The 113,262-nt window shown below is 62.5% G+C and carries 106 protein-coding genes and 1 tRNA gene (1 of these 107 cut by a window edge); 34 read left to right on the top strand and 73 right to left on the bottom strand.

The window, feature by feature from the left end:
- On the top strand, positions 1-1,684 hold the 3' portion of the coding sequence (locus AC0NIH_RS19855; protein ID WP_473460279.1) for an ABC transporter ATP-binding protein. Its footprint begins 110 nt before the window's first position; 1,684 of the gene's 1,794 nt are visible here — the last part of the coding sequence; its start codon lies off the left edge, out of view; it ends in the stop codon at positions 1,682-1,684.
- Positions 1,685-1,690: 6 nt separating this feature from the next.
- Here the strand turns inward: AC0NIH_RS19855 and AC0NIH_RS19850 are convergent, their stop codons facing one another.
- A complete protein-coding gene (locus AC0NIH_RS19850) occupies positions 1,691-2,527 on the bottom strand; it encodes a class I SAM-dependent methyltransferase (protein WP_473460281.1) in 837 nt (278 codons plus the stop codon).
- Positions 2,524-3,792: a glycosyltransferase family 4 protein gene (locus AC0NIH_RS19845; RefSeq protein ID WP_473460283.1), complete on the bottom strand. Its 1,269-nt coding sequence runs from the start codon at positions 3,790-3,792 to the stop codon at positions 2,524-2,526. Before AC0NIH_RS19845 ends, AC0NIH_RS19850 begins: the two co-directional genes overlap by 4 nt.
- Positions 3,793-3,894: 102 nt before the next feature.
- Here AC0NIH_RS19845 and AC0NIH_RS19840 point away from each other — a divergent pair, with 102 nt between their 5' ends.
- From AC0NIH_RS19840 to AC0NIH_RS19820, 5 genes are all read left to right on the top strand, one after another.
- Complete coding sequence (locus tag AC0NIH_RS19840; protein ID WP_473460285.1) at positions 3,895-5,175, top strand: nucleotide sugar dehydrogenase; 1,281 nt, start codon at positions 3,895-3,897, stop codon at positions 5,173-5,175.
- 31 nt (positions 5,176-5,206) lie between these two features.
- The gene (locus AC0NIH_RS19835) at positions 5,207-6,226 is read left to right on the top strand and encodes an NAD-dependent epimerase (protein ID WP_473460288.1); all 1,020 of its coding nucleotides are present in this window, start codon (positions 5,207-5,209) and stop codon (positions 6,224-6,226) included.
- 44 nt (positions 6,227-6,270) lie between these two features.
- The gene (locus AC0NIH_RS19830) at positions 6,271-7,065 is read left to right on the top strand and encodes a class I SAM-dependent methyltransferase (RefSeq protein WP_287273628.1); all 795 of its coding nucleotides are present in this window, start codon (positions 6,271-6,273) and stop codon (positions 7,063-7,065) included.
- Between the two features lie 82 nt (positions 7,066-7,147).
- Positions 7,148-9,118 carry an asparagine synthase (glutamine-hydrolyzing) gene (asnB, locus tag AC0NIH_RS19825; protein WP_287273630.1) on the top strand — a complete coding sequence of 657 codons (1,971 nt, stop codon included), beginning with the start codon at positions 7,148-7,150 and terminating at the stop codon, positions 9,116-9,118.
- Between the two features lie 192 nt (positions 9,119-9,310).
- Complete coding sequence (locus tag AC0NIH_RS19820) at positions 9,311-10,627, top strand: O-antigen ligase family protein (RefSeq protein ID WP_287273632.1); 1,317 nt, start codon at positions 9,311-9,313, stop codon at positions 10,625-10,627.
- 998 nt (positions 10,628-11,625) lie between these two features.
- Here the strand turns inward: AC0NIH_RS19820 and AC0NIH_RS19815 are convergent.
- The 9 genes from AC0NIH_RS19815 to AC0NIH_RS19775 all read right to left on the bottom strand — a co-directional run bounded on the left by AC0NIH_RS19815 (position 11,626) and on the right by AC0NIH_RS19775 (position 22,866).
- The gene (locus AC0NIH_RS19815) at positions 11,626-13,671 is read right to left on the bottom strand and encodes an SPFH domain-containing protein (protein ID WP_473460290.1); all 2,046 of its coding nucleotides are present in this window, start codon (positions 13,669-13,671) and stop codon (positions 11,626-11,628) included.
- A 579-nt stretch (positions 13,672-14,250) separates the two neighbouring features.
- Positions 14,251-14,553, bottom strand: coding sequence for a DUF982 domain-containing protein (locus AC0NIH_RS19810; RefSeq protein WP_023764959.1), 303 nt, complete (start codon positions 14,551-14,553; stop codon positions 14,251-14,253).
- A 131-nt stretch (positions 14,554-14,684) separates the two neighbouring features.
- Positions 14,685-15,689, bottom strand: coding sequence for an ABC transporter ATP-binding protein (locus AC0NIH_RS19805; RefSeq protein WP_473460683.1), 1,005 nt, complete (start codon positions 15,687-15,689; stop codon positions 14,685-14,687).
- Between the two features lie 44 nt (positions 15,690-15,733).
- Complete coding sequence (locus AC0NIH_RS19800; RefSeq protein WP_473460292.1) at positions 15,734-16,693, bottom strand: ABC transporter ATP-binding protein; 960 nt, start codon at positions 16,691-16,693, stop codon at positions 15,734-15,736.
- Positions 16,690-17,661 (bottom strand): ABC transporter permease, encoded by a 972-nt coding sequence (locus AC0NIH_RS19795; RefSeq protein WP_473460294.1) that lies wholly within the window; start codon positions 17,659-17,661, stop codon positions 16,690-16,692. Before AC0NIH_RS19795 ends, AC0NIH_RS19800 begins: the two co-directional genes overlap by 4 nt.
- On the bottom strand, positions 17,661-18,677 hold the full coding sequence (locus tag AC0NIH_RS19790; protein ID WP_473460296.1) for an ABC transporter permease: 1,017 nt from the start codon (positions 18,675-18,677) through the stop codon (positions 17,661-17,663). The genes AC0NIH_RS19795 and AC0NIH_RS19790 overlap by 1 nt, the downstream gene beginning before the upstream one ends.
- A 41-nt stretch (positions 18,678-18,718) precedes the next feature.
- Positions 18,719-20,380 (bottom strand): ABC transporter substrate-binding protein, encoded by a 1,662-nt coding sequence (locus tag AC0NIH_RS19785; RefSeq protein ID WP_473460298.1) that lies wholly within the window; start codon positions 20,378-20,380, stop codon positions 18,719-18,721.
- Between the two features lie 2 nt (positions 20,381-20,382).
- The gene (locus AC0NIH_RS19780) at positions 20,383-21,303 is read right to left on the bottom strand and encodes a proline iminopeptidase-family hydrolase (RefSeq protein ID WP_473460300.1); all 921 of its coding nucleotides are present in this window, start codon (positions 21,301-21,303) and stop codon (positions 20,383-20,385) included.
- Positions 21,304-21,351: 48 nt separating this feature from the next.
- Entirely contained in the window at positions 21,352-22,866 is a 1,515-nt protein-coding gene (locus AC0NIH_RS19775; protein WP_473460302.1) for a leucyl aminopeptidase, read from the bottom strand.
- A 235-nt stretch (positions 22,867-23,101) separates the two neighbouring features.
- On the opposite strand from AC0NIH_RS19775, the gene AC0NIH_RS19770 reads away from it, so the two are divergent.
- On the top strand, positions 23,102-24,004 hold the full coding sequence (locus AC0NIH_RS19770; protein ID WP_023764951.1) for a LysR substrate-binding domain-containing protein: 903 nt from the start codon (positions 23,102-23,104) through the stop codon (positions 24,002-24,004).
- Positions 24,005-24,241: 237 nt separating this feature from the next.
- The gene (locus AC0NIH_RS19765) at positions 24,242-25,699 is read left to right on the top strand and encodes an NCS1 family nucleobase:cation symporter-1 (RefSeq protein ID WP_013895399.1); all 1,458 of its coding nucleotides are present in this window, start codon (positions 24,242-24,244) and stop codon (positions 25,697-25,699) included.
- A gap of 103 nt (positions 25,700-25,802) precedes the next feature.
- Here AC0NIH_RS19765 and AC0NIH_RS19760 read toward each other — a convergent pair whose 3' ends face one another.
- The 5 genes from AC0NIH_RS19760 to tpiA all read right to left on the bottom strand — a co-directional run bounded on the left by AC0NIH_RS19760 (position 25,803) and on the right by tpiA (position 30,994).
- A complete protein-coding gene (locus tag AC0NIH_RS19760) occupies positions 25,803-26,348 on the bottom strand; it encodes a DUF1697 domain-containing protein (RefSeq protein WP_473460305.1) in 546 nt (181 codons plus the stop codon).
- A 24-nt stretch (positions 26,349-26,372) separates the two neighbouring features.
- On the bottom strand, positions 26,373-28,010 hold the full coding sequence (locus AC0NIH_RS19755; protein ID WP_013895397.1) for a CTP synthase: 1,638 nt from the start codon (positions 28,008-28,010) through the stop codon (positions 26,373-26,375).
- 241 nt (positions 28,011-28,251) lie between these two features.
- Complete coding sequence (locus tag AC0NIH_RS19750) at positions 28,252-29,379, bottom strand: L,D-transpeptidase (protein ID WP_473460307.1); 1,128 nt, start codon at positions 29,377-29,379, stop codon at positions 28,252-28,254.
- A 212-nt stretch (positions 29,380-29,591) separates the two neighbouring features.
- On the bottom strand, positions 29,592-30,056 hold the full coding sequence (gene secG, locus AC0NIH_RS19745; RefSeq protein WP_473460309.1) for a preprotein translocase subunit SecG: 465 nt from the start codon (positions 30,054-30,056) through the stop codon (positions 29,592-29,594).
- 167 nt (positions 30,057-30,223) lie between these two features.
- Positions 30,224-30,994 carry a triose-phosphate isomerase gene (tpiA, locus tag AC0NIH_RS19740; protein WP_352690270.1) on the bottom strand — a complete coding sequence of 257 codons (771 nt, stop codon included), beginning with the start codon at positions 30,992-30,994 and terminating at the stop codon, positions 30,224-30,226.
- A gap of 143 nt (positions 30,995-31,137) precedes the next feature.
- Here tpiA and AC0NIH_RS19735 point away from each other — a divergent pair, with 143 nt between their 5' ends.
- From AC0NIH_RS19735 to AC0NIH_RS19715, 5 genes are all read left to right on the top strand, one after another.
- Positions 31,138-33,030, top strand: coding sequence for a peptidyl-prolyl cis-trans isomerase (locus AC0NIH_RS19735; protein WP_473460310.1), 1,893 nt, complete (start codon positions 31,138-31,140; stop codon positions 33,028-33,030).
- On the top strand, positions 33,027-34,037 hold the full coding sequence (gene trpD, locus AC0NIH_RS19730; RefSeq protein WP_140569511.1) for an anthranilate phosphoribosyltransferase: 1,011 nt from the start codon (positions 33,027-33,029) through the stop codon (positions 34,035-34,037). Before AC0NIH_RS19735 ends, trpD begins: the two co-directional genes overlap by 4 nt.
- Positions 34,038-34,040: 3 nt before the next feature.
- Complete coding sequence (gene trpC / locus AC0NIH_RS19725) at positions 34,041-34,889, top strand: indole-3-glycerol phosphate synthase TrpC (RefSeq protein WP_473460312.1); 849 nt, start codon at positions 34,041-34,043, stop codon at positions 34,887-34,889.
- A gap of 66 nt (positions 34,890-34,955) precedes the next feature.
- A complete protein-coding gene (moaC, locus tag AC0NIH_RS19720) occupies positions 34,956-35,438 on the top strand; it encodes a cyclic pyranopterin monophosphate synthase MoaC (protein WP_013895390.1) in 483 nt (160 codons plus the stop codon).
- Positions 35,438-36,643, top strand: a complete 1,206-nt coding sequence (locus AC0NIH_RS19715) for a molybdopterin molybdotransferase MoeA (protein ID WP_473460314.1) — start codon at positions 35,438-35,440, stop codon at positions 36,641-36,643. Before moaC ends, AC0NIH_RS19715 begins: the two co-directional genes overlap by 1 nt.
- Positions 36,644-36,688: 45 nt before the next feature.
- Here AC0NIH_RS19715 and AC0NIH_RS19710 read toward each other — a convergent pair whose 3' ends face one another.
- Positions 36,689-37,519 (bottom strand): alpha/beta hydrolase, encoded by an 831-nt coding sequence (locus AC0NIH_RS19710; RefSeq protein WP_473460316.1) that lies wholly within the window; start codon positions 37,517-37,519, stop codon positions 36,689-36,691.
- 307 nt (positions 37,520-37,826) lie between these two features.
- On the opposite strand from AC0NIH_RS19710, the gene AC0NIH_RS19705 reads away from it, so the two are divergent.
- Together AC0NIH_RS19705 and kynA are read left to right on the top strand one after the other, a co-directional pair.
- Positions 37,827-39,452, top strand: coding sequence for an AMP-binding protein (locus tag AC0NIH_RS19705; RefSeq protein ID WP_473460318.1), 1,626 nt, complete (start codon positions 37,827-37,829; stop codon positions 39,450-39,452).
- Positions 39,449-40,285, top strand: a complete 837-nt coding sequence (gene kynA, locus AC0NIH_RS19700; protein WP_473460320.1) for a tryptophan 2,3-dioxygenase — start codon at positions 39,449-39,451, stop codon at positions 40,283-40,285. The genes AC0NIH_RS19705 and kynA overlap by 4 nt, the downstream gene beginning before the upstream one ends.
- 4 nt (positions 40,286-40,289) lie before the next feature.
- Here the strand turns inward: kynA and kynU are convergent, their stop codons facing one another.
- From kynU to AC0NIH_RS19680, 4 genes are read right to left on the bottom strand one after another with little or no spacing between them, the layout of a single operon-like run.
- On the bottom strand, positions 40,290-41,537 hold the full coding sequence (kynU, locus tag AC0NIH_RS19695; protein ID WP_473460322.1) for a kynureninase: 1,248 nt from the start codon (positions 41,535-41,537) through the stop codon (positions 40,290-40,292).
- 18 nt (positions 41,538-41,555) lie between these two features.
- Positions 41,556-42,479, bottom strand: coding sequence for an ABC transporter permease (locus AC0NIH_RS19690; RefSeq protein WP_473460323.1), 924 nt, complete (start codon positions 42,477-42,479; stop codon positions 41,556-41,558).
- A 5-nt stretch (positions 42,480-42,484) separates the two neighbouring features.
- A complete protein-coding gene (locus tag AC0NIH_RS19685) occupies positions 42,485-43,264 on the bottom strand; it encodes an ABC transporter ATP-binding protein (protein ID WP_023777423.1) in 780 nt (259 codons plus the stop codon).
- 58 nt (positions 43,265-43,322) lie between these two features.
- Positions 43,323-44,309: an ABC transporter substrate-binding protein gene (locus tag AC0NIH_RS19680; protein ID WP_352690252.1), complete on the bottom strand. Its 987-nt coding sequence runs from the start codon at positions 44,307-44,309 to the stop codon at positions 43,323-43,325.
- 126 nt (positions 44,310-44,435) lie between these two features.
- Between AC0NIH_RS19680 and AC0NIH_RS19675 the strand changes: the two genes are divergently transcribed.
- Together AC0NIH_RS19675 and lexA are read left to right on the top strand one after the other, a co-directional pair.
- Positions 44,436-45,233, top strand: a complete 798-nt coding sequence (locus AC0NIH_RS19675; protein ID WP_473460326.1) for a GntR family transcriptional regulator — start codon at positions 44,436-44,438, stop codon at positions 45,231-45,233.
- Between the two features lie 426 nt (positions 45,234-45,659).
- Positions 45,660-46,412, top strand: a complete 753-nt coding sequence (gene lexA, locus AC0NIH_RS19670) for a transcriptional repressor LexA (protein WP_013895379.1) — start codon at positions 45,660-45,662, stop codon at positions 46,410-46,412.
- Here the strand turns inward: lexA and AC0NIH_RS19665 are convergent.
- A complete protein-coding gene (locus AC0NIH_RS19665; RefSeq protein WP_473460330.1) occupies positions 46,406-48,859 on the bottom strand; it encodes a ComEC/Rec2 family competence protein in 2,454 nt (817 codons plus the stop codon). The genes lexA and AC0NIH_RS19665 overlap by 7 nt on opposite strands.
- A 101-nt stretch (positions 48,860-48,960) precedes the next feature.
- Here AC0NIH_RS19665 and gltX point away from each other — a divergent pair, with 101 nt between their 5' ends.
- Positions 48,961-50,385 carry a glutamate--tRNA ligase gene (gene gltX / locus AC0NIH_RS19660; protein ID WP_287273682.1) on the top strand — a complete coding sequence of 475 codons (1,425 nt, stop codon included), beginning with the start codon at positions 48,961-48,963 and terminating at the stop codon, positions 50,383-50,385.
- Between the two features lie 185 nt (positions 50,386-50,570).
- Complete coding sequence (gltA, locus tag AC0NIH_RS19655; protein ID WP_013895376.1) at positions 50,571-51,899, top strand: citrate synthase; 1,329 nt, start codon at positions 50,571-50,573, stop codon at positions 51,897-51,899.
- A gap of 52 nt (positions 51,900-51,951) precedes the next feature.
- Here the strand turns inward: gltA and lpxB are convergent, their stop codons facing one another.
- The 13 genes from lpxB to AC0NIH_RS19590 all read right to left on the bottom strand — a co-directional run bounded on the left by lpxB (position 51,952) and on the right by AC0NIH_RS19590 (position 65,074).
- Complete coding sequence (gene lpxB / locus AC0NIH_RS19650; protein WP_473460333.1) at positions 51,952-53,136, bottom strand: lipid-A-disaccharide synthase; 1,185 nt, start codon at positions 53,134-53,136, stop codon at positions 51,952-51,954.
- Positions 53,126-54,028, bottom strand: a complete 903-nt coding sequence (locus AC0NIH_RS19645; RefSeq protein ID WP_473460335.1) for an LpxI family protein — start codon at positions 54,026-54,028, stop codon at positions 53,126-53,128. The genes lpxB and AC0NIH_RS19645 overlap by 11 nt, the downstream gene beginning before the upstream one ends.
- Positions 54,015-54,848: an acyl-ACP--UDP-N-acetylglucosamine O-acyltransferase gene (gene lpxA, locus AC0NIH_RS19640; RefSeq protein ID WP_473460337.1), complete on the bottom strand. Its 834-nt coding sequence runs from the start codon at positions 54,846-54,848 to the stop codon at positions 54,015-54,017. The genes AC0NIH_RS19645 and lpxA overlap by 14 nt, the downstream gene beginning before the upstream one ends.
- A gap of 13 nt (positions 54,849-54,861) precedes the next feature.
- The gene (fabZ, locus tag AC0NIH_RS19635; RefSeq protein ID WP_013895372.1) at positions 54,862-55,329 is read right to left on the bottom strand and encodes a 3-hydroxyacyl-ACP dehydratase FabZ; all 468 of its coding nucleotides are present in this window, start codon (positions 55,327-55,329) and stop codon (positions 54,862-54,864) included.
- Positions 55,322-56,377, bottom strand: a complete 1,056-nt coding sequence (lpxD, locus tag AC0NIH_RS19630; RefSeq protein ID WP_473460339.1) for a UDP-3-O-(3-hydroxymyristoyl)glucosamine N-acyltransferase — start codon at positions 56,375-56,377, stop codon at positions 55,322-55,324. The genes fabZ and lpxD overlap by 8 nt, the downstream gene beginning before the upstream one ends.
- Positions 56,378-56,452: 75 nt before the next feature.
- Positions 56,453-58,825: an outer membrane protein assembly factor BamA gene (bamA, locus tag AC0NIH_RS19625; protein ID WP_473460341.1), complete on the bottom strand. Its 2,373-nt coding sequence runs from the start codon at positions 58,823-58,825 to the stop codon at positions 56,453-56,455.
- Between the two features lie 217 nt (positions 58,826-59,042).
- Positions 59,043-60,185: an RIP metalloprotease RseP gene (gene rseP, locus AC0NIH_RS19620; RefSeq protein ID WP_023764921.1), complete on the bottom strand. Its 1,143-nt coding sequence runs from the start codon at positions 60,183-60,185 to the stop codon at positions 59,043-59,045.
- A gap of 96 nt (positions 60,186-60,281) precedes the next feature.
- On the bottom strand, positions 60,282-61,097 hold the full coding sequence (locus AC0NIH_RS19615) for a phosphatidate cytidylyltransferase (protein WP_473460343.1): 816 nt from the start codon (positions 61,095-61,097) through the stop codon (positions 60,282-60,284).
- Positions 61,094-61,828 (bottom strand): isoprenyl transferase, encoded by a 735-nt coding sequence (locus AC0NIH_RS19610; RefSeq protein ID WP_023764919.1) that lies wholly within the window; start codon positions 61,826-61,828, stop codon positions 61,094-61,096. Before AC0NIH_RS19610 ends, AC0NIH_RS19615 begins: the two co-directional genes overlap by 4 nt.
- 31 nt (positions 61,829-61,859) lie before the next feature.
- Positions 61,860-62,414 (bottom strand): ribosome recycling factor, encoded by a 555-nt coding sequence (gene frr, locus AC0NIH_RS19605; protein WP_023777436.1) that lies wholly within the window; start codon positions 62,412-62,414, stop codon positions 61,860-61,862.
- A gap of 99 nt (positions 62,415-62,513) precedes the next feature.
- Positions 62,514-63,236, bottom strand: coding sequence for a UMP kinase (gene pyrH, locus AC0NIH_RS19600; protein WP_013895365.1), 723 nt, complete (start codon positions 63,234-63,236; stop codon positions 62,514-62,516).
- A gap of 153 nt (positions 63,237-63,389) precedes the next feature.
- Complete coding sequence (locus AC0NIH_RS19595) at positions 63,390-64,499, bottom strand: aldo/keto reductase (RefSeq protein WP_287273705.1); 1,110 nt, start codon at positions 64,497-64,499, stop codon at positions 63,390-63,392.
- A gap of 47 nt (positions 64,500-64,546) precedes the next feature.
- The gene (locus AC0NIH_RS19590; protein WP_473460346.1) at positions 64,547-65,074 is read right to left on the bottom strand and encodes a nuclear transport factor 2 family protein; all 528 of its coding nucleotides are present in this window, start codon (positions 65,072-65,074) and stop codon (positions 64,547-64,549) included.
- 116 nt (positions 65,075-65,190) lie between these two features.
- Between AC0NIH_RS19590 and AC0NIH_RS19585 the strand changes: the two genes are divergently transcribed.
- Positions 65,191-66,117, top strand: coding sequence for a LysR family transcriptional regulator (locus AC0NIH_RS19585; RefSeq protein ID WP_013895362.1), 927 nt, complete (start codon positions 65,191-65,193; stop codon positions 66,115-66,117).
- Positions 66,118-66,225: 108 nt separating this feature from the next.
- Here AC0NIH_RS19585 and tsf read toward each other — a convergent pair whose 3' ends face one another.
- From tsf to AC0NIH_RS19560, 5 genes are all read right to left on the bottom strand, one after another.
- Entirely contained in the window at positions 66,226-67,146 is a 921-nt protein-coding gene (gene tsf / locus AC0NIH_RS19580) for a translation elongation factor Ts (protein ID WP_023764914.1), read from the bottom strand.
- Positions 67,147-67,255: 109 nt separating this feature from the next.
- Positions 67,256-68,038, bottom strand: a complete 783-nt coding sequence (gene rpsB, locus AC0NIH_RS19575; RefSeq protein WP_023777441.1) for a 30S ribosomal protein S2 — start codon at positions 68,036-68,038, stop codon at positions 67,256-67,258.
- 176 nt (positions 68,039-68,214) lie between these two features.
- Positions 68,215-68,826 carry a LysE family translocator gene (locus AC0NIH_RS19570; RefSeq protein ID WP_352690231.1) on the bottom strand — a complete coding sequence of 204 codons (612 nt, stop codon included), beginning with the start codon at positions 68,824-68,826 and terminating at the stop codon, positions 68,215-68,217.
- A complete protein-coding gene (locus tag AC0NIH_RS19565) occupies positions 68,823-69,101 on the bottom strand; it encodes a DUF4031 domain-containing protein (protein WP_023764912.1) in 279 nt (92 codons plus the stop codon). Before AC0NIH_RS19565 ends, AC0NIH_RS19570 begins: the two co-directional genes overlap by 4 nt.
- A 96-nt stretch (positions 69,102-69,197) precedes the next feature.
- Positions 69,198-70,028, bottom strand: coding sequence for a cell envelope integrity EipB family protein (locus AC0NIH_RS19560; protein WP_287273718.1), 831 nt, complete (start codon positions 70,026-70,028; stop codon positions 69,198-69,200).
- 139 nt (positions 70,029-70,167) lie between these two features.
- On the opposite strand from AC0NIH_RS19560, the gene AC0NIH_RS19555 reads away from it, so the two are divergent.
- From AC0NIH_RS19555 to AC0NIH_RS19535, 5 genes are all read left to right on the top strand, one after another.
- Positions 70,168-70,632, top strand: coding sequence for a RidA family protein (locus tag AC0NIH_RS19555; RefSeq protein WP_023764910.1), 465 nt, complete (start codon positions 70,168-70,170; stop codon positions 70,630-70,632).
- Positions 70,633-70,645: 13 nt separating this feature from the next.
- A complete protein-coding gene (locus AC0NIH_RS19550; RefSeq protein WP_287273722.1) occupies positions 70,646-71,374 on the top strand; it encodes a glycerophosphodiester phosphodiesterase in 729 nt (242 codons plus the stop codon).
- A gap of 55 nt (positions 71,375-71,429) precedes the next feature.
- Positions 71,430-72,641, top strand: coding sequence for a GNAT family N-acetyltransferase (locus AC0NIH_RS19545; protein WP_473460349.1), 1,212 nt, complete (start codon positions 71,430-71,432; stop codon positions 72,639-72,641).
- A 107-nt stretch (positions 72,642-72,748) separates the two neighbouring features.
- Entirely contained in the window at positions 72,749-73,186 is a 438-nt protein-coding gene (locus tag AC0NIH_RS19540) for an HIT family protein (RefSeq protein WP_473460351.1), read from the top strand.
- Between the two features lie 108 nt (positions 73,187-73,294).
- Positions 73,295-74,377, top strand: a complete 1,083-nt coding sequence (locus tag AC0NIH_RS19535) for a phosphatase PAP2 family protein (RefSeq protein WP_473460353.1) — start codon at positions 73,295-73,297, stop codon at positions 74,375-74,377.
- Here AC0NIH_RS19535 and AC0NIH_RS19530 read toward each other — a convergent pair.
- The 5 genes from AC0NIH_RS19530 to AC0NIH_RS19510 form a co-directional block, all read right to left on the bottom strand.
- On the bottom strand, positions 74,374-74,964 hold the full coding sequence (locus AC0NIH_RS19530; protein WP_473460355.1) for a chloramphenicol phosphotransferase CPT family protein: 591 nt from the start codon (positions 74,962-74,964) through the stop codon (positions 74,374-74,376). The genes AC0NIH_RS19535 and AC0NIH_RS19530 overlap by 4 nt on opposite strands.
- Positions 74,965-75,041: 77 nt before the next feature.
- Positions 75,042-77,510, bottom strand: coding sequence for an ATP-dependent Clp protease ATP-binding subunit ClpA (gene clpA, locus AC0NIH_RS19525; protein ID WP_224687628.1), 2,469 nt, complete (start codon positions 77,508-77,510; stop codon positions 75,042-75,044).
- 6 nt (positions 77,511-77,516) lie between these two features.
- Positions 77,517-77,846 carry an ATP-dependent Clp protease adapter ClpS gene (clpS, locus tag AC0NIH_RS19520; RefSeq protein ID WP_010909565.1) on the bottom strand — a complete coding sequence of 110 codons (330 nt, stop codon included), beginning with the start codon at positions 77,844-77,846 and terminating at the stop codon, positions 77,517-77,519.
- 299 nt (positions 77,847-78,145) lie between these two features.
- Positions 78,146-78,475 carry a phasin family protein gene (locus AC0NIH_RS19515; RefSeq protein WP_023764904.1) on the bottom strand — a complete coding sequence of 110 codons (330 nt, stop codon included), beginning with the start codon at positions 78,473-78,475 and terminating at the stop codon, positions 78,146-78,148.
- 152 nt (positions 78,476-78,627) lie between these two features.
- Positions 78,628-78,819, bottom strand: coding sequence for a hypothetical protein (locus AC0NIH_RS19510; protein WP_473460697.1), 192 nt, complete (start codon positions 78,817-78,819; stop codon positions 78,628-78,630).
- On the opposite strand from AC0NIH_RS19510, the gene AC0NIH_RS19505 reads away from it, so the two are divergent.
- Positions 78,761-80,209, top strand: a complete 1,449-nt coding sequence (locus AC0NIH_RS19505) for a D-alanyl-D-alanine carboxypeptidase (RefSeq protein WP_473460357.1) — start codon at positions 78,761-78,763, stop codon at positions 80,207-80,209. The two genes, AC0NIH_RS19510 and AC0NIH_RS19505, sit on opposite strands and share 59 nt — an antisense overlap.
- A 46-nt stretch (positions 80,210-80,255) precedes the next feature.
- Here the strand turns inward: AC0NIH_RS19505 and AC0NIH_RS19500 are convergent, their stop codons facing one another.
- From AC0NIH_RS19500 to AC0NIH_RS19490, 3 genes are all read right to left on the bottom strand, one after another.
- Positions 80,256-80,957 carry a DnaJ domain-containing protein gene (locus AC0NIH_RS19500; protein ID WP_473460359.1) on the bottom strand — a complete coding sequence of 234 codons (702 nt, stop codon included), beginning with the start codon at positions 80,955-80,957 and terminating at the stop codon, positions 80,256-80,258.
- Positions 80,958-81,261: 304 nt separating this feature from the next.
- Positions 81,262-81,699: a DUF1489 family protein gene (locus tag AC0NIH_RS19495; RefSeq protein WP_473460361.1), complete on the bottom strand. Its 438-nt coding sequence runs from the start codon at positions 81,697-81,699 to the stop codon at positions 81,262-81,264.
- Positions 81,700-81,776: 77 nt separating this feature from the next.
- The gene (locus tag AC0NIH_RS19490; RefSeq protein ID WP_473460363.1) at positions 81,777-83,180 is read right to left on the bottom strand and encodes an L-serine ammonia-lyase; all 1,404 of its coding nucleotides are present in this window, start codon (positions 83,178-83,180) and stop codon (positions 81,777-81,779) included.
- Between the two features lie 175 nt (positions 83,181-83,355).
- Here AC0NIH_RS19490 and AC0NIH_RS19485 point away from each other — a divergent pair, with 175 nt between their 5' ends.
- A complete protein-coding gene (locus tag AC0NIH_RS19485) occupies positions 83,356-84,099 on the top strand; it encodes a DUF599 domain-containing protein (protein ID WP_023764897.1) in 744 nt (247 codons plus the stop codon).
- Here AC0NIH_RS19485 and AC0NIH_RS19480 read toward each other — a convergent pair.
- The 8 genes from AC0NIH_RS19480 to AC0NIH_RS19445 form a co-directional block, all read right to left on the bottom strand.
- On the bottom strand, positions 84,048-84,845 hold the full coding sequence (locus AC0NIH_RS19480; protein ID WP_352690211.1) for a YdcF family protein: 798 nt from the start codon (positions 84,843-84,845) through the stop codon (positions 84,048-84,050). The genes AC0NIH_RS19485 and AC0NIH_RS19480 overlap by 52 nt on opposite strands.
- Before the next feature lie 22 nt (positions 84,846-84,867).
- Positions 84,868-85,398: a hypothetical protein gene (locus AC0NIH_RS19475; RefSeq protein WP_473460365.1), complete on the bottom strand. Its 531-nt coding sequence runs from the start codon at positions 85,396-85,398 to the stop codon at positions 84,868-84,870.
- 1 nt (position 85,399) lies between these two features.
- Complete coding sequence (locus AC0NIH_RS19470) at positions 85,400-86,965, bottom strand: amidase (protein ID WP_473460367.1); 1,566 nt, start codon at positions 86,963-86,965, stop codon at positions 85,400-85,402.
- Positions 86,965-87,420: a GNAT family N-acetyltransferase gene (locus AC0NIH_RS19465; RefSeq protein ID WP_473460369.1), complete on the bottom strand. Its 456-nt coding sequence runs from the start codon at positions 87,418-87,420 to the stop codon at positions 86,965-86,967. Before AC0NIH_RS19465 ends, AC0NIH_RS19470 begins: the two co-directional genes overlap by 1 nt.
- A gap of 7 nt (positions 87,421-87,427) precedes the next feature.
- Positions 87,428-87,715 (bottom strand): Asp-tRNA(Asn)/Glu-tRNA(Gln) amidotransferase subunit GatC, encoded by a 288-nt coding sequence (gene gatC / locus AC0NIH_RS19460; RefSeq protein WP_473460371.1) that lies wholly within the window; start codon positions 87,713-87,715, stop codon positions 87,428-87,430.
- Positions 87,716-87,796: 81 nt separating this feature from the next.
- Positions 87,797-88,657 carry a radical SAM protein gene (locus tag AC0NIH_RS19455; RefSeq protein WP_473460373.1) on the bottom strand — a complete coding sequence of 287 codons (861 nt, stop codon included), beginning with the start codon at positions 88,655-88,657 and terminating at the stop codon, positions 87,797-87,799.
- Positions 88,654-89,070, bottom strand: a complete 417-nt coding sequence (locus tag AC0NIH_RS19450; protein ID WP_473460375.1) for a hypothetical protein — start codon at positions 89,068-89,070, stop codon at positions 88,654-88,656. Before AC0NIH_RS19450 ends, AC0NIH_RS19455 begins: the two co-directional genes overlap by 4 nt.
- A gap of 24 nt (positions 89,071-89,094) precedes the next feature.
- A complete protein-coding gene (locus AC0NIH_RS19445) occupies positions 89,095-89,802 on the bottom strand; it encodes a metal-dependent hydrolase (RefSeq protein WP_473460377.1) in 708 nt (235 codons plus the stop codon).
- Between the two features lie 135 nt (positions 89,803-89,937).
- On the opposite strand from AC0NIH_RS19445, the gene ruvX reads away from it, so the two are divergent.
- Positions 89,938-90,444 carry a Holliday junction resolvase RuvX gene (ruvX, locus tag AC0NIH_RS19440; RefSeq protein ID WP_023764889.1) on the top strand — a complete coding sequence of 169 codons (507 nt, stop codon included), beginning with the start codon at positions 89,938-89,940 and terminating at the stop codon, positions 90,442-90,444.
- Here the strand turns inward: ruvX and AC0NIH_RS19435 are convergent.
- The 3 genes from AC0NIH_RS19435 to AC0NIH_RS19425 all read right to left on the bottom strand — a co-directional run bounded on the left by AC0NIH_RS19435 (position 90,362) and on the right by AC0NIH_RS19425 (position 93,021).
- Positions 90,362-90,703: a DUF6105 family protein gene (locus tag AC0NIH_RS19435; RefSeq protein ID WP_023777463.1), complete on the bottom strand. Its 342-nt coding sequence runs from the start codon at positions 90,701-90,703 to the stop codon at positions 90,362-90,364. The two genes, ruvX and AC0NIH_RS19435, sit on opposite strands and share 83 nt — an antisense overlap.
- On the bottom strand, positions 90,703-91,257 hold the full coding sequence (locus AC0NIH_RS19430) for a hypothetical protein (protein WP_473460685.1): 555 nt from the start codon (positions 91,255-91,257) through the stop codon (positions 90,703-90,705). Before AC0NIH_RS19430 ends, AC0NIH_RS19435 begins: the two co-directional genes overlap by 1 nt.
- Before the next feature lie 135 nt (positions 91,258-91,392).
- Entirely contained in the window at positions 91,393-93,021 is a 1,629-nt protein-coding gene (locus AC0NIH_RS19425; protein WP_473460379.1) for a DNA alkylation response protein, read from the bottom strand.
- A 196-nt stretch (positions 93,022-93,217) separates the two neighbouring features.
- On the opposite strand from AC0NIH_RS19425, the gene AC0NIH_RS19420 reads away from it, so the two are divergent.
- From AC0NIH_RS19420 to dprA, 4 genes are read left to right on the top strand one after another with little or no spacing between them, the layout of a single operon-like run.
- The gene (locus AC0NIH_RS19420; RefSeq protein ID WP_287273755.1) at positions 93,218-94,213 is read left to right on the top strand and encodes an aspartate carbamoyltransferase catalytic subunit; all 996 of its coding nucleotides are present in this window, start codon (positions 93,218-93,220) and stop codon (positions 94,211-94,213) included.
- Positions 94,210-95,496, top strand: a complete 1,287-nt coding sequence (locus tag AC0NIH_RS19415; RefSeq protein WP_473460381.1) for a dihydroorotase — start codon at positions 94,210-94,212, stop codon at positions 95,494-95,496. Before AC0NIH_RS19420 ends, AC0NIH_RS19415 begins: the two co-directional genes overlap by 4 nt.
- A gap of 57 nt (positions 95,497-95,553) precedes the next feature.
- Positions 95,554-96,141 carry a glycerol-3-phosphate 1-O-acyltransferase PlsY gene (plsY, locus tag AC0NIH_RS19410; RefSeq protein WP_473460383.1) on the top strand — a complete coding sequence of 196 codons (588 nt, stop codon included), beginning with the start codon at positions 95,554-95,556 and terminating at the stop codon, positions 96,139-96,141.
- A 17-nt stretch (positions 96,142-96,158) separates the two neighbouring features.
- Positions 96,159-97,289 carry a DNA-processing protein DprA gene (gene dprA, locus AC0NIH_RS19405; protein WP_473460687.1) on the top strand — a complete coding sequence of 377 codons (1,131 nt, stop codon included), beginning with the start codon at positions 96,159-96,161 and terminating at the stop codon, positions 97,287-97,289.
- Positions 97,290-97,297: 8 nt separating this feature from the next.
- Here the strand turns inward: dprA and AC0NIH_RS19400 are convergent, their stop codons facing one another.
- The 5 genes from AC0NIH_RS19400 to AC0NIH_RS19380 form a co-directional block, all read right to left on the bottom strand.
- A complete protein-coding gene (locus tag AC0NIH_RS19400; protein ID WP_023764881.1) occupies positions 97,298-97,510 on the bottom strand; it encodes a hypothetical protein in 213 nt (70 codons plus the stop codon).
- Between the two features lie 18 nt (positions 97,511-97,528).
- Entirely contained in the window at positions 97,529-98,311 is a 783-nt protein-coding gene (gene otsB, locus AC0NIH_RS19395) for a trehalose-phosphatase (protein ID WP_473460385.1), read from the bottom strand.
- Positions 98,311-100,086, bottom strand: coding sequence for an alpha,alpha-trehalose-phosphate synthase (UDP-forming) (locus tag AC0NIH_RS19390; protein WP_473460387.1), 1,776 nt, complete (start codon positions 100,084-100,086; stop codon positions 98,311-98,313). Before AC0NIH_RS19390 ends, otsB begins: the two co-directional genes overlap by 1 nt.
- A 101-nt stretch (positions 100,087-100,187) precedes the next feature.
- Positions 100,188-102,350 (bottom strand): amylo-alpha-1,6-glucosidase, encoded by a 2,163-nt coding sequence (locus AC0NIH_RS19385; RefSeq protein WP_287273894.1) that lies wholly within the window; start codon positions 102,348-102,350, stop codon positions 100,188-100,190.
- A 47-nt stretch (positions 102,351-102,397) separates the two neighbouring features.
- The gene (locus AC0NIH_RS19380; RefSeq protein ID WP_287273768.1) at positions 102,398-103,471 is read right to left on the bottom strand and encodes a glycosyltransferase family 4 protein; all 1,074 of its coding nucleotides are present in this window, start codon (positions 103,469-103,471) and stop codon (positions 102,398-102,400) included.
- Between the two features lie 179 nt (positions 103,472-103,650).
- Between AC0NIH_RS19380 and AC0NIH_RS19375 the strand changes: the two genes are divergently transcribed.
- The gene (locus tag AC0NIH_RS19375) at positions 103,651-104,127 is read left to right on the top strand and encodes a hypothetical protein (RefSeq protein ID WP_023764876.1); all 477 of its coding nucleotides are present in this window, start codon (positions 103,651-103,653) and stop codon (positions 104,125-104,127) included.
- A gap of 95 nt (positions 104,128-104,222) precedes the next feature.
- Here AC0NIH_RS19375 and AC0NIH_RS19370 read toward each other — a convergent pair.
- A tRNA-Lys gene (locus AC0NIH_RS19370) sits at positions 104,223-104,298 on the bottom strand.
- A 232-nt stretch (positions 104,299-104,530) separates the two neighbouring features.
- Between AC0NIH_RS19370 and AC0NIH_RS19365 the strand changes: the two genes are divergently transcribed.
- Positions 104,531-105,001 (top strand): BA14K family protein, encoded by a 471-nt coding sequence (locus tag AC0NIH_RS19365; RefSeq protein WP_023764875.1) that lies wholly within the window; start codon positions 104,531-104,533, stop codon positions 104,999-105,001.
- Positions 105,002-105,074: 73 nt separating this feature from the next.
- Here AC0NIH_RS19365 and AC0NIH_RS19360 read toward each other — a convergent pair whose 3' ends face one another.
- The 8 genes from AC0NIH_RS19360 to AC0NIH_RS19325 all read right to left on the bottom strand — a co-directional run bounded on the left by AC0NIH_RS19360 (position 105,075) and on the right by AC0NIH_RS19325 (position 113,223).
- Complete coding sequence (locus tag AC0NIH_RS19360; protein WP_473460389.1) at positions 105,075-105,551, bottom strand: DUF6882 domain-containing protein; 477 nt, start codon at positions 105,549-105,551, stop codon at positions 105,075-105,077.
- Between the two features lie 26 nt (positions 105,552-105,577).
- Positions 105,578-107,071 carry a glycerol kinase GlpK gene (gene glpK / locus AC0NIH_RS19355; RefSeq protein WP_473460391.1) on the bottom strand — a complete coding sequence of 498 codons (1,494 nt, stop codon included), beginning with the start codon at positions 107,069-107,071 and terminating at the stop codon, positions 105,578-105,580.
- Between the two features lie 92 nt (positions 107,072-107,163).
- Positions 107,164-108,891, bottom strand: coding sequence for an ABC transporter substrate-binding protein (locus AC0NIH_RS19350; protein ID WP_023764872.1), 1,728 nt, complete (start codon positions 108,889-108,891; stop codon positions 107,164-107,166).
- Between the two features lie 83 nt (positions 108,892-108,974).
- Entirely contained in the window at positions 108,975-109,262 is a 288-nt protein-coding gene (locus tag AC0NIH_RS19345) for a DUF2160 domain-containing protein (protein WP_023764871.1), read from the bottom strand.
- 2 nt (positions 109,263-109,264) lie between these two features.
- Entirely contained in the window at positions 109,265-110,182 is a 918-nt protein-coding gene (locus AC0NIH_RS19340) for a carbohydrate ABC transporter permease (protein WP_023764870.1), read from the bottom strand.
- Position 110,183: 1 nt separating this feature from the next.
- On the bottom strand, positions 110,184-111,050 hold the full coding sequence (locus AC0NIH_RS19335; protein WP_023764869.1) for a carbohydrate ABC transporter permease: 867 nt from the start codon (positions 111,048-111,050) through the stop codon (positions 110,184-110,186).
- Positions 111,051-112,133 (bottom strand): ABC transporter ATP-binding protein, encoded by a 1,083-nt coding sequence (locus AC0NIH_RS19330; protein WP_023764868.1) that lies wholly within the window; start codon positions 112,131-112,133, stop codon positions 111,051-111,053.
- A gap of 10 nt (positions 112,134-112,143) precedes the next feature.
- The gene (locus AC0NIH_RS19325) at positions 112,144-113,223 is read right to left on the bottom strand and encodes an ABC transporter ATP-binding protein (protein WP_224687947.1); all 1,080 of its coding nucleotides are present in this window, start codon (positions 113,221-113,223) and stop codon (positions 112,144-112,146) included.
- Positions 113,224-113,262: the final 39 nt, after the last annotated feature.

Genomic DNA, 113,262 nt, shown 5'->3' with positions numbered 1-113,262 from the left:
CCTTCTGGTGCTGATGCTCTTCGGCGCGATCGCCGAAGCCGCGACGCTGGGTGCCCTGCTGCCATTTCTCGCCCTGATTGCTAATCCCGATGCGATCGGCGATCAGTCCTTCGTCGCACGTCAACTGACAGGTTTAGGTCTTGCCGGTCTCAACAAAAGCCTTCTCACTTTGACGGTCCTCTTTTCGGCGGTGGCCGTCTTTGCCGGAGCCGTGCGCATTCTTCTCACCTGGGCCACCAATTCCTATGTCTTCTCGCTCGGGCACGAACTGGGCATAAGGGTCTACGAGCGCGTACTCTATCAGCCTTACAGCTATCACGTATCACGCAACTCCAGCTCCGTGCTGGCCGCGCTACATCAGGTCCAGACGATCACCGCGGGCATACTTCTTCCCCTGCTGCAATCGATTGGCGGCGTGATCATCGGCGTTTTCATCGTCGCCGCTTTATTTGCTCTCAGTTCCTTCATGACTTTCGTGATCTTCACTGGTCTAGGGGCGATCTATCTCGTGATGTCGCTCGTCATCCGGAGGCATCTCAAGAGGAATGCCCGGATCATCGCGCGCGTGCAGTCAGAAGGCATCCGTTCGGTGCAAGAGGGTCTGGGTGGTATTCGCGACGTGATCATCAACGACACCCAGCCTTATTTTCTATCACGCTTCGGCGAACTCGATAGGCACTTCCAGCGCGCAAATGCCACGAACGCGCTAGCGGCCGGAACGCCTCGCTTCGCCATTGAAGCCGCTGGCATGGTCATCATCGCGGCGCTCGCCTATTTCCTGATTACCCGGACCAACAATGCCGGTCTGGTGATGCCGATGCTTGGGACCTTCGTACTTGGCGCGCAACGCCTGCTGCCATCCATGCAACTGGTTTACGGAAACTGGGCGCTTATGCTCAGCAATCTTGCCGGCGTGGAACTTGTGCTCACTACGCTGGAGACACCGCTTCCTCTGGATTGGGGTCAGTACCCCCGCACTCGGGTGCCATTCGATCGGACGATTGTGCTGAAAGATGTGTCATACCGCTACGCCCCCGATCAGCAGCCGATACTTGAACGGTTCAATCTCACCATCCTCAAGGGAGCCAAGGTCGGCTTTGTCGGCAGGACCGGAAGCGGGAAAAGCACGACGGTCGATCTGGTGATGGGCCTGCTCGAACCGACCGGCGGAGCGATCGAGATCGACGGACATCGCCTGGACGGCACCACGCGGCGTGCCTGGCAGAGGCAGATTGCGCATGTGCCGCAGAGTATCTTCCTTGCCGACGCCTCGATAGCCGAGAACATCGCTTTCGGCATTGAGCCGGCGAGGATCGATCGCGATCGCGTGCGCGGCGCAGCGCGGCAGGCCGCCCTCGCGGACTTCATCGAGAGCTTGCCGCAGGGCTACGAGACGCGGGTCGGTGAGCGCGGCGTCCGGCTGTCGGGCGGCCAGCGTCAGCGAATCGGCATTGCCCGGGCGCTCTACAAACAGGCAACCGTGCTAGTCTTCGACGAAGCCACGAGCGCGCTCGATATGGAGACCGAGGCGGCCGTCATGGAGGCGATCCGGGAGTTGCCCGCCGACTTGACGGTGCTGATCATTGCCCATCGCCTGACGACGGTCGAATATTGCGACGAGATCATCACGATCGAGAACGGCCGGCCGGCGATCTGGACGAGGGCCGGAGGGCAGATTGCTTAGGGCAGTTTAGGGCGCGGCCTGTTGGCCCTTCGGATTGCGGAAGAGAAATTCCGTGCAAGCTTCACCGGTGGATATCCTGACGAGCTCGAAATCGAACCGTTCCTTCAGGAAATCGATCACGGCGTTGTCGTCGGCAAACTCCATCGGCCAGCCGCCCAGCCAATCGCGGACGTCGGTCATGTAGCTCATGCCCCGCCCTTTTTTCTTCTCGTAGATTTGCTTTAAAAGATGCGGCAGTCGAAGTGGATTGCGGCCAAGGCCGAAGCGCCAGATGTACCAGTATTCCATCCTCCACCTTTGCCGAGGGTTGGCGGCATTGTATTGCCGCTTCACGTCGAGCCAGAATTGCGCGGAAGGCTTCACGACATTCGACGAATAGAGAGAGATGAAGAATAGGCCGCCGGGCGCTACCTTGCCCGCCGCATTCTCGATCGCTTCCCACATGGCGCCGGTGTGGTGGAGCACCCCCCACGAATAGACAAGGCTCCAGGTGCCGAGGGTCTCCAGATAGTCGGCGTCGAGTACGTCGCCTCTTTCGACGACCCAGTTTGGCGGATTCCCGGCCAACTTGCGCAGCTTGCCGGTTGTATCTACCGAAAGCGAATCAAAGTCGAAGGAATGTATCCGATCCGCTTTCGCGTCGAAGGCGGCAAGCGAGTGCAACCCGCTGCCGCTTCCGATATCGAGAAAATCCATCCCTTCGAGGCTCTGTTTGCCCAAGAAGGACAAAAGCTTGTCGGCAGCTAGCTGCCGGCGTTCAGCCGAGTAGTGCTTGTCGACGAACGACGCCCAATTGGCTCCGAACTCGTACCGGTTCGACGATGGATTCCCTGCAAATGTCATTCTGCGGCTCGGTGCCCGATTTCGATGATTTCCATCATGTGAGCAGTAACTTTCTGAACATCGTAGCGCTGTTCGGCAATCGACCGGCTGTTCTTGGCCATGGATTCGGTTTCATCTGGGTTGTCAATCAGGCGGATCATGGCTTCAGCCAAGGGGGTAGTGCCGCCAACCGGCACCAGCAGGCCGTTAAACCCGGGTACGATCGGCGCGCGGCAACCCGGCGCATCCGTTGTGATCACCGGGCGCCCCATCGCCATGGCCTCCAAGACCGAGCGCGACGTCCCCTCGCGATAGGATGGAAGCACGAATATGCGCGAATCGGCGATCACTCGACGGACGTCTTCGACCGGCCCGTGATATCGGATGGTTCCGTCGGCGACCGCTGCCTCCACCTCAGACACTGGAAAGCCCGAAGGATTCGGATCTCTATCTCCGACCAAGTCGAAGCGAGCGTCAGGTCTGACTGCCTTAACTTGCTTTGCCGCACCAAGATACTCCGCGAGGCCTTTGTCACGAAGCAGGCGTGCAATCATAAGAAATCGTGGCTGCTCGGGTAATGGCGCGACTTTGAATCGGTCTAGATCGACTCCCGAACCGTTGACGACATTGGCTGGTGTGCGCCCGAGCAGGCCCTGGCGACGAAAGTCATCCCGGTCGTCGTCGTTCTGGAAGGTGACCGAGGTCGCAACCCGCAGGCTCGCGCCATAAAGAAGCCGAGCCACGGCATTGATCATCCTCCATCGGAGCGATTTGTTCCGGTCGGTGAACGCATAGCCGAGCCCGGTGATTAGCGCGTGCCGGCGCGGTATCCCCGCAATCAGGGCCGCGGGTATGCCATAGACGATCGGCTTGATCGCACAGCTCAGCACGATCCGAGGTTTGATTTGTCGCAGTTTGTTGTAAAGACGAAAGGCCAGCAGCGTGTCGCCGAATGGAGCAATCGCGGCACGCTCCATCGGCAGTGGATGAAAACGGATGCCATTTTCGGTCAACCACCGAACGGTCATCGCGTCGACCGGCGCCAAGGCATGAACCTCGTATCCGGCATTGCGCAGCGCAACAAGAAAATGCCCCCGAGTGGTTGCCAGGGACTTGGGTTCGCTCACGACGACGACGATACGATTCATGCGGTCGATTTCTCGGGCCGATTGCTTCAAGCCAGTCGCCTCTTGTAAGTTTTTGAAGCTCGAAACCCAATCCTGCCGGATGTTATCCACAACATCGATCGTCATCGGCGGATGGAACACGAAATTGGTCTTGGGCATTTTTGAGTGGACACTTCTCTCTCCGCGGGGCCCTATCGTTGAATTGGCCCATGGCCTGCCATACAAGCACGTCGACTCGTAATCGATCTGAGGAATCCGCGGATGTCCGAGCGCGTTGCTGTTATCGGCTTGGGATATGTCGGGCTGCCCGTAGCCGTCGCGTTTGGCGAGGTTTTCCCCGACACGATAGCTTTCGACATCAGCGAACGGCGGATCCAGGAACTGCGTGGCGGCGTCGACCGCACTGGCGAGGTCGACCCGTTTGCGCTGAAGGAATCGTCGATCGTGCTTACGACCGACCGGGAGACGTTGAAAGGCGCGACGTTCTTCATCATTGCCGTGCCGACACCTATCGATGTCAACCGCGCTCCCGATCTTGCTGCTCTGAAACTGGCATCGGAGCTTGTCGGTGAAGTGGTGAGCAAAGGCGCGGTCGTCGTGTTCGAATCGACGGTTTATCCAGGCGTGACCGAGGATTTCTGCGGGCCGATCATCGAGCGTGTTTCCGGCCTGCGTCATCCTCACGACTTCGCGCTCGGCTATTCGCCTGAACGGGCCAATCCCGGCGATCGGGAGCACTCGCTGCGACGGATCGTCAAAGTCGTATCCGGCGAGAACCCCGAAACGCTGGAGCGCGTGGCAAGCGTCTATGGCAGCATCATTGATGCAGGCGTCTACCGCGCCCCGTCGATAAAGGTCGCTGAAGCTGCGAAGGTGATCGAGAACACCCAGCGTGATCTGAACATCGCGCTGATGAATGAACTGGCCATGATCTTCGAGCGCCTTGATATCCGCACGCAGGACGTTCTTGATGCAGCAGCGACCAAATGGAACTTTCTCCCCTTCAAGCCAGGCTTCGTCGGCGGCCACTGCATCAGCGTCGATCCGTATTATCTGACCGCCAAGGCCGAAGCCGAGGGCTACCACCCGCAGATCATCCTCGCTGGCCGTCGCATCAATGATGGCATGGGGGCCTTTGTTGCCCAGCAGGTCGTCAAGCAGCTGATCCGCTCAGACATACCGGTCAAAGGAGCGTCTGTCGGCGTTCTCGGACTGACGTTTAAGGAGGACGTGCCGGATCTGCGCAACAGCCGCGTTTTCGACATGGTCAAGGAACTGAGGCAGTTCGGAATTGTCCCCAAAGTCCACGATCCTCTTGCCGATGCCGAAGCCGCCCGACGCGATCATGGCGAAACTATCCTGCCGCTCGCCGAAATAAGTGATTTGCAGGCGCTTGTTCTGGCGGTACCTCACAAGCATTATCTCGCTAGCGAAAGAGCGGATCTTTTTCAGATGATCAGGCCTGGTGGAACGTTGTTCGACATCAAGTCTGCCATCAAACCGAATGAAATTCCTGGCAACATAAAATATTGGAGCCTGTAAGGCTCCGCCTGAATTGACGCTAGGATATGCCGTGACATCAAGCAGGCCTGTTCTGATCACCGGCGCGGCCGGTTTCATCGGATTTCACCTTAGCCAGAGGCTGCTTGCCGAAGGCCGGCGGGTTATTGGCCTCGACTCCATGAATGAGTACTATGGCGTCACCTTGAAGCAGGCGAGACTTGAGCGGCTGAAAGGGTTCCCGGATTTTCATTTCGAGCATGTCGATCTCACCGACGGCGACCGCATCTCGACGCTGTTTGCGTCAACCGCTCCGGAGATCGTCGTCAATCTCGCGGCGCAAGCGGGTGTGCGCTATTCTCTCACCAATCCGCATGCCTATGTGGAAAGTAACCTCAGTGGCTTTCTCAACATCCTGGAGGGATGCCGGCACGCCTCGGTCGAGCATCTCGTCCACGCGTCATCGAGCTCGATCTATGGCGGCATTACGCGCATGCCGTTTTCCGTGCATGATTCGGCTGACCATCCGCTCAGCCTCTATGCGGCCAGTAAGAAGGCAAACGAGCTGATGGCCCATTCCTACAGCCATCTGTTTGCCCTGCCGACCACAGGATTGCGCTTCTTCACCGTCTATGGTCCGTGGGGACGGCCCGACATGGCCTTGTTCATTTTCGCCAAGGACATCCTCGCCGGCGAACCGATCGACGTCTTCAACCATAGCAACATGCAGCGGGACTTCACTTATATCGACGACATTGTTGAAGGCATTGCCCGCGTTATGCGCCTGCCCGCGACAGCCAATCCGGAGTGGAAAAGCGCCGCGCCGGATCCGGCGACCAGCAACGCGCCGTTCAGGATCTACAACATCGGCGGCAATTCGCCGGTTCAACTGATCCGGTTGATCGAGGTGCTGGAAGACGCGCTTGGCCGCAAGGCAAAACGCAACCTCATGCCGCTGCAGCCGGGCGACGTGCCTGCAACTTTCGCCGATGTCAGCTCGCTTGAGGAGGCGACCGGTTTCAGGCCGGAGATTCCCATCGAGATCGGGGTTCCGCGCTTTGTCGAATGGTATCGGCAGTTCTATCGGGTATGATCCGCAGAGTCGACGCCTCGCAAAAAGGACGACAGGGGAGGCTCATGAACGCACGCTATGATTTCGGCCGCAACTGGTCCGAGCTTGCCGCGCGTTTCGAGAACGAACACCTCAACCGGGCTTGCGAGGATCTTCGCCGCCTGCTGGGTGATCTTGAGGGCAAGACATTTCTCGACATTGGCTGCGGATCGGGGCTGCATTCAGCGGCAGCGTTCCGACTGGGCGCGGCGAAAGTCACGGCCCTCGACTATGACGCGGACTGCGTCGAAACGACCAAGGCCGTCCTGTCCCGGTTCGCGCCGGAAGCCGATTGGAGTGTCAAGCGGGCCGATGTCCTTGACAGGACCTCGCTTCCAGCCGGGACGTTCGACGTCGTCTATTCATGGGGCGTCCTGCACCATACCGGAGACATGTGGACAGCGATCGGCAACGCCGCCGGCTTTGTCGGCCGCGGTGGGCGATTGGGCATTGCGATCTACCTGAAGACACCGCTGTGCGGATTGTGGGCGGTCGAAAAGAGACTCTATGCCTCGCATAGATGGCTGAGGCCCCCGGTCAAGGCGCTGTTTGTCTCGGCCTACATGGCGGCAAGGACGCTGCGCCACCGTGACCCGTTCTCGTTTGTAAAGAACTACCGCGCGCGCCGAGGCATGGAATTCCTGGCGGACGTCGACGACTGGCTTGGCGGCTATCCCTATCAATCCACCTCGTCCAGCGAGTTGGAGATGACCGTGGAGAACCTTGGGTTTCGCACGAAACAACGTTTTAATGTAATGCCTGGAATTGGCTTGTTCGGCACCGGCTGTGGTGAATGGTGTTTCGAGCGAGCGGATTTATAGAAACCGGGTTCTTCTCACTCCGATTTCGCGCCATAGAGGGGAAGAAACCTGAGCAAGCCAAATATGGAGCAGTAAGCGCCAGATGTGCGGTATCGTCGGCATTGTGGGTGCAGCGGCCGCGACGAGCAGCGGCAGCCTCACCGTGCGTCGCATGGCGGACAGGATCCGGCATCGCGGACCGGACGGCGACGGCGTCTGGACCGACGCCGAGGCCGGTATCGCCCTCAGCCAGCGCCGGCTGGCTATCATCGACCTATCGTCGGCTGGCGCGCAGCCGATGATCTCCCACAGTGGCCGCTGCATCATCGTCTTCAACGGGGAGATCTACAATCAGGGCGAGATGCGGGCGCATCTCGACCAGCAATTTGGCGTCCATGCCTGGCGCGGGCATTCCGACACTGAGGTCTTCCTGGCCGCTATCGAAGAGCTTGGAACCAAAAAAGCGCTTGAACTGGCCGTCGGCATGTTTGCTTTTGGCGTTTGGGACCGGCGCGAGAGAACGCTGGTTCTCGGGCGCGATCGCCTGGGGGAGAAGCCGCTCTATTACGGCCGGGTCGGCAAGGCCTTCGCGTTTGCCTCGGAACTCAAGGCCTTTCAGCCGCTGCCGGACTGGCGCCCGGAGATCGACCGCAATGCGCTGGCGCTGATGATGCGCCACAACTACATCCCCGCGCCCTACAGCATTTACCAAGGCATCCGGAAGTTGAGGCCCGGCCACTTTCTCGCCCTTTCCGATCCTATGCATGAGCCGCACGTCGAGAATTATTGGAGTGCCCGCGATGTCGCAGAGCAAGGTCGACACGACCCTTTCGAGGGCAGCCCCGAAGAGGCAGTCGACGAGGTCGAGCGTCATCTTCGCCGCGCGCTCGAAGGACAGATGATCGCCGACGTGCCGCTCGGCGCCTTCCTGTCGGGCGGCATCGATTCTTCCGCAGTCGTTTCGGTCATGCAGTCGATCAGCGCGCGGCCGGTGCGCACCTTTACGATCGGCTTCAATGAAGCGGGCTACAACGAGGCGGACCATGCCAAGCAGGTGGCGCACCACCTCGGCACCGATCATACCGAGCTCTATGTCAGCCAGCGCGACGCGCTTGATGTCGTACCGCAACTGCCCGGCATATATTGCGAGCCGTTCTCCGACTCCTCGCAAATCCCGACTTTCCTCGTCTCGAAACTGGCACGTGGCAGCGTTACCGTGGCGTTGTCGGGCGACGGCGGCGACGAGCTGTTCTCCGGCTACACCCGCTACGCGCTCGCCGATGCATTCTGGAACAAGCTGTCGCGCATCCCGGTCGGCCTGCGCCGCGCGTCGGCCAGCCTGGCGACGCTGCCGTCACCCGAGCTCTACAACAACGTCGCGGGCGGCATCATGCCGATCTTGCCGCAACGCCTGCGCCGCGAACGCGTCGGCGACAAGATCCATAAGGCCGCGTCCGTGTTTTCGCTGGCAAGCATGGACGATGTCTACCGTCGCCTCTGCTCGCACTGGGAACCGATCCAGATCATCCCGGGTGCGGTCGAGCCGCCGACCATGCTGACGGGTCTGGAAGCGCTTCCGGACTTGCCGGGCAATGTCGAGCGGATGATGTACCTCGATATCATGAGCTATCTGCCGGATGACATCCTGGTGAAAGTCGACCGCGCCGCCATGGCCGTCAGCCTCGAGACCCGCGTGCCGCTGCTCGACCACCGCCTCATAAGCTTCGCGCTGTCGCTGCCGCTTTCCATTCTGCGCGCCGGCGGCCACACGAAGTGGCCGCTCAGGCAGCTGCTTTACCGGCATGTTCCCAAAGCCCTTGTCGAACGTCCCAAGATGGGCTTTGGCGTGCCTATCGACGCCTGGCTTCGCGGCGCGCTGCGCGAATGGGCCGAGGCGTTGCTCGACGAGCGCCGGTTGCGCGAAGACGGGTTCTTCCGGTCCGAAGCGATCCGGCGCGCCTGGTCCGAACACCTCTCCGGACACCGCAACAACCAGTACCTGCTTTGGGACGTGCTGATGTTCCAGTCCTGGCGGGAGGTAACCCAGAGCGCTTCGGCGGCGGTGGCGGCCTGAGCAAGCGTCGCCGCCGGGCCGGTTTGGTTTTGCCGCATCCGCTCTTGCAACTGGGTGAAAGAAGCGACAGTTCCACACTACCGAACCCCAAAGCGAGCAGCTATACGAAGCTGGGGCAGAGGGGCGAAGCACGGCAAGCGAGGATCGTTCGAACGATTCTCGCGCGACCTCGATGATCGCGAAGCAAAGGCATTGAACCTGTTTACATCGCTCCGGCTCCGGCGCCAGCTCACGGCGGAACAGGTCAACCGCTACTTCTCGATCGCCTGCTTCTTTTCGCCACCGGTACTCGGATCCGTGGTGGGCTTTGTCTTTCATGGGGGCGCGTTCTGGTCGCTGGTGCTGCTCTTTTCCGGGCGCCGCCGCTTGAACATCGACCGGCCGATGCTTGCCATGACCATCGCGATCTATGCCTATTGTGCGGCGCAGTTGCTGGCGTCGACCGTCAACGGCACGCTGCGCGCCGACGTCACGCATTTCCTGCCTCTGGTCACCTTGTTGTTGTTTCCGGTCTCGTATTCGACCTGGAGCATTACCGACAAGGCGATCTTGGCGCGCATCGCTGTGCGCGCCAGCGCGGCGGCATGCGTCGGAGCGCTGGTGCTGGCAATCGTCCAATATCACTGGTTCGGGATGCTGAGGGCAGAAGGAGGAGCCGGAAATCCGATCGTGTTTGCGACGGTCACCTGCCTTGCCGTGATGATGTGCCTTGCGGGCGTCCTGTCGGGCGTTGAGAAAGCCTGGAAGCCGCTCACCGCCGCAGCGCTCGCCGGCATCGTGGCGACCATCTACTCGGGCTCGCGAATGATTTGGGTGGCCTTGATCATCGCGGTTGTAGCCGTCCTTGTGATCAATCGCCAAAGGGTCTGCCGATCAGATATGAGACAGTTGCTCGTGATTGCCGGCGCCTCGACGCTGCTCATCGCGGCAATTATGTCTCCAATCATCGTCGATCGCACACATGTCCTGTACGATAACTGGAATGCCCTCGCCACCAAAGGCGACTATACCACCCCGCTCGGGTTGAGGGTTGGGTTGTGGGACATCGGGCTCGACGCCTTTCGCCAAGCGCCTGTTTTTGGTCATGGAATGGCCGCCAGCCGGGTGCTTTCAAGGCAGGGATTCAAACAGCACTTTGGGGCGAACGAAGGCTTCAACCACTTTCACAATGGCTTTCTGACGGCGTTGGTGCAGGCCGGGCTCGCAGGTGCGCTAACACTGGCTGCAATCTTCGCCGTGGCGGTATGGAATGCGACAAGGGTCCTGCGTATCAATCCCGATCCGTTGGAGCGCTTCGGCGCCACCATGATTGTGGTCACCGTCATAGTATACATTGGTGGTGGCCTGACAGGCATCCTTGTCGGCCACGATATTCTTGACACGACGCTGATGGTCTTGCTGGTTTCCGGAACATACCTGGCCTGCGGACAGACAATTTCGCCGATCCGCAAGAGTCAGCCAACGAATCAACCGTCTGTTTTTAGGAGGCACCAAGATGGGAGCGAATGACCTACTTGCGCCCAAAGCTGCCGTTCGCGTCGTGGAAAACCTAGCGTTTCCAAATGTGGGGAACACGGTAACGCTTTTCCGACAATCTATTATTACCTCGGGCGACTCTGAAATCGTGATGAACCTCGGACGGTCACCTGCAACCTTGAGAGGGCTGTCCGACCCGCAAGCTCATCGGCGACAAATTTGCCCGCTCGCAACGAGAGCCCGCTAGAGCCTTTCACGTTTTGACGGAAGCGTAGCCTGCGTTTTCGAAGTAGTTCTTGGATTCGGCTGCGTCACCGGGCTTTGCGCAAGCCGTCGGAGCTCCTCGCTTCGAACATCGGCGGCCAACTTCCAGAAACCGGTTCTGATATCCGAATTTCTCCCATAAGCGCACGCAATTCGGGCTGAGGCGCAAGGCAGAAAATTTTGAAAAGCTTCCAAGAACCCAGGGGAATTGGAGGCCGGATCGGATGTTACGGCCAATGGATATCGTCGCGAACGTCCGCAATGAAGCGGCAATTCTCGTCGGCGAACGAGGGTCCGAATCGGACTGTCAGCGGCTCTGTCGTGGGAACGAAAAAGGAAGAGAAGCAGAACTTTCGTGTGCGATTTTTGCACACAGAGGCGCGTAAATAGCTGATTCTATTTATGGATCTACCCCATCCATCATAGGCGCGATGGCAAGCTCTTGATTGTTCAGCATTTGAAAACTTTTGGCCAACTCATGGACCTTCATATCGACGACATGTGCGATGTAGGCAAGTCCCCTTGCCGCTCCAAGGTCGCAGCCTTCGATGTGCTCCAAAGACATCTTGGAAGTGCAATATCGCGGCCCTCGATCGTCGAACCTGTTGATCTCGCGCGTATCGCCCTAAAGAGGCTTGGCCTTGTGTTGGCAAAGATCCGGGCCACGCTGGTTGGACGGATCGGCCGGCATGAGTGGATTCCTGCGCCTCGCCGCCGCATGTTTCGGCAGAGCGCAAAATGGGCCGGAACAACCGGCCCATCCTCAATCATTCCTCCTCAACCGGTGCCGGTATCTCATCCGGTAGGTTTTGCGGTCCGACCCGGTCGGCGACGAGCATCGAAAGCATCATCTCCACAAGGCCATTAGCAGCCCCCTTCTCGCCACCGGTAGCGCCCATCTGGATCTGCGGCACCAGCGGGATCCTGCCATTCTCGATCGCCTCGGCGAAGCGCATGAGAACCTGCGAGTTGAGCTGATAGTCCGGGCCGCCGAAGGCTGCGACCTTCTTCTCGGTGGCCTCGGCCTCCGCCAGACCGATGGCACGCACCCTCTCGGCATCCGCGAAACCGGTCGCCTTGATGCGTTCGGCATCTGCAAGCGCGATGGCCTTGATCATGTCGGCCTCGCCTTGGCCGCCGAGGCGCACCTTCTCGGCCTCTGCCTTGGCGGTGACCTGAATGGTTTCCGCCTGCTGGCGGGTGCGGGCGAGTTGCGCCTTGCCCTCGTTCTCACTGATCTCGATGGTAAGTGCCGACGTCGTGATCTTGGCTTGCTGTTCGGCGAGCGCCTCCTTCTCGCGCAACGTGCGTTCCTGGATGGCCGCCGCCTCTTGCAATTTATAAGTCTCGACCTTTTCGACCGCGATCTGGCGCTCGCGGAGCTGGATCAGGATCTGCTCTATGCTGTTCTGGCCATTGGCGGCACGGGGCGTACCAATCAACACTTCTTGCAGCTCAAGACTGTAGGAATTGAATTTTTCGCGCATCTCCTCGCCCGATTTGCGCTGGATATCGCTACGCTCCTGCAAAAGCTGGATCAGCGTCTTTGTCTGGGCGATATTCTTGAAGTAAGCAGAAACCATCGGATCGAGCGTTTGTTCGACCAGCCGCTTGATATCACCGAAACGCTGCACCACCAGTGGCGCCTTCATATAGTCGATATGCACGACGACGGAGAGCGGCAGCACAGGCTCGAACGCATCCTTGGTGATCAATGACACTTCGGACAGGTTCTCGTCCAGCCTGTGTTCGCCAAACTGCTCCTTCGTCCATTTGAGCACGAAGTTGGTGGTCGGCACGATAATGATATTGCCGGCATAGGTATTGAACGCATATTTGCCTGGCAGTAGCGGCGTTGACCAGACACCGCGTGAGCCGATTTCGACCAGCTCGCCGTGACGGTATGCCTGCCCTGAAATATCCGTGCCATGGCGGCCGTTATAGGAGACGACGACACCAACCGTGCCAACATCAATGATCGTCTTCTCGACCAGTTCGACGGTCGCGAAAATTCGATTGAGGAAGTAGCTGCCGTCGGCCAGCACCTGCAACTGCCGGCCACGGTAGCCACCGGCATTGAGAAACTTCTCCGGGTCCTGAAAATTGTTGTGGAAGTTCGGGTCGTTCGGATCATTGGCAACGGTCGGTGCGATGATCTCGCCGTCCGGTAGGGCCGGACCGTCATGGATGGTGACGATGCCGATCATGTCCTCGGCATTGTGGATGACGACTGGCTCAAAGCCGCCCCGCTCCGAGATCATGCTGGACATATTGGTAAAAAGGTTTTGTTCCGACGAACTCAGATTAACAGAATAGATCGACTGGGCGGTCAGCACGATGAATTGTGCGAGATTGATAGCATAGGTGCCTTCACGCAGGATCTTGCGTTGCGGTCCTTTCTGTCCGCCTTTTTCGAGAAAGCCGCGCACATCCTGGAAATCATCGGCTTCGGTATTGGAAGCAAGTGTCTGCGTCGGAGGCAGCGGCTTGCCATCACGGGCAAAGACATAGCCGATCTGACCCTGCGGAATAGTGACAAGGTTGGCGCGATGCATCGAATATTGGAACGGCATGAAGAAATGCAGGCCACCGCGCACGACCTCCGGCTGGTAGCCGGCCTCACGGTTGAGCGCGATGAAGCCATTACTTACGGAGCCCCGGAAACTCCATAGTTTTTCCAAGATGCCGAGCCTGTCGTTTGACATGTAGCGGACCACGCCGCTCCACCAGAACAGGATTGCCAGCACGATGGCCAGCACGGCTATCTCGATCTCCATCCATTCCATCGGGCCGACATATTGTAGGGCTTCCATCTGCTGTCTCCTATGGGCGCGCGGGTTCGTTCACCCGCCGGCCCACCCGGTTGGTGTTGATTGATGAAGCGGGGAGATTGCGCAGCGACATGCTCGGCGCACTAAGGGCGTCGAATGTTTGGGCTGCTCTTTGGACGAGAAAATAACCGCGCATCCCGAGTCCCCAGTGAGGGGAAGCGCGTGGTCGTGAGCTATGTCACATCGGTGTTGCCTTGACAGACATTACAGCAAATGACGTAGGGATCGCGACAACAGGTTTAAAGATGCTCCGCGTAGAAATCGTATAAGTATTTCCAAACGTTTTTATTTCGAAAGCGTGGTGATTGGCTTCTATAAATTGGCAAGAGCGCGAAATGGCGCTCTCGACGGCTTAGAACCGTCGGCCCTCCGATCCGACCGCCTGGGAAGATGGCACGCTCAGCCGGGCCGCCTTGAACGCCCGATGAATCTGTGTCGGGCTTCGTGGCGCTTGGCAACTCCAGATCGCTATTCCGCGACGTGGGGAACATGGCCGCCGCGCGCCAACGCATCCCCGCGCGCTATCACGACGCGAGGGCTACGCCTGTGAAGCCATGGCTCCTAACGCCGCAGCGCGTATATGTCCGCCCTGTTTTCGCCGGCTACGGGCAACGCCATGTCATCGTCCAGAAGCCGCGTGATCCGGGCAAAGCCGGTGAACGCCTTCCTTGCTTCTTCGGCTGACATCTGGCCCGACAACGCGGCCGCGCAGCAATTCAGCGCGCACTGATACACAGGCCCGCGCCGGCCCGTCGGCCATTTGCGCAAGAAAACCATCGCCTCGGCGACATTATCCACTTCTTCTACAGGATGCCCCTGCCCGCGCGAAATCCGCACGGGCGAAAAGAAATGCAGGTAGTCCATTGGTTCCTCCCGGTCGATCGCAATGCGTGCGATCTAACCGATTGAAACGCGCGGCTTGGCGGTTGGTTCCACGCTGAAGATAGAATTTTTGAAAAAACTGTCGGCCATGGTCCACGCCGATGGGCGGCCGGTTATACCGTCGGAAAGTGGCAGGCTACCTTTCGGCCCGGTCGATATTCCCTCAACTCCGGCCGCTCGGTGCGGCAACGCTCCGCCGCGATCGGGCATCGCGGGTGGAAACGGCACCCGGATGGTGGCTTGAGCGGGCTCGGCACGTCGCCGGTCAGGATGATGCGCTTGCGCGTCCCGCTGGGCGTCGTCTCCACGACGGGAACAGCCGAAATCAGCGCCTGGCTGTAGGGATGGGCAGGCGTTGCGAACACCTCTTCCGCCGGACCTTCCTCGACGATCGAGCCGAGATACATGACCGCGATGCGGGTCGACACCTGGCGCACCACCGACAGGTCATGGGCGATGAAGATATAGGTGAGGTTGAGCTTCTCCTGCAGGTCGGCAAGCAGGTTGACGATCTGCGCCTGCACCGACACGTCGAGCGCGGAGACGGGTTCATCCAGCACGACCAGATCGGGGTTGAGGGCAATCGCCCGCGCAATGCCGACACGCTGGCGCTGCCCGCCGGAAAATTCGTGCGGGAACCGCATGACGTGATCCGGCAACAGCCCGACGAGGTCGAACAGTTCGGCAACCCGCGCGCTGATGTCACGAGACGAAAGCTTGCCGTGGATGCGCAGCGGCTCGGCCACCAGGTCGCCGACACGACGGCGCGGATTGAGCGAGGCCGACGGGTCCTGGAAGACCATTTGCAGGCGCCGCCGCAGCGGCCTGAGTTCGGAGAGCGACTTGGAGGTGATGTCGTCACCTTCGAACAGAAGCGTGCCGTCCGTGATGTCGTAGAGCCTTACCAGGCAGCGCGCCAGCGTGGACTTGCCGCATCCGGATTCGCCGACCAGCCCGACAGTCTCGCCGCGCCGCACCGTCAGCGAAACATCGTCGACCGCATGGACGGTTCGTCTGCCTTCCGCCGAAAATCGGGTGCCGATCGAGAAGCGCTTTGCCAGCGAGCGCGTCTCGAGGATTGGCTGATCCCTGTCGGTTATCGGTTCCTTCTCGGTCATCGGTTCTTTGCCGGTTATCGGTTCTTTCTCGGTCATCGATCCGCTCATGCCTGCGCCACCCGGAAGCATGCGGCGGCGTGGGGTCCAGCCCCGAGGTTGGGCTTGCCGGTCTCGCAGGATTCGTAGTGGACGGGGCAACGCGGACTGAAAGCGCAGCCCTGCGGCAAGCGCAGCAGCGACGGCGGCGAGCCGGGAATGGCCGGCAGGCGACGCGGTTTTTCACCGGTCAGCGGCGGGATCGAACCGAGCAGCGCGCGCGTATAGGGGTGGCGCGGATCGGAAAACAGCTCCATGCGGCTGCCGCGTTCCACCACGCGGCCGGCATACATGACCATGACGCGGTCGGCGAGTTCGGAGACCACGCCCATGTCATGCGTGATGAAGACCACCGCCGACTTGTGCGTCGCGCGCAATTTGCGCACGAGATCGAGAATGCCGGCCTGCACCGTCACGTCGAGTGCGGTGGTCGGCTCGTCCGCCACCAGCAGGGCCGGATTACACGACAGCGCCATTGCAATCACCGCCCGCTGGCGCATGCCACCGGAGAGCTGGTGCGGGTAGCGCGACATCGCCTCGTGCGGGTTGGGAAAGTTCACCTCGGCCAGCAGTTCCTCGACGCGCTCCATCGCTTTGGATTTGCTGATGTTTCGATGTGCGCGGATCTGCTCGGCGATCTGCCAGCCGATCGTGTAGACCGGCGTCAGCGCCGTCATCGGATCCTGGAAGATCATCGCGATCTCGTTGCCGCGCAGGCGCCGGAGTTCACGCGCCGGCAGTCCCACCAACTCGCGGCCCTTGTAACGGATCGAGCCCTCGATGACGGCATTGGGGTCGGTGATGAGGCCCATCACGGCCAGCAGCGATACGGTCTTGCCGGAACCGGATTCGCCGACGACGCCGAGAATCTCGCTTTCCCCAAGATCGAAGGAAACGCCGTCGATGGCCCGCACCAGCCCGTCATCGGTCCGGAAGGATACTCTGAGGTCACGCACCGACAGTATCATGACGTCCTCAGGCGCGGATCGAGAAGGATGTAGACGAAATCGACCACCGCATTGGCGATGACCACGAACATGGACGCATACATCACCGTTGCCATGATCATCGGCAGATCGAGATTCTGCAGCGCGTCATAGGTGAGTTTGCCGATGCCGTGCAGCCCGAACACCACCTCCGTCAGCAAGGCGGAGCCACCCACCAGCGCGCCGAAATCGAGGCCGAACAGGGTGATGAAGGCGATGAGCGATGTGCGCAGTGCGTGGCGCAGCAGGATGCGGGTTTCCGACAGGCCCTTGGCGCGGGCCGTGCGGATATAGTCTTCCTGCAGGGATTCGATGATCGCAGCCCGCAGCACGCGTCCGTAGATGCCGATGTAGAGGATGGCCAGCGTGATCCACGGAATGACCAGCGTCAGGAACCAGCCCTTTGGATCGTCCGAGAAATTCTTGTAGCCGAGCGGCGGCACCCAGGAAAACAGCCAGCTGTCGTGATAACGGCTCTGAGTGATCAGGTTCATCACCTCGCCCAGCCAATAGACCGGCATGGAAATGCCGAGCAGTCCCAGCGCCATCAGAATCTTGTCCAGCCAGCTGTCGCGCGTGGCGGCGGCAACGATGCCGATGATGATGGACACCACCACCCACAGGATCGCCGCCCCGAACACCAGCGACAGCGTGACCGGGATCGAATCCAGCACGGCCGGCACCACCTTCCAGCCGCGATTGACGAACGAGGTCAGATCACCGGTGACGAAGATCTTCTCCATCATCGTCACGTATTGGACGTAGAGCGGCCGGTCGAAGCCGAAGCTGTGGCGCACCGCCTCCAGCACTTCGGGCGACGCGTTGCGGCCGGCGATGCGCGCCGCCGGATCGGCGCCCGGCGTCGCGAAGAAGATCAGGAAGACGATGACCGAGATGCCGAACATCACGAACAGCATCTGACCGAAGCGGCGCAGGATCGCGTAGATCATCAGTCGCGCCCCAGCCGAACCTTGGAGCGTGGGTCGAGCGCGTCGCGCAGGCCGTCACCGAAGACGTTGAGCGCCATGACAGACACGGCGATCGCTAGGCCTGGCGCCAGCGCCACAATCGGCCGCGTATAGAGCAATGCCTGTCCGTCCTGGATGATGGTGCCCCAGCTCGCCGCCGGCGGCTGCACGCCGATCGACAGGAAGGAGAGCGCTGATTCCGTCAGCATGTTCAGCGCCATCATCAGCGGCACGAAGACGATGAGCGTGGTGGTGATGTTGGGCAGGATGTCGCGCCACAGGATGCGCCATCCCGGCACGCCCAGATTGACCGCGGCGTGGACAAATTCGCTGCGGCGCAGCGACAGGACCTGCCCGCGTATCGGGCGTGCCACATAAGGCACGTAGACGATGCCGATGATGATGACCGGCAGCCACAGGCTGCCGGACTCGATCTCGATCGGCCCGATCGAAATGCCTTGCGCGATGGTGACGATGGAAAGCGAAATCGCCAGGAGATAGATCGGGAAGGCCCACAGCACATCCAGGAGGCGCGACAGCACCGTATCGGTGATGCCGCCGAAATAGCCGGCGATCAGTCCCGCCGACGTGCCGAGGATCAAGGTGAAGATGGTCGCGGCGCCGGAAATCAGCAACGAGATCAGTCCGCCATAGAGCATTCTTGCCATGACGTCGCGTCCCTGGCTGTCGGCGCCGAGGAAGTAGTTGCCGAGCCGCCAGGTCGGGCCGAGCGGCGTGTAGCCAAGCCCGAGCCCCTCCGTCGACGGCTCCATCACCGCGACGTCGGCGCCATCGATCTGGATGACGGCGTCGAGCGTCGAGGCGAAAGGGTCGACTTGCGCCCAGTGCGCGTAGAGAGGCGCACTGACGCAAGCCACGACAATAAGGAGGAACACGGCCAGGGACGCCATGGCGGCCCTGTTCCTTGCCAGCTTCGCAAACGCGACAGCCCAGGGCCCTCGCGTCTTGCGCGGCATGGCAGCGACTTGGTTCGACACGGACGCGCCCCTCTCCGCAGTTCGTTACTGCACCCAGGCCATCACTGCACCCAGGATTGGGTGATCATCCAGTTGAACTGCCGGTTGAACTTGAAATTGCCCAAGCGCTTGCTGACGAAGTCAAGCCGCTTCGGCGTGAACAGGCCCACAGCCGGCGCCTTGTCCGTGACCTGCCTGTCGATCTCGGCCCACATCTTGTCTGCGGCCTTCTGGTCGGTCACGCCGAGATCGAGCGCCTTCTGCATCTTTGCGTCGATATCCTTGTCGCAGAAGCCGGCGATGTTGATCGAAGCGTCCGACCCTTCACGGAAGGAAGCGCAGGAGAACAGGATGTTGAGGAAGTCGGAAGCCGCCGGATAGTCCTTGTACCACTGGGTAATGGACATCTGCACTTTGTTGTTGGTGTTCTGGATGTAGGTGAACTGGATGTTGGACGAGATCGGCTTGACGTCGGCGACATAGCCGATGGTGGTCAGCACGCTCTGCAGATAGACGCCGATGGAGCGTGAGATGGCGGTGTCTTCGGCGATGATGGTCACCTTCTGGCCCTTGGTGCCGGATTCCTCGACGAGTTGCTTTGCCTTGTCGAGATCGGGCGCCGACCATTTGGCGCCAGGGTTCTTGGTGAAGGGGCAGTAATCTTCATGGCCGGGGAAGTCCGGCGGCAGGACCTGGCAGACCGGCGAAGCCAGCACCTTGCCGCCGAACAGCTTGACCAGCGTGTTGCGGTCGATCGCATAGGCAACGGCCTGGCGCGCCTTTTCGTTGTCGAATGGAGCGAGACGGTTGTTCAGCGGTGCATACCACCACGCTGAAAGCGGCGAGATGTGCAGCTGGTCCATGGACTTGCTGCCAAGTTCGCCGAGGCGATCGCTCGGCAGAGCGTCGAACATCCAGTCCGCTTCGCCGTTCTGGATCGCCGAGACGGCCGCTTCCTCGGACAGGCCGAAATCATATTGGACGACATCCGGATAGCCGTCCGGCTGCGCGTCCTCGCTCCACTGCTTGAAATTGGGGTTGCGCGACACCGTCATGCCCTTGTTGGGGTCGAAGGCGGAGATCATGTAAGCGCCGGTGCTGGGAATGGGCTTGGAGCCCATGTCTTCTGCGGGCGTGTCCGCCGGCAGCACCACGGCGTGCGGCAAGGCGAGCTTGTAGAGGATCTCGGCGTCAGGCTTGGTGAGGTTGAGGGTGACTGTGCCGGCGGCCTCATCCCCGACAACGCCGCCTTCCAGCGTGCAGCTCTTGGTGTCGGCCAGGCATTTGTCGGCGCCGACGATGCCGGCATAGAAAGTACCGGAGGTCGGCCCGGAAACCTTGAAGATGCGCTGGAAGGAGGCGACGACGTCCTTGACGCTGAGATCATGGCCGTCGGAGAACTTGATGCCCTTGCGCAGCTTGAAGGTGAAGGTCTTGCCGTCATTGCTGACCTGCGGCAGCGCCTCGGCGAGGTCAGGCACGATGGTGAAGCCGTCCATGCCCTCGGCTTTGCGGAAAGCGACCAGTCCGTCATAGATCGGCTGGTACATCTGCCAGCCCTGGTCGGTGTAGTTGATGTGCGGATCGAGCGTTCCCGCCGCTGAGCGGGCTAGAAGGCGAATGGTGCCGCCTCGGTGCTCTTTGAGATATTCGGCCTGCGCCGGGGCCAGCCAGGTGCCGGCCAGCAATGCCACGGCTGACGCCGCCAGAAGCAGTTTCTTCATGCTTAGTTCCCCTTTTCTCTGTTGTCGTTGTCGTCCAGGAAGTCTCCCACCACCCGCATGCACAGGTCCTGCTCTTCGACATGCGGCATATGGCTGGAATGCTCGAATATCTCCCAGCGCGATCCCTTGATGCCGTCCTTGTAGGGCTGCACGGTCGCGGGCGTGGCCTCGTCATGGCGTCCGGAGATGATCAGCGTCGGAACATCGACGGCCGGCAGGCGATCGATGATGCTCCAGCTCTTCAGGGTTCCGATGACATGGAACTCGTTGGGCCCGTTCATCACATGATAGACCGTCGGATTGCGCACGACCTGGGCGAAGGTCTCGGCTACCTCGGGCGGGAAAGGCACCACCCGGCAGACATGCCGTTCGTAGAACACCATCGTCGCCGCCTGGTAGGCCGGATCGTCCGTCGTGCCGGCCTGCTCGTGGCGGGTCAGTGTTTCCTGGACATCCCCGGGCAGGTCGGCGCGCAACCGGTTGGCCTCTTCGACCCACAGCTTCATAGAAGCCGGCGAGTTGGCGATGGTCAGCGACTTCAGACCCTTCGGCCGCGTCACCGCATATTCGGCGCCCAGCATGCCGCCCCAGCTCTGGCCAAGGACATGGAAGCCGGCGCGAATGCCGAGATGGTCGACCAGGTTTTCAAGCTCGTCGATGAAGAGCCGGGGCGTCCAGAAGTCGGCGCCCTTCTCGGGCAGCAAAGTCGAATTGCCGCAACCCAATTGGTCGTAGTGGATGACGGCGCGATCTCTTCGGGCAAGAAGCTTGTAGGCATCGACATAATTGTGGGCGACACCCGGACCGCCGTGCAGGATCACGATTGGGGCCTTGTCGGCATCCAGTTCGCCGGAGATTCGATACCAGGTTTCGTAGCTGCCGAAGGCGGCCAGCCCTTCCCTACTACTGATCTCAGACGACATCCCGGCTCCTTGCACGTTTGAAGGCATCTTGTCGTTGTCCGTGGGCGCCTAGTTCACCTTGCGGTTGGCCTGGACCCATTCTTCCAGCATCTGCACGCCGAACGCCGTGGCGCCTTCCCGGCCGAGCGGTTGATCCTTGTCGGCCATTTCCTTGCCGGCTATGTCGAGATGCACCCAGGGCCGATCCTCGGTGAAGTGGCGCAGGAACGCCGCCGCATAGGGCGCGTCGCCATCTTCCATGTCCTTGGCGTGGTGCCGGAGATCGGCGAATGGCGACTGCAGCCCCTCATCGTAGGCCCGGTCGAGCGGCAACCGCCAGAAGCGCTCGCCGACCGTTTCTCCGGCCGCGATCATCTGCGTCGCGATGGCATTGTCGGTGCTGAACAGACCGGCGAATATCGATCCGAGGCCGCGCATCACCGAATAGGTCAGCGTCGCCAGATCGACGATCACCGAGGGGTTGAAGCGCGAAGCCGCATAGTAAAGGCAGTCGGCCAGGATCAGGCGCCCTTCCGCATCCGTGTCGAACACTTCCACGGTCTGTCCTGAAGCCGTCGTGATGATGTCGCGCGGCTTCAGCGCGGTGCCGGACGGCATGTTCTCGGCAATGCCCAGAATGCCGACAGCATGCACAGGGCTGCCTTGCCGGGCCAGCGCTATCAGCAGGCCGACAACAGCGGCCGCGCCACCCATGTCGGCCTTCATGTCGAACATCTGCTCGCCGCGCTTGATGCAGAGCCCGCCGGAGTCGAAGCATACGCCCTTGCCGACGAAAGCCATGGGCTGCGCAGGAGCACCCTTGCCGCGATAGCGCAGGACAGCAACGCGCGGCGGCCGTACCGACCCTGACCCGACAGCCAGGATCGCATTCATGCCGAGTTCCCCGAGCTTTGTCGTATCGAGGATCTCGACGTCGATGCCGGCTTCGCGCAGCGGCTCCAGGTGATCGTGGAAATTGTCGGGATGGAGATGGTTCGGCGGCAGGTTGACCAGCGTGCGCGCATATTCGACGCCGTCGGCAATGGCGTTGATCCGTGCCAGCGCCGGGGCTAGATCGGCGCCGCTTGCGCCGACCAGTTGCACACGCAGGGTTCTATCCGCGCCGGCACCCTGGCGTTGGTTGCGCATGTCGAAGCGATAGCGCCGCAGCCGCATGCCGAGCGCCACGCGCGCCAGGATGTCCGCGCCTGGCAGGTCGACACCGGCGATCGGGTCCAGGAGCAAGGTAGCCGCGCACTCGCTCTTGCCTTCGAGATGCGCGGCCAGCAAACCGCCGGCACGCGCCAGTGACAGCGCGGTTAAAGCCTCAGTCTTGCCCAAAGCGAGAACGATGACGCGCCGGGCCGATACAGTCTGGGGAGCGATCACATCGATGCAGGTGCCAGACTCGGCCAAAGCGTCCGGGTCGGAGCAGGCACGGGACAAAATCCCGCTTAACTCGACATCCAGCGCCGCTGCCCGTGGACCAAAGCCTGTCTTGGCCGTTTGCAGGATCACGACGACAGCGGCTTCAGCCGAAATCTCGTCGGCCGCTTCAAAGACCGGCACTGGCGATTGAGGCATAAGCAGTCATTCTCCCATTTTGGCCCGGCCTCAGCGCCCCTTTGCGCAAAGCTTCGCCTGCCAGCGGTGGAAACCGATCAGGCCGGTCTCTGCCACTGAGGCCCCAAATAATCGTTTTCTGATGGCGACTTGGTCGCTCTTGCCTTCTGGGTATCCCCGAAGGACCCTGGTGATCAAACGCCAATTTTGTCCATGTCGATTGACAAAAACTCAACTGACAATTCATGATCGGGCAATGGCCTTACCTTCACTCAATGGCATGCGCGCCTTCGAGGCCGCCGCACGTCTCGGCAGCGTCAAGGACGCAGCCGAAGAACTGCACCTGACGCCCTCTGCCGTCAGCCGCCACATCCGTGCACTTGAAAGGAATCTTGGCCAGGATCTGTTCGAACGCGGCTTTCGCCAGATCACGCCGACCATCAGGGGCTCCTACTATGCGCGCAGCCTCTCGGAAGCATTCGAGGCCATCTGGCGCGCCACCGACGATGTCAGTTTCTCCGATGGCCCGAGCCACGGCCGGACCCAGCGTGTCCGGGTCTTGTGCGTGCCGGCTGTTCTCAATCTTTGGCTGGCGGACCGGCTGCCGAATTTTCGCCGGCTGCATCCGTCCGTCGATCTGGAGATTTCGAGTTCGGGCAAGCGGGCCAACTTCGATTTGGCCATCGTCGACGAATTCGTCTACAAGGCCGGCCCGGCCTTGACGCTGCTGATCCCGCTGCTGCTGACGCCGGTCTGCGCGCCCTCGCTGCTCGAAGGGCCGGTGCCGCTGCGATCACCCGCCGATCTGGTCAATCACCATCTGATCCATGAATGCGAGACCATGAGGTGGAAGCGTTGGCTGGAGCAGGAAGGCGTTTTGGAGACATCACCGAAATCCAGCACGACCCTGGACGATTGCACGCTGATCATGCGCGAGGCGGTCAACGGCGCTGGCATCGCGCTTGCCGACACGATGATGGCGCAGGATTTTCTGCAGCAAGGCAAGCTTGTCGCCCCGTTTCGCGCCCGCCACACCTATCCGGCCGGCATCTACCTGCACCAGCGTCGCAGCATCGGCAACAAGCCGGGCACCGGCCTGTTTCAGGATTGGCTGCTTTCCGAAGTCGAGGACCACAAGCGCGCGATGGCCATCACCTAGGCGCGTCGCGCATGCATGTCGTTCTCCCAAAGCCGGCGACATGCATTGGACAGTCGAATCACCGATCGTTGGTATTCAACAGCGACCCACCTTTACGATCCCTCGATAATCGCGGTTCGCATTGAATATCTTTAAGGCCAAAGCCGGCAAATTGGTTGCTTGTCGGTTCCCCTGCGTCAGGCGTAACCTCTGCGGTCAACGCGTGAGGGCGCGTTTTTGCAAAAGGGGAACATTGCAATGACGATACAGGGCGCATCGCCTGACCTATACAATGAGGACCTCGCTCCGGCCACGGTTCGAAACTGGGGACCATTCTCGATCTTCAACGTCTGGACGTCGGACGTTCACAGCCTGTGGGGTTATTATCTCGCCGCCAGCCTGTTTTTGTTCTGCGGCGGCTTCGTCAACTTCATCATCGCCATCGGCATCGGGTCGTTGATCATCTACGTGCTGATGAACATGGTCGGCTATGCCGGCGTCAAGACTGGCGTGCCCTACCCCGTGCTGGCCCGCGCCTCCTTCGGCATCTGGGGCGCCAACATACCGGCACTTGTGCGCGCCATCGTCGCCTGCTTCTGGTACGGCGCGCAAACGGCCGCCGCTTCCGGCGCGATCGTGGCGCTGCTGATCCGCTCGCAATGGTTCGCCGATTTCAATGCCAACACGCATTTCCTCGGCCATTCCGGCCTGGAAGTGATCTGCTTCGTCGTGATCTGGGCGCTACAGCTGCTGATCATCCAGCGCGGCATGGAGACGGTGCGCCGTTTCCAGGATTGGGCGGGGCCTGCGGTCTGGGTGATGATGCTGATCCTGGCGATCTATCTCTGCGTCAAATCCGGAACCTTCGCCTTCACCAGCGACATCCCGATGGATGTGCTGAAGGAGAAGACCAAGGACGCCGGCGTGCCCGGTGAGCCGGGCTCGTGGACCTCGCTGTTCGCGGTCGCCGCGATCTGGGTGACCTACTTCTCGGCGCTCTATCTCAACTTCTGCGATTTCGCACGCTACGCGCCGGACAAGGCTGCACTGCGCAAGGGCAACATCTGGGGCCTGCCGGTCAATCTCATCCTGTTCTCGCTGGTCGCCGGCGTTACCACCATTGCCGCCTACGACGTCTATCACGAGGTGCTGCTGCACCCCGACCAGATCTCGGCAAAGTTCGACAGTTGGTTCCTGGCTGCTCTCGCCGCCTTGACCTTCGCGGTGGCGACGCTCGGCATCAACGTCGTGGCCAACTTCGTCTCGCCGGCCTTCGACTTCTCCAACGTCTTTCCCAGGCAGATCGACTTCAAGAAGGGCGGCTATATCGCAGCACTGATCGCGCTTGTGCTCTACCCCTTCGCGCCGTGGGAAGGCAGTGCCGCCTCCTTCGTCAACGTCATCGGCGCAACGATGGGACCGATCTTCGGCGTCATGATGGTCGACTATTACCTGATCCGCAAAGGCGAGGTCGATGTCGAGGCGCTCTATCGCGAAGATGGCGAATTCCGCTTCCAGGGCGGCTGGCACGTCAACGCCTTCATCGCCGCCGGCATCGGCGCGTTCTTCTCGTCGATCCTGCCCAACTTCACCAACTGGCTGCCGTCCTGGTGGGGTGTCTATGGCTGGTTCTTCGGCGTGGCGATCGCCGGCGTCATCTATTACGTGCTGCGCACCGCAGCCGTGAGTGCCGGCGCCAAGATGGCGAAGGCTTGAAAATCAGGGAGTAGGCAGTAGGAGCTAGGGAATAGAGAACAGCTTCCCTACTGCCTACTGCCTACTGCCTACTGCCTACTGCCTACTGCCTACTGCCTACTGCCTACTGCTTGTTGCCAACCATCTCGGCCAGCTTGCGCACCGTGTTCCAGTTGCGCGACGTGCCGATGCCCATGCGCTTGTGACTGGCGGCGGCAAGCAGCCGCGAGCTTGGCCGCTCCCGCGAGAACACCAGCCATATGTCGCCGCCGACCAGGAGCACCTTCTCGTCCTCCCCGGCATGGGCTTGAAGCCCCGATAGGGCATCTTCGGCCACGGGCTTGCGCATCACGCGCACCGCGACCTGATCGCCGGCTTCCACCGATTCTCTCGGGAATGGATTGCGGCTTGCCAGTTTCAGCCAATCTCCGCTGCTGCGGACAATGATGTCGACGTGGCGGCCGAAGGCCTTTTCGAACGCCGCCTCCAGCCGCTTTTCAAGTGCGGAGATCGAGGTCTTGTCGCTCTCGAAGACAAGGTTGCCGGTCGCAACCAGTGTGCGGACATTCCTGAGGCCAAGGCCTTCCGCCATCGCCTTGAGGTCCGACATGACGACCCGGCGCCCCTCGCCCAGAATGATGCTGTAGAGGAGCGCGACATAGGTCTGCATGAGGCGCGTCTCGCTCGACGGCGCCTACACGAGGCGCGACTGCTCGACCGCCGCCTCGATGAAGCTCGCGAACAGCGGATGCGGATCGAGCGGCCGGCTCTTCAGCTCGGGGTGATACTGGACGCCGATGAACCAGGGATGGTCGGGATACTCGACCGTTTCCGGCAGCACGCCGTCCGGCGACATGCCGGCAAACACCAGGCCGCAATCCTCGAGCCGTTCCTTGTAGTCGACATTGACCTCGTAGCGATGGCGGTGGCGCTCGGAAATCTGCGTGTCGCCATAGATGTCGGCGATCTTCGAGCCCTTGGCGAGTTCGGCCTGATAGGCGCCGAGCCGCATCGTGCCGCCGAGATCGCCGGTTTCGCGGCGCTTCTCCAGCATGTTGCCCTTCAGCCATTCGGTCATCAGGCCGACGACCGGTTCCTCGGTCGGGCCAAACTCGGTCGAGGATGCATGTTCCACGCCGGCCAGCGAACGCGCCGCCTCTATGCAGGCCATCTGCATGCCGAAGCAGATGCCGAAATACGGCACCTTGCGTTCGCGCGCGAACTTCGCCGCCAGGATCTTGCCTTCCGAACCGCGCTCGCCGAAACCGCCGGGAACCAGGATGCCATGCACCTTTTCCAGCCACGGCGTCGGATCTTCCTTTTCGAAAATCTCGCTCTCGATCCAGTCGAGCTTGACCTTGACATGGTTGGCCAGGCCGCCATGCGAGAGTGCCTCGATCAGCGATTTGTAGGCGTCCTTGAGGCCGGTGTATTTGCCGACGATGGCGATGGTCACCTCGCCTTCCGGATTGTGGATGCGGTCCGACACCTTCTGCCAGGGTTCCATGCGCGGCTTCGGTGCCGGATCGATGCCGAAAGCGGCCAGGACTTCCGAATCGAGCCCTTCCTTGTGATAGGCCATCGGCACGTCGTAGATATGCGGCACGTCGAGTGCCTGGATGACGGCGCTTTCCCTGACATTGCAGAACAGCGACAGCTTGCGGCGCTCTTCCTTGGGAATAGCGCGGTCGGCGCGCACCAGCAGGATGTCGGGGGCGATTCCGATGCCGCGCAGTTCCTTGACCGAATGCTGGGTCGGCTTTGTCTTCAGCTCGCCCGCCGTCGGAATATAGGGCATCAAGGTCAGGTGCACGTAGACGGCGTTGTTGCGCGGCAGGTCATTGCCGAGCTGGCGGATCGCCTCGAGGAACGGCATCGCCTCGATGTCGCCGACCGTGCCGCCGATCTCGCACAGCACGAAATCATAATCGTCATTGCCGTTGAGGACGAAATTCTTGATCTCATCGGTCACATGCGGAATGACCTGCACGGTTGCGCCGAGATAATCGCCGCGCCGCTCGCGCTCGATGATGTTCTTGTAGATGCGGCCGGTGGTGATGTTGTCCTGCTGATTGGCCGAGCGGCCGGTGAAGCGCTCGTAGTGGCCAAGATCGAGATCGGTCTCGGCACCGTCATCGGTGACGAACACCTCGCCGTGCTGGTACGGCGACATCGTGCCTGGATCGACATTGAGGTACGGGTCGAGTTTTTTGATGCGTGCGCGATAGCCTCGCGCCTGCAGGAGAGCCCCAAGGGCCGCTGCGGCTATGCCTTTTCCAAGTGAGGAAACCACGCCGCCTGTGATGAATACATATCGCGCCATGGGAGTCATCGCTTAACGCGGCCGGATTGATTCCGCCAGAGAAAAAACCGCCGCGAAGGCTTTTTCCCAAAAAGGCGCTCAGACCGTGATCCCGAAAAGTGGAATCCGGTTTTCTCGGACAAACGGTTTCGGTTTGTCCGGACAAACGGTTTCGGTTTGTCCAGGGATCACGACCGAACAGGCTTGGTCGTGATCAAGGCAAAACAAAAGGGCCGGCTGAGCCGGCCCTTTCGGCACGATGGTGGAAACGTCAGATGATGACGACTCTGGTACCGACCCTGACGCGGCTGTAAAGGTCCATGACGTGCTCGTTCATCATGCGGAAGCAGCCGTTGGAGGCGCTGGTTCCGATCGACTGCGGCGCGATGGTGCCGTGGATACGCAGATGCGTGTCCTTCTTGCCGTCATAGAGATAGATGGCGCGTGCGCCGAGCGGGTTCTGGCCGCCGCCGGGCATGCCGTCCTTGTACTGGGCGTAGTGCTTCGGCTCGCGCTTCTGCATGTCCAGCGTCGGGATCCAGCGCGGCCACTCCTGCTTGTCGCCGACGGCGACCGTGCCCTTGAACTGCAGGCCTTCACGGCCGACCGCGATGGCGTAGCGACGCGCGGTGCTCGATGATTCGACGAGATAGAGCCGGCGCGCACTGGTGTCGATGACGATGGTGCCGGCATCATAGCCCGTGAATTCGACGTCCTGAGGCACGAATTCCGGCTTCACCTTGAACGGCTTCTTGGCGTTCTTCTGGGCAAGCGCCGAGTCGAGCGCGCGCGTCTCGGGCAGATAGCTGATCGAGGAGCCGGATGACGAGATCCCGCCGAACAGGCCGGCGAACAGACCACCGCTCGGCCGCTTCTGGCCGCCGAGGACCTCGCTGCGCAACTCGCCATTGTTGCCGGTCAATGCGACGTTCATGGCCTCAGCCGGGAGCGGCTCGGCCGACTGGATCGGCGCGATCGGTTCCATCGGCTCGATGACCTTGACGGTCTTCTTGGCCGGATTGGCTTCGGCCACTTCAGTGGCAGAGGCACTTTGGCCCCTTTTTGCCAGGAAGTCCTGGCGTGCGGCCTCGGCCCGGGCCTTGGCCGCTTCGCGCAACGCCAGTTTCCTGGCTTCAAGCGCCTTGGCCTTGGCGTCTTCCTTGTCGGCAACGATCTTGGCTTCGATCTTCTTGATCTGGGCGAGATCGTCCGGCGTCGGGTTTTTCTTCTTCTTGAGAAGCCTCAACTGCGCCGCATCGCTCTTGACTGCGATGTTGATGGCGTCGGTCCTGTCGACCGACTGATTGGCGGCCATATTGGCCGGCATGCCGGCGAAAGCCGGGGAACTGAGGCCGAGTGCGGCGCAAAGTCCCAGGAAAATGAAGCTGCGAAGCTGCATGGCGAAGATCCGATCGTTTAATGCTTGTTGCCCACGGCGTCGCCCGGCGTCCCCCAAGGACACCGAAAATGCCGCGTGCAATCTATAGTCGAATAAATGCGGATGCCTCAAGCGCGAGGCAGCACCACTACCCGTCGAATCTTCGTGATGGCGCAGCATTTGCCGCGACTGTGTTCAAACGATCACAGATCGCGCTTTGGAGCGAGCGGAAGCTACTGGTTCGGGACCTGGGGGGCGGCCGGCGCGGTGTTGGTGGTGCCGTTGCTTGCCGGCGGCGTCGAGCCGGCGGCCGGAGCCGTTGCCGGAGGCGTCGTCGCGGCATCGTTGCCGGATGGCGGCGTCGGCGTGACGTTGCCGGCGGGTGCAGGGGTGGTCGTGCCGGGCAATTGGTTGAGCACGCCCTTGCCGGCCTCACCCGATGTCGCGGGAACGCGGTCGAGGATATCGATCGGCTTCTCGCCGTAGCGGGCAATGATCGACAAGGTCAGCGATGTGACAAAGAACGCGGCCGCCAGGATCGCCGTCGCGCGGGTCAGCGCGTTGGCAGCGCCACGCGCGGTCATGAAGCCCGATCCGCCACCAATGCCAAGGCCGCCGCCTTCGGAGCGCTGCAGCAGCACCACGCCGACAAGGGCGAGCACGACCATGAGATGGATGACGATCAGTACGGTTTGCATAGTTTATCCTGGCAAGGCCTTGCCCGGCCGCGAACACGACCGGTGAATTGGAGGCGGCTCAATACAATGCTTTCACGGCATTTCCAAGCCCGTGGCCGGAATATGGGAAGCAACGCCACCTTTGCAACGAATTTGGACGCGCCGCGACGCGTCCATCATCGCAAATCTCATCCGGAAATGCTGCGATAGGCTTCCGCGATAGCAAGGAAATCCGCTGCTTTCAGACTGGCGCCACCGACCAGTGCGCCATCGACATTCCTGACACCCAGCAGTTCAACGGCGTTGGATGGCTTGACCGAGCCGCCATAGAGAATGCGCATTTTGGCGGCTACGGCGCCGAGCTTTTCCGCCAGTTTTTCGCGGATATGCGCATGCGCTTCGGCAACGTCGGCCGCGGTCGGCGTCAGGCCGGTGCCGATCGCCCATACCGGCTCATAGGCAATGACAGTGTTGGACGGGGTGGCGCTTGGCGGCACCGAGCCGGCGACCTGGCGCGACAGCACCTCCAGCGTGGCTCCAGCCTCGCGTTCCTTCTGTGTCTCGCCGATGCAAACGATGGCCACGAGCCCGGCGCGCCATGCGGCGGTAGCCTTGGCCTGGACCGTCGCATCGTCCTCGCCGCGTTGTTCGCGGCATTCGGAATGGCCGACGATGACATGGCTCGCGCCGGCATCCTTCAGCATCTCCGCCGAGATGCAGCCGGTGTAGGCGCCGCTTTCCTTGGCGTGGCAGTCCTCGCCGCCGGCGTGGACCGGCGTGCGCGACAGAATCTCCGCGGCATGGGAAAGCAGCGTCGCGGGAACGCAGACCAGGGCTTCGGTTTCCGCGTCGAGCCCGCTCATGAACCCGTTGCCGATCATCCTGAGTTCGTTCAGCGAGGCACTGGTGCCGTTCATTTTCCAGTTGCCGGCGACGAGCGGGCGAATTCCTGGCGTCATGGTCTGCTTCTCCGGGCAATATCTGGCTCTGGCCCTCACTACCAAAATCAGGCCACAAAGCAATCGACAGTGGACCGGAAGGGCGCTATTGCGCTTGTTTCAGACTCGGCGCATGCGAAAATGCGCATAAATCGGAAGTAACCATGCTTGGTACATTGAGAAGCGCGGCGGGCACCTGGGTCGCGAAGACACTGCTTTCGCTCCTGGTGGTCAGTTTCGCCGCCTGGGGCATTTCCGGGCGCCTGATGGGCGGCTTTGCCGGCCACGATTCGGTGATAACCGCCGGCGGCACCAAGGTGTCGATCAACGAATACCGCCTCGCCTACGATCGCCAGCTGGCCGTCATGTCGCAGCAGTTCGGACAGCGCCTGACCCACGAACAGGCCAAGGGGCTCGGCATTGACAACCAGATCCTGGCTCAGCTCGTTTCCGGCGCCGTTCTCGACGAACAAGCAAGGAAACTGGGGCTCGGCCTGTCCAAGGACAGGCTGGCGGAACTGACACGCGAGGATCCGGCCTTCAAAGGCCCAGGCGGCCAGTTCGACAGAAGGACGTTCGAATACATGCTGCGCGAGGTCGGCATGCGGCCCGAGGATTATCTGAAGAACCGCGCCCAGGTGGCGGTGCGCCAGCAGATCGTCGAGGCGGTTTCGGACGGCCTCAAGGCGCCGGACACCTTCTTCAAGGCGGTCGCGCTCTACCGCGGCGAGGACCGCACGGTCGACTATCTGACATTGCCAAAGGCGCTCGTCGAGCCGGTCGAGGCGCCGAGTGACAGCGTGCTTCAGGCCTATTTCGAGGCCAACAAGAAAACCTACGCCGCGCCTGAATACCGCAAATTCTCCTATGTCCGCCTCGAGCCGATGGACATTATGGATACGACCGCGGTCACCGACCAACAGGTCAGCGACGACTACAACAAGAACAAGGCGCGCTACACGACGCCCGAAATGCGCACCATCGAGCAACTCGTGTTCAAGACGCCGGACGCGGCCAAGGCCGCGCTTGATTCGCTCAAGGCGGGCGCCACCTTCGACAAGCTCGTCGCGGCCGAAGGCAAGACGCCGGCCGACACGTTGCTCGGCACGCTGGCCAAGGACAAGATCGCCGACAAGGCGGTCGCCGACGCGGCCTTTGCGCTCAACGCGAACGAGGTCAGCCCGGTCGTCCAGGGCGCCTTCGGTCCGGTGCTGTTGCGCGTCACCGAGATCAAGCCCGAAGTGGTGAAGCCGCTGGCAGAAGTGTCCGACCAGATCCGCAAGGACCTGGCGCTGGGTGAGGCAAGCCGCATCCTTTTGGATGTGCACGACAATTACGAGGATACCCGCGCCTCCGGCAGTTCGCTGGCCGACGCGGCGGCCAAGCTGAAGCTCAAGGACATCACCATCGACGCCATCGATCGCTCAGGTCTCAGGCCGGACGGTTCGATCGTCAAGGACCTGCCGGAATCGCCGGAGCTGATCAAGGCAGTCTTCGATGCCGAACCCAACACCGAAAACGACGGGCTGACCACGGCGGATAATGGCTTCGTCTTCTATGAGGTCGGTTCGGTCACGCCGGCTCGCGACCGGACGCTTGATGAGGTCCGCAAGAAAGTCGTCGCCGACTGGACCGCCGCCGAGACCACCAAGCGCCTCGCCGCCAAGGCGGACGAACTCGAAAAGCGGCTTAAGGCCGGCGCCACGCTGGACGTCATCGCAGGTGAGCTCAAGCTGGAGAAGCAGACCAAGCGCGGTCTGAAGCGTGAAGCCGACGATGCGGACTTCGGCAAGGAAGGCGCTGCCGTGATGTTCGGCGTCGGCGAAGGCGGCACCGGGTTGATCCCCTCGCCCACCGGCGACGGACAGATCCTGTTCAAGGTCGCCGAAGTGTTCGAACCAGCGGGGGCCGATGCCAGCTCGGTACCGGAGGACGCGCAGAAATCCTTCACCTCCGGCATGTCGGACGATCTGCTCGACCAATTGGTGGCGCAGTTGCAGACGCAGTACGACGTCCGCGTCGACCAGGCCGCCGTCGCCCAAGCCTCGACAAGATGAGCGCGCTGAAAACCCATATCGCCAAGGTCGCGACCGGCAGCGCGCTTTCCTTCGAGGAAGCGCGCGAGGCTTTCGACATCATCATGTCAGGCGACGCGACCCCCGGGCAGATCGGCGGCTTCCTGATGGCGCTGCGCGTGCGCGGCGAGACGGTGAGTGAGATCTCCGGTGCCGTCGCCACCATGCGCGCCAAGATGCTTCGCGTCGAGGCGCCGCCAGGCGCGATCGATATCGTCGGCACCGGCGGCGACAATTCCCATAGCGTCAACATTTCGACAGCCTCGGCCTTCGTCATTGCCGCCAGCGGCGTCCCGGTCGCCAAGCACGGCAATCGCGGCCTGTCCTCGCTGACCGGCGCCGCCGATGTCCTGGTCGCGCTTGGCGTCAAGATCGACCTCTCGCCCGAGTTCATCGGCCGTTGCATCCACGAGGCGGGCGTCGGCTTCATGTTCGCACCCGCGCACCATCCGGCGATGAAGCATGTCGGCCCGACCCGGGTCGAGCTCGGCACCCGCACCATCTTCAACCTGCTCGGGCCCCTCTCCAATCCGGCCAGCGTCAAGCGGCAGATGGTCGGCGTGTTCCTGCCGGAATGGGTCATGCCGGTGGCCGAGACGCTGAAGGCGCTGGGCACCGAACATGCCTGGGTCGCCCATGGCGATGGCTATGACGAGATCACCACCACCGGTGAGACGCAGGTTGCCGAACTGGTTGGCGGCGAAATCCGCAGCTTCACGCTGACCCCCGAAGAGGTCGGGCTGAAGCGCCATACCAAGGACGATCTCCGGGGCGGCGACGCCGCCTACAACGCCAGCGCGTTGCGCGATATGCTGGGGGGAGCTGCCGGCGCCTATCGCGACACCGTGCTGATGAATGCCGGCGCCGGGCTGGTGATTGCGGGCAAGGCGACGACGCTGGGCGACGGCATTGCGCTCGCCGCGCAGGCCATCGACAGCGGCCGCGCTTTGCAGGTGCTTGACCGGCTGGTCGAAATCTCGAACGGGTGAACCGTGTCTGACATTCTGCGCAAGATCGAAGCCTACAAGCGCGACGAGATCGCCGCCGCCAAGGCGCGTGCACCACTGGCGGAGATCAAGGCACGAGCCAAGGATGCCGACGCACCGCGTGGTTTTCTCGCCGCACTCAAGGCGAAGCGCGGATCCGGCAACTTCGCCCTGATCGCCGAAATCAAGAAGGCGAGCCCGTCCAAAGGGCTGATCCGGGCCGACTTCGATCCACCGGCATTGGCACAGGCTTATGAAAAGGGCGGCGCCGCCTGCCTTTCCGTGCTGACCGATGCACCATCCTTCCAGGGCGCGCCGGAATTCCTCACCCGGGCACGGGCAGCCACCGCCCTGCCCGCGCTGCGCAAGGATTTCCTGTTCGATCCCTACCAGGTCTATGAGGCCCGCGCCTGGGGCGCGGACGCCATCCTGATCATCATGGCCAGCGTCGACGATGCTTTGGCGAGCGAATTGGAAGCGACCGCATCCGAACTCGGCATGGATGCTTTGATCGAAGTGCATGATGAGGCCGAGACGCAGCGTGCGGTCAAATTGTCATCGCGGCTGATCGGCATCAACAACCGCAATCTGAGAACGTTCGAAACCAGTCTTAAGATCTCGGAGCGGCTGGCGCCGATGGTGCCGGGCGACCGGCTGCTGGTCAGCGAGAGCGGTATCTTCACGCATGACGATTGCCTCAGGATGCAGAAGTCCGGCATCGGCACCTTCCTCGTCGGCGAAAGCCTGATGCGGCAAGAGGATGTCACCGCGGCGACGCGCCTGCTGCTGACGGGCAAGGCGTTGGATGCATCGGCCCGAAAATCGGAATCGATTTTCGGAGAGCACGATGCATAGATTCAAAGTGATAGAGCGTACTTTGTGCGTCCAAATGGACGCACGTCGCTCTATGGCAGTCTGACGATGGCGGCCGCCCTCACCCATCTCGGCGCGCAAGGCGAGGCCAACATGGTCGATGTCGGCGACAAGCAAGAGACGACCCGCACCGCGATCGCCGAGGGTTTCGTCTCGATGCAGCCCGAAACGCTGAAGACCATCCTCGCTGGCAACGCCAAGAAGGGTGACGTGCTCGGCACCGCGCGTATCGCCGGCATCATGGCGGCGAAGAGGACGCATGAGCTTGTTCCGCTCTGCCATCCGCTGCTCTTGACCAAGGTTTCCGTCGACATCGAGCCGGACCATGCCCTGCCTGGGCTGAAAGTCACCGCTCTGGCGCGCGTCACCGGCAAGACAGGCGTCGAGATGGAAGCGCTGACCGCCGCTTCCGTGGCCTGCTTGACCATTTACGACATGGCGAAAGCCGTCGATCGCGCCATGGTCATTTCCGGCATCAGGCTGGTCGAAAAGACCGGCGGCAAGTCCGGCGACTACAAGGTGGGCGCCTGATGGCGCTGCTTCCGGTCGCCGAGGCGCTCGAGCGCCTGCTGGACGGCGCAGCGCCCTTGGCCGGCGAGAGCGTTTCTCTTTTCGAGGCGATCGATCGCGTGCTGGCGGAGCCGGTCGTGGCGCTTCGCACCCAGCCGCCTTTCAACGCCTCGGCCATGGACGGTTATGCGGTGCGCGCCGCCGACATGGCCCCGGTGCCATCGAAATTCTCGGTGATCGGCATGGCGCCGGCGGGGCGCGGCTTTGACGGTACGGTCGGCAAGCGCCAGGCGGTACGCATCTTCACCGGCGCGCCGCTGCCTGATGGCGCCGACACCATCGTCATCCAGGAAAATGTCCGCGATCTCGGCGGCGGCGATATCGAAGTCATCGAACCCACTGCGGAGGGACGCAACATCCGCCGCGTCGGCCTCGACTTCTCGACAGGCGATGTGCTGCTGGAAAGAGGCCGGGTGCTGGATCCGGCGGCGCTTTCCCTGACCGCATCGGCCAATCATCCCCGGGTGAGCGTGGTGAAGAGGCCGCTGGTCGCCATCATTGCCACCGGGGACGAGTTGCTGGCGCCCGGCAGCGAGCTCGGGCCGGACCAGATCATCTCGTCCAACGCCTATGGCGTCGCCGCGGCGGCGCAATCAGTCGGCGCCCGCGCGCTCGATCTCGGCATTGCCGCCGACCGCAAGGACGCAATCGCGGCATTGGTCAGGAAAGCTGTCGCCGCTGGCGCCGATGTCATCGTCACGCTGGGTGGCGCCTCGGTCGGCGACCACGATTTGACCCATGACGTACTGACCGGCGAAGGCATGACGCTCGGTTTCTGGAAGATCGCCATGCGCCCCGGCAAGCCACTGATGTTCGGCCGGCTCGGCGACATCAGATGCATCGGCCTGCCCGGCAACCCGGTGGCAAGCCTGGTCTGTTCGCAATTGTTCCTGAAGCCGCTTCTGGCAAGGCTTGGCGGCCGCGATCATCGCCAGGACATCCGCCAGGCCCGGCTGGGCGCCGCAATGGCCGCCAATGATCTGCGCCAGGATTATGTGCGGGCGGTGGTCAGGGAAGACGACAGCGGGCTGGTGGCAACCCCATTCAGCATCCAGGATTCTTCGATGCTGCGGATGCTGGCCGACGCCAACGGGCTTGTCGTGCGCGCCCCCTTCGCCCCCGCATGCACTGCCGGTGACACCTGCAACGTGCTGATGCTACGCTGAAGAATAGCCATATAAGCTGCTGATATAGGTCCAAAAAGATCTCGGCTATTCCGAGATCAAGAGCCGCGTCAGCGGATGCGCCGGATCGGCAAGCCCATCGACGATATCGAAATGATGCCGATCTGGTTCGACCACGGCGCTGGTCGTGGCGCCAAGGCCGGTCCAGATGTTGGCCAGCAACGCATTCTGGCGCAGGAATTCGGAACGCTCGCCGCCGCCGGCCCAGCAGGTGATGCGAGCGCCATCCATGGGCCGCAGCAGCGCCGGGCTTTCAGTCAGCGCCTCGCGCTCGTCGATTGCCAGCGCCTCGTTCATGCCGGTACGCATCAGCGGACGCAAATCATGCAGGCCCGAAATCGAAACGACATGGCGTACGCGCCTTGCCACATCGGCGGCCAGCGGCATGGTCGTGGTCACCATTCGGGTGGCAAGATGGCCGCCGGCCGAATGGCCGGTCAGCATCAGCGGTCCTTCGACCATAGCCGCTGCCTTGCCGATCGCCGCGCCGATCTCGCTGACGATGCCGGCGATGCGTATGTCCGGGCACAGCGTGTAGGACGGCATCGCCACGGCGAAGCCGCTGCTGACCGCGCCCTTGGCGAGGTGCGACCAGCCGCTCTTTTCGGACTCCAGCCAGTAACCGCCATGGATGAACACCACGAGCCCCCTGGGAGCGGCATCGGGCAGGAAAAGATCGAACCGGTTGCGCGGTCTATCGCCATAGGCGATATCGAACCTTGCGCGACCCTGCGCCGACAGCGCATCACGAAACGCTTGCGCCGGCTTCGCCCACGCGGCGGGCCACCGGTCGCTACCGGCGATATTCGCGCCGTTGGCGTAGGCATTGTTCCAATCGGCAATGCGATGTTCGATCATCGGCACCCTCCCCCGAAGCGGCATCGTTTCAGCGCTAGCAATGGCGGCCACCATGCCACGCGTCAATGCTCCAGCGCAAAACATTTTAGGCTTGAAACAAATTTCGACTGGTGCGATCCTGCCTCCGGAACAGTCGGCAAAATGGGAGGTCTGCTGTGCTGCCCATCTGCGGATGTTCATCCTTTCTGGATGGCATGATCGAGCAATCGGCGGCACGAAACCTCCACGAAAGACAGGAACGACAGATTAACCGCCTTCGGCCTCATGCCTCGCGCATTGGCCAGGCAGCACATAGGATAGCGGCGAGATGCTGGGGCCTTCAGCGCATATCGACACGTTCACGCGCGATCACCTGCCGCCGCCGGAACAATGGCCCGATATCCTGCTCGACGGTTTTGATTATCCTGAACACCTCAATGCCGGTGTCGAACTGACCGACAGGCTGGTGCAGAAGGGACTTGGTGACCACACCGCCCTGATCGGCAACGGCCGCCGCCGCACCTACAAGGAGCTGTCCGACTGGACGAACAGGCTCGCCCATGCGCTGGTCGAGAATTATGGCGTCAAGCCGGGCAATCGGGTGCTGATCCGCTCCGCCAACAACCCTGCAATGGTCGCCTGCTGGCTGGCCGCCACAAAGGTCGGCGCCGTGGTCGTCAACACCATGCCGATGCTGCGCGCCGGCGAGCTCTCCAAGATCGTCGACAAGGCCGAGGTCACCACCGCGCTCTGCGACACCAGGCTGATGGACGAGATGACCGCCTGCGCCAAGGACAGCGCGTTCCTGAAACAGGTCATCGGCTTCGACGGCACCGCCAACCATGATGCCGAGCTCGATCGCGCCGCGCTCGACAAGCCGGTGACCTTCACCGCCGTCAACACCGGCCGCGACGATGTCGCCCTGCTCGGCTTCACCTCGGGCACGACAGGCGTGCCGAAGGCGACGATGCATTTCCACCGCGATCTCCTGATCATCGCCGACGCCTATGCCCGCGAAATCCTGCAGGTGACGCCGGACGATATTTTTGTCGGCTCGCCGCCACTCGCCTTCACCTTCGGCCTTGGCGGGCTTGCCATCTTTCCCCTGCGCTTCGGCGCGGCGGCGACGCTGCTGGAGCAGGCGACGCCGCCCAACATGATCCACATCATCGAAACCTACAAAGCGACTATCTCCTTCACCGCGCCGACTGCCTACCGCGCGATGCTGAAGGCCATGGACGAAGGGGCGGACCTGTCGTCGCTGCGTGTCGCCGTGTCGGCCGGCGAGACATTGCCGGCTCCGGTCTTCGAGGAGTGGACGAAGAAGACCGGCAAGCCGATCCTCGACGGCATCGGCGCCACCGAAATGCTGCACATCTTCATCTCCAACCGCTTCGACGACATGAAGCCTGCATCGACCGGCAAACCGGTCGGCGGCTACGAGGCCCGCATCGTCGACGACGAGATGCGTGAAGTGCCGCGCGGCGCGACCGGACGGCTTGCGGTACGTGGACCGACCGGCTGCCGCTACATGGCCGATGACAGGCAGAAGGACTATGTCCGCGACGGCTGGAACCTTACCGGCGATACGTTCACCCAGGACGAAGACGGTTTCTTCCATTTCGCCGCCCGCTCCGACGACATGATCGTCAGCGCCGGCTACAACATCGCCGGACCGGAGGTCGAGGCGGCGCTGTTGTCGCATCCCGATGTCGCCGAATGCGCTGTCATTGGCGCCGGCGATGCCGAGCGCGGCCAGATCGTCGAGGCGCATGTCGTGCTGGTGCAAGGCGTGGCGCCGGACGCGTTGACCGTCAAGCGCCTGCAGGACCACGTCAAGGCCACCATCGCACCTTACAAATACCCGCGATCGGTGAAATTCATCACCGCGCTGCCCAAGACCCAGACCGGGAAGATCCAGCGCTTCCGGCTGCGCACGGAGACCGTCAATTGAGCGAGCCCTACGATCCAGCGTCCGAAGGCGCCCAGATGTCGTTCAAGGAACGCATGTCCTACAGCGACTATCTGCAACTGGAGAAAGTGCTGGAGGCGCAGACGCCGCTGTCGTCGGCGCATGACGAGATGCTGTTCATCATCCAGCACCAGACATCCGAGCTCTGGATGAAGCTCGCTTTGCACGAAATCGGTGCCGCGATCCGTTCCATCCGTGCCGACCGGCTCGAGCCCAGCTTCAAAATGCTGTCGCGCGTCGCACGCATCTTCGAGCAGTTGAACAATGCCTGGGACGTGCTGCGCACGATGACACCCAGCGAATACACCGAGTTCCGCGATGCGCTCGGCCAGTCCTCGGGCTTCCAGTCCTGGCAATATCGCGCCATCGAGTTCATGGCCGGCAACCGCAACCTTGCAATGCTCGGGCCCCACAAGCACCGTCCGGACCTCAGCGGCAAGCTGGAGGCGATCCTGGCGGAACCGTCACTCTATGACGAAGCGTTGCTGCTTCTGGCGCGTAACGGTTTCGACATCGGCGCCGACGCCGGGCGGACCGACTGGCGCGAAACCCGGACCGAGAATGAGGCGGTCCTGGTCGCATGGCAGACCGTCTATCGCGACCCGCAGCGCTACTGGATGTTTTACGAACTGGCCGAAAAGCTGGTCGATTTCGAAGACTATTTCCGCCGCTGGCGCTTCAACCATGTCACCACGGTCGAGCGCATCATCGGCCTGAAACGCGGCACCGGCGGCACGTCGGGCGCCTCCTATCTCAAGAAGATGCTGGAGGTCGTGCTGTTCCCGGAACTCTGGACGGTCCGCACCCGGCTCTAGTTTCTCAAGTCACCGCCGTCTTGACCGCAAATCGCGCATCTTTCCAAGCTTCAGAGCGCAAGATGTCCTCCAGCACTTCGACCGCCTGCCAGACGTCTCTGTAGCCGACATAGAGCGGCGTGAAGCCGAAGCGGATAGTCGACGGCGCGCGGAAGTCTCCGATCACGCCGCGCTCGATCAAGGCCCGCATCACCTGGTAGCCATGCGGATGCATGAAGGAAATCTGGCTGCCGCGCTGATTGCCGTCCCGCGGGCTCTCCAGTTCGAGGCCATAGGCACCGCATCTTGCTTCGACGAGCTGGATGAAAAGATCGGTCAGCGCAATGCTCTTCGTGCGCACCGCTGTCATGTCGACATCGTCCCAGATATCCAGCGCCCCTTTCAGCGCCCGCATCGAAAGCACGGGCTGCGTGCCGCACAGGAAGCGCCGGATGCCGCTGCCGGCGGCAAAACCCTGTTCGAAGGCAAACGGCCGCGCATGGCCCCACCAGCCGCTCAGCGGCTGGTGGACATCGCCGTGATGACGCTTTGCGGCATAGATGAAGGCCGGAGCGCCCGGACCGCCATTGAGATATTTGTAGGTGCAGCCGATGGCGAAATCGGCATTGGCGCTGTCGAGCTCGACCGGCAAGGCGCCGGCGGTGTGGCAGAGATCCCAGACGATCAGCGCGCCGGCTTGATGGGCCTTACGTGTCAGCGCGGCCATGTCACGCAACTGGCCGGATTTGTAATTGACGTGGTTGACCAGGATGACCGCGACGCGCTCATCGATCAGCTCTTCGATATCAGGCGCATCGACGCCTTCGAGCCGCAGCACGGTACCCGGCCGAGTCGAGGCGACGCCTTCGGCCATATAGAGATCGGTCGGAAAGCTGTCGCCCTCGGCGACGATGACTGACCGGTCCGGCCGCATGCCGAGTGCGGCATGCAGCACCTTGTAGATGTTGATCGAAGTCGTGTCGCAGACCACCGTCTGGCCCGGGGCGGCGCCAATCAGCCGGCCGAGCTGGTCGCCAAGCGCGACCGGCATGTCGAACCAGCCCGCGGTGTTCCAAGCACGAATGAGGTCCTGCGCCCACTCTTGCGTCGCGGCCTTCTGCAGCTCGTTGAAAACCGCAGGCGCCGCTGCTCCCAGCGAATTGCCGTCGAGGTAGATCACACCCTCCGGCAATGTGAACCGGTCGCGCATGGCGCGTAGCGGATCCGCCGCATCCATGGCTTCGACGGCCTTGAGGTCGAGCGTTGCGTTCATGATTGGTGATGTCCTCGATTATTCACGAATGGCTTCGCGAGCCGGCGCGGGTCCCCGGCTGCGCTTGAGGCTTGGCAGAGCAAGCATGGCGAGCACGAACAGGCCCGTGGCAAGCTTCAAATCGGGAGGCGGCATGCCGGCGGCAAGGCAGAACGACACCAGTTGGTAGTAGATGATCGCGCCGGCAAAGGGCGCCAGCAGCTGGCGCCAGACCGTCTGCTTGCCGACAACCGCCTCGCCGATCATCAGCGCGGCCAGTCCGTTGATGAGGATGCCCAGCCCCATATTGACGTCGGCGAAACCCTGCGACTGCACCATCAGCGCGCCGCTTGACGCCGAAAACGCGCTCGCCAGCCCGACGCCGCCGATGGTCGCCGCCCAGACATTGATGCCTTGCGCCTCGGCCATATCAGGATTGGCGCCCACGGCGCGCACCGCGGTCCCTTTCTCGGTCCTGAAGAACATGTAGAGCGCCACGAAGACGACGAGCGCCAGAAGACCGGCAACGACGATCTTGCTGGCCGGAAAACCCGGCCGCGCGAACGGTACCCAGTCGAACACCGCGGGCGAACCGAAGACGGAGAGATTGGACTTCCCCATGATGCGAAGATTGATGCTGTAGAGCATCGTCATCATCAGGATACCGGCAAGCAGCGTGTGGATACGGAAGCGCAGATGGATGAAGGCGGTGCAGCAGCCCGCCGCGAAACCCACGATGAATGCGACCAGGATGCCGGTCACCGGCGCTGCTCCGGCAGCCAAAAGCACGCCGCAGACGCAGCCGCCCAGCGGAAACGCGCCTTCGCTGGTGAGATCGGGAAAATTCAGCATGCGAAACGGGATCATGATGCCGAGCACGACAAAGGCCAGGATCAGGCTTTGCGCCAGGGTGACCGGCATGATCGCGATGAAGCTGGAGAGAACTTCCTCAATAAAGCCCATGGGGATCAGCTCGCCAACAACATGCGGTCGGTCTTGACGGAAAAATGGCCGATCAGATCGATAACCGTGACCCTAGCCTTTTCCTCGCCGGTGACTTCCAGCAGGACCCGGCCCGCGTCGAGCATGATCACCCGGCTGCCATAGTCGACGGCGTGCTGCATGTTGTGGGTCACCATCAGTGTGGTCAGCTTCAGCGCGCTGACGGCGCGCACCGTCGCCTGCATGACGATCTCGGCCGTACGCGGGTCGAGCGCCGCGGTATGTTCGTCGAGCAGTAATAAATCAGGTGATCCGCCGACCGCCATGATCAGCGACAGGGACTGCCTCTGTCCGCCCGAGAGCAGGTCCACGCGCGTGTCGAGGCGATTTTCAAGACCGAGGCCCAATATCGACAGCCGCTCCTTGTAGGAGGCGAGCCGTGTGGCGTTCAGCCCTTGCCGCAAGGTGCGCTTGTGGCTGCGCAGATCGGCAAGCAGCATGTTCTCCGCCACCGTCATGCTGGCGGCGGTGCCGCGCATCGGATCCTGGAAGACCCGCGCCAATTTGGCGGCGCGCTTGTGCACCGGCATGTTTGTCACATCGGCGCCGTTGATCAGGATCTTGCCGGAATCGAGGATCAGAGCTCCGGAAATGGCGTTGAGCATGCTGCTCTTGCCGGCTCCGTTGGAGCCGATGACGATGCCGAACTCGCCAGTCGCCAATGACAGGCTGAGGCTGTCCAGCGCGATCTTTTCGTCGGCCTGGCCCCTGTAGAATACTTTGCGCGCGGATCGGATCTCGAGCATCGTTCCTCCCTGACCTGAAGGGTGACGGCGCCCCCGCCGTCACCCTTCAGTCCCGATATCAGTCGACGATGCAGCCGCAATCGGCCATCGAAGCCGGTATCTCGATGCCGAACGCGGCCATCGCCTTGCGGGAAATCGTTGCCATGTGATCCGTGTAGGCCGGGCGCGATGGCGCGATCGTTTTCGGATCCTTGCCCTTGAGGATCTCGGCGGCGATGTTGCCGGCGTTGACGCCGACCTGCGTGTAATTGACCGCGAAGCTTGCCGGTACGGTGCCGTTGCGGACCGCGCTGTCATCGGAGTTGACGACCGGGATGCCGGCCTGGCGAGCGGCCGCGGAGACGGCGGCGATCGCCGGCTGGATCAGGTTCGAAGCCGGGCCGTAGATGACGTCGGCCTTGCCGGCGAGCGAGGCGATGCGCTGCTGGATGTCATTGACGTTGTCGATGCCGACCTCCACGACCTCGAAACCGGCCGCGGGCGCCGCCGCCTTGATCTTTTCGACCAGGGCAACGTCATTGGCCTCGCCTGGATTGTACGGCACGCCGAAGCGCTTGGCGTTCGGCAACAGCTTCTTGGTGAAGGCCATTACGGCGGCGACATCCTGCAGGTCGCTGGCGCCGGTCATGCCTTCGTCTCCCGCGTCCCACGACGGTACCAGCTTGGCCGCCACCGGATCGGTGACCGCGGCAAAGACGATCGGAATGCCGGAGCCCGCGAGTGCCTTCTTGGCGATCTGCGAGACCGGCGTGGTGATGGTGTAGATCAGCTTGGGCTGCTCGGCCTGCAGCTTGGCGATCATCTGCGGCACCAGCGATGCATCGAAATTAGTATGGCTCTCCGTGTAGACGACGTCCTTGCCCTCGACGAAGCCATTGTCCGTCAGCGCCTTCTTGAAGCCGGCTATGGCGGCGTTCAATTGCGGATGCTCGCCGAAATTGGCGATGCCGATACGGATCTGATCGGCCGCGGCGCTGCCGGCGCTGACCATCAATGCACCGGCCAGGGCCAATCCCGACAGCCAAGCGGACTTCGACTTCAACATCATTTCCTCCCAGATTTGATCAGCGCCGCTTCGGGGCACCTCCAGCGATCATGGTCAGTCCATCGGCGCATGTCAAACATTATATATAATTCTTGCCATCACTCGCCATCATATATAATTTCTCCAATGGCAGAGAACGAATGGATCGCGATGCAGGACCAGAAGAACTCCACCAAGACGGAAGCTGCTTACCAGCTTCTGCGGCGCGATATCCTCACCACCCGTCTCATGCCGGGCGCCCCGCTCAAGCTCAGCGCCCTGCGCGGCACCTATGGAGTTGGCTGGACGCCGCTGCGCGAAGCGTTGTCGCGCCTCGAAGCCGAACGCCTGGTCACCGCCATCAGCAATCGCGGCTTTGCGGTCGCCCCCGTGTCCCGCGCCGAACTTGAGGATCTGGCGCGCGCGAGGATGGTCGTCGAGATACCGCTCTTCCAGGAATCGATGGAGAACGGCGGCCGGAAATGGGAAGACGCGGTTGTCACCGCGCACTACCGGCTCGCCCGCTGCAAGACCGCGGTGGACGATCCCTCGGATGCCGCCGTCGACCAGTGGGACGAGAACCACGAGGCTTTTCACGCGGCGCTGCTGAGTGCCGCGACGTCCAGCTGGCTGTTGCGGTTTCGCTCGACGATCTCGGACCAGCTGCGCCGGCATCATCGCTTTCTTGGGCTGGCGCCGACATTGCGAGCCGCGGCCGGCCTCAAGGATGGCTACGAAGAGGCCATGAACGCGCTGCGCGGGGCGATGGCGATCGAGCACCACACGGCGATCATGGAAGCCGCCCTGGACCTCGACGTCGAGCGGGCAAAAGCGCTGATGACGGCCCACATCGGCTATACGCTGCACGTCTATGTCCACAGCGAGGACGGCGACGCGAACAAGGACGTCGCGCGCGCCGGCAGCTTGAAAGCGGTTGCCGGATGATTCGGCACCTCCTCATCGTCCGACGCTCGACGAGATTGCAGAAGCCGCGATCGGTACCTGCTTCCAAACCGGCGATTGTTGGCGTTTTGATTTCGTTTCGTTCACGGCAGGCAAGCCGATCGCAGGCGCGAAAATCGGCCTCGCCAGGGTCTGCCGTCGGCTGATGCCGAGCCATGTCGCAAGACTGGCCGCAGGCTATTAACCAAGACATTTCAATGCGGGCGACGGGCGGCAACGGGCGAAAATCCCCGATTTCCGGCCTGTCCGGCCCTGCAAATGATTACGGCCCTCTTACCAAATTCACTAAACTTTAAACGGTTGCAGAACACAACTGGAACAGATAGTGTTTGTTCTGGGTTTGTTTTTTCGATTCTGGATCAGAACCATTCTGGATCAAAACCTTGTCCAGATGCCTTGGGGGCCGCCATGCTGACACGCAAGCAACATGAACTCTTGATGTTCATTCATGAACGGCTCAAGGAAAGCGGTATTCCGCCCTCCTTCGACGAGATGAAAGAGGCGCTCGACCTCGCCTCCAAATCAGGGATCCATCGCTTGATCACGGCGCTGGAGGAACGCGGCTTCATTCGCCGGCTGCCCAACCGGGCGCGTGCGCTGGAAGTGCTGCGGCTGCCCGATTCGATCGCGCCGGGCCTCAACGCGGCGAAGAAATTCTCTCCAAGTGTCATCCAGGGAAGTCTCGGCCAAGGCGGTCTCGGTCAGGGCAGCCTCGGCCGCCAGATCAAGCCGGCACCGTCGCGCTTTGCCGCTGCCGGCAACGACGACGATGCGGTTCCAGCGGTGTCCATCCCGGTCATGGGTCGCATCGCTGCCGGTGTGCCCATCGATGCCATCCAGCATCAGACGCATACCATCTCGGTGCCGCCGGACATGATCATGGGCGGCGAGCACTATGCGCTGGAGGTCAAGGGCGACTCGATGATCGAGGCCGGCATCTTCGATGGCGACACGGTCATTATCCGCAACGCCGATACGGCGAGCCCGGGCGAGATCGTCGTGGCCTTGGTCGACGAGGAGGAAGCGACCCTGAAGCGGTTCCGCCGCAAGGGTGCCTCGATTGCGCTTGAAGCCGCCAATCCGGCCTACGAGACGCGCATCTTCGGGCCGGACAGGGTCAAGGTGCAGGGCAAGCTCGTCGGGCTGATCAGGCGCTACTGAGCCGGCACGGCACTTGGCTTGTCAGGTTTGCGATAGGGCTGCAGGCCCCTCGCCTCGCGCGAAAATTTTCGCTGCGCGTGCCAGGGCCGATACGGGCTGTCCACCGCGAAGCTGATGGTTGGCGGACCGGTGGCCGATTGGCGGTCGAAGAAGATGGCCGCGCTGCCCTTGCGGGCGAGCTGCCGTTTGGTGACGACGAGAACCAGCGGATTGTGGCAGGCGTCGTAGGCCGTTGCGTCATTGACGATGATCAGGTCGGCGAAGCCACAGGCCTTCCAGGTATCCTTGCGGTCTTCGACATGCGCTATGATCGCACCGGACGGGTGCCTGGCGAGACAGACACCGTCGGTGCAATAGAACGGCGCTCCCGGCGGCAGGCTGACGGCATCGGCAATATCGAATTGTCCATCCGCCTTGTCGAACATCTCCGGCAGGATAATGGTTTCGGATCTCAGCGCGCGTTTCCAGTTGTCGACGGTGAATTCGTTCGGCCGGGCCCGGCTGACCGCGAGTTCGCCACCGCCGATCGGCAGCGCGACCAGCCGCGCGTCTTCCGAGACCAGCACATCCGGCGTGCGCGTGTCGGACACCACCAGCAAGCCGGCGAGCGCGAATGGAAGCGCTGCAAGCCGCAGCCACGTCGTCGCCATCGTCGCGATGACCAGGGCAATTGCCACCAGCAGAACGGATTGCTGTGAGATGAGCCCGACCGCATCGACCGGAGAGCGTTCCGATATCCACGCCGAAATGGCGATCATCGCGGTCAGGCCCTTGCCCATCAAGTAAAGGGATGGCGCATCCAGGCCGAACGGCATCAGCAGCGCGCTGGCAACGGCCAGGAACATCACGACTGAGACGATCGGCATGACGGCCAGATTGGCGAACAGGCTGAGCGGCGACACCCGCTGGAAATGCCAGATGGCAAACAGCGCCGTGGCGCTGCCGGCGATGATGGAGGTCATGGCCAATCCGCCTGTCGCCAGCAGGAATTTTCGCGTCAGGAAGCCGGGCAAGGAGCGCTTCGGCGGCGGTGGCCTCGTTTTTCCCGCCCGGTGATCCGCCCAGCCGGCATAGGCGCCAACCAGGGCCGCGGTCGCGGCGAACGACATCTGGAAGCTCGGTCCGACCACCTCATGCGGGGAAACCAGGATGACGGCGATCGCCGAGATCGCCAGATTGCGCATGGTCAGCGCCGCGCGATCGAACAGGACGGCAATCAGCATCACCGCCAGCATGATGAAGCTGCGCTCGGCGGCGACGACGACGCCGGAGATGACGAGATAGGCGGCGATCGACAACAGTGCGGCCGCGGCCGCGTATTTCTTCACCGGCCGGCGCGCGGAAAAGTCCGGGAACAGCGCGAAGGCGCCGCGCAGGAGCCCCATGATGGTGCCGGCGACCAGCGCCATGTGCAGTCCCGATATGGAGATGATGTGATAGATGCCGGTGCGCCGCATCGCTTCGTTGATTTCGTCGGGGATGCCGGCGCGCACGCCGACGATCAACGCCGCCGCGATCTCGCCTTCTGCGCCGCCGACGCTGCCCCTGATATGGTCGGCAATGGCTTCGCGGGCGTTCTGTATCGCTGATGAAAGGCGGGCCGACAGCGGCATGCCAGCGTCGTCGGCTGCAACGACTTTTGGATTGCCGAGAAAGAACCCGCTGCCACCGATGCCGGCGAAATAGCTGTCGAAGGAGAAATCATAGCTGTCCGGCCGCACCGGACCGGTCGGCGGCAACAGCTTGGCATAGCCGGTAATAAGGGAGCCGGCGGTCATTTCCGGCGGTATCTTGCGTGCCGAAAGCCGGACCCTTTCCGGCGCGTAGCGCAGTTTCGGCCGGGCGGTCGACGTCACGTCGATGGTAAGCCGGATGCGGCCGGTCTCCATCTCTTCGATCGAGACCACGCGGCCGCTCAGTTGCGTCGAGATTTCCGAGCCCAGCATCTGGGTTCCCGTGCGCCACGTCTCGACCTTGGCGGCGAGCAAGCCAAGCGCGCACAGCAATGCCGCCGTCAGGAACAGATGGGTTTTCGGCCACGAGCGCGAGACAATCGCCAGGAAGCCCATGAGGGCCACCACCGCGACAGGTCTGGCAAAATCCGGTTCGGCCGCCAGCGAAAAATAGCCGATCGCGCCGATTGCAAGGCAAACCGGCACCAGCAGGAAGCCCATGCCGCGGTCAAGCTCCAGCTCCGCCGCCGCAGTGATGCCGTTGCGCAGGCGCGGCAATGACAGCCGGCCGAGTTGCCGGCGCACACGCACGATCCTGCCGGCCGGCGACGGAATTGGCGCGGGGATATCCGGTGCGGGCTGGTTGCCGGAACCCGGCACGAGAGGCGATTGCGTCGGCAGCGAGGCCGGCAGCGGCATCGCAAACAGGGACCGCTCGCTGACGCCAACAATGGCGTCCTCGCCCTGATCCGAGCCCCGGCTTCGTCCAGCCATTGGGTCTGCCCCTTGCACCCCTGACGCCCTATGCTACATGAACGCGCGACGCGCGAAAGTCCGCGCACCCACACCCGCCCCAGACGCTTCCCGAGAGTTCCATGTCCGACAAGGTCGTCACCCGTTTTGCCCCCTCGCCCACCGGCTACCTGCACATAGGCGGCGCGCGCACGGCGCTGTTCAACTGGCTGTACGCAAAGCACACCGCCGGCACGATGCTGCTGCGCATCGAGGACACCGATCGCGAGCGTTCGACCGAGGCGGCGACGGCGGCGATCCTGGACGGCCTCACCTGGCTCGGTCTGAGCTGGGATGGCGAGGCGGTTTCGCAGTTCGAGCGCGCGCCGCGCCACCGCGAGGTGGCCGAGGAGCTGGTGCGCCTGGGCAAGGCCTATTACAGCTACGAGACTCCCGCCGAGCTCGAGGCGATGCGCGAGGCGGCGCGCGCCAAGGGCCTGCCGCCGCGCTACAACGGCCAGTGGCGCGATCGTGATCCGTCCGAGGCACCGCCCGGCGTCAAGGGCGCCATCCGTGTCAAGGCGCCGACCGAGGGCGAGACCGTGGTGCACGACCGCGTGCAGGGCGAGGTGCGCTTCCCCAACAAGGATCTCGACGACTTCATCATCCTGCGCTCCGACGGCAACCCGACCTACATGCATGCCGTCGTCGTTGACGACCACGACATGGGCATCACCCACATCATCCGTGGCGACGACCACCTGACCAATGCCGCCCGCCAGACCGTGATCTACAACGCCATGGGTTGGGATGTGCCGTCGATGTCGCACATCCCGCTGATCCATGGCGCCGATGGTGCCAAGCTGTCGAAGCGGCACGGCGCGCTTGGCGTCGAAGCCTACCGCGCCATGGGCTACCTGCCAGAGGCACTGCTCAACTATCTGGCGCGCCTGGGCTGGAGCCATGGCGACGACGAGATCATGTCGATCAAGGACATGGTGTCCTGGTTCGACATAGGCGACGTCAACAAGGGCGCGGCCCGTTTCGATTTCGCCAAGCTGGAGGCGATCAACGGCGCCCATATGCGCCGCATGGCCGATGCCGAACTCTTGGACATCTTCATCGCCACCTTGCCCTACCTCGAGGGTGGCCCGGCGATGGCCGCGCGCCTCGACGACCGCAACAAGGCGCAACTGCTGGCAGCGCTTCCCGGCTTGAAGGAGCGCGCCAAGACGCTGGTCGAGCTCGTCGACGGCGCCGCCTTCCTGTTTGCCACGCGGCCGCTGCCGATCGACGACAAGGCGGCACTCCTGCTCAACGACGATGCCCGCAAGATCCTGCGCGGCGCTCACGAAGCTTTGAACGCGCTGTCGGGCGACTGGACGGCCGCGGCCGCGGAGGCCGCGATCCGCGACTACGCGCTGGCCGGTGGCCACAAGCTTGGCGCCGTGGCGCAGCCTCTGCGGGCCGCCCTGACTGGCAAAAGCACCTCGCCAGGCGTGTTCGATGTGCTTGCCGTGCTGGGGCGCGAGGAGAGCCTGGCGCGCATAGCCGATCAAATCGATTAGGAGCAAACTGGCCCAAGAAGATTGGCATTGAAAGGCGGGTTTCGCAGTGCAACATTAGGCCCTGGCCCAATCTGGCACGCACCCTCCTGAAATGCGGTGGCGAATACGCGCATTGCGGTGATTTCGACGTGTCGCTCTGCAGAAATTTGCCTTCGCCGGCATGAGGAAACGAGAAGGAGTTTGCAATGACCGAAGCTGCGACAAAACTGGAATTTGGCGGCAAGACCCAAGAGGCCACGGCAAAGCTGGAATTCGGCGGCAAGACTCATGAGTTCAAGGTGCGAAGCGGTTCCGTCGGGCCCGACGTCATCGACATCGCTTCGCTCTACAGCACCACCGGTGCCTTCACCTACGATCCGGGCTTCACCTCGACGGCGAGCTGCGAGTCGGAGATCACCTTCATCGATGGCGATGCCGGCATTCTCCTGCACCGCGGCTATCCGATCGACCAGTTGGCCGAACACGGCGATTTCCTCGAAGTCTGCTATCTCCTGCTCTACGGCGAACTGCCGACCAAGGCGCAGAAGGACGATTTCGATTACCGCGTAACGCGCCACACCATGGTGCACGAGCAGATGTCGCGCTTCTTCACCGGCTTCCGCCGCGATGCGCACCCGATGGCGGTGATGTGCGGTGTGGTCGGCGCGCTGTCGGCCTTCTATCACGATTCCACCGACATCTCCGACCCGTACCAGCGCATGGTTGCCTCCATGCGGCTGATCGCCAAGATGCCGACGATCGCGGCCATGGCCTACAAGTACCACATCGGCCAGCCCTTCATTTACCCGAAGAACGATCTCGGTTTCGCGGCCAACTTCCTGCATATGTGCTTCGCCGTGCCGTGCGAGGAATACAAGATCAACCCGGTGCTGGCACGCGCCATGGAGCGCATCTTCATCCTGCATGCCGATCACGAGCAGAACGCCTCGACCTCGACCGTTCGCCTCGCCGGCTCTTCGGGCGCCAACCCGTTCGCCTGCATCGCCGCCGGCATCGCTTGCCTGTGGGGTCCGGCCCATGGCGGCGCCAACGAAGCGGCGCTCAACATGCTGGGCGAGATCGGCCATGTCGATCACATCCCGGAATTCATCGCCCGCGCCAAGGACAAGGACGATCCGTTCCGGCTGATGGGCTTCGGCCACCGCGTCTACAAGAACTACGATCCGCGCGCCAAGATCATGCAGAAGACGGCGCATGAGGTTCTGGGCGAACTCGGCATCAAGGACGATCCGCTGCTCGACATCGCCATGGAGCTGGAAAAGATCGCGCTGACCGATTCCTACTTCATCGAGAAGAAGCTCTACCCGAACGTCGACTTCTACTCCGGCATCACGCTGAAGGCGCTGGGCTTCCCCACCACCATGTTCACCGTGCTGTTCGCTGTCGCCCGCACCGTCGGCTGGATCGCGCAGTGGAAGGAAATGATCGAGGATCCGCGCCAGAAGATCGGCCGTCCGCGCCAGCTCTACACCGGTGCACCGGAGCGCGACTACGTGCCGATCGCGAAAAGGTAGGGAATAGAATAGGGAATAGGCAGTAGGGAATAAGATGCCTGCTGCCTACTGCCTACAGCCTACTGCCTACTGCCTTCTTCATGCACCCCATCACCACCTCCGCGGCGATCTCGCCTGAAGGCTTGTCCGTGGCCATGCGCCTGACAACTTCAGCAAAGCCGTCCTTTTGCCAGCTACGGTAGGCGGTGTCCGAAAACAGCGCCTCTAGCTGCCGCGCCAGATAGCGTGGCCGCACATACTGGTTGTAGTGCTCCGGCACGATCGCCTGGTCGGCGATGAGATTGGGCAAGGCGGCACTCCACACCCTGACCAGGCCCTGGACCATGCGCATCACCGGATCGAGCCGGTAACACGAGATCGTCGGCACGCCCGACAACGCGAGTTCCAGCGACACCGTTCCAGACGCGATCAGCGCGGCATCGGCCTTGCCGAAGGCCTGCCATTTGCGCTCGGGATCGAGAATGATTTCCGGCTCCTGGTCCCAGCGCGCCACCGAGGCCCTGACCAGGTCGGCGACATGCGGCACTGTCGGCAACAGCAGACGCAGTTGATGTCCGCGTTGCCGCAGGATCGAGACCGTCTCGCCGAACGGTTCGATCAGCCGGCTCACCTCACCGCGCCGCGAACCGGGCAAGACGAGCAGCGTCTTGATGCGATCTCCCGAGAGGTCGCGCGGCTGGGTTTGCGCTCTCGCAGCGCTGAGTACGCCCGGATCATGCGCAAGGCGATGTCCGACATAGGTGCCCTGCGGGCCGCCGAGGCGGCTGAGCTCCTTCACCTCGAACGGCAGGATGCACAATATGTGGTCGACATAGGGCTTCATCGCCGGCGCCCTGCCCGGTCGCCACGCCCAGACGCTTGGACAGACATAATGGACGATCGGGATAGATGGATCGGCGGCGCGGACCTTTTTGGCGACGCGCAGCGAGAAATCAGGGCTGTCGATGGTGATCAGGCAGTCGGGGGTTTCAGCAGCGACCGCGCCCGCCGTCTGGCTGATCCGCCGCATCAGGCGCGGCAGGTCACGCAGAATGGCGCTGAGCCCCATCAGTGCGATCTCGGCACCATCGAACAACGGCACCAGCCCAAGCGCCTGCAGATGCCGTCCGCCAATGCCGACGAGCCGTACCTCGCGTCCGGTCATGCGTTTCAACGCCTGCACGATGTCGGCGCCCAACAAGTCGCCGGACTCTTCGCCGGCGACGATGGCGATCTTCAGCGGCTTCTCAGCTGCCATGGCCAGGCTCCGCGGCCGGCAGGCCGAACACGAACAGGCCAAGCGCATTGGCGCGCGCGAGAACGACGGGACCTTCGAGGATCAGCGAATGGCCGGCTTCCACGGCAATGCCGGCAAGCCCGGCGGCGTGTGCCGCCTCGACCGTACGGGGGCCAATGGATGGCAGATCGGCACGCAACTCCTGGCCGGGCTTGGCGCATTTGACCAGGACACCGCGGGTTTTGCCGGCAAGCCTGCCATGGCCACGCAGATGCTGCGTCCGCTCGAGCAGTCCGTGGGTGCCCTCGACGCCTTCCAAAGCGATGGCGCGGCCACCGATGGCAATAGCCGCCTGACCAATGTCGAGCGCGCCGATGGCCTTTGCCGCCGTGCGTGCCGCCTCGATATCGCGCCAGTCGGACTTTCTCGGCACTGCCTTGGTCAGAGGCCCTTCGGCAGCGACAAGCCGCGGTACGACCTCATGCGCACCGACGACCTTAACGCCGCGCGCCTCCAGGCCGCGGGTCAATATCTTCAACAGCCCGTCATCGCCGCGCGCAAGCGCCATGGCGACCGAGGGTATCAGCGCCAGCAAGCCAAGGCTCGGCCGCATGTCGACCAGCCGCGGCCTGCGCCTAATCTCGCCGGCAAGGACCAGATGGGTGATCCGCCGGCGCCTCAGCAACGCAGCCAGCGAGCCGATGTCTTCCAGCGCGAGGCTTTCATGCTCGTAGATTGTGAGGTCGGACTGACGGTCGGCCTGACCGTCGACCAGGATGATGATGGGCGGATGTCCGGCCTCTGCCAGGCCGGCCGCCACTTCGACCGGAAGGCTGCCGCCGCCGGCGATGATGCCGACCTTGGCATCAGACGGGAGATCAAGAGCAGTTCCCGCCGTCTCAGTCTTCATCATCGGTGTCGTCGCCATCGCCGCCCTTGAGCGACGGCACGGCATAGTGCCGCTTGCCGCGAGTGGTGATGAAATCGATGATCTTCATGGCGGTCGGGGAAGAGGCGAACTCCGCCTTGGCGAATTCGATGTTCTCGCCGACGGTGCGGGAGCGATCGAAGATCGTCCTGTAAGCCCTGCGCAGCAGATAGATTTCGGAACGCGGCAGGCCGGCACGCTTGAGGCCGATGATGTTCAAGCCGCGCAAGCTGGCGCGGTTGCCGACGGCAATGGCATAGGGAATGACGTCACCCACAAAAGCCGAGCACCCGCCAAGAAAGGCGTTGTCGCCAACACGCACGAATTGATGCACGGCGCTGAGGCCGCCAATATAGACATTGTCGCCGATCTCGCAGTGTCCGCCCAGCGTAGCGCCATTGGCGAAGGTGGCGTTCTTGCCGACGACGCAATCATGGGCGATGTGGGCGTAAGCAAGGAAATTGCCGTTGTCGCCGACCGTCGTTTCGCCACGGCTGGTGTCCGTGCCGACATGCATGGTCACGCCTTCGCGGATGGTGCAGTTGGCGCCGATGACCAGGGTGGTGCGGCCGCCCTTGTGCTTGGTGTTCTGCGGCGGCGCACCCAATGTCGCCATCGGATAGACCTTGGTAGACGCTCCGATAGTGGTCGCGCCCATCACCGAGACATGGCTGACCAGTTCGACACCGTCGCCGATCACGGCATCGGCGCTGACATGGCAGAACGGCCCTATGCGCACACCTTGGCCGATTTGAGCGCCTTCTTCCACAACGGAAGAAGGATGGATTGAAGTCTTGATTTGCATAGGCACTCGATCGTCAGTCGCCGGTGACCATCATGGCTGAAATCTCGGCCTCGGCCGCCTTGGTACCGTCGACCAGGGCTTCGCAGGCGAATTTGAGCAGGTTGCCGCGCTTCTTGATTTTCTTGACATGGATCTTCAACTGGTCGCCGGGAACGACCGGTTTGCGGAATTTGGCATTGTCGATGGTGAGGAAATAGACCAGCGACGGCTTCGATGCTCCAAGGCTGCGGATACAGATGGCGCCGGCCGTCTGCGCCATGGCCTCGACGATCAGCACGCCCGGCATCACCGGCTGGTCGGGGAAATGCCCCTGAAAATGTGGCTCGTTTATGGTCACGTTCTTGATGCCGATGGCGGAGTTGTCGCCATCGATCTCGACGATGCGATCGATCATCAGGAAGGGATAGCGGTGCGGCAGGAGCTTCATCAGCCCCATTATGTCGACCGCTTCCAGCGTCGTCGCCGCCACCATGTCAGCCATTGTCCTTGCCCTGCTTGCGTGCCCTGGCCATCGTGCGCAACATGGCTATCTCTCGCATGGCTTCCGCCATCGGCTGTGCCGGATAACCGCCCCAGATCTCGCCGGCAGGAACATTGCTCATAAATCCACTTCTGGCGGCAAGCTTGGCTCCCGTGCCGATGGTCAGGTGATCCGCCAGCCCGACGCCGCCGCCCATCGTGACATTGTCACCCACGACCACGGAACCGGAAATACCGGAAAGCCCGGCCACTATGCAATTGCGGCCGATGCGGACGTTATGAGCGATCTGTACGAGATTGTCGATCTTGGTGCCCTGGCCGATGATCGTATCGGACATGGCGCCGCGATCGACGGTGGAATTGGAGCCGATCTCGACATCGTCCTGGATGACGACCCGTCCGATCTGTGGAACGCGTTCCGGCCCCTTGGCGCCGCCGACGAATCCAAAGCCGTCCTGGCCGATCCTGGCGCCGCCATGGATGATGACCCGATTGCCGATCAGCGCATACTGGATACTGGTGCCCGGCCCGACATAACCGTCACGGCCGATCTGGCAGGACTGTCCAATGACGGCGTTGGGCGCGATGACGGTGCCGCTGCCGATCGAGACGCCCGGCCCGATGACCACGCCGGCCTCGATGATCGCGCCGGCTTCGACATGGGCGGTCGGGTCGACATGAGCGTGCGGCGAAATACCGGTTTCACTGGTCATTGGCCCCGGCGTCGCGGCTGTCGGGAACAGCAGTCGGCCGACCAGCGCGAATGCCTGTTGCGGACGCGGGTGGATCAGGACAGCGACGCCCTCCGGCGCCTTGTTGGCGAATTCGGCCGGGCACAGGACGGCCGCGGCCCGCAGCGACGGCATCAGCGCTGAATTACGCTTGCCGTCGACGAAGACGAGCGCATTGGCGCCGCCCTCGCTGGCCGGAGCCAGAGCAGAGATAGAAACGTCGGATTGGCCGGAATCGACAAGCACCGAGCCGGTCAGATTCGCGACTTCGGCCGCCGTATACCGGCGTGATGGCGCGAAGAACACCGGATCGGTCATTCCAGAAGCTATATCCAGCTAGGTCGGAACATTTCTCCCGGATTCAGAAAATCCGGGAGCATCGTTGGCCGCCGATCAGAAGCGGGTCGATATGCCGAAGTTGAATTCCTGCACGTCGTCGGTCGCTTCCTTCCTGACCGGGATCGCATAGTCGATACGGATCGGGCCGAAGGGCGAGGCCCACATCAGGCCGATACCGACCGAAGCACGCAATTTCATGTCAAGCGAACTCTGGTTCACGCTGGTATCGATCTTGCTGCCGTACAACGTTGCAGCATCCGCAAACACAGCGCCGCGCAGACCGAAGCTCTCCGGAACAACCGGCAACGGGAACTGAGCTTCGGCCGAGGCGTTGAAATAGGTCACACCACCGAGATGGTCACCCGTGGTCGGATCGACCGGGCCGATACCGGCATAGGCAAAGCCACGGATCATGCGGTCAGTGCTTTGGAATTGATCGAATATCCGCAGAGATCCATCGCCGCCGTAAGCCTCCACGTGACCCGCACCGCCTGAAATCAATCCGACCAGGTCAAGCTGCTCGGATAGAGTCTGGTAGACGCTGCCGCGTCCGGTGACCTTCACGAACTTGGCATCGCCACCGAGACCGGCCACTTCGACCGTCGTGTTGGCGTAGATACCCTCGTGCGGGTTCTTCATGTCGTCGATGGTGTTGTAGACCAGCCCCAAGCTGACCGACGACTTGATCCAAGGGCTTTGAGCGATGCCATCCAGGATGGCCGGAGAAATCGTGCAGGTGCCGTCTGGATTTCCGACGGTGGTAGGACCGCAACTATCGTCGACCTTATATTTCTCTTGCGAGATGTTGTAGGCCAGTTGGGTCGTGATGCTGTTGGTGATCGGCAGTCCGAAGCGGATCGTCGCGCCCGTCGTGTCGCTGTCGTAATTGTTGTTGTATTCCCGCGTCGACTTATAGATGTCGAAGCCGGCGGCGATGCGACGCCCGAGGAAATACGGCTCGGTGAAGGACAGGCTGTAGTCGCGTGAATTCTTGCCGCCGCCCGCCGACACCTTGATGAACTGGCCGCGGCCAAGGAAGTTACGCTCGGTGATCGATCCTTCGACCGACGGGCCCGCCGTGTCGCCACCGGTCGAATAGCCAGCGCCGACCGAGAATTCACCCGTCGACTTCTCGACCACGTCGACCACCAGCACGACCTGATCGGGCTGCGAGCCAGGCACCGTCGAGATATCAACTTTGTCAAAATAATTCAGGTCTTCCAGCCGCTTCTTCGCGCGCTGGATGAGCACCTGGTTGAACGCGTCGCCTTCGCTGACGTCGAATTCGCGGCGAATGACGTAGTCGCGTGTGCGATCGTTGCCACGGATCTCGATGCGCTCGATATAGGCCTTGGTGCCCTGGTCGATGGTATAGACCACCGAGATCGTATGGTTCTCGAAATTGCGGTCGCCACGTGGCGTCACCTGCGCGAAGGCGTAGCCGGAACCGGCCACCTTCTCGGTCAGGGCTATGATCGAATCCTCGACGTTCTTGGCGTTGTAGACGTCACCCTTTTGGGTCTCGACCACCGATTGCAGCGACTTGGCGTCGACTTCCGGGATCGTACTTTCGACGCTGATATCGCCGAAATTGTACCGCTCGCCTTCCTGGACGGTGATGGTGACGGTGTATTTGTTCGTCGCATTGTCGAGTTCGCCGACAGCCGACACGACCTGGAAATCGGCGTAGCCGTGATTGTAATAGAAGCGGCGCAGCAGCTCCTGGTCGGCGCGCAGCTTGTCTTCGTCATAGACGTCATCGCGCAGGATGAACGAAACCCAGGAAGAGCGCTTGGTGTTGATCACGTCCGACAGGCGGCGGCTGGAATAGGCGCTGTTGCCGACAAAATTGATCGCGGCGATCTGCGTGCGGTCGCCTTCAGTGATCTTGAAGACCACGTTCACGCGGTTGTCACCGAGATCCATGATCTGGGTGGTCACGCCGGCGTCGTCACGGCCGATACGGCGGTACGCGGCCTTGACCGCCTCGACGTCCGAATCGAGCGTGGCTTGCGAGAACGTGCTGCGCGGCTTCAGCTGAACCGCAGCCTGAAGCGCGTTGTCCTTGAGCTTCTTGTTGCCCTGGAACAGCACCTGGTTGACGACCTTGTATTCGGAAACCTTGACCACCAAGGTCGAGCCGACCTGGTTGATCTGGACATCCGAGAACAGGCCGGTGCCGAACAGCGCCTTGACCGCGCTGTCGATGTCCGAACTGGAGAAGGCCTTGCCCGGCTTGATGGTGATGTAGTTGCGGATGGTCTCGGCGTCGACACGCTGGTTGCCGCTCACTTCCACCCGGCTGACGACAGCGGCTTCGGCCGCCGATGTGGCAACGAATTGCACTGCGAGCGCACCTGGTACGACCAGAGCGGCGGACAGTGCCGCCGCGGACGCGGCGTTCAGAAACTTGGATGCTGCCTTCATCGGGCTTAATAACCTTTTCTCGTAGTCCCCACGGCGAGAAAACCGGACGTGCGGTAATTTCCCCTACCGTATTAACCGGATTTTCCCTACACGCAAGGCTTCTGGTTAATTTGTATTTACTTAACCGAGTTGCGTGGCTTTCGCGTCACTCATATCCCCGGGCATGGTAAACGACGTCTCAACATCGACCATGCCCAGGCCAAATTCCTTCATGATTTCAGCACCCAAACAGATCGTTCCAGAAAACGAAGCCCATGAAGCACAGCACCAGAAGCAGACCGGCCCGATAGGCCATTTCCATCATCCATTCCGACACCGGACGGCGGATGACTGCCTCCACCCCGTAGAACAAGAGATGGCCCCCGTCGAGGGGGGGAATCGGCAAAAGGTTTAGAATGCCTATCCCTACGGACAGCAATGCAACGAGTTGAACCAGCCACTCGAAACCCAGTTTGGCCGCCTTGCCGGCCATGTCGGCGATCTTGACCGGGCCACCCAACTGGCACTTGTCCTCGCGCCCGACGGCGAAACGCTGCATGAACTGGCCGGTGCGCTGGATGACATGGCCGGTTTCCTCGACCGCCGCGGCAACGGCCCCGACCGGCGTGTAGGTGACGAGACGGGGCTGGCCGAACTCCTTGTTGTTGACGACGCCGATCACCGCGACCTTGACCTTGTTGCCGAGTGCGTCTTGCTGCTCCATCAACTGCGGTGTCGCCGTCACGGTGACTTCCTTGCCACCGCGCAGCATGACGAAGGTGATGGTGTCACCGGCACGGCCCGAAACCAGGCGCTGCACGTCACCGAAGGTCTCGACCTTGCTGCCGTCGACGCTGACGAATCGGTCTCCGGGCAGGATGCCGGCCTTGGCTGCCGGACTGTCAGCGGTAACCTGCGCCACCATGGGTTCGGCGACATAACGCCCATAGGTGGTGAACAGCACGGAGAAGACGACGATCGTAAGCAGGAAATTGAACAGCGGCCCGGCCGCCACCGTCGCCGCGCGCTTCCATATCGCCTGGGTGTGGAAGGCAATCTTGCGTTCCTCATCGGTCAGCGTTTCGAGCTCTCCAGCCGTAGGTTTGCTGGAGGTGGCGCTCATGTCGCCGACAAATTTGACATAGCCGCCCAGCGGTATGGCGCAGAGCTTCCAGCGCGTGCCATGACTGTCGTTGAAGCCGATAAGTTCCGGACCGAAGCCGATCGAGAACGCCCTGACCCCGATGCCGCACCAGCGGCCGACGAGGTAGTGGCCCATTTCGTGGACGAACACCACCACGGTGAGCACAAAGAGAAACGGCACCAGCGTGCCGAGAAAGAGGCCGTCCGTGCTGAAAATCGCGTGAAGAATCTCGTTCAATTCAGGCCCTCAATTCTTCCGCGGTTGCGCCGTGACTGTGACATCAATCCAGGCAAATCCAAGGCATGCCCGCATCGGATCGCGAAACGACATCATTCAAATGGGAAACAGCCCCCGTGCCGGATGATCGGCCCCCGCCGAAATCCAGCCGATGACGTACAGGGCGAGAGCCGCCGCGACAAGCCCATCGACACGATCCATGACGCCGCCATGGCCTGGAATGAGCACGCCCGAATCCTTGCAGCCATGCCGCCGCTTGACCCATGATTCGAAAAGGTCGCCGGTCTGGGCGACAATCGAAAGTGCGAGCGCCACGAGACCGAGCAACGCTAGGTTGCCGGCGCCGGCGATGGTGGCCAGGATGAGACCGGCGACAACGCCGCCAACCACGCCGCCGAGCGCGCCGCTGCGCGTCTTGCCGGGCGAAATCGACGGCGCCAGTTTGGGGCCGCCGACGGCGCGGCCGACGAAATAGGCAAAAATGTCGGTCGCCCAGACCACCGCGAACAGAAACAGGATTGCGACCAGCCCCGAATGGTCGCCATCACGCAGCAGGGCAAGCGACAAGCCAGACACGCAAGCATAGGCAAGACCGCTCGCGTCCCACTGCCCGCTCTTGCCGACCCGGGCGGCAATCGCCGCCATGGCAACCAGTGCCACGACGAGCGGCAGCAGCCAGAATGAGGAAAGGCCGGCGATCAGGGCGACGATGAAAACGGCGGCCAGCGCTTCCGGCAGGAAGCCGAGCCCGCTGGCCGCGGCGGGCCGCGACATGCGTGTCCATTCGTAAAAGATCATCGCCGACATCGCCGCGCACAGCAGCCGGAAGGGCAGACCGCCAAGCCAGGTCAGGCCAAGGGCGACGATGGCCAGCACGACCGCCGAAATGACGCGGAGCTGAAGGTTGCTCATCCCGCGGCCGGTCGCGAAGCGACGTCTGGTGGGCCCAGGCCGCCGAAACGGCGCTCGCGGCCGGCGAATTCGCGCAAGGCCTCGGCGAGGTGCTCGCGGTTGAAGTCCGGCCAATAGCACGGCAGGAAGACGAGTTCGCTGTAGGCGGCCTGCCACAAGAGGAAGTTGGACAGGCGGAGCTCGCCGCTGGTGCGTATGACCAGTTCCGGATCGGGGATGCCTTGCGTGTCGAGCAAGCCGGCAAAGCTTTCGGCGGTGATTGCCTCGCTGTCGATCTCGCCGCGCGCCACGGCCGAGGCAAGCTTGCGCGCCGTGCGGACGATCTCGTCGCGCCCGCCATAGTTGAAGGCGATGACCAGCGTCAGCGCTTCGTTGTTGGCGGTGAGTGATTCGGCTTCGTCGAGCAGCCCCCTGATGTCGGCCTGCAGCCCTGTCCTGTCGCCGATGATCCTGACCCGCACGCCGCTCTGGTGCAGATCGGCAAGGTCACGGCGGATGAACAGCTTCAACAGCCCCATCAGGTCGCTGACCTCGGACTTCGGCCGCGACCAGTTCTCCGACGAGAAAGCATAGACGGTCAGGAAGGAGATGCCGAGATCGGGAGCCGCCCGCACCGTCTTGCGCAGCGCCTCCACCCCGGCGCGATGACCCGCAAGCCTCGGCATGCCACGCGCCTTGGCCCAGCGTCCATTTCCATCCATGATGATCGCGACGTGCGCGGGCGTTGTCATGATCTCGCTTTCGGATCAGCCCAAGGCCAACCTAAACCTGCATGATTTCAGCTTCCTTGTCGGAAAGCAGATGATCGATGGTGCTGATCGTTTCGTCGGTGAGCTTCTGCACCTGGTCCGAACGCTTGCGATGATCGTCCTCGCTGATGTCGCCGTCCTTCTCCGCCTTTTTCAGGAAGTCCATGCCGTCGCGGCGCACGTGGCGCGCGGCGACGCGGGCGTTCTCGGCGTAGCCATGCGAGATCTTGACCAGTTCCTTGCGGCGCTGTTCGTTGAGCTCCGGCAGCGGAATCCTCAGATTGGTGCCGTCGACGATCGGATTGAAGCCCAGATTGGACTCGCGGATGGCGCGGTCGACCGCGCCGACCATAGACTTGTCCCAGACCGACACCGAGATCATGCGCGGCTCCGGCACAGTGACGTTGGCGACCTGGTTGATCGGCATGGTGGTGCCATAGGCCTGAACCTGGATCGCATCGAGCAGATTGCTGGAAGCGCGACCGGTCCGCAGCGAAGCCAGGTCATGCTTGAACGCGGCGATTGCCCCATCCATGCGCCGCTTGAGATCGTCGTACTCACCACTCATCTTAGTCTCCTCGACCCGTCTGCCGCGGGTTCACTGCTTCGGGGGCGTTCGGGCCCGATTGTCGAAAACCAGCTTCCCTCTTCGGGATCAGGCCCCGGATCAATCGTCCGCGACGACCGTGCAGCGGCCGCCGCCCCTCAGAATATCGCCGAAACCACCTTTTTCGTGGATCGAATAAACGATTATCGGAATGTTGTTTTCACGCGCAAGTGCAATCGCAGCCGTATCCATGATGGAAAGGCCGCGTTTTATGACTTCACCATGACTGATGCGCTCGAAACGCGTCGCATCCGGGTCCTTTTTCGGATCAGCCGAGTAGACCCCGTCGACCTGCGTGCCCTTGAACAGAGCGTCGGCGCCGATTTCAGCCGCGCGAAGTGCGGCGGCCGAATCGGTCGTGAAGAACGGATTGCCGGTGCCGCCGGCAAAGATCACCACCTTGCCCTGGTTCATGTAGGCGGTCGCCTGGCGTTGCGAAAAGCTTTCGCAGAGTTCGGGCATGGCAATCGCGGACAGCACTACGGCGTCGACGCCGATCTTGTTCAGCGATGTTCGCAGCGCCAGCGAGTTGATGACCGTGGCCAGCATGCCCATGTGGTCGCCGGTGACGCGGTCTCCGCCCTTGGAGGCGACGGCCACGCCGCGAAAGATGTTGCCGCCGCCGATGACGACGCCAACCTCGATGCCCAGCGCGCGGGCTTCGGCGATGTCGGCGGCAATGCGGTCCACGACCGAGACATCGATGCCGAAATGCTGTTCGCCCATCAACGCTTCGCCCGACGCTTTCAACAAAACACGTCGGTAGAGGGGCTTCACCGTCATATGGTCCTCGTCATTTGCATGTGGCGCGCCTGGGCTGGCCGCCCTCGCGCAGGCGCCCGAACATTGGCACGATGCCGAGTTCCGATACACGAAGGGCGCCGCGATGTCACGCGGCGCCCAAACGGCAATTTCATGGGCACCCTGCCCGATCGATCAACTGGTGGAGACGCTGGTCGGCAGACCTTCGACGAGCACCGGCAGCGCGTATCCGGAAGGCTTGTCGCCGGTCGCGGCACCGCCGGTAACGCGCGCCTGTATTTGCGGACCGAAAAAGGAATAGGGAAACGGCGCCGGAGTCCTGCTGACCTCGTCCAGCCGGTCGCGAAGCCTTGCGGGAATCTCGAAATCCAGCGCGCCAAGATTGTCCTGCATCTGGGCAAGCTTCGTCGCGCCGAGGATGACGGCGGCAATCCCCGGCTGCGTCGCCGCCCAGTTGAGCGCGACCTGGGACATGGAGCGGCCAAGCTCGGATGCGACCTTCTCGAGTTCCGCCACGATGGCCCAGTTGTGCTCGGTGAACTTTTGAAAGCCCGGATGCGTCGAGTCGCGAAATCCGTCGAGCCGACCCGCGTTTCCGGCCTGAGCCGGCCGATACTTGCCGCTCAGCAGCCCGCTGGCCAGCGGGCTCCAGACCATGATGCCGGCGCCATGGCGCATGCCGAACGGCACGAACTCGTTCTCGATCGCGCGTTCGGCCAGGGAGTATTCGAGCTGTAGCGCCGAGACCGGCTCATATCCACGCAGTTCGGCGATCGCCTGGGCCCGGCCCGCATACCAGGCTGGCACATCGGAAAGGCCGACATGGCGAATTTTGCCCGCGCGCACGAGATCGTCGAGGGTGCGCATGACCTCTTCGGCCGGCGTCAGCCTGTCCCAGACATGCATGAGATATAGATCGATATAATCGGTGCCCAACCGCTTCAGCGAGGCATCGACGGCCCGCATGATGTTCTTGCGGCCATTGCCGCCGCCATTCGGATTGCCAGGCTGCATGTTCATGGTGAACTTGCTGGCGATCACCGCCATGTCGCGCAAGCCGCGCTCGGCGATGAATTCGCCAAGCCAGGCTTCGGCGGTGCCGCCGGTGTAGAGGTCCGCGGTGTCGAAGAAATTGCCGCCCGCCTCGACATAGGTGTCGAACATCGCCCGCGCGGTGTTCCTGTCGGCTCCCCAACCCCATTCCGTGCCGAAAGTCATCGTGCCCAGCGCCAGACGGCTGACCCTGAGGCCGCTGTTGCCGAGCGTGTAATAGGTCATGCTCATGATCGTTCTCCAATGCTTGGTAGCTACTGCGTCACTGGCCCGCAGTGTCACTGTCCCGGCGTCGTCTTGACCCAGGGATTGCCGCGCTCATGCGTCATGCGGAACGTGAAGCCGTCGACCTTCCAGCCGGCGGCGGAACGCGTCAGGTGGTGCTCATAGGTGCCCCAGACTTCCCAAAGCGGGTCGCCATTGCCTTCCATCCGGTTCCAGGCATAGCCGTTGGAACGAACGGTCGCCGCATCGGCCTCAAGGACGACCTGGTGGTTGGTGCGCAAATGCAGGCTTGTCTTGCTGCCCTTGAGGTTGCCCGCCCAGGCGCCGATCAGGTCGTCGGAGGCGATGTTGGCCGCCGGCTGTCCGGAAAGGCTGCTGAAATCGGCAGTGACCCGATCCGCGAAATAGCTGCGTGCAAGTTTCCAGTCCTGGGCGTCGACGGCGCGGTCGATGGCATCGGCGATGCGGATCACCGCGCGCTCGTCAGCGAACGCCCGCCAGTCGGATGGCTCCGCCCCGCCGGCATCGATCGGCGCCAACGCCATGCCTGCCGCGAAAGTTACCTGCTTCAATGCATTCATGTCTTTTCTCCTCGATGCCATCAGCCCATCGCCGACGTGTTGGCGACAATGTGGACCGGCACGCTAATAGCGATAAGATTGCATTGTTCGTACAGACTATGCGATATCATGCATGAATGGATCGGGACCTGCTCACCCACCTGCCTGTGATCGTCGCCGTTGCCCGGCGCGGCGGCTTCGCGCTTGCCGCTGCCGAACTCGGCATGAGCCCTTCGGCGGTCAGTCATGCGGTGCGCCTTGTCGAAGAGCGGATCGGCCAGCCCTTGTTCGCACGCACGACGCGCAGCGTTTCGCTCACCGAGGCCGGCAAGGCGCTGGTGGAAACGGCGGCCCCTGCCCTTCAAGACATTGCCGAGCGGATGGACCGTATCCGCAGTGTCAAAGGCAGGCCCTCCGGCCTGCTCAGGATCAACGCCTCCAACATCGCGATCCCATTGGCGGTGACTCCGGTCGTCGCAGCGATGGCCGAGCGCTATCCGGAGGTTACGGTCGAGATTTTCGCCGACCAGGGTCTGGTTGATATCGTCGGCGAAGGCTTCGATGCCGGCATCCGGCTTGGCGAGATGATCGCGCAGGACATGGTGGCGGTCCGGCTGACGCCGCCATTCTCCGTAGTCATCGTCGCCTCGCCCGCCTATATCGGCCGGCACGGCCGTCCCGGCAGCGTTGCCGACCTGGCAAATCACAATTGCATTGGCTACCGGCTCGTCCGTTCCGGAGCTCTCTATCGCTGGGATCTGGTCGAGGATGGCAAGGACATCGCCATGGAGACGCGGGGCAGCGTTGTGGTGACGGATTCACTTGCGGCAATCGATCTTGCGCTCGCAGGCGTCGGACTCGCCTATATGTTCGAGCCGCTGGCGCGCGCCGATCTTGCCGCCGGCCGCCTCGTCCAGGTCCTGCCGCAATCGGCGATCGAGGAACCTGGCCTGTTTCTCTACTTCCCACGCCGGGCCGCGATGGCGCCGAAGCTGAGGGCCTTCATCGATACCGCAAACGAAATCGGCCGGGCGCCCTTGCGGACACCCGGCCGAGTTGCCTGAGTTCGTTGGAGCAATTCCAGGAAAAGTGTGAAGCGGTTTTCCCGGGAAAAGCGCGTAGCGCTTTCCCTTGGGAATTGCGTCAAAACAAAGAGTTAGCCCTGGAAAAGGCTATTTCTTGACCGCCGCCGCGACTTCCGCCGCGAAATCGGTCTCTTCCCTCTCGATGCCTTCGCCGAGCGCGAAGCGCAGATAGGCCGTGATCTTGGCCGGTGCGCCGATCTCCTTTTCGGCATCCTTGAGCGCCTTCTCGACGGTGATGTCGGGATTGAGCACGAAGGCCTGCTTCAGGAGCACGACTTCCTCATAGAACTTGCGCATGCGGCCCTCGACCATCTTCTCGATGATCGCTTCCGGCTTGCCGGACTGGCGCGCCTGGTCGGAGAAGATCGCCTTCTCGCGCTCGACCGCTGCCGGATCGATCTGCTCCGCGGTCAGCGCCATCGGGTTGGTGGCGGCGACATGCATGGCGACCTGACGGCCGAAGGCGTTGGCGGCATGCTCATTGCCCGTGGTCTCGATCGCGACCAGCACGCCGAGCTTGCCAAGGCCGTCGGCAACGGCGTTGTGGACGTAGGTAGCGACCGCGCCGTGCGGAACGGTGAGCTTGGCCGAGCGGCGGAAACCCATATTTTCGCCAATGGTGCCGACGGCGTCCTTGATGGTGTCGGAAACCGACTTGTCCGAGCCCGGATACTTGGCGGCAGCCACTGCTTCGGTCGTGCCGTAGGCGAGCGCCACCTTGGCGACATTGGCAACGATTTCCTGGAACGCGGCGTTGCGGGCGACGAAGTCGGTCTCGGAATTGACCTCGACGACGGCAGCTTCGCGCACGCCATTGTCGACGCCGATCAGACCTTCAGCCGCGGTACGGCCAGCCTTCTTGTCGGCCTTCGAGATGCCCTTCTTGCGCAGCCAGTCGACGGCCTCTTCCATGTTGCCGTTGGTCTCGGTCAACGCCGCCTTGCAGTCCATCATGCCCGCGCCGGTCAAGTCGCGGAGTTCTTTGACCTGTGCAGCCGAAATGCTCATTGTCGCCTCTTTGATTTAAATGCACCGACGCACCATCGGTATTCGATGATGCGTCTGTCTAGCGTGCCAAAATATGAGAAAGATGAAGGCCGCGGGCGGCCTTCGATTGTCAAGCCTCGGGGGCTTCCGAAGCCGGAGCCGGATCGAGCGCAGGCTCGACCGGAGCTTCGACCGAAGCGCCGATGTCGACACCGAGCGCGCCCTGCTGACGGGCGATGCCGTCGATCGCAGCCTTGGCGATCAGGTCGCAATAGAGCTGGATGGCGCGCGCCGCGTCGTCATTGCCGGGGATCGGGAAGTCGATCTTGTCCGGATCGCAATTCGAATCGATGATGGCCACGACCGGAATGCCGAGACGCTTGGCCTCGAGGATGGCGATCGCTTCCTTGTTGGTGTCGATCACGAACATCAGGTCGGGCGTCGAGCCCATGTCCTTGATGCCGCCGAGTGCCTTGTCGAGCTTCTCGCGCTCGCGGTCGAGGTTGAGGCGCTCCTTCTTGGTGAGGCCCTGGGCTTCGCCGGCCAGCATCTCGTCGAGCTTGCGCAGGCGTTGGATCGAGTTCGAGATCGTCTTCCAGTTGGTCAGCATGCCGCCGAGCCAACGCGAGTTGACGTAATACTGGGCCGAACGCTGTGCCGCGTCAGCGACAATGTCCGACGCCTGGCGCTTGGTGCCGACGAACAGCACGCGGCCGCCCTTGGCAACGGTGTCGGAAACCTGCTTCAGCGCCTGGTGCAGCAAAGGCACCGTCTGCGAGAGGTCGATGATGTGGATGTTGTTGCGGGCGCCATAGATGTAGGGCGCCATCTTCGGGTTCCAGCGATGGGTCTGGTGGCCGAAGTGAATGCCAGCTTCCAAAAGCTGGCGCATGCTGAAATCAGGCAGTGCCATTCTCATTTCCTTTCCGGTTAGCCTCCACGGACACAGGCATTTTTGGACAAAGTCCTCGAACGCCACCGGAGGTTTCAGCCGGATTTCTCCCGGGCAGACACCAAAGTCCGTGTGTGGAATGAGCGCGCATATAGAGGGGATGCGCGACAAACGCAAGCGACGAGGCGCTTCACCGCTCAGCGTGCGGCAATCAGCGCTCCGGTGCCGATCATGGCGCTGCCGGCAAACCTGTTCATCAGCCGCATGCGCTTCGGCGTCCTGAACCAGCCTGAGGCCCTGCCCGCCAGCGCGGCATAGAGCCCCATGGTCAGGACGTTGACACTGATCACGACCGCAACCACCAGCAAGCCATCGGTGAAGGTCATGGTGTCGAGATTGAGGATCAGCGGCATGATCGAGGCATGGAACAGGATCGCCTTCGGATTCCCCAGCGCTATGGACGCGCCAAGGAAGAAAGACCGGGATAATCTCGCCTCGGCCATCTGCGCCTTATTTGATTGCGTCGCCGAGGCCCGCCACATCCTGACGCCGAGAAAGATCAGATAGGCGGCGCCCGCATATTTCAGCAGGAGAAAGATCCATTCGAAGGTCTGGGCGAGCGCCACCAGTCCGAGCAGCGCCAGAGTGACCAGCACGGCATCGCCGGCGGCGACTCCGACGCCGGCTATGAAGGCGCGAAGAAACCCACGCGACACGCCATTGGTGATGACCGCGAACATCGCTGGTCCGGGTGTTGCGGCGGCAAGGGTGACGGCGGCGCAATATGCGAGAAATGCCGTAGGTGTCATCGCCTGACCTTTCCGTTGGGCACCCGCACGCGTCGAAAGATGGCGACGATCTGCTCGCGGCTGCATTCGATGGCGCCGAGCCGCACCGCGCGGTCGCGCTCGAAGCCGGTTATGTCATAATGCGGCGCCGATGTCTTGGGCGGTCCCTGGTAGGACGAGCGCTTGACGCCGAGTTCGGCGGCAAAGCGATGCAACTCGTCGGTATCGTCGGCCAGGAGATGGCACCAGAGATGGCCCGCCCACTTCCAGATCGCCGCGTCGACGTAGACCGCCATCAAGCCCGCCGTGGCCCGCTCAATTGCACATTCCCGCTATTTCGATACCGCGCCGGCTATTTCGATACCGGGCCAATTATTTCGATACTGGGCCAATTATTTCGATACTGGGCAAGGCTTTGTCTGGTCGAACAGTGAAAGATTGACCAGCTTGCCGGTCATCGAGAAGTCGCCATAGTCCATGGTGAGATCGCGGGTGATGCCGTTCTCATGCAGCTTGAAGCTGATCCGGTATTCCGGCACTTCTTCGCCATTCTGGGCGCTGTCGTCGAAATAGGCGATGTCGACCGGCCAGTATTTGTCGGTGGCAAGCTTCGCCAACGCCGGCGCTTCCGGATCAGCCTTCTGGCCATCGGTCTTCTTGCCGACGACGACGGTGGTCGCCATCACCTTATTGGCGTCTTCCGAACCGTCGAACAGGTTTGTCTGGTAGAAGTTCTCGCCCTTCTCGGCCTTGCCGATCAGTTCAACCAGATGCTGGGTCGGGAACTGGGTGGCGGCGAGTTCGAGGCTGTTCTTCTCGGGCTTGTCGATATCGACCTTGAGCCCCTTCGCGTCTTTCGTGGCAATGCCCTTGACCTCCTTGTCGAGGTTTTGGTCGACGAAGGATTTGGTCACGAACGAAAACGTCTTGCCTTCGGCATCCTCGAACGTGGTCGTCTGCTGGTCGGTCACCCTTGTATTGTCGTTGGTGACGATCTGGGTGACGAAACGGAATTTCACGGTATAGCCTTCGCAGGCGGAGCCGTTGAACTCGTAGACCATACGGCCCGATATACCGGTTATGCCGGAGCGGTCGGACGCCTTGTTGAGGGTGAGATCGTACACGGCGCGATGCGCCTGCAGCGCCGGCACGGCGAAAGCGGGCCCTATCGAGAAGACCGCAGACAACAGGACGGCATGGAATGCGAGGCGCGTTGCGCGCATGTGGTGCTCCGATCGTCGCGGCTGATGGCAGGGCCGCAGGGAAAGATGGTCCAGCTTAAAAAAAGTCATGGCGGAAGCGAGGCAAAAATAGCAATTTCGGCCCGGCCAGCGCGGCGCCTTCCAGCAATAGGGAAAAGCAATGAGTGAAACAATCGAAAAGCGGCTAAGCGATCTGGGCGTGACGCTTCCTGTCGCCGCCGCGCCTGCCGCCAACTACGTGCCTTATTGCAGGACCGGCAACCTGCTGTTCACCGCCGGGCAATTGCCGCTCAAGGACGGCAAGCTGCAGGCCGTCGGCCTGCTCGGCCGCGATGTCGACACGGCAAGCGGCAAGGACGCCGCGAAATACTGCGCCATCAACATTCTGGCACAGGCCAAGGCAGCGCTCGGCGATCTCGAGAAAATCCGCCGCCTGGTGAAGATCACCGTCTTCGTCGCCTCCGCCACCGACTTCGTCGAGCAGCACCTAGTTGCCAATGGCGCCTCCGATTTCCTGGTCGCCGCTCTTGGCGAGCGCGGCAAGCATGCCCGCTCCGCCGTCGGCACCGCCTCCCTGCCGCTTAATGCCGCAGTGGAAATCGAAGCGATCTTCGAAGTCGAATGAGCGAAGGCCCGACATGACCGACCTTTCCTGGCTGATTGCCCGGCCCGTTGCCCATCGCGGCTTTCACGACATGAACAAGACGCGCTGGGAAAACACGCTTTCCGCCTTCACCGCCGCGGCCGAACGCGGCTACGCCATCGAATGCGACGTGCATCTGTCGTCGGATGGCGTGCCCGTCATCATCCACGATGGCGACCTGAAAAGGCTGACCGGGCAGGACGGTTTCGTCTGGCAGCGCACCGCGGCTGAACTTGCGACGCTCAAGGTTGGCGGGACACCGGATCACGTGCCGACGTTGCAGGAAGCACTCGACCTCGTCGACGGCCGCGTGCCCATGGTCGTCGAGCTGAAAGGGACTCCCGGCCGCGACGAAGGTCTGGTGGCGCGCGTCGGCAAGATGCTCAAGCGCTACAAGGGCAAGGCGGCGATCATGTCGTTCGATCACTGGCTGATCCGCGATTTCGCCAAACACGCGCCGGGCATTCCGGGTGGACTGACCGCCTACGGCAAGGACCTCAAACTGATCGAGGCGCATTTCGCCATGCTGGCGCATGAGCTTTCCTTCACCTCCTACGCTGCCGGCGACCTGCCGAATCCGTTTGTCAGCTTTGTGCGTGAAAAGCTCAAAATGCCCGTCATTACCTGGACGGTGCATGATCAGCCCGCGGTCGACCTGACCTTCAGATACGCCGACCAGATGACCTTCGAAGGGTTCGAACCCGACCTCGTCGAAGTCGCCTGAGCGGAGTGCCTGAAACGTGACTTGTAGCAGCCCGGATGGAGCTTAAATAAGCCTCATGGATCAGGGCGACGATGGCGACAGGCAAACAGCAAATGCGGACTATTCGATCCGCATCGCCGCAGGCATCGGAGCCTTCACCTGCGATGAATGGAACGGATTTGCCGGCACCACGCGCAACGCGAAAAACGACTACAACCCGCTGGTTTCATACGCTTTTTTAAGTGCGTTGGAGGATTCCGGCTGCGCCGTGCGGCGCACCGGCTGGCAAGGACATCACCTGCGGCTGGAGACAGCGCAAGGCAGGCTGCTCGGTGCCGTCCCCTGCTATCTCAAGTCGCACAGCCAGGGCGAATATGTGTTCGATCATGGCTGGTCGGATGCCTTCGAGCGCGCCGGCGGCCGCTATTATCCAAAACTGCAAAGTGCTGTGCCGTTCACCCCGGTCACCGGCCCTCGCCTGCTGGTCGGCAAAGGCGAGGACCAGGATGCGGTGAAGGCCGGGCTGGCCGCCGGCCTCAAAATGGTGACCGACAAGCTCGGCGTGTCCTCCGCGCATGTGACCTTCGCGCAGGAGAGCGACGTCGCGACGCTGGAGGCGGCAGGCTTCCTGCATCGCACCGACCAGCAATTCCACTTCTTCAACGAAGGCTTTTCCTCCTATGACGACTTCCTGGCCACGCTTGCCTCGCGCAAGCGCAAGGCAATGAAGAAAGAAAGGCGCGAGGCGCTTGCCGATGGCATCTCGATCGACTGGCTGACCGGCAAGGACCTGACGGAAAAAGCCTGGGACGACTTCTTCGCCTTCTACATGGACACTGGCAGCCGCAAATGGGGCCGTCCCTATCTGAACCGTCAGTTCTTCTCGCTGATCGGCGAACGCATGGCTGACGACATCCTTCTGGTGATGGCCAGGCGACACGGGCGCTACATAGCCGGCGCCATCAACTTCATCGGCTCCGACGCGCTCTATGGCCGCAACTGGGGCTGCATCGAGGATCATCCCTTCCTGCATTTCGAGGTCTGCTACCACCAGGCGATCGACTTCGCCATCGAACGCAAGCTCAAGGTGGTCGAGGCAGGCGCCCAGGGAGAGCACAAGCTGGCACGCGGCTACCGGCCGGTGACCATGCATTCCGCCCATTACATTTCTCATCCCGGCCTGCGCAATGCGGTGGCCGATTATCTTCGGCGCGAGCGTCGCGAAGTCGAACGGATGGGCGAATATCTGGAAGACCACACGCCATTCCGCAAGGACCTGGAGGAATAGCGGGCGCCTTTTGCGCTGCAGCCACCTGATCGTCCCACGACATCGTCTTGCCGCTCCGGGGCAGCTTCGCTACACGAGTTGGCGAGGCACAATCCGGAGCATTCACCATGGCCGACACCGCCTACGACACCGAAAACATCTTCGCCAAGATCCTGCGCGGAGAAATTCCCTCGCACCGCGTCTACGAAGACGAAGCAGTCGTGGCTTTCATGGACGTGATGCCACAGGGGCCCGGCCATACGTTGGTCGTGCCGAAGGCGCCGTCGCGCAACCTGCTCGACGCCGACCCCTCGACCTTCGGTCCGCTTTTCACGGTCGTCCAGAAAGTGGCGGCGGCGGTCAAACAAGCCTTCGACGCCGACGGCGTCACCATCATGCAGTTCAACGAGCCCGCTTCGGGGCAGACCGTCTACCATCTGCATGTCCATGTCATTCCGCGCTTCGACGGCATCCCCCTGAAGCCGCACACGGGTGGGATGGAGAAGCCCGAAGTGCTGGCACAGAACGCCGAAACGATCCGAACCGTCCTGCGTGCGCGGTTTTAAATCTTTGTAAACTGAACGATCATATCGGCACCTGCGCCACCGTGGGCGACTGCTTTTTTAATAGTCTTTCAAACCCTCTTGAGGCATTTGTCTTGCGAGGGGCATTCGATGCACGATATTTCCGAAGCTATAGGCGGGCGGGTTGGCGCTGGGGTCGATGGCGCCTTCTCCAACCTTTTGGTCGATGCATTTTTTCGGCACTGTACTGTTCATGCGGTAGCGCTGTTTACGCTCGGATTGGGTTTTGTCGTCGGCGGCAGAGTTGGAAACCTGCCGGATTTCGGATTACTTTACGAATACACTTTCTATCTGGTGGTTTACTTCTGGATAGCCGGATGCGCATACGCGACCTTCCGGCTGTTCTGGCTGGCGTTTGTCGATCGTGCCAGGTCGCCGCTTCGCATGTTGTTGCGTCCGCTCCAGCAGATGCTGACCGATCGAAATCGCATTGCCAACGGCATCAACGGCCTTGCCGCGATGCTGGTTTTTATGTCGGGCTTCGTGGTGCTGAAGGGAGCGATCGCGGTGCTGGTGCCTTTCTCCTGGGACCAGACCCTCGCGCATTTCGGCGCCGGCCTGCATTTCGGCCGCACTCCCTATCAATGGCTCTGGTGGATCGTTGAAAGTCCGCTGGCCGTTCACCTTCTCAATTTCTGCTACAATTTCTGGTTCGCAGTGCTGGTCGCAATGGTCTTTTCAAGCGTCGCCGCCGCCCGCGACTCACTGCTGCGCCATCAGTTTCTGCTCAGCTTCATGCTGGTCTGGCTGGTTGGCGGCTTCTTCATCGCAATGGCATTCTCATCCGCGGGCCCGTGCTTTTATGCAAGGCTCGACCTTGGCGATCAGTATCAGCCGTTGATGGACGCGCTTGCGTCCGCGAACCGCCAGTATCCGATCTGGGCATTGTCCACGCAGGACAGGTTGTGGAGCGGCTATACGGGTTCGGCTTCGGGAACCATGGGCATATCGGCATTCCCCTCCATCCACGTCGCGACGTCGGTGCTCTTCGCTCTCTACCTGACGCGGTTATCGACCAGGCTCGGCATCGTGATGTGGATATTCGCAGCCATCATCATGCTCGGTTCGGTGGTGCTTGGCTGGCACTATGCCGTCGACGGCTACGCGGGCGCGCTTATTGCCGTCGCGATCTGGAAAATCACGGGCGGAGCATTGTCCCGGGTGCGCGCCTAATTTGCCACTTGGACGCTCTTGAGATGCTGCCGAATTGCATCCGCGCACTGCACCGAACTCAGAAGCGAGGCGTCGACTTCCAGATCGTAAACACCGGGCCGGTGCACCGCCTCCTGCCACAGACGCACCGGCAAAGGCACGGGATCGTCTGAAGAGCCGGTGACATAACCCCTGCCCGCCTCGCTGGCGGCTCGCCTTTCCATAATGACCTCAATCGGACAGCGAACGCCGACAAACAGCACCGGCAGGCCGGCGAGCCGGCGCGCGCAATCGGCCAGGATGTCGAGCGGTTTCGAATAGCCATCGTGATGACCGACATCCGCCACGACGTTCAGATCCAGCCGGCTATGGGCCGCGATCGATTCGTAGAGGGCGGCATAAAATCGCGGAACGAAGACTTCGAGGTCAGGGCGCTCGCCGCCGGGTCGCAGGCCTATTCCCGGACGATATCGCGGCGGCGTGATCTGCGCATAGCTGTCGACGCCCAGGTTCATCCACGGACCTTCAAAACGTTCCTGGATGGCCTGAGCGATGCTCGACTTGCCCGATCGCGGCGCGCCGTTGAGGATGATGATCTGGCCAGCCATATGCCACCTCTATGCCGCCACCTCTCTATATCAATGAAAAAAGCCCCGTTTCCGGGGCTTTTCGACTTTGATCAGGATCAGCCCTTGCGGGGCAGTTGTGGTACCAGGCTGCGCTTGCCGCCATCCTTGCCCTTGGGCTCCGGCTTCTGCGCCACCACTTTCTTCGCGGCAGGCTTCTTGGCCACGGCCTTGCGCGGCTTCGGGGCTTCTTCCGGCTCTTCCTTCTTCGGCTTCACCGGCGCTTCGTCGGCCAGCGATTCGAGTTTCAGGCCGGTCTCGCCGGTTTCCTTCTTCTCGACGGTGACACGCACCGTGCCGCCCTTCTTGAGCTTGCCGAACAGCACCTCGTCGGCCAACGGCTTCTTGATGTGCTCCTGGATGACACGGCCGAGCGGCCGTGCGCCCATGCGCTCGTCATAGCCCTTGTCGGCGAGCCATGCGATGGCATCCGGCGACAGGTCGAAGGTAACGCCACGCTCTGAGAGCTGGGCCTCGAGCTGCATGACGAACTTCTGCACCACCTGATGGATGACCGGCACCGGCAGCGAGCCGAACGGGATGATCGCATCGAGACGGTTGCGGAATTCCGGCGTGAACAGCCGGTTGATCGCCTCGACATCGTCGCCTTCACGCTTGGTCGATCCGAAACCGATCGCCGCGCGCTGCGCATCGGACGCGCCCGCATTGGTGGTCATGATCAGGATGACATTGCGGAAGTCGATCTGCTTGCCGTTATGGTCGGTCAGCTTGCCGTGGTCCATGACCTGCAACAGGATGTTGAACAGGTCCGGATGCGCCTTCTCGACCTCGTCGAGCAGCAGCACGCAGTGCGGATGCTGGTCGACGCCATCGGTCAAAAGACCACCCTGGTCGAAGCCGACATAGCCGGGAGGCGCGCCGATCAGCCGCGAAACGGTGTGGCGTTCCATATATTCCGACATGTCGAAGCGGATCAGCTCGACGCCGAGCGAGGCGGCCAACTGCTTGGCCACTTCGGTCTTGCCGACACCGGTAGGCCCCGAGAACAGGTAGGAGCCGATCGGCTTTTCCGGTTCGCGCAGGCCGGCACGGGCCAGCTTGATCGCCGAGGTCAGCGCGGTGATCGCGGTGTCCTGGCCGTAGACGACGCGCTTCAGCTCGATGTCGAGGCCCTGCAGCACCTTCTCGTCATCGGCCGAGACCGTCTTCGGCGGGATGCGGGCCATGGTGGCGATCGTTGCCTCGATCTCCTTGATGCCGATCGTCTTCTTGCGCTTGGCTTCCGGCACCAGCATCTGCGAAGCGCCGGTCTCGTCGATCACATCGATCGCCTTGTCCGGCAGCTTGCGGTCGTTGATGTAGCGCGCCGACAGCTCGACCGAGGCCTTGATGGCTTCGCTCGTGTAGCGGACCTTGTGGAACTCCTCGAAATAGGGCTTCAAGCCCTTCATGATCTCGATGGCATCCTCGATGGTCGGCTCGTTGACGTCGATCTTCTGGAAGCGCCGCACCAAGGCACGGTCCTTTTCGAAGAACTGGCGGAACTCCTTGTAAGTGGTCGAGCCGATGCAACGGATCGCACCCGACGACAGCGCCGGCTTCAACAGGTTCGACGCGTCCATGGCGCCGCCCGAAGTGGCGCCGGCACCGATCACGGTGTGGATCTCGTCGATGAACAGCACGGCACCCGGATAATCCTCGAGCTCCTTGACGACCTGCTTCAGCCGTTCCTCGAAATCACCGCGATAGCGCGTGCCGGCCAGAAGCGTGCCCATGTCGAGCGCGAAAATGGTGGCATTGTGCAGCACCTCGGGAACATCGCCTTCGACGATGCGCTTGGCGAGGCCTTCGGCGATCGCCGTCTTGCCGACGCCGGGGTCGCCGACATAGAGCGGATTGTTCTTCGAGCGGCGGCACAGCACCTGGATGGTGCGGTTGATCTCCGACTCGCGACCGATCAGCGGATCGATCTTGCCGGCCTTGGCCTTGTTGTTGAGATTGACGCAATATGCGGTCAGCGCATCCTGCTGCTGCTTCTTCTTGCCGCCTTCCTCTTGCGGCTCGGCGCCATTCTGGCCGCCCTGCTCATCATCGGCGCCGCGCGGCGAGCGCGTCTCGGAAGCGCCGGGGCGCTTGGCGATGCCGTGCGAGATGTAGTTGACCGCGTCGTAGCGGGTCATCTGCTGTTCCTGCAGGAAATAGGCGGCATGGCTCTCGCGCTCGGCGAAGATGGCAACGAGCACGTTGGCGCCCGACACTTCCTCGCGGCCCGATGACTGCACGTGGATCACAGCGCGCTGGATGACGCGCTGGAAACCGGCGGTCGGCTTGGAATCCTCGTCATAACCGGTGACCAGATTGTCGAGCTCTGTGTCGATATAGGTGAGAACGGTGTGCTTGAGCTCGTCGAGATCGACGTTGCAGGCGCGCATGACGGCGGCCGCCTCGGTGTCGTCGATCAACGCGAGCAGCAGGTGTTCAAGGGTTGCATATTCATGGTGCCGCTCATTGGCGAGCGTCAGCGCTTGGTGAAGCGCCTTTTCCAGGCCTTGGGAGAAAGCCGGCATGTTACCTCACTTCTTCTCCATCACGCATTGCAGCGGATGCTGATTCTGTCGGGCGAAATCCATGACCTGAGACACTTTGGTCTCGGCCACCTCGAATGTATAGACCCCGCACTCGCCCACCCCATGATTGTGAACATGAAGCATGATGCGTGTGGCAGCTTCGCGGTCCTTCTGGAAAAAACGCTCCAGCACGTGAACCACGAACTCCATCGGAGTGTAGTCGTCGTTAAGAATGAGGACCCGGTAAAGGCTAGGCTTCTTGGTCTTGGTTTTTGTGCGCGTGATGACGGCCGTCCCGCGGCCGGCCTCATTGCCGTCGCCGCCGCCGTTTTGCATCCGCGCCACCTGTCTCGTGGCAGTCAAACCGATCGTCACGTAATCCTGCCTCTTTCGAATCCTCATGCGAGCTCAACATGTAGGTGTTCGATGGACGATTTTAAGCCCTTCTGGTTAGCTGACAATATGGCTAGGTGACCAAACTTCGCGGATTTTCGCAATCGTGAAGGGGCGCGAGGCACTGGATAGCAAATCGACATGAAAAAACCCGGCCGCGCTCGCGCAACCGGGTCTTGTCCCGACCCAAAGGGCCGGATCTCGCTGTCGTCGTGAGGCGAAGCTACTTCGCCCGGGCGAAATTACTTCGCCTTGGCAACGATCGATTCGAACGGCTTATAGGCTTCCTTGGCGAGTTCGGCATAGAGGTCGCCGATCTTGGTGGCCTCGGCGACGAATGCCTCGTAGGACTGCTTGGCATAGTCGGACTGGATTTCGATGGCCTTGTCGAGCGACTTGGCAGAGAGCAGCTTCTCGGCAGCGGCACTGCCGGCTTCGAAACTCTTCTTGGTGTATTCGCCGGCCTCGGTTGCGATCGCCTGAGCGCCCTTGGAGAGCGAAGCGAAGCTCTTCAATCCGGTATCGGCAAACTCTTTGCCGTATTTGCTGAAGTCCTCATAGGTCTGGGTCATTTCGCGATTCCCTTGACGGTTGAGGCGTCCTTCTTCGGGGCGCCCTTGTGCAATGCACTAGAATATATTGTGCGCCGCACAAAAGTCAATATTTCGCCTGCGTTCAGAGGCCGCCTGCGCAGGCAATGCCTAAAAATCAAATAAAGTGAGTTTCAAGCCCGAAGAAAATGGTGAACGCGGCGGTTACCATAAACGGATTGGTAACGCTGGCCCGCTAGCTTGGCTGAAAGTGCGGCAGGACCCTTTGCCGCCTTCAGCGCAACGAAGAATTCAAGGTAAACATCAGTGCGTAAGGCGTTGTTGGGCATCGTTTCCAGATCCAATTCCCCCCTCAAAGCGATCATGGTCCTCGCCTTGGCGTTGACATTCGTTTGCGCTGACGTTGCCTCGTCGCTGGCGGCGCGGCAGGCAGCCATTGTCGTGGACGCCAAGACCGGCAAGGTGCTGTACTCCGCAGACGCCAATGGCAGGCGCTATCCGGCATCGCTGACCAAGATGATGACGCTTTACCTGACCTTCGAAGCTCTGGCGAAGGGCAAGATCAGCAGGAACACGCCTGTCGTGTTTTCGGCCAAGGCATCCGCCGAGGCGCCGACGAAACTCGGCGTGAAGCCGGGCGGTTCGGTCACGGTCGACACCGCCATTCTGTCGATAGTCACCAAGTCGGCCAACGACTCGGCGACAGCGCTTGGCGAAATGATTGGCGGCAACGAGACCAATTTTGCCCGCATGATGACCGCCAAGGCGCGCCAGCTCGGCATGAACGGCACCGTGTTCCGCAATGCCAACGGCCTGCCGGACCCCGGCCAGTTCACCACCGCGCGCGACATGGCGACGCTCGGCATCGCGCTGCGCGAGCATTTCCCCCAATATTACGGCTATTTCTCGCAGCGGTCCTTCCTCTATGGCCGCCAGCGCATCAACGGCCACAACCGCCTGCTCGGGCGCATCAAGGGCGTGGACGGCATCAAGACCGGCTACACACGCGCCTCCGGCTTCAATCTCGTCTCCTCCGTGTCCGACGGCAATCGCCGCCTTGTTGCCGTCGTCATGGGCGGCACGTCGGGCGGCAGCCGCGACAACCAGATGGCGGCTCTGATCAACACCTATATGCCGCGGGCTTCGACCCGCGGCGGCGGCGATCTGGTCGCCAAGGCTGATAGCAATCCGATCAGGGCGCTGGCCAAGGTCCTGCTGCCCAAGCACGACGCGCCGACGCCGGACGAAAAGCCGGTGGCTGTTGCAAGCGACGATACTGCCGTCGCCGCAGACGCTACCGTCGCGCAGGGCGACAGCAATGCCGAGGACAGCAGCGCGGAGGACGACGCCACGGTCGAAGAACCCAAGCTGGTCGTTCCGGCCAAAAAGGTGAAGACGGTCATCGTCTCCGCCCCCAAGGTCGCCACCGCACAGGTCGTGGCCGCCTATGCCGAGCCGACGCCCGCGCCTGCACCTGCTGTCGATCCGGTCAACACCGCGTCGGTGCCCTCGGGCTGGGCCATCCAGGTCGCTTCCTCGCCCAAGCAGTCCGAAGCCCAGGCTTTCCTCGACAAGGCCAGCAAGCAGGCGCCCAAGGTGCTGGCCGATGCCGCCGGCTTCACCGTCGCCTTCGACAAGGATGGCGTCACCTACTATCGCGCGCGCTTCGGCGGCTTCGGTTCGAAGACCGCTGCCTGGAAGGCCTGCACCGCTTTGAAGAAGAAGAGCATCGAGTGCTACGCCGTCCAGCAATAGGACGGCGTGCACACAATCTCCCGGAAAATTTTTGCGTCGAAGGAGACTAGTTGTGATTGGAGAGCAAGACGTCCTTGGCTTCGTTGATTCGCGCCGCCAGGAAAGACGTGCCGCCGATATCGGGGTGCAGGCGCTGCATCAGGCGGCGGTGCGCCTTGCGGACATCCGCCGCGGCGGCCCCCGCTTCAAGACCAAGGACCTTGTAGGCCTCCTCCTTAGTCATGGCGCCAGGACCTGGCGCAACACCCAGCCCTTCGCCACCGTTCGTCTCAGTGTTTTTGCGCCAGACGGGAAATCTGCCGTCAAGATACGCCTCTAGCAACTGCCGGCTCTCCGGATCGCCGGAGAGTTCGCGGTAGAGATGCTGCAATTCCGAAAGACCCATGGCGCCAAGCATCTTGCCGTCATGGCGGCCTGCCAGGACCAGCCCTTCGAGACCGCCCGAATTGTGATCCAGTTCCATCTCGAGTGCCGCTGTCCGCACTGTCGAGCGTTTTCCAGGCGTCGGCTTGGCATTTGGCCGGCCTGCACGCGTCACGCCATACCAGCCGATCGCCACGAACAGGATGATGCCGCCGATCCCGCTGCGCCCGACCAGCAGCACGGCGCCGCCCACCAGGGCCAGCAGGATCGGCCCCAATGTTCTCGTCGAACTGGCGAGCCTGGCCGGATCGGCGCGAAGAAACGCCGAGGCTACCATCAGCAGCACCAGCAGCAATGCGACCAGGACGATAATTACGCCTAACATTTCCCACCGCCCCGCGGATTCCCTGCCCGCCTGGACAGCCACGTCACTTCCTTCAACACTTTTTCTGCGCCGGAATCATGGCCTCCCTCCGATCGGAAGAGGGCGTTGGCCCAGCCAACGCGGCGGCCCTTGTCGACTTCGACAGCTTTTCATCGCGCATGAATTTCAAGATGTGGCGTTGTCTCGCCGCTTGCAAGTCCAGTACGGAGCAAGACGGAGGGCCAGCGGACGGCTAGAGCATGTCGCCCAAAAGCGAACTCAGACCCGAAGCGCGCCGCGTGAACCCGTTTCAGCGCGAAGCGCTTTAGAGCAAACCGAGATCGGCAAGCTCACGCCTGAGCTTCGGCGGCATCTCCACCAGCCCGGCCTTGCCTTTGCCGAGATCGGCCGGCGCGTCCGACGGCTTCAGATAGCGCCAGCCTTGAAAAGCCCGGCGCGGCTGCCAGTCGGTGCGAATGACCCGCGGGTCGAGCATCAAATGGCAGCGGCCGGTACCTTCGTCATCGGTGAATGGCCGGATCTCCGTGATCAGCTGGCGGCACTGCACATTGCCCTTGATCACCCAGTAGAGCGAACCGCCATCGGTGACCTCTTGCCCACGCGTCGGCACCATGCGGGTCGTGTGCCAGTGTTCGACCGGATCACCGGCCCGGCGCCTTTCGTCGAGACGGAACTCGATCCATTCCTCAAGATCCTCGACGCTGTCGCAGCCGACGCAAAGTTTTAGAAGATTGAGAGCCATTCGCTAAGGTTAGTCCGGAGCGCCGGGACGTCAACGGCCTGACGGACTTCTCCACAGTGCCGGTTTAGGCCAGAACCTCAGCACTCCACGACATTGACGGCGAGACCGCCAAGGCTGGTTTCCTTGTACTTCTCGTTCATATCGAGGCCGGTCTGGCGCATGGTCTCGATCGCGGCGTCGAGCGGCACGAAATGCACGCCGTCGCCCTTGATCGCCAGCGACGCGGCGGTCACGGCCTTGACCGCGCCCAGCGCGTTGCGCTCGATGCATGGCACCTGCACCAGCCCGCCGACCGGATCGCAGGTCATGCCGAGATGATGTTCGAGCGCGATCTCGGCGGCATTCTCGACCTGCTCGGGCGTGCCGCCCATGACGGCGCACAGGCCGGCCGCGGCCATTGCCGAGGCAGAGCCCACCTCGCCCTGGCAGCCGACCTCGGCGCCCGAGATCGACGCGTTGGTCTTGATGATGCCGCCGACGGCTGCCGCCGTCAGCAGGAAGTCGCGGATGCTAGGCTGGTCGGCCTCGGGGTGGAAATGCAGCCAGTAGCGCAGCACTGCCGGCAGCGTGCCCGCGGCCCCATTGGTCGGCGCGGTGACGACGCGGCCGCCGGCCGCATTCTCCTCATTGACCGCCATCGCGTAGATCGACAGCCAATCGTTGGCGAGCAGAGGGTTCGGCCGGTTCTGCTGCCATTGTTCCTGCAGCTTGTCGTGCAACATGCGCGCGCGGCGCCGCACCTTCAGCCCGCCAGGCATGATGCCGTCCTGCGAAAGGCCACGGTCGATGCAACCCTTCATGGCGCTCCAGATGGCGTCGAGGCCGGCGTCGAGTTCCTCGCGCGTCATCTGCGTTTCCTCGTTGACGCGCTTCAGTTCGGCGATGGAGAGCCCGCTCTTGGCCGCCATCTTCAGCATCTCGACGGCGTTCTTGAAGGGATAGGGCACCTTCTTGCCCTCGGTCGTCACCGACCCCTTGGCCTTCGTCCTCTGCAACTCTTCTTCCGAAACGACGAAGCCGCCGCCGATCGAATAGTAGATGCGCTTGAGCAGCAGGCGGCCGCCGGCGTCATAGGCGTAGAACGCCATGCCATTGGCATGTCCCGTGAGCGGTGTCTTGCGGTCGAGCACAAGATCGGTGGCCGGATCGAAACGGTAGGAGGGGTGACCGGGCGGTGAAATCGATCTGTCGGCGGTGATGCGGCTGACGATCTCGTCGGCCCTGTCGGGATCGACCGTTTGCGGGGTCTGGCCGGCAAGTCCCAGGATGACGGCGCGGTCGCTGCCATGGCCGATGCCGGTATAGGCGAGCGAACCATGCAGGCTGGCGCCGATGCGGTCGACCTTGGCGCCGGCGGGGCGCGGCCAGTCGTCCCCCGCGACCTCGTCGAGAAACCGCCGCGCGGCGGTCATCGGCCCCATCGTGTGGGAGCTCGAGGGGCCGATGCCGATCTTGAACAAGTCGAAAACCGAAAGGAACACGCTGTCTCCTGGATCACGTCGAGGATTACATATAGGAATTCCCAGGATGTTTCCGCTCTTTTGACAATCGCGGCGCGGCACCTGCCGACCTTGTTTGCTCCGGCAGCGACATCCGTTGCTTATCGCTCGATCCCGATGATCGAAGCGGTCACGCCGAATGTGATAAATTCAGCTCATGCGTGATTCCCTCGATCTTTCGACGGCCGATCTCGCGGCGCTGGGCCTCTTCCTCGCCGCGTGGCTGCTGCACACGCTCGCCTCCGACGGCCGGCTGGTCAGCCGCGTGTCGCTGACCACCGCGATGAACGCGCAACGCGAGACCTGGATGCGCACCATGGCCGAGCGCGAGATCCGCATCGTCGACACCGCCATCATGAGCGGCTTGCAGCAGGGAACCGCCTTCTTCGCCTCCAGTTCGCTGATCGCGCTCGGCGGCTGCTTTGCTCTGCTCGGTGCGTCCGACCGGGTACTCGAAGTGCTGAGCGACCTGCCTTTGGGCGGTGCGCCGTCACGCTCGGCCTTTCAGATAAAGGTGCTGGGACTGGTGCTGATCCTGGCCTTTTCCTTCTTCAAATTCGGCTGGGCCTACCGGCTGTTCAACTATTGCACGATCCTGATCGGCGCGGTGCCGATCCCGCATGGTGAAGCCTCGCGCAACCCGGTCACCGAAACGGCGGTGTGGCGCGCCGCGCAGATGAACATGCTGGCCGGCAAGCATTTCAACTCCGGCCTGCGCGGCGTGTTCTTCTCGATCGGCTATCTCGGCTGGTTCGTCGATCCGGTGGTGTTCGTGCTGTCGACGCTTCTGCTGCTGGCCGTGCTGGTGCGGCGCCAGTTCTTCTCGGCGGCGCGCCGCGCCGTCATCGGTCAGCCGCCCGGCGCCGGAAAGGGCCGGTCGATGCGGCCGGACAGCCAATAGGCGAACAATCCGATCCATTCGCGGATCGCCATGGTCGTATTCTCAAGTGAATCGGTCGCATTGTCGCGAAACAGGCCGACACCTTCCTTGCCCGAGGTGCGATAGTCGACCGGCCACGGGACGGTTGGGAAACCAGCCTTGTCGAACAGCGCCTTGGCCCGAGGCATGTGGAAGGCGGAGGTCACCAGCAGCCAGGTCTCGCCCGGCTTCGGTTCGACGAGCTTGCGGCTGAAGACCGCGTTTTCGTAGGTGTTGCGGGACTTGTCCTCAAGGACAAGACGATCGGCCGATACACCCAGTGGGCCGAGCAGGCGGGGCGCGGTGTCGGCGTCGCCCTCGCCATCAAGGAAAAGCGAACCGTTTCCGCCGGATACGACCACCTTGGCCTGCGGGAAGCGCCGGGCGAGGATTGCAGTCTCGACCATGCGATCGCCGCTGCTGCTCAATTCATAGCCGCCGCGCGCGAGGTTGATGGCGCCCTCGAACCCCCCGCCGAGCACGATGATGCCGTCGACCTTTTGCGGCAGCGGCGGCCGTGGAAAGCGTTCCTCCAGCGGATTGAGCATCATGGCGCCAAGCGACGTCCAGGCCGACAGCGCCAAAATCAGGAAGGCGAGCACGCTGCCGGTGACGGCCAGCCGCCGCCGCCCGCCCGTCCCGGCGATCAGCCCCGCCAAAAGCAGGAAGATCGTCAGGTTGAGCGGCTGGATGAAGAACCACAGGATCTTGGAAAGATAGTAGAACACGCTTTCCCCCTACGATCTGCCCCTACGATCTCAAAGTGCGGCGGGCGGCAAAGCGCCTGACGGCTTCCGCAACAGCCTCAGCCTCCGAACGATCGAGTTCCCGCCCGAACGAGATTGGCCCGCTTGCCGTGGCCAGGCGAACCACTTCCTTCAGTCCGGTGTCGTCGGTCGGATAGGTGTGTTCCAGAACCTCGGCAGTGAGCTGCCCGTTATATGTGAGGAAGGCGCGATCACGGAACGGACTGCCCCTGATTTCGCGGACGATCGTGTCTTTCGCGATCCGCAGCGTTTCGCCTCCCGATGCGAGCCAGATGAACTCCTTGCCGAGAAAATATGCGAGAAACCCGGCAATCGCCAGAAATGACATCAGGCCGAACAGACCGCTCGCGACCGTTACCGGCGATTTGTCGAACAGCCCCCATTTGGTGGTGACGGCGACGATTGCGATCGAGAGAAGAAGAAAGCCGACCCTGATGGCTGAACGCCTGGGCGGGTTTGTGATCAGCAGTTCATGTCCCGTCTCGATGATGGAAATGCGAGACGGGGGCGACATGCTACCACCACTTCTCCGGCTGGAACGTGCCTGCCGCCTGTTCGATGACGGCGGCCGTCTGGAACAGCGTCTCTTCCTCGAACGGCCTGCCGATCAGCTGCAGGCCAAGCGGCAGCCCCTTGGGATCGAGTCCGGCGGGCACTGCGATGCCGGGCAAGCCGGCCATGTTCACGGTGACCGTGAAAATGTCGTTGAGGTACATCTTGACCGGATCGGCGGCCATGTCCTCGTCGGCGATGCCGAAGGCTGCGGACGGCGTCGCCGGGGTCAGGACGACGTCGATGCCGGCAGCGAAGACGTTCTCGAAGTCGCGCTTGATCAGGTTGCGCACCTTCTGCGCCTGCAGATAATAGGCATCGTAATAGCCGGCCGACAGCACATAGGTGCCGATCATGATGCGGCGCTTGACCTCGCGGCCGAAGCCGGCGGCACGGGTCTTCTCGTACATCTCGACGATGTCCTTGCCCGGCACGCGCAGGCCGTAGCGGACGCCGTCATAGCGCGCCAGGTTGGACGACGCCTCGGCCGGCGCCACGATGTAATAGGCCGGCAGCGCGTATTTGGTGTGCGGCAGGGAAATGTCGACGATCTCGGCGCCGGCGTCCCTGAGCCACGCAATGCCCTTCTGCCACAGTGCCTCGATCTCCTCGGGCATGCCGTCGACGCGGTATTCCTTGGGAATGCCGACCTTCATGCCCTTGATCGGCTTGCCGATCGCCGCTTCATAGTCGGGCACCGGCCGGTCGACCGAAGTGGTGTCCTTCGGATCGACGGAGGCCATGGATTTGAGCAGGATCGCGGCATCGCGCACGTCGCGGGCGATCGGTCCGGCCTGGTCGAGCGACGAGGCGAAGGCGACGATGCCCCAGCGCGAGCAACGGCCATAGGTCGGCTTGATGCCGACCGTACCGGTGAAGGCGGCCGGCTGGCGGATCGAGCCGCCAGTGTCCGTCGCCGTGGCGCCGGCGCACAGGAACGCCGAGACGGCGGTCGCCGAGCCGCCGGAAGAGCCACCCGGCACCAGCTGCGCATTGTCCAGGCTACGCTGCGTTTTCGTGCCGCCGGCCGATACGAAGCCGCCGTCGCCCTGATGCGTCGTCGGCATCACCACCGTGTCGAGGCGCGAACGCCGCCACGGATTGATGACCGGGCCATAGTACGAAGTCTCGTTGGACGAGCCCATGGCGAATTCGTCCATGTTGAGCTTGCCTAGCATGACCGCGCCGTCGGCCCACAGATTGGCGGTGACGGTCGATTCATAGCGCGGCTTGAAGCCGTCGAGCACATGGCTGCAGGCCTGGGTGTGCACACCGTCGGTGCCGAACAGATCCTTGATCCCCAGCGGAATGCCTTCCAGCGCGCCGCCCTCGCCCTTGACCAGCCTGGCGTCGGACGCCTTGGCCATGTCGCGCGCCTTGTCGCCGGTCACCGCCACATAGGCATTGAGCGCCGGATTGGCGCGATCGATCGCCGAGAGATAGGCGTCGGTGATCTCGGTCGCGGTGATTTCCTTGCCGCGCAGCTTGGCGCGGGCCTGCGAAATCGTCAGTCGGGTGAGGTCGCTCATCAAAGGCTCTTTTCGTAAAACACCGACCACTGGGAATCGGGATAATCCAGCACCGGGCCGCAGCGTGAGAACCCGGCACGTTCATAGACGGTCCATGCCGCGGGATGACGATCGCCCGTCTCCAGCACCAGCCGCTTCAGTCCTTCCTGCCGCGCCAACGCCTCGACCCGCTCGACGATGGCGGCGCCGATCTTGCGGCCGCGATGCGAAGGCCGCGTGTACATGCGCTTGACCTCGCCGATGGTATCGCCATGGCGCTTCAGCGCGCCACAGCCAATGGCGACACCGTTGTCGCGGGCGATGAAAACGGTCGTGTCCTGGCCGGCCATCTGCTCGACCGTCATGTGGTAGCAGTGCTCCGGCGGCGTCAGTTCGAGCAAGGTCTCGTTGAGTTCCTTGACCAGGCCGCGCACGTCGTCCTGCAGCGGCGTCTCGATGGCGATCTCGATTGCCATCGGCGCCTTACTCCACGACCTTCGGTACGAGGAAGAAATTCTCTTCGGTGGCCGGCGCGTTGGCGACGATGTCGGCCGCCTTGTTGCCGTCGGTGACGACATCGCCGCGCTTCTTCATCTCCATCGGCGTCACCGAGGTCATCGGCTCGACGCCGGAAACATCGACCTCGTTGAGCTGTTCGACAAAGCCGAGGATGGCGTTCAGCTCGTCGGTCATGCGTTCTGCATCCTCTTCGCTCACCGCGATGCGGGCGAGACGCGCGACGCGCTTCACTGTCTGAAGATCAACGGACATGTATTTGCCTCGGGGAAAAACCAGTCCGGGCTATAGCGGCGCCGCGCGCGGCACGCAACATGCATCGTATCGGAAGCGATGCTAGGTTACGGCAGCGCTAGCCCGATCCTTGGGGCGGCGCAACGGATTGGGCAATTCGAAAAAGCGCTGCTTTGCCGGGCACATGCCGCAAGCAGCCTCATCCTCCAGTGCGGCGAACGTCTGCAGTTCGGCATTGGAGCAACCGGGATCGAGCGGCCGGTAGGCGAGATACGGGTCCCACTTCTCGGACAGCCGGTACTTTCCCTTCTGCATCGGCAGATAGGCGAGCGGCGCGCATTTCCAGATCTGGCCGTCATGCAACTGCTTGCAGTGGCGAGCCGGGCAGATTTCCCAGCTGGAACGAGGATCGCCATCATCGAAAGGCGCCATCGCATTGCCGAAGCCTTCGTAGCGCCGGGTCCAGTTCTTGTCCGACGGACGCAGTTCGATCAGGACCTTGTGGTCCCGCCGCCACGCCTCCAGCAGATCGAAAACCGGTTTCAGCCTCTCCCGATATTCTTCGGAATCGTGATGGACCGAGACGATCAGCCGCGCGTCGGGATCGGCGGCCAGGATGGCTGGCAATGTCGGGTGACGATGGAGGAAGAAGCCGTTGCTGACGATTTCCATGCTGGCACGCGGCCAGTGCCGCCGCACAAGCCCGACGAAACTCGGCAGTTGCGGATGGATGCTGGGTTCGCCGCCCAGCAAGGTGAACCGCTTGACCGAGACGCGCCGGCTCCACAGCCCCATCCAGCGGTCCGCCTCATCGAGCGAGACGGTGCCGGAATGCGCATGATTGGAATAGTGCGAGCAGCTTTCGCACGACAGGTTGCAGCCATGCGCGACATGCAGTTCCAGTCTCCGGAACACAGGCCGCTCGCCGCCAAGAAGCGATCTTACACGGCTCAGTATCGTCATGGCAGGGCAACGCCCTCGCACAGATAATAGCTGCCGCTGTTGCCGCTCGCCTCGCTTTCGTCGTCGATGGGCCGGACCGACACGAGGTCGATCTGCGTCGGGCTGGTCTGCGTCACCGACAGGACATCTGGAAAGACATAACCCGGTTCCTGGCAGATCGCCGTCACCGCCCAGCTTGGAGAACGCGTCGCCTTGCTGACCTGCAGAAACTCGCAATTGTATTCGACGCCTTGCAGGCCGTGCGCCGAAAGCACGATGTTGCCGGTGTCGATCAGTGCCTGCAGCGTGTCCTTCTTTGCCTGTGCGCAAAGTTCTTCCGACCGGAGATAAACCCCTTCGATGAAATCATCCGCGGCAAGCGCGGGGGATGCCGCGACAAACATCGACACGCAAAGAGATCGCCCCAACGCCATGGATTTGTTCCGCTTTGGCTGTTTCTAGATCGCAATCGTCTCGCCGATTTTCGGCAACGCAACCTTCACCCCGGACCCTTCCAGGCCGGCCTCGAATTTCTCGGCCGTCGGATCGATCATCGGAAAGGTGCCGAAGTGGCAAGGAACAACCGTCTCGAACTTGAAGAAGCGGCGGCAGGCAAGTGCCGCGACCGCACCGCCCATGGTGAAGCGGTCGCCGATCGGCACGATGCCGATCTTCGGCTCATGCAGCTCGTTGATCAGCGCCATGTCGGAAAAGATGTCGGTGTCGCCCATATGGTAGAGCGTCCTGTCTTCCGGGAAATGCAGAACCAGCCCACCCGGATTGCCGAGGTAGACGTTCCTGCCACCATCTTCGCCAAACGAGGAGGAGTGCAGCGCCTGGACGAATGTCGTGGTGAAGCCGCCGCAATCGACCGTGCCGCCGATGTTGCCGGGATTGATCTTCTTGTCGCTGACGCCTTTGCCGATCAGATACATGCAGATCTCGAAATTCGCGACCAACTGGGCGCCGCTTTTGCCGAGCACTTCCAGCGCACCGCTGATGTGGTCGCTGTGCCCGTGCGTCAGCAGCACATGCGTGATCCCCTCCGCCGGCCCTTCCCAGCCCCCCGTCCATGACGGATTTCCGATCAGATAGGGGTCGATGAGGATCTTGGCGTCGCCGGTTTCGATGCGGAAGGCCGAATGGCCGCACCAGGTCAGTTTCATGAATGCATTCCTCGATTTTTACCGTGCCAGAGGATAGAAGGCCGATGGCCCTGAGATCAACTCGAGATCAAAGGGTATAGTGTCCGCCGGGCATCCGGAAGAACACGCGGCGCTGAAAAAGACAAAGGAAAACCGTTGGCTATCATCACGATTGAGCAACTGCCGGCACGGCTCGCCGATGGCAGGACGCTGGCGGGGCTCGATCTCGGCGACAAAACGATCGGCGTCGCGGTTTCGGACCGGGGGTTCTCCTTCGCGCATCCGCGCCCGGTCATCATCCGGAGGAAATTCTCACTCGATGCCGCGGTCCTTCTGGCGTTGCTGAAGAAGGAGAACGCCGGTGCGGTGGTGATCGGGCTGCCGATCAACATGGACGGGTCGGAAGGTCCCCGCGCCCAGAAATCGCGCGCCTTCGTGCGCAACATGGCGCAGCTCAGCGACCTGCCCTTCGTGTTCTGGGATGAGAGGCTGTCGACGGTCGCGGCCGAAAGGACATTGATCGAGATGGATTTCTCGCGCGCCAAACGCGCCGGCAAGATCGATTCGGCGGCGGCCGCCTTTATTCTGCAGGGAGTTTTGGACCGGCTTCAGTCGCTCGCTGCATCCGATCGAACGGAACCGGACCCGTCCAGCGCCGCCTGACCCAGTCCAGGATTTCGCGGCGGCGGCGAAACGCCCATATCGCCATCAGCAGAAACCCGTCGAAGATGCAGGCCTTTGCCACCATGCCGGGGATGATTGCCGGATCGATGCCGAGCATCTGGCCATAGAGCTGAAACACGAAATCGTGCAGCTGCCGGGTGAGCATGACATAGCCGAAATTCATGTCATTGAGCGACAGGTAGAACCAGCCCCAGAACAGCGCCATCGGACCCGCCCACAATGCGAAGATGTAGCGCATCAGCGACCACCCTTCCCTTTGGGCCCGGTCTGGTTGCGGCCCGATATCAGGGAGAGCAGCGAATTGTGCGCCGCTGCCTTCGCCATGCTGTGCGCCGTGGCGCGGAAGTCGGCGTCGTCCGACACGGCCGCCGAGCGCCGCTCGGCGAGCATTGCGACATAGGAGGCCAGAAGTGCCGCCAGTTGTACGGCGACTACCATGAACAGGCCGTTGATGCCTTGCGCCGCGCCGCCGACCAGGATGATCGACAGGACACCGGACGCGGAGATGAAGGCGATGCGCACCACACTGTCGACACCCTGGCTGATCCCGTCGTTGATCAGCGTATCGACGAAGGCCCAGAAAAACAGCACCGACACGACCAGCAATGCGGTCGCCAGCGGCGCGACCACGACGATGTTCTTCAGGTCGACGAAACGCGCACTTTCGATCGTCACGCCGAGCACGCCAAGAGCCGCCGCCACGCCGCGGTCCCCATCCATGCAGATCAGCGCAAGCAGGGCGAAAACGATCGCCCAGTGCACGGACAAGAACGAGGTCAATACGTGTCGCATCATGATTCCTGCTTCGACAGGAATGACAGTGGGCTTTGCCGTCCGTCGCCGCAACGGAAACCATTTGTTAAGGTTAACGGCGGTCCACAGGCTCGCAATCGGCACTCCCGGACCCGGCGATGCGCCGCTTGCCGCTCAGTTCACCGGCGGATAGAGCGTATCGATGATCATGCGCGCGTCGTGGCGCGCATCGAGCATGCCATAGGTGTTGCGCCACTGGCCGGCCAGGCGCGTCTCGACGAAGGCATCGGCAATCCGCCCTGCTCCCAGCCGGCGCAGTTCCGCCGCCGCGGCCGATAGCGCCAGTTGCTCCGTGAGCAGCCGGGCCGATCCCTCGTCGGTCGATGCGACCTGCATCGCCGCCTTCAGTACGCCGATCGTGCCGCGCCCGCCGGCGCCGAGGTCGCGGTCGATGCCGGCCAACACTTCCTCGAACAGGCCGGGCGCGCGGCCGAGCACGCGCAGCACGTCGAGCGCCATGACATTGCCCGAACCTTCCCAGATCGCGTTGACCGGCGCCTCGCGGTAATAGCGGGCGAGCGGCGCCTCCTCGACATAGCCATTGCCGCCAAGGCACTCCATCGCCTCGTAAAGCAGCGGCGGCGCGATCTTGCAGACCCAGTATTTGACGACAGGCGTCATGGCGCGGGCGAATGCCGCCTCGCCGCGGTCGCTCGCCGCCTCGTCGAAGGAGCGCGCCAGCCGAAACGACAGCGCGGTGGCGGCGGCGACATCGAGCGCCATGTCGGCCAGCACGCGCTGCATCAGCGGCTGCTCGATCAAGGGTGAGCCGAACACCTGGCGATGACGTGCGTGATGGACCGCCTCTGCCAAGCCAGCCCGCATGACCGCCGACGATGCCACCGCGCAGTCGAGCCGCGTCAAGGTGACCATATCCATGATCGTCTTCACGCCGGCGCCCGGCTCGCCGACCATCTCGCCGATGGCGTTAACGAATTCCACCTCGGAGGACGCGTTGGAGCGGTTGCCGAGCTTGTCTTTCAACCGCTGGAAGCGGAAGCCGTTGCCCGACCCGTCGCCGAGGACGCGCGGCACCAGGAAGCAGGACAGGCCTTCCGGCGCCTGCGCCAGCACCAGGAAGGCGTCCGACATCGGCGCCGACATGAACCATTTGTGGCCGGTAAGGCGATAAAAACCGCTGCCGGCGCGCTCGGCCCTGGTCACATTGGCACGCACATCGGTGCCGCCCTGTTTCTCGGTCATGCCCATGCCGAGCGTCAACCCGGTCTTCTCGACCGGCGGCTTCTGGCTCTGGTCGTATTTGCGCGTCGTCACGCGCGGCGCCCACTCGCGGAACAGCTTTGGACTGGCCATCAGGGCGGCAAGCGAAGCGCTGGTCATGGTGATGGGGCAAAGATGCCCGGTCTCGAGTTCGGCGGTCAGGTAGAAACGGGCGGCACGCACCTGATGGCGGCGGCCGATCTCGGCATCGCCATTTTCCCAGACCGAGGAGTGCAGCCCGTTCGCCACCGAGCGGCGCATCAGGGCGTGGTACGCGGGATGGAACTCGACAAGATCGATGCGCCGTCCCTGCCGGTCATGCGTCTTGAGCTTCGGCGTCTCGACATTGGCGAGGCGTGCCAGTTCCTGCGCCTCCTGCGTCAGGACGAAACGGCCCAGCCCATCCAAATCCTTGCGGACCGGATCGGAAAAGCGCTCGGCAAGCTGGATCAGCAACGGATCGCCTCGCCAGGCGTTGCCGCCCGCAAGCGGCGGCGGCTGGTTCGTTACGTCGTCGGTCACGCCCAATCCTTTTTTCGGTAGCCAATCCTTCTTTCGGCAGAAAGGCCCTTATCGTCGAAAAGCCACGAATCCGAGGCCATCGGCTAGATATAGCCAAGCCGTGCAACCCGCGCGACGAAAATACCGGGGAGAAAGGCTTCAATCGAAAGCTGACGCTTGCGGGCGCAAAATCCGCACCCTATAGCAGCCCCTTGAGATGACCGACGCTTCGTCCCTGCCACTCTACCCTCACCGCCATCTTCTGGGCATCAGCGACCTTTCGCCCGCCGACATCGAGCTTTTGCTCGACCGGGCGGATCGCGCGGTCGCGATCTCCAGGCAATCCGAGAAAAAGACCTCGACGCTGCGCGGCCGCACCCAGATCAACCTCTTCTACGAGGCTTCGACGCGGACGCAGTCGTCGTTCGAGCTGGCCGGAAAACGGCTCGGTGCCGACGTCATGAACATGTCGGTGGCAAGCTCTTCGGTGAAGAAGGGCGAGACGCTCATCGACACGGCCATGACGCTGAACGCCATGCGGCCCGATATATTAATCATCCGCCACCAGTCGGCGGGCGCCGCCGCCCTTCTGGCGCAGAAGGTCGGCTGCTCGGTGGTCAATGCCGGCGACGGCGCGCATGAGCATCCGACACAGGCGCTGCTCGACGCGCTGACCATCCGCCGCGCCAAGGGCCCGCTGTCGAAGCTGATCGTGGCGATCTGCGGCGACATCCTGCATTCGCGCGTGGCGCGCTCCAACATCATGCTGCTCAACGCGCTCGGCGCGCAGGTGCGGGTCGTCGCGCCTTCGACGCTGTTGCCTTCCGGCATCGACAAGATGGGCGTCATCGTCACCCGCTCCATGGCGGAAGGCTTGAAGGATGCCGACGTGGTGATGATGCTGCGCCTGCAGCGCGAACGCATGGAAGGCGCCTTCGTGCCTTCGGTGCGCGAATATTTCCGCTATTTCGGTCTTGACGCCGAAAAGCTGAAGGCGGCCAAGGACGATGCGCTGGTCATGCATCCCGGGCCGATGAACCGCGGCGTCGAGATCGCCTCGGAAATCGCCGATGGTCCGCAAAGCGTCATCCAGGAACAGGTGGAGATGGGCGTCGCCGTGCGCATGGCGGTGATGGAAGCGCTGCTCGACCCCCGCCGCAATCAAGAAGGCCGTAATCAAGAGGGGCGCAATCAAGAGGGCCGCGGCGCATGAGCACGACCGTCTTTGAACGCGCCCGCGTCGTCGACCCCTCGCGCGGCATCGACGAGATCGGCTCCGTCATCGTCGATGGCCGCAAGATCGCCGCCGCCGGCAAGGCGGCGCTGAACCAGGGCGCGCCCGAGGGCGCTACCGTTGTCGACTGCGCCGGCAAGACGATCATTCCAGGCCTTGTCGACGGCCGCGTCTTCATCGGAGAGCCGGGCGGCGAGCATCGTGAAACCATCGCTTCGGCAAGCCTCGCCGCGGCGGCCGGCGGCGTCACCTCCGTCGTCATGATGCCCGACACCGACCCGGTGATCGACAATGTGGCGCTGGTCGAGTTTGTGCTGCGCACCGCCAAGGACACGGCCGTCGTCAACATCTTCCCCGCGGCGGCGATCACCAAAGGCCTCGATGGCCGCGAGATGACCGAATTCGGCCTGTTGCGGGAGGCCGGCGCCGTCGCTTTCACCGACGGCCGCCACACCATATCGAGCGCGCTGGTGATGCGCCGCGCGCTGACTTACGCGCGCGACTTCGGCGCCACCATCGTCCATGAGACGCAGGACGCCGATCTTGCCTCGGCCGGCGTGATGAACGAGGGCCTCTACGCGAGCTGGCTTGGCCTTTCCGGCATACCGCGTGAAGCCGAGTCCATTCCGCTCGAGCGCGATCTTGCCCTGGCGCGACTGACCCGTGGCTCCTACCACGCGGCGAAGATCTCGACGGCGATGGCGGCGGCAGCGGTGACCCGGGCGAAGGCCGATGGCGCCGATGTGACGTCGGGCGTGTCGATCCACAATCTGTCGCTCAATGAAAACGACGTCGGCGAATACCGCACCTTCTTCCGCCTGACGCCGCCGTTGCGCGCCGAGGAAGACCGGCTGGCGATGATCGAGGCGGTCAGGGACGGCACGGTCGATATCATCGTCTCCTCGCACGATCCGCAGGATGTCGACACCAAGCGCCTGCCCTTCGCCGACGCAGCCGCCGGCGCCATCGGGCTGGAGACATTGCTCGGCGCGGCCTTGCGGCTCTATCACAATGGCGACGTGCCATTGCCGCGGCTGATCGAGACGCTCTCCACCGCGCCAGCAAGGCTGTTTGGGTTATCCGGCGGCACGCTGAAGCCGGGCGCAATGGCCGATCTCGTGCTGGTCGACCTCGACGAGCCGTGGATCGTCAGCGAGGGCGGCATTCGTTCGCGCTCGAAAAACACCTGTTTCGAAGGCGCGCGCCTGCAGGGCAAGGTCTTGCAAACGCTGGTCGCGGGCCGCACAGTGTTCTCGATCTGAGCCAGCCGAGGCGCATCGCGCCGACCCGGCCGGCCAAGCGAAGTTGCGGGGGAAACAATGACTTACGGTCCAATCCTGGCGTTGGTGTTCGGCTATCTCTTGGGCTCGATCCCCTTCGGCCTGTTGTTGACACGCGCCGCCGGCCTCGGCGACGTGCGCAAGATCGGCTCGGGCAACATCGGCGCCACCAATGTCCTGCGCACAGGCAACAAGGGACTTGCCGCGGCGACATTGCTGCTCGATGCGCTGAAAGGCACGGCCGCCGTGCTGATAGCAGCCCACTTCGCGCCTGAAACCGCGGTCTTGGCTGGTTTTGGCGCCTTTCTCGGCCATCTCTTCCCAGCCTGGCTGGGTTTCAAGGGCGGCAAGGGTGTCGCCACCTATCTGGGCGTGCTGATCGGGCTTGCCTGGCAGGTGGCGCTGATCTTCGCCGTCGTCTGGCTGGTGATGGCTTTCCTGCTCCGCTTCTCCTCGCTTGCCGCATTGACGGCGGCCGTCGTCGTGCCGATCGCGCTTTATGTCCTGAGCACGCCGCAGGTTGCCCTGCTGTTCGTGGTGATGAGCATCATCGTCTTCATCAAGCACCGGGAGAACATTTCGCGCCTGCTTGCCGGGACCGAGGGCAAGATCGGAGCCAAGGGGTGAGCGAGCACGCCACCGCGGTGAGCGAGCCGGCCGCCGGGCCGCGCCTCAGCGACCGGCAGCGGCTGAGCTGGCTGCGGCTGATCCGCACCCAAAATGTCGGTCCTGCCTCCTTCCGCGACCTGATCAACCGCTTCGGTTCGGCCGAGGTCGCGCTGGAAGTGCTGCCGGAGCTGATGATTTCGGGCGGCGCCAATCGGATCGCCCGCATTCCTTCGATTGCCGAAGCCGAGGCCGAGATGGAGGCCGCCCGGCGGGCCGGCGCCCGCTTCGTCGGCATTGGCGAAGCCGACTATCCGCCGCTGCTGCGCGGCATGGACCACCCGCCGCCGCTGCTGGCGGTCAAGGGCAATGCCAGCGTGTTCCGGCTGCCGGGGATCGCCATCGTCGGCGCCCGCAACGCATCGCTCGCCGGCATCAAGATGGCACGCATGCTGGCTGCCGATCTTGGCCGCGACGGCTATGCGATCGTCTCTGGCCTGGCGCGCGGCATCGACACCGCGGCGCATCAGGGCAGTCTTGCAACCGGCACGATCGGTGTCCTGGCGGGAGGCCTCGACCAGCCCTACCCGCCTGAAAATGCCGGCCTGTGCGACGAAATCGCCGAGCGTGGCGCCGTCATCTCGGAAATGCCATTCGGCTGGCAGCCGCGCGCCCAGGATTTCCCGCGCCGCAACCGCCTTGTCGCGGGTGCTGCCCTCGGGCTCGCGGTGATCGAGGCGGCGCAGCGCTCGGGTTCCTTGATCAGCGCCAGGCTTGCCGGCGAGATGGGTCGGCTGGTTTTCGCGGTGCCGGGGTCGCCACTTGACCCTCGCGCGGCCGGCACCAACGGCTTGCTCAAGGACGGCGCCACGCTGGTCACCGAGGCGTCGGACATTTCCAGGGCGATCGCGCCGCTGACCGGCATGCGGGCGCCCGAAATGCCTCCGTTCGAAGACCCGCCCGACTTCTCGGCCACACCGCCACCCGGCGAGAGCGACCGTTCCAAGGTGATCCAGGCTCTAGGACCGACTCCGGTGCCGGTCGACGAGATCATCCGCCATACCGGCCTGCATCCGGCCCAGGTTTTCATGGTGTTGCTGGAACTCGATCTCGCCGGCCGGCTCGAACGCCATGCCGGCGGCAATGTTTCACTGCTCTTCGAGAACTAACCGACCGTTCAGTGGCGATTGGTTTTTTTCTCCAGGGTTTCCGCATAGTCCGGCGTGTTGGCTCCAAAGAGATCCTTTTCGACGATGCCGCGCCAGACCATGTCGGCATCCTCCGGGCGCGACGGATCGAAGCCTGGCTGGCTCTCTTGCGCGTTCCGGCGCGAGCGCCGGCGTAGCCAGCTGGGCATGATCTCGCGGATGAGGCTGGTGAATTGGGTCATTGCCGGCTCCTCCGATTTTCATGTCTCGACCAGACCGGCCGATTTCTCCGCATTGCTGTGGTTCGCGGCATCGAGCCAGACCAGCGCCTCCTCGACACCGGCTAGCGCATGGCGCGCGGAGGTCGGTCCGCGTGGTTTGATGCGCACCGACACGCCGTCCATTTCATTGACGACTTCGAAGCCGTTTTCATCTGAAGTGTCGTCGCCAAGGAATACCGGGCGCCGTCCGCTGAAAGCCGGCTCTTCCATGAAGCGCCTTATAGCCGCTCCCTTCGCCGCTTCCAGCGGCATCAGTTCGACCCCGGCATTGCCGGCAAGCACCCTATATCCCGCGGGCAGTCTGCCTAGCGCCTGTTCGACCAACTGTGTCGCGCGCCGCAGCAAATGCGGCGCCGCGCGCGTGTGAATGGCCAGGATCGGCCCTTTGCGCTCGATATAGACATCAGCGTTGTCCAGTTCGGCCTCGATTTCCTGGGCAAGTGCGGCAATGTCGGCCGGCTCGCCGGCGGCCTCGACCGGGCCGTCCCGCGCCAGCCTGTGTTCGAGGCCATAGAGACCGGCGGCGCGCAATCTGAGCGGCTGGAAGAGATTGTCGACGGCGGCGATCGATCGACCCGTGATAAACGCCAACGCTCCATCCAATCGGGCTTCGAGGCTTGCCAGCAGCGCGCGTAGCTCATCGCCGACGACCACCGCGTCGGGATGCGCGGCATGTTCGAGAAGCGTGCCGTCGATATCCAGGAACAGGGCCCATGGCCCTTGCGGAAGAGCCGGTGCCGGCAGGTTTGGCGATACCGGCATCACAGCGCCGCCACCCGTTTGCGATCGAGCAACGATATCACGTTGCCAGGCGCCGCGGGAGCCGCGCCGACGGCACGATCGACCGCAACGCGCTTGCGCAGGCGCGCTGCATCGAGGAGCATGCTGCCCGCCCATCGATAGACATTGTTGTCGCGAACGATCTCGCGCATGCGCTGCATGCGTTGGCGCTGCTCCTCCTGCGACATGGTCAGGGCCTGCAGCAAGGCGTCGCCCATCGTCGCCGCGTCATAGGGGTTGACGATCAGCGCCTCGAGCAGCTCCTTGGAAGCGCCGGCGAACATGCTGAGCAGCAGGACGCCCTGTTCGTCGTCGCGCGCCGCGACAAACTCCTTGGCGACCAGGTTCATGCCGTCATGCAGGCTTGTGACCATGCAGACATCGGCGGCGCGGTAGATCTCGTAGACCTGCACCTGCGAGTAATGCTCCGTCACCATCAGGACGGGTGTGTAGCCTTCGCGCCCATAGCGCTGGTTGATATCATCGGCACGATGCAGGCACTCCTCATACAATTGTTGATAGGCGGGCAACGTGCCGCGGCTGGGCGCTGCGATCTGCAGTAACGCCACCTTGCCGATCCATTCCGGATGGAGCTTCAGCAGTTCATCGAGCGCGTCGAAGCGATCGAGGATGCCCTTGGTGTAGTCGAGACGTTCAACGCCCACACAAAGTTTGACATCTTCGGCCAGACCAAACTTCTCGCGGATACGCCGCCGGCATTGCGCCACGTCGGGGAGCTTACCCAGTTGCGCCGGCGGCCATTCGATCGAAATCGGATAGGCGTGAACCAGGCTGATCTGGCCGCCGTAGGAGATGGCCGAATCCTCGCGCTCGATTCTGCTTTCCAGGAAACGGTCGACGCTGTCGATGAAGTTGTTGCAATGGAACTGGGTGTGAAAGCCGACAATCGAGCTGCCGAGCAGGCCTTCGAGAATCTTCTCGCGCCAGGGGCAGATGCTGAACACTTCTGAATTCGGCCATGGAATGTGCCAGAAGGTGATGATGATCGCCTCCGGCAGGCGTTCACGGATCATTCTAGGGAGCAGCGCGAAATGGTAGTCCTGGACCAGCACGATCGGCCGCTCGTTGCGGGCTTCCGCAACAACGGTGTCGGCGAACTTACGGTTGACCGCCTCGTAGCTTTCCCAGTCGGAAGCACGAAATATCGGCCTGGTGAAGGCTATGTGACAAAGCGGCCAGAGGCCTTCATTTGCAAAGCCGAGATAATAACCTTGCTGTTCTTCCTCGCTGAGCCAGACACGCCGCAGCGTGTAGGAAGGACTATCGGGCGGTACTTCCACGCGGTCGTTTTCGTCGACAACGAGCCTGTCGGCCGAACCACCGCCGTAGGCGATCCACGTGCCCGCGCAGGCGCGGGTGATCGGTTCCAAGGCGGAGACAAGGCCACTGGCGGGTACGACCAGTTGGATGTCGTCGCCCTTGCGGTTGTGGATATACGGCTCACGATTTGAAACCACGATCACCTGGGCGTCCGGAAGTTCCTTTGCCAAGATGTGACGTAGCGTTTCCGGCGACCATTGGACGAGCGAAGCGGCCGCGGATTGCCCATTCTTCTCGAATTCCGGCAACAGGCTGCCAGTGGGCTCGGTTGCCCCAGCAGCGTGCATGCCGCTCCTCAATCGGCGTGCCCGCAGAACCATCGTCGCGATGATGAGGATCGAGATACTGACAACTGCAAAACCGAGGAGCCACAATACGGACGAAGGAACGACCAGGTACGAACTGTTGTCAGGCATTTGAAATCGACTTACCCTTCAATGAGATAGTGCGGCGGGCTCGCCATCCCGGCAACCCGCGTGATGGTCAAACGCTCACCCCGCGCGATGGTTCCGATTTTTCAGCTCCTGACCACGAGCGGCACCAGCCCCTCATGGCGATCGGCCAGAAAGGCGCCGACGCGGTCGCCGACCCGTTGAAATGTGAGGTCGACAGAGGCGCCCGCCACCGCCAGATGGCGGACCACCAGATTGTCGATGCCGATCGGCAGGCGCGGTCTCGTCACCTGAATTTCGCCGGTCCAGCCGTCGATCTGAAGGCCCAGGCACGCCTGCATGAGCATGAAGGCGGAACCGGCCGACCAGGCCTGCGGCAAGCACGCAACCGGGTAGGCGATGGGCGCCTCGCCCGGTGCGCGGGTGAAGCCGCAGAACAGTTCGGGCAGGCGCATGTTGAAATGAACAGCGGATTCGAACGTTCCGCTCATCAGCCGCACCACATTGTCCCTGATGCCGTACCGCGCCAGTCCGGCAGCGCAGATCGCGGTGTCGTGCGGCCAGATGGAACCGTTGTGGTAGGACATCGGATTGAAGAAGATGGCGTCGTCCGCCAGCGTCCGCAGGCCCCAGCCGGAGGAGAATGAGGCCGACAGCAACTGGTCGGCGACGATGCGCGCGCGATCCGGGTCGGGAAGGCCGACATAAAGCAGATGGCCGGCATTGGAGGTGCGCACCTTGCAAGGTTCACCGTCGCCGTCCAAGGCAAGCGCATAGTAGCCGAGTTCCTCGATCCAGAACTGGCTTTCGACCCGTTGGCGGATTTCTTCGGCGCGCTTCTCCCAGGCTTCGGCCTTTTCGGTTTCATCGCGCAGCCGAGCCAGTTTCGCCAATCCCTGGAACGCTGCAAAGACGTAGCCTTGCACCTCGACCAGTGCGATCGGGCCTTTCGGGATGCGGCCGTCGGCATGAAAAACCGAATCGAAACTGTCCTTCCATCCCTGGTTGGCAAGACCCGATTCCGCCGCGCGCCGATAGGTGACGAACCCCGTGGGCTGGCTCGCCGTCTCGATCCATTCGGCGGCGGCACACAGTGACGGCCACAAGGCGTCGACTGACTCCATATCGCCGGTGCGGTCGGCATAGGCGCATGCGAGATGGACATAGAGCGGGGTCGTGTCGACCCCCCCATAGTAACGGCCGAACGGCAGTTCGCTGAGCGCTGTCATCTCGCCCTTGCGCGTCTCATGCATGATCTTGCCGGGCTGGGAGTCGCTGAAGGGTGAGGTTTCGGTTGCCTGGTGCTGTGCCAGAAAGCCGAGCACGCCCCGCGCCAGGCCGGGATTGAGCCAAAGCATTTGCAGGGCCGAGATCACCCCATCCCTGCCGAAGGCCGTCGAGAACCACGGGATGCCGGCGTAAGGATAGGGACCTGTCGCCAGTTCCGTGGTCAGCAGCGCCACGTCGGCGCGCGCCCGCTCGATCCAGTCGTTGAACACCCGGCCCGAACTGTGCAGCGTTGCACCGTGGCGGCGCTTGGCCCGCATGCCGAAGCGCGCGCGGGCGGCGGCCGCACGAAATCGTTCGCGTTCAGGAGCATCCGCAATCTCGGTGCCGACCTCGACATAGAGCGTCTTGCGGCTGCGCTTGGTGACGGCGATGAAGAAGTCCGCCCGCTCCGCGGTCAATTCGTCCGGCACCTGCGAAAACGAGATTGCCGACGTGCGCTCCACCTTGTCCAGCCCCTCGTAGCGGAGCATCACCGTGTTCTTGCCGATTTCGGCCGTGCGTGCGGTGCCGCGTTTGGGCCGCGTCGAACCGCGCACTTCGAACATGTCGCGGAAATCCGCGGCAAAGCGCAGCGAAAGCCGGAGGCTCGAATGTTCCTGGCTGTAATTGGAAAGCGTCAGCCGTTCGTAAAGCCGGTCCTGCCAGATCAGCCTGACGCGCTCGATGTGGATCGCGCCTTGCGGAATGGGCCGGCCGCCGATGCTCTCGATCGGCAGGTTGGTCAGATTGGTGGTGAACAGCACGTTGTCCTGGCTGAGCGATGCGCCCAGCAAGGACGTCGACCGCCCGCCGACGGTCAGCCGGAATTCAGAAAGCACGCGCGTGTCGTCGCGGAAGAAGCCGTCGCCGACACCGCGTATGTCGCCATAGGCATCGGCCACGGCAAAGGAGTCGCCATGCTTGAGGGCGAAAAGCCGGTGCGGTTCCCTAGGCGCGGTCTCGTCCAAGGATGCCAGCGCTATTGCCGGATCAAGCTTGCGCTCGTCGAGTTGGGTGATGGTCAAGAAGATTGTCCCGTGCTGGTTTTTCGAGCGGGTGAAGCGCTCTATGAGGCCCTGATTTCCTCATGGCTGCCCTCATGGCTGCCAGTCAGCCGAGAGTAGGCCGCGATATAGTCGCTTGCCATCCTGTCGGCTGAAAACCGCTTTTCGAAGGCCCCCCTTATTCGTCGCCTGTCGAGTTGCAGGAGAGCCGGCATCGTGGCGACGGCATCTTCAATGGTCTCGACGACGAAACCGGTCACGCCGTGATCGACGATCTCGGGCATGGCGCCGCAGCTCCATGCCATGACCGGTGTTCCGCAAGCCATGGCCTCGACCACGGCAAGGCCGAACGGCTCCGGCCAGTCGATGGGGAACAGCAAGGCGGCGGCGTTGCCAAGAAACCGGCTCTTCTGGTCCTCGCTGATCTCGCCGACATATTCGACGCGATCGCCATCGATCATCGGCTGGACGACTTCCTCGAAATAGGCGCGATCGCCATCGCCGATCTTGGCCGCGAGCTTGAGTCTCAGGCCGGTACGGCGGGCAATCTCGATCGCCCGGTCCGCCCGTTTGTCGCGCGACATCCTGCCGAGGAAGGCAAGATAGACGCCATCCGAACCCGCCTCGAAGTCAGGTTCATAGAGCTTGAGCGGCAGTCCATGGTGGATCGTCGCCAGCCAGTTCGCCGATGCGAACCGCGCCCGCTGGCTGCGGGATATCGAAATCATCGGAAACCGTGGAAACCGATCATAGGCTTGTGCGAGGTCCGCGTAATCCAGCCTGCCATGCGGCGTCGTCACCGTGCGTTGCGGCATATCGCGAAAAAACGGGAAATGCAGGAAGTGGCTGAGATGGAAATGGATTATGTCAAAATCGTCGGCCCGTTTCCTCACCTCGTCGAGCATCGACAGATGCGCCGCGATCTCCGATTTCAACGGACGGGGGTCTAGACGAAGCGCCCGCTCGCGGCACGGCACCAGCCTGGCGGAGGTCTTCGTATCGCCGCTGGCGAACAACGTCACGTCGTGGCCAAGGTCGACGAGCGCTTCGGTAAGGTAGGAGATGATGCGCTCGGTCCCGCCATAGAGTCTCGGCGGCACGGATTCGTAAAGCGGCGCAACATGGGCAATCTTCATGACCCTTGGTTCCCTCAAATCGGATCGATATAGCGAAAATGCTTGAGCCGCGGGATCGTTCCCCCAATCAAGGAAGGGCGCCAGGGTGCGACGATTGATCTTCGCCCTGCCCGCGCTAATTCACATTCGGTACCCTTGTTTCCTGCATGTCGCGGTCACGACAGCACAAGGAGGTTGCGTTGCAGCGATTCGACGATATTGCCGCCCGGCGTGTGGCAATGATCATTGAGCAATATGTCGAGGCGAGGAAGCGGCACTTCGGCTACGTCTCGACGGACCAGGCCGCCAGGGCGGTACAGCGCGTGCTGAAACCCGGGATTTCGGCCCACGAACTCGACGACATGGTCGCGGCCCTTGCTGTCAAGAACGGATTGGCGGTGGTTTTCGACCGCGGCGCCAGAGGATCGGTCGGCGGCGCCGAAGCCGATCTGGACAGAAAGGATCAGACCATGCGCGCACCAGCAGAGACCACGGATGTCGCCGGCGCGGCAGATGCCATTCTGGGCAGTCACCGAGAGAATGCCTCGCTGTCGATGAAGGCAGCGATCGCCCTATTGCGCGAGCGCACCGGCACCAAGCGATCAGACGCCGACCTGGAGGGCCTGCTGGCAAAGAAAGCCACGGTTCTCGGCGTACATTTCTCGCGGGATAACTGAGCCGCAGCTGATACGGTACTTAGGCCGCTTCGGCAGGAAGCATTTATTTACGCTGGGGTAGCGTGTCCGATGATTCCGGATGTACCTTGAGGCAATGGTGAGCGCGATGGGATTCGAACCCATGACCTACTGATTAAAAGTCAGTTGCTCTACCGGCTGAGCTACGCGCTCCCGCGGGCTCGAAAAGGCCGCCCTCGAAATTGCGCGGAACATAGGGAGAGTGCTTCGGCCGGTCAACCGGAAAAAGCGGGCCTGCGAACCTGTCAAGCGCTGCCAGTTGCGGCACCGTGGGGGCGCTCCTGACCTCTGCCCGCCAGCGGCTGCCGATGCGGGGGAACAAATCCCCTGCGCCGACCGTTTTCGGCCTACAGGGACGTCCGCCAATCCTTCGAGGAGAAGACCGATGAACAGAATCCTATCCGGCGTGATTGCAGCTACCCTTTCGGCCACATTTGTTGCGGCGGAAGTGGTGCCGGTCAACGCTGCAACTGCCTATGTACCCCTATCCCAGACCGCAGCGCCCGATGTGCAGACAGTGCAGTACCGCGAGTGGAGGAGAAACCGCTCCTTTGACCGCAATTTCTCGCGCAACCGCAGCTTCAGCCGCAATGGCGGCATGTATTGGAATGGCCATCGCGGATATCGCGAATACCGTCGCGGCTATCGGCGTCACGGCGACTACTGGTTCCCGCTCGCGGCTTTTGCCACCGGAGCGCTGATCACCGGCGCGATCGTCAACAGCGAGAACAACCGCGTCTATGAAGGCAATGCCCATGTGCAGTGGTGCTACGACCGCTATCGCAGCTACCGCGCTTCGGACAACACGTTCCAGCCGAACTACGGTCCGCGTCGGCAGTGCCGTTCGCCCTATTGATTTGCGGGTGATTAAGTAGCTGACGAGCAGGCCCGTGCCAGAACTGGCGCGGGTCTTCTCTATCGAAACGGTGTCAGCCTGCCCATTTGACGCTCTTCAGAATAAGAAAAAGCGCACCGCCTTCACCACGCGGCGATCGGTACGCTCCAAGGGCATCGCAAATTCGAACCGCCGCCGCCGTCAATTCCCAGCCGAGCACTTCCAGGTCATTATCCGCATCTCTCACGTAAGACTGAGCCAGCTCGTTAATGCTGTTTTTCTCGCCGAAGGCTCGAACCAGCTTTGCGTCGCTGAGAACATCGTCGGGCAAATTCGAATTTGCCCAGGCCCACAGCCAGTTATCTGCCTTGGCGCTCGTGGAGCCGGCAATCTGGATCTCGGCGATCACCTTGACCGCCCCCTCCTTGGAGAACAGAAGCCTTCCTGTCGTCATGTCATAGTCGTAGCGAGACCAGTGGCCGAGCTGGAAGTCTTTCTCCAAGCGGTCATTCTTGGCATTCAGTTGTTCGATAGCCTCGTCGCGCCAAGCAGGATACCAGTCTGGCTTCATTTCCCCTCGCCCCACTAGACAATCGGTTATGGCACACTCAGCGTCCTGCGCACAGCATCGCGCCAGCCTGCGAGTTTGGCTGAGCGTATGGAGCTATCCATGTCCGGCTGGAAGCGCCGCTCGAGCGCCCAGCTTTTCCCAAACTTCTTGGCATCCGGCCACACGCCCGCCTTCGAGCCGGCGAGCCAGGCCGCCCCCAGCGCCGTGGTCTCCAGAATGGTCGGGCGGTCGACCGGCGCATCGAGGATGTCGGCCAGGCGCTGCATGGTCCAGTCCGATGCAACCATGCCGCCATCGACCCTGAGCACCGTCTTGGCCGCGCCGCCCTTCCAGTCCTTGCGCATGGCGTCGAGCAGGTCGCGCGTCTGATAGGCAACCGATTCAAGTGCGGCCCGCGCAAACTCCGCCGGACCGGAATTGCGGGTTAGGCCGAAGATGGCGCCGCGCGCTTCGGCGTCCCAGTGCGGCGCGCCGAGCCCGACGAAGGCCGGCACCAGATAGACGTTTTGCGAGGGATCGGCCTCAGCCGCCAATTTGCCGCTCTGCTCGGCCTTGCCGATCACCTTGATGCCGTCACGCAGCCATTGCACGGCCGCACCGGCAATGAAGATGGAGCCTTCCAGCGCATAGGTCGTCTTGCCGTCCAGCCGGTAGGCGATGGTGGTCAACAGCCGGTTCTTCGAACGGACCAGATCGCTGCCGGTGTTGAGCAGCGCGAAGCAGCCGGTGCCATAGGTCGACTTCATCATGCCCGGCTCGAAGCAGGCCTGGCCGATGGTCGCGGCGTGCTGGTCGCCGGCAACGCCGAGGATCTTTATCTCGGCGCCGAACAGCCCTTTCTCGGTAGCGCCGTAGTCGTCGGCGCAATCCTTCACCTCGGGCAGCATCGCGGCGGGGATGCGCAGGATCGAAAGCAGTTCCTCGTCCCAGACATTCTCGGCGATGTTGTAGACCAGCGTGCGCGAGGCGTTGGTGGCATCGGTGGCATGGACCTTGCCGCCGGTCAGCCGCCAGATCAGGAAACTGTCGATGGTGCCGGCCAGCAACTCGCCCTTCTCCGCGCGTCGCCTCGCCCCTTTCACCTTGTCGAGCATCCAGGCGATCTTGGTGCCCGAGAAATAAGGATCGAGCAGCAGGCCGGTCTTGCGGGTGAATTTCTTCTCCAGCCCCTGCTTCTTGAGCTTGTGGCAGAGCGGCGCGGTGCGGCGATCCTGCCAGACGATCGCATTGTGGATCGGCTTGCCCGTCGCCCTGTCCCAGATGACGACGGTCTCTCGCTGGTTGGTGATGCCGATGGCCGCGACATCCGAAGCAGCGCGGCCGGCCTTTTTCAGCGCGGCCTTTACCGTTGCCACGACACTGCTCCAGATTTCCTCGGGATCGTGTTCGACCCAGCCGGAGGCCGGATAGTGCTGAGTGAATTCCTTCTGCCCGGAGCCGGCGACTTTCATCTGGCCGTCGAACAGGATCGCACGGGTCGACGTCGTACCCTGGTCGATCGCCAGCACAAAACCACTCATCCCAACGTCCTCCGTCTTGATACAAAGAAGGGAGACGGCAACGCGCCGCCTCCCCTAATTTCACACGGGCGCGAGCGCCCGCATAGACAGTCTTACTTCTGCCAGCTCTTCACCAGTTCATCGTAGTTGATGGTGATCGGCTTTTCCTTCTCGTTCTCGATCTTCAGCTGAGGCGCGAGATTGCCCTTCTTGACCGCGTCGGCGTTCCAGTAGGCGAGGTCATGCTCTTCGGCCATCTTCGGGCCGATATCGCCCTGGACGCCCGACTTCTCGATGCGGCTCATGACCTTTTCCTGCTCGCCGCAAAGCGAGTCCATCGCTTCCTGCGCCGTCTTGGCGCCTGACGACGCGTCGCCGATCGCCTGCCACCAGAGCTGCGCCAGCTTCGGATAGTCAGGCACGTTGGTGCCGGTCGGCGACCACTGGACACGGGCCGGCGAACGGTAGAACTCGATCAGACCGCCGAGCTTGGGTGCGCGTTCGGTGAAGCTCTTGTCGTGGATCGTGCTCTCGCGGATGAAGGTCAGGCCGACATGGCTCTTCTTCACGTCGACGGTCTTCGAGGTGACGAACTGCGCGTACAGCCAGGCGGCCTTGGCGCGGTCGGTCGGCGTCGACTTCATCAGCGTCCAGGAACCGACGTCCTGATAGCCGAGCTTCATGCCGTCCTTCCAGTAGACGCCATGCGGCGACGGCGCCATGCGCCACTTCGGCGTGCCGTCATCGTTCAGCACCGCCTTGGCGCCGGCATCGACCATCGAAGCGGTGAAGGCGGTGTACCAGAAGATCTGCTGCGCAACCGCGCCCTGCGCCGGGACCGGTCCGGATTCGGAGAAGGTCATGCCCTGGGCTTCGGCCGGAGCGTAGGCCTTCAGCCAGTCGAGATACTTCTGGATCGAGTAGACGGCGGCTGGACCATTGGTGTCGCCGCCGCGCGCCGTGCAGGAACCGACCGGACGCGAATTCTCGTCGACCTTGATGCCCCATTCGTCGACTGGCAGGCCGTTCGGGATGCCCTTGTCGCCATTACCGGCCATCGACAGCCAGGCGTCGGTGAACCGCCAGCCGAGCGACGGGTCCTTCTTGCCGTAGTCCATGTGGCCATAGACCTTCTTGCCGTCGATCTCGCGGCCGGTGAAGAACGCGGCGATGTCTTCATAGGCCGACCAGTTGACCGGCACGCCGAGGTCGTAGCCGTACTTGGCCTTGAAGTCGGCCTTGTTCTTTTCGTCGTTGAACCAATCGTAGCGGAACCAGTAGAGGTTCGCGAACTGCTGGTCGGGAAGCTGATAGAGCTTCTTGTCGGGCGCAGTCGTGAACGATGTGCCGATAAAGTCCTTCAGATCGAGGTTCGGGTTGGTGACATCCTTGCCCTCACCCGCCATCCAGTCGGTCAAATTGCGCACCTGCTGGTAGCGCCAGTGGGTGCCGATCAGGTCGGAATCGTTGACCCAGCCGTCATAGAGGTTCTGGCCGGTCTGCATCTGGGTCTGGATCTTCTCGACGACGTCGCCTTCCTGGATGACGTCATGCGTGATCTTGATGCCGGTGATGGCGGTAAAGGCCGGCGCCAGCACCTGCGATTCATACTGGTGCGTGGCGATAGTTTCGGAGACGACCTTGATGTCCATGCCGGCGAACGGCTTGGCAGCGTCGATAAACCACTGCATTTCGGCTTCCTGATCGGCGCGCGAGAGCGTCGAAAGTGGGCCAATCTCTTTGTCCAAAAAGGCTTTTGCCTCATCCATCCCGGCGTAGGCATTGCCCGCACCGAGCAATAGGACAAGCGCAGTCGTCGATGTTAGAAATTGCCGTCGCATTGTGTTTCCTCCACATTTTGAAAATATTTCAAGTGCGATCTGAAGCGGCCGCCGGTACGCGGCCGCTTCAACAGTTTCCCCCTCTATACATAGCGGAACACGCCGACGGCGTAGACCACGGAGAGAGCGAGAGCCCACCACAGGTTGGGTCCGACAAGACCCAGCCAAGCGAGATGGATAAAGGCGCTGCCAAGCAGCGACAGGAAAAGACGGTCGCCGCGCGTCGTCTCGAAGCGCAGCACGCCGACGCGCGGATTGCCGCCCGGCGAGGCGTATTCCCACGCCGCCATGCCGCAAAGCAGCAGCAGAATGGTTGCGAAGAACGCCGCCGTCGGCCACGTCCACGCCATCCAGGTGAGGTCGAAATTCATGATCATACCCTCCCCAGGGCAAAGCCCTTGGCGATATAATTTCGGACGAACCAGATCACCAGCGCGCCGGGGATCAGCGTCAGCACGCCGGCAGCGGCGAGCAGGCCCCAATCCATCCCGGCGGCCGAAACCGTACGCGTCATGGTGGCGGCGATCGGCTTGGCATCGGTGGTCGTCAGCGTGCGCGCGATCAGCAATTCGACCCACGAGAACATGAAGCAGAAGAAGCAGGCGACACCGATGCCGCTGGCGATCAGCGGCATGAAGATCTTTACGAAGAAGCGCGGGAACGAATAGCCGTCGATATAGGCGGTCTCGTCGATCTCCTTCGGCACGCCCGACATGAAGCCCTCGAGGATCCACACCGCCAGCGGCACATTGAACAGGCAGTGCGCCAGCGCGACCGCGATATGCGTGTCGATCAGCCCGAATGCCGAATAGAGCTGGAAGAACGGCAGCGCGAACACCGCCGGCGGCGCCATGCGGTTGGTCAAAAGCCAGAAGAACAGATGCTTGTCGCCGAGGAAGCGGTAGCGCGAAAAGGCGTAGGCCGCCGGCAATGCCGCCGCCACCGAAATCACCATGTTCATCACCACATAGGTGATCGAGTTGATGTAGCCGGAATACCAGGACGCATCGGTGAAGATGGTGACGTAGTTGGCGAGTGTCGGCGCGTGCGGGTAGAGCGTCAGCGACGAGACGATCTCTGCATTGGTCTTGAAGCTCATATTGATGAGCCAGTAGATCGGCAGCAAAAGCACGATGATGTAGAGTGTCGGCACGATCCACCACCAGCGCGATTCCTCGCCGCGCCGGCGCATGCGCCGATCGATTTCGCTCTGCGACAGCGCGCTTGAGAGCCCTTCCGAAACCTGGCTCACCCGATCACGCTCCGTCGTCGTCTCGTTGGCGCGGCCCATCTCAGCGCTCCGCGTCGTAGTTGGTCATCACGGTGTAGAACACCCATGACAACAACAGGATGATCAGGAAGTAGACCAGCGACATGGCCGCCGCCGGCCCAAGGTCGAATTGGCCAAGCGCCGTTTTGACAAGGTCGATCGACAGGAACGTCGTCGAATTGCCCGGCCCGCCGCCGGTGACGACAAAGGGTTCGGTGTAGATCATGAAACTGTCCATGAAGCGCAGCAGCACGGCGATCAGAAGCACGCGCTGCATCTTCGGCAACTGGATGTAGCGGAACACCGCCCAGCGCGAGGCGCCGTCGATCTTGGCCGCCTGATAGAAGGCATCCGGGATCGACACCAGCCCGGCGTAGCAGAGCAGCACGACGAGGCTGGTCCAGTGCCAGACATCCATGATGATGATGGTGACCCAGGCGTCATAAGGATCCTGCACATAATTATAGTCGATGCCGAGCGCATTGACGTAGTAGCCGAGCAGGCCGATGTCGTTGCGCCCGAACACTTGCCAGATGGTGCCGACGACATTCCACGGGATCAGCAGCGGCAGTGCCATCAGCACCAGGCAAACCGGCACGCCCCAGCCCTTCTTCGGCATGTTGAGCGCGATGAAGATGCCGAGCGGCACTTCGATGGCCAGGATGATGAAGGAGAAGATCAGGTTGCGGCTCATCGCCTCCCAGAAGCGGCTCGACGAGAGCAATTCCTCGAACCATTCCGTTCCGGCCCAGAAGAAGACGTTGTTGCCGAACGTGTCCTGCACCGAATAGTTGACGACGGTCATCAGCGGGATGACGGCCGAGAATGCCACCAGCACCAGCACCGGCAGCACCAGGAACCAGGCCTTGTTGTTCCAGGTCTTGTCCATCTATGCCCCCATCTCGACGCGCCGCATCTCAACCAGCCAGGAATCGGCGTAGATGTTGATGCCGGCCGGATCGAACCGCACTTTCGGTTCTGCCGGCACGGTCTCGTCCTCGCCGATGACCGCCGCGATGTCGCGGCCTTCCAGCTTGGCGCGCACCACCTTGTGGCGACCAAGATCCTCCACCTTGCTGATGGAAACGGCCATTCCGTCGCGGCCGAGCCTGACATATTCGGGACGAATGCCGAGCTCGACACCACCGCTGGCTGTCTTGGGTATGCCCGGCAATTCGATGCGCTGCGAGCCGAGCGTCGCCGTCTTGCCATCGATCGCCACCGGCATGACGTTCATGCCGGGCGAGCCGATGAAATAGCCCACGAAGGTGTGGCGCGGCCGCTCGAACAGTTCCGCCGGCGTGCCGATCTGGACGATGCCGCCGTCAAACATGACCACCACCTGGTCGGCGAAGGTCAGCGCCTCGGTCTGGTCGTGCGTGACATAGACCATGGTGTAGCCGAAGCGGCGGTGAAGCTGCTTGAGCTGCGAACGCAGCACCCACTTCATGTGCGGATCGATGACGGTCAGCGGCTCGTCGAACAGGATGGCGTTGACGTCGGAGCGCACCAGGCCGCGGCCGAGCGATATCTTCTGCTTCTGGTCGGCGGTCAGGCCCCTCGCCTTCTTCTTGGCCCATGACGCCAGGTCGATCATCTCCAGCGTCTCGCGCACCTTGCGGTCGACATCGGCCTCCGGCACGCCGCGATTGCGCAGCGGGAAGGCCAGGTTGTCGTAGACGGTCATGGTGTCGTAGATGACCGGGAACTGGAACACCTGCGCGATGTTGCGCTCCTGCGTCGACAGGGTGGTCACGTCCCTGCCGTTGAACAGCAACTGGCCGTGCGAGGGATGCAGCAGGCCCGAAATGATATTGAGCAGCGTGGTCTTGCCGCAGCCGGAAGGCCCGAGCAGCGCATAGGCGCCGCCGTCCTCGAAGGTGTGGTGCACTTCGCGCAGCGCGAAATCGGCATCGGTGCGCGGGTTCGGCAGGTAGGAATGCCTGATGTGGTTGACGTCGATGCGCGCCATATCGCCCTCCCTATGCCGCCAGCTTCGGCGCGGTCACGGCGCGGCCGTGCTCGTCGAAAACCATGATGTGACGCGGATCGATGAACACCTCGACCACCTCGTCGGTCTCGAAATCGCGGATGCCGTGGGCCAGCATCACCCACCGCGCATCGGCGAAATCGAGATGGACGAAGCTTTCAGAACCGGTGATCTCGGTGATGGTGACCTTTGCCCGCACCGGCACGGCAACGGCATTGGGCCGTTCTAGCGACAGATGGTGCGGTTGGAAGCCGATCGTGTAATTGCCGTCGGCAATGCCGACGAGTTCGGCAGGCACCGGCAGCTTCACCCCGCCCTCGAGCAGGAAATCGGCACCTTTCTTGGCCAGCACGATGGTGTTGAGCGGTGGATCGGCGAAAGTCCTGGCCGTCACCAAGTCGACCGGCTTGCGGAACACATCGATGGTCGGCCCGAACTGGGTGATCTGGCCTTCCGACAGCGTCGCGGTGTTGCCGCCGAGCAGCAACGCCTCGTGCGGCTCGGTCGTGGCGTAGACGAAGATAGTGCCGGCGGCGGCAAATATCCTCGGCAGTTCGGCGCGCAATTCCTCGCGCAGCTTGTAGTCGAGATTGGCGAGCGGCTCATCGAGCAGCACCAGGCTGGCATTCTTGACGATGGCACGCGCCAATGCGGTGCGCTGCTGCTGCCCGCCCGACAGGTTGAGCGGCGTGCGATCGAGATAGGGCGTCAGTTTCAGCAGTGCGGCGGCTTCCCGCACCTGGCTGTCGATCCTGGCCTGCTCGATGCCGGCCACCCGCAGCGGCGAGGCGATGTTCTCATAGACCGTCATCGCCGGGTAATTGATGAACTGCTGGTAGACCATGGCGATCTTGCGCTTCTGGACCGGCATGCCGGTGACATTCTGGCCGTCGAACCAGACCGAGCCGGAAGTCGGCACATCGAGGCCGGCCATCAGCCGCATCAGGCTGGTCTTGCCTGAAAGCGTTGGGCCGAGCAGGACGTTGAGCGAGCCGTGCTGAAGCGTCAGCGACACATCGCGGATGTGCTCGATCGCACCCACTGTCTTGGTGACGTTCCTCAGTTCCAGCATGACGCCTCCTCCCAGGCTTTCCGCATCAGCTCAAAACCT

The sequence above is a fragment of the Mesorhizobium sp. WSM1386 genome, assembly GCF_055901595.1.
The sequence above is the reverse complement of the archived record's forward strand: the minus strand, read 5'-3'. Positions and strand labels throughout refer to the sequence as shown.

What these genes read in the sequence shown, in the direction of transcription:
- AC0NIH_RS19850 (WP_473460281.1), bottom strand. Translation starts at nt 2,527, where the DNA reads ATGACATTTGCAGGGAATCCATCGTCGAACCGGTACGAGTTCGGAGCC.
- AC0NIH_RS19845 (WP_473460283.1), bottom strand. Translation starts at nt 3,792, where the DNA reads ATGCCCAAGACCAATTTCGTGTTCCATCCGCCGATGACGATCGATGTT.
- AC0NIH_RS19840 (WP_473460285.1), top strand. Translation starts at nt 3,895, where the DNA reads ATGTCCGAGCGCGTTGCTGTTATCGGCTTGGGATATGTCGGGCTGCCC.
- AC0NIH_RS19830 (WP_287273628.1), top strand. Translation starts at nt 6,271, where the DNA reads ATGAACGCACGCTATGATTTCGGCCGCAACTGGTCCGAGCTTGCCGCG.
- asnB (WP_287273630.1), top strand. Translation starts at nt 7,148, where the DNA reads ATGTGCGGTATCGTCGGCATTGTGGGTGCAGCGGCCGCGACGAGCAGC.
- AC0NIH_RS19815 (WP_473460290.1), bottom strand. Translation starts at nt 13,671, where the DNA reads ATGGAAGCCCTACAATATGTCGGCCCGATGGAATGGATGGAGATCGAG.
- AC0NIH_RS19810 (WP_023764959.1), bottom strand. Translation starts at nt 14,553, where the DNA reads ATGGACTACCTGCATTTCTTTTCGCCCGTGCGGATTTCGCGCGGGCAG.
- AC0NIH_RS19805 (WP_473460683.1), bottom strand. Translation starts at nt 15,689, where the DNA reads ATGACCGAGAAGGAACCGATAACCGACAGGGATCAGCCAATCCTCGAG.
- AC0NIH_RS19800 (WP_473460292.1), bottom strand. Translation starts at nt 16,693, where the DNA reads ATGATACTGTCGGTGCGTGACCTCAGAGTATCCTTCCGGACCGATGAC.
- AC0NIH_RS19795 (WP_473460294.1), bottom strand. Translation starts at nt 17,661, where the DNA reads ATGATCTACGCGATCCTGCGCCGCTTCGGTCAGATGCTGTTCGTGATG.
- AC0NIH_RS19785 (WP_473460298.1), bottom strand. Translation starts at nt 20,380, where the DNA reads ATGAAGAAACTGCTTCTGGCGGCGTCAGCCGTGGCATTGCTGGCCGGC.
- AC0NIH_RS19780 (WP_473460300.1), bottom strand. Translation starts at nt 21,303, where the DNA reads ATGTCGTCTGAGATCAGTAGTAGGGAAGGGCTGGCCGCCTTCGGCAGC.
- AC0NIH_RS19775 (WP_473460302.1), bottom strand. Translation starts at nt 22,866, where the DNA reads ATGCCTCAATCGCCAGTGCCGGTCTTTGAAGCGGCCGACGAGATTTCG.
- AC0NIH_RS19770 (WP_023764951.1), top strand. Translation starts at nt 23,102, where the DNA reads ATGGCCTTACCTTCACTCAATGGCATGCGCGCCTTCGAGGCCGCCGCA.
- AC0NIH_RS19765 (WP_013895399.1), top strand. Translation starts at nt 24,242, where the DNA reads ATGACGATACAGGGCGCATCGCCTGACCTATACAATGAGGACCTCGCT.
- AC0NIH_RS19760 (WP_473460305.1), bottom strand. Translation starts at nt 26,348, where the DNA reads ATGCAGACCTATGTCGCGCTCCTCTACAGCATCATTCTGGGCGAGGGG.
- AC0NIH_RS19755 (WP_013895397.1), bottom strand. Translation starts at nt 28,010, where the DNA reads ATGACTCCCATGGCGCGATATGTATTCATCACAGGCGGCGTGGTTTCC.
- AC0NIH_RS19750 (WP_473460307.1), bottom strand. Translation starts at nt 29,379, where the DNA reads ATGCAGCTTCGCAGCTTCATTTTCCTGGGACTTTGCGCCGCACTCGGC.
- secG (WP_473460309.1), bottom strand. Translation starts at nt 30,056, where the DNA reads ATGCAAACCGTACTGATCGTCATCCATCTCATGGTCGTGCTCGCCCTT.
- tpiA (WP_352690270.1), bottom strand. Translation starts at nt 30,994, where the DNA reads ATGACGCCAGGAATTCGCCCGCTCGTCGCCGGCAACTGGAAAATGAAC.
- AC0NIH_RS19735 (WP_473460310.1), top strand. Translation starts at nt 31,138, where the DNA reads ATGCTTGGTACATTGAGAAGCGCGGCGGGCACCTGGGTCGCGAAGACA.
- trpD (WP_140569511.1), top strand. Translation starts at nt 33,027, where the DNA reads ATGAGCGCGCTGAAAACCCATATCGCCAAGGTCGCGACCGGCAGCGCG.
- moaC (WP_013895390.1), top strand. Translation starts at nt 34,956, where the DNA reads ATGGCGGCCGCCCTCACCCATCTCGGCGCGCAAGGCGAGGCCAACATG.
- AC0NIH_RS19715 (WP_473460314.1), top strand. Translation starts at nt 35,438, where the DNA reads ATGGCGCTGCTTCCGGTCGCCGAGGCGCTCGAGCGCCTGCTGGACGGC.
- AC0NIH_RS19710 (WP_473460316.1), bottom strand. Translation starts at nt 37,519, where the DNA reads ATGATCGAACATCGCATTGCCGATTGGAACAATGCCTACGCCAACGGC.
- AC0NIH_RS19705 (WP_473460318.1), top strand. Translation starts at nt 37,827, where the DNA reads ATGCTGGGGCCTTCAGCGCATATCGACACGTTCACGCGCGATCACCTG.
- kynU (WP_473460322.1), bottom strand. Translation starts at nt 41,537, where the DNA reads ATGAACGCAACGCTCGACCTCAAGGCCGTCGAAGCCATGGATGCGGCG.
- AC0NIH_RS19690 (WP_473460323.1), bottom strand. Translation starts at nt 42,479, where the DNA reads ATGGGCTTTATTGAGGAAGTTCTCTCCAGCTTCATCGCGATCATGCCG.
- AC0NIH_RS19685 (WP_023777423.1), bottom strand. Translation starts at nt 43,264, where the DNA reads ATGCTCGAGATCCGATCCGCGCGCAAAGTATTCTACAGGGGCCAGGCC.
- AC0NIH_RS19680 (WP_352690252.1), bottom strand. Translation starts at nt 44,309, where the DNA reads ATGTTGAAGTCGAAGTCCGCTTGGCTGTCGGGATTGGCCCTGGCCGGT.
- AC0NIH_RS19675 (WP_473460326.1), top strand. Translation starts at nt 44,436, where the DNA reads ATGGCAGAGAACGAATGGATCGCGATGCAGGACCAGAAGAACTCCACC.
- lexA (WP_013895379.1), top strand. Translation starts at nt 45,660, where the DNA reads ATGCTGACACGCAAGCAACATGAACTCTTGATGTTCATTCATGAACGG.
- AC0NIH_RS19665 (WP_473460330.1), bottom strand. Translation starts at nt 48,859, where the DNA reads ATGGCTGGACGAAGCCGGGGCTCGGATCAGGGCGAGGACGCCATTGTT.
- gltX (WP_287273682.1), top strand. Translation starts at nt 48,961, where the DNA reads ATGTCCGACAAGGTCGTCACCCGTTTTGCCCCCTCGCCCACCGGCTAC.
- gltA (WP_013895376.1), top strand. Translation starts at nt 50,571, where the DNA reads ATGACCGAAGCTGCGACAAAACTGGAATTTGGCGGCAAGACCCAAGAG.
- lpxB (WP_473460333.1), bottom strand. Translation starts at nt 53,136, where the DNA reads ATGGCAGCTGAGAAGCCGCTGAAGATCGCCATCGTCGCCGGCGAAGAG.
- AC0NIH_RS19645 (WP_473460335.1), bottom strand. Translation starts at nt 54,028, where the DNA reads ATGATGAAGACTGAGACGGCGGGAACTGCTCTTGATCTCCCGTCTGAT.
- lpxA (WP_473460337.1), bottom strand. Translation starts at nt 54,848, where the DNA reads ATGCAAATCAAGACTTCAATCCATCCTTCTTCCGTTGTGGAAGAAGGC.
- fabZ (WP_013895372.1), bottom strand. Translation starts at nt 55,329, where the DNA reads ATGGCTGACATGGTGGCGGCGACGACGCTGGAAGCGGTCGACATAATG.
- lpxD (WP_473460339.1), bottom strand. Translation starts at nt 56,377, where the DNA reads ATGACCGATCCGGTGTTCTTCGCGCCATCACGCCGGTATACGGCGGCC.
- bamA (WP_473460341.1), bottom strand. Translation starts at nt 58,825, where the DNA reads ATGAAGGCAGCATCCAAGTTTCTGAACGCCGCGTCCGCGGCGGCACTG.
- AC0NIH_RS19615 (WP_473460343.1), bottom strand. Translation starts at nt 61,097, where the DNA reads ATGAGCAACCTTCAGCTCCGCGTCATTTCGGCGGTCGTGCTGGCCATC.
- AC0NIH_RS19610 (WP_023764919.1), bottom strand. Translation starts at nt 61,828, where the DNA reads ATGACAACGCCCGCGCACGTCGCGATCATCATGGATGGAAATGGACGC.
- frr (WP_023777436.1), bottom strand. Translation starts at nt 62,414, where the DNA reads ATGAGTGGTGAGTACGACGATCTCAAGCGGCGCATGGATGGGGCAATC.
- pyrH (WP_013895365.1), bottom strand. Translation starts at nt 63,236, where the DNA reads ATGACGGTGAAGCCCCTCTACCGACGTGTTTTGTTGAAAGCGTCGGGC.
- AC0NIH_RS19595 (WP_287273705.1), bottom strand. Translation starts at nt 64,499, where the DNA reads ATGAGCATGACCTATTACACGCTCGGCAACAGCGGCCTCAGGGTCAGC.
- AC0NIH_RS19590 (WP_473460346.1), bottom strand. Translation starts at nt 65,074, where the DNA reads ATGAATGCATTGAAGCAGGTAACTTTCGCGGCAGGCATGGCGTTGGCG.
- AC0NIH_RS19585 (WP_013895362.1), top strand. Translation starts at nt 65,191, where the DNA reads ATGGATCGGGACCTGCTCACCCACCTGCCTGTGATCGTCGCCGTTGCC.
- tsf (WP_023764914.1), bottom strand. Translation starts at nt 67,146, where the DNA reads ATGAGCATTTCGGCTGCACAGGTCAAAGAACTCCGCGACTTGACCGGC.
- rpsB (WP_023777441.1), bottom strand. Translation starts at nt 68,038, where the DNA reads ATGGCACTGCCTGATTTCAGCATGCGCCAGCTTTTGGAAGCTGGCATT.
- AC0NIH_RS19570 (WP_352690231.1), bottom strand. Translation starts at nt 68,826, where the DNA reads ATGACACCTACGGCATTTCTCGCATATTGCGCCGCCGTCACCCTTGCC.
- AC0NIH_RS19565 (WP_023764912.1), bottom strand. Translation starts at nt 69,101, where the DNA reads ATGGCGGTCTACGTCGACGCGGCGATCTGGAAGTGGGCGGGCCATCTC.
- AC0NIH_RS19560 (WP_287273718.1), bottom strand. Translation starts at nt 70,028, where the DNA reads ATGCGCGCAACGCGCCTCGCATTCCATGCCGTCCTGTTGTCTGCGGTC.
- AC0NIH_RS19555 (WP_023764910.1), top strand. Translation starts at nt 70,168, where the DNA reads ATGAGTGAAACAATCGAAAAGCGGCTAAGCGATCTGGGCGTGACGCTT.
- AC0NIH_RS19550 (WP_287273722.1), top strand. Translation starts at nt 70,646, where the DNA reads ATGACCGACCTTTCCTGGCTGATTGCCCGGCCCGTTGCCCATCGCGGC.
- AC0NIH_RS19545 (WP_473460349.1), top strand. Translation starts at nt 71,430, where the DNA reads ATGGATCAGGGCGACGATGGCGACAGGCAAACAGCAAATGCGGACTAT.
- AC0NIH_RS19540 (WP_473460351.1), top strand. Translation starts at nt 72,749, where the DNA reads ATGGCCGACACCGCCTACGACACCGAAAACATCTTCGCCAAGATCCTG.
- AC0NIH_RS19535 (WP_473460353.1), top strand. Translation starts at nt 73,295, where the DNA reads ATGCACGATATTTCCGAAGCTATAGGCGGGCGGGTTGGCGCTGGGGTC.
- AC0NIH_RS19530 (WP_473460355.1), bottom strand. Translation starts at nt 74,964, where the DNA reads ATGGCTGGCCAGATCATCATCCTCAACGGCGCGCCGCGATCGGGCAAG.
- clpA (WP_224687628.1), bottom strand. Translation starts at nt 77,510, where the DNA reads ATGCCGGCTTTCTCCCAAGGCCTGGAAAAGGCGCTTCACCAAGCGCTG.
- clpS (WP_010909565.1), bottom strand. Translation starts at nt 77,846, where the DNA reads ATGCAAAACGGCGGCGGCGACGGCAATGAGGCCGGCCGCGGGACGGCC.
- AC0NIH_RS19515 (WP_023764904.1), bottom strand. Translation starts at nt 78,475, where the DNA reads ATGACCCAGACCTATGAGGACTTCAGCAAATACGGCAAAGAGTTTGCC.
- AC0NIH_RS19510 (WP_473460697.1), bottom strand. Translation starts at nt 78,819, where the DNA reads ATGATCGCTTTGAGGGGGGAATTGGATCTGGAAACGATGCCCAACAAC.
- AC0NIH_RS19500 (WP_473460359.1), bottom strand. Translation starts at nt 80,957, where the DNA reads ATGTTAGGCGTAATTATCGTCCTGGTCGCATTGCTGCTGGTGCTGCTG.
- AC0NIH_RS19495 (WP_473460361.1), bottom strand. Translation starts at nt 81,699, where the DNA reads ATGGCTCTCAATCTTCTAAAACTTTGCGTCGGCTGCGACAGCGTCGAG.
- AC0NIH_RS19485 (WP_023764897.1), top strand. Translation starts at nt 83,356, where the DNA reads ATGCGTGATTCCCTCGATCTTTCGACGGCCGATCTCGCGGCGCTGGGC.
- AC0NIH_RS19475 (WP_473460365.1), bottom strand. Translation starts at nt 85,398, where the DNA reads ATGTCGCCCCCGTCTCGCATTTCCATCATCGAGACGGGACATGAACTG.
- AC0NIH_RS19470 (WP_473460367.1), bottom strand. Translation starts at nt 86,965, where the DNA reads ATGAGCGACCTCACCCGACTGACGATTTCGCAGGCCCGCGCCAAGCTG.
- AC0NIH_RS19465 (WP_473460369.1), bottom strand. Translation starts at nt 87,420, where the DNA reads ATGGCAATCGAGATCGCCATCGAGACGCCGCTGCAGGACGACGTGCGC.
- gatC (WP_473460371.1), bottom strand. Translation starts at nt 87,715, where the DNA reads ATGTCCGTTGATCTTCAGACAGTGAAGCGCGTCGCGCGTCTCGCCCGC.
- AC0NIH_RS19455 (WP_473460373.1), bottom strand. Translation starts at nt 88,657, where the DNA reads ATGACGATACTGAGCCGTGTAAGATCGCTTCTTGGCGGCGAGCGGCCT.
- AC0NIH_RS19450 (WP_473460375.1), bottom strand. Translation starts at nt 89,070, where the DNA reads ATGGCGTTGGGGCGATCTCTTTGCGTGTCGATGTTTGTCGCGGCATCC.
- AC0NIH_RS19445 (WP_473460377.1), bottom strand. Translation starts at nt 89,802, where the DNA reads ATGAAACTGACCTGGTGCGGCCATTCGGCCTTCCGCATCGAAACCGGC.
- AC0NIH_RS19435 (WP_023777463.1), bottom strand. Translation starts at nt 90,703, where the DNA reads ATGCGCTACATCTTCGCATTGTGGGCGGGTCCGATGGCGCTGTTCTGG.
- AC0NIH_RS19430 (WP_473460685.1), bottom strand. Translation starts at nt 91,257, where the DNA reads ATGCGACACGTATTGACCTCGTTCTTGTCCGTGCACTGGGCGATCGTT.
- AC0NIH_RS19420 (WP_287273755.1), top strand. Translation starts at nt 93,218, where the DNA reads ATGACCGACGCTTCGTCCCTGCCACTCTACCCTCACCGCCATCTTCTG.
- AC0NIH_RS19415 (WP_473460381.1), top strand. Translation starts at nt 94,210, where the DNA reads ATGAGCACGACCGTCTTTGAACGCGCCCGCGTCGTCGACCCCTCGCGC.
- plsY (WP_473460383.1), top strand. Translation starts at nt 95,554, where the DNA reads ATGACTTACGGTCCAATCCTGGCGTTGGTGTTCGGCTATCTCTTGGGC.
- AC0NIH_RS19400 (WP_023764881.1), bottom strand. Translation starts at nt 97,510, where the DNA reads ATGACCCAATTCACCAGCCTCATCCGCGAGATCATGCCCAGCTGGCTA.
- otsB (WP_473460385.1), bottom strand. Translation starts at nt 98,311, where the DNA reads ATGCCGGTATCGCCAAACCTGCCGGCACCGGCTCTTCCGCAAGGGCCA.
- AC0NIH_RS19390 (WP_473460387.1), bottom strand. Translation starts at nt 100,086, where the DNA reads ATGCCTGACAACAGTTCGTACCTGGTCGTTCCTTCGTCCGTATTGTGG.
- AC0NIH_RS19380 (WP_287273768.1), bottom strand. Translation starts at nt 103,471, where the DNA reads ATGAAGATTGCCCATGTTGCGCCGCTTTACGAATCCGTGCCGCCGAGA.
- AC0NIH_RS19365 (WP_023764875.1), top strand. Translation starts at nt 104,531, where the DNA reads ATGAACAGAATCCTATCCGGCGTGATTGCAGCTACCCTTTCGGCCACA.
- AC0NIH_RS19360 (WP_473460389.1), bottom strand. Translation starts at nt 105,551, where the DNA reads ATGAAGCCAGACTGGTATCCTGCTTGGCGCGACGAGGCTATCGAACAA.
- glpK (WP_473460391.1), bottom strand. Translation starts at nt 107,071, where the DNA reads ATGAGTGGTTTTGTGCTGGCGATCGACCAGGGTACGACGTCGACCCGT.
- AC0NIH_RS19350 (WP_023764872.1), bottom strand. Translation starts at nt 108,891, where the DNA reads ATGCGACGGCAATTTCTAACATCGACGACTGCGCTTGTCCTATTGCTC.
- AC0NIH_RS19345 (WP_023764871.1), bottom strand. Translation starts at nt 109,262, where the DNA reads ATGAATTTCGACCTCACCTGGATGGCGTGGACGTGGCCGACGGCGGCG.
- AC0NIH_RS19340 (WP_023764870.1), bottom strand. Translation starts at nt 110,182, where the DNA reads ATGGGCCGCGCCAACGAGACGACGACGGAGCGTGATCGGGTGAGCCAG.
- AC0NIH_RS19335 (WP_023764869.1), bottom strand. Translation starts at nt 111,050, where the DNA reads ATGGACAAGACCTGGAACAACAAGGCCTGGTTCCTGGTGCTGCCGGTG.
- AC0NIH_RS19330 (WP_023764868.1), bottom strand. Translation starts at nt 112,133, where the DNA reads ATGGCGCGCATCGACGTCAACCACATCAGGCATTCCTACCTGCCGAAC.
- AC0NIH_RS19325 (WP_224687947.1), bottom strand. Translation starts at nt 113,223, where the DNA reads ATGCTGGAACTGAGGAACGTCACCAAGACAGTGGGTGCGATCGAGCAC.